We start from the raw sequence: 86,979 nt of genomic DNA on the forward strand, positions 1-86,979 counted from the left end.
GATCGGCGTGATCACGTCGCGGATGTCGACCTTGTAATAGTCGAGCGTGACATCGAGGCCATCGAGGTAGCTGGGGCTGTAGACCAGGCCAGCGGTCCGCGTGATCGACGACTCGGGCTTCAGCGCTGGATTGGCACCCGTGCGGAAGGCGACCGGATTCTGGCCGCCCGTGGCCGAGTTGACCTGCGCGCCCGACTGGTCGATCTGCCGGTAGTTCGCCGGCACTCCGGCGGCGGCGCAGCGTCCACGTACACCGGCGTCGGAGGCAGCCGCGCCATAGGCGCTGTCGCAGGGATCGAGGAAGCTTTCGAAGCTTTCGCTCGAACCCGCGTAGAGGTCGGCGACGGTGGGCGCACGGAAGCCCTCGGCGTACGTACCGCGCAACAACACGTCGTCGAACGGCTTCCAGCGGAAGCTGTACTTGTTGTTGGTACGGCCACCGAACGCGCTGTAGTGCGAATAGCGCGACGACGCATTCACCGCCAGTTCCCGGGCGAAGGGCAGGTCGGCGAGCAGGGGTACGTCGAGTTCGAGGTAAGCCTCGTTGACGATGTAGCCGCCGTTGGTCGGGTTGCTGGCAAGTTGGGTGGTCAGACCCGCGGAGTCAAGGGGATCGGGCACGTAGCGGCCGTTCTCGCTGCGATGCTCCAGACCCCCGGCGACCCGCACGGTGCCAGCAGGCAGGTCGAACACACCGCCGGTCAGGTTGGCGACGATGTCGTTGGTTCGCGTTACCTGGCGCGCGGTCGTCGTGGACTGCACGTAATTCCAGACGGCATCCGGCGTGCCGCCGGGACCGGCAAGAATGTTCCAGGGAACGCAGCCTGCCGCGCGATCCACGGCATTCGCGCAGACGATGTTGCCGTTCACCACCGCGGTGGGGCCGAGCGCCTTGGCCGCGTTGGCCAGGTTGATGTTGCCACTGTCGGTACGGCTGTCGCGCGCCTCGGAATAGCCGTAGGTCACGTCCCAGTTCCAGGTGCGGTCGTTCCAGAGGAAACTGCCTTCGGCGCCGGCATCGACGTGGAAAGCCTTGCTCTTGGCCCAGGTGATTCGCGGCACTTCCGTCGTCCGGCGGAAGAAGTCGGTTTCATAGCCGGGGAACGGGTTGTAGGCGTTACCGGGATCGATGCCGAGATCGCTGGTGCGACCGGAGCCACTTTCCAGCGGATAGCCGGCGGCCTGGCTGCGCGTATCGCGCACGCCATAGCTGGCCATGCCGCGTAGGGCGATATCGTCGGTGACGTTGTACCGCCCCGTCGCGAACAGGTTGCGCAGCTTGCTGCCGGCGCGGAAGGTCATGTCCCGCGACGTGGAATATTTGTCGGCGTTGCTGTTGACGTCGTACGGGTGGTAATTGGCTAGGTCGGCGGTGTCGCCGACCACGCCGCCGGGATGGTTCACCACGTAGCGGTTGGGCATCCACGAACCGTCGGCGCTGTAGGTACCCGCGCCCGCCGTCCCGGCCGCGCGCGGATCGACCACTCCGCCGTACGGGCCCATGCCGAAACCGACATCGGGATGGCGTGGGCCATAAGCGGTGCGGGTGAGCGAGCGCTTGCTGTCGGACAGTTCGTCGGCGTCCTCGTAACTGGCGCCGAGAATGATCGAAGCGCGCTCGCTGCTCTTGCCCCAGGTAAACGTGCCGTTCTTCTGGCTGCCGTCGCCCTTGCCGTTGACACCGTAGAGCACGTCCGCGGAGGCGCCCTCGAAGCGATCGGTGGTGACGATGTTGACCACGCCGCCAATGGCATCGGAGCCATAGATCGATGAGGCGCCGTCCTTGAGCACTTCGATTCGCTCGACAGTGGCTACCGGAATGGTGGAGAGGTCGGTCAGTCCGTTGAGGCTGGTAGCCCAGCGACGGCCATTGACCAGGATGAGGGTGCGTACGGCACCGAGGTTGCGCAGGTTGGCGTAACGGCCGCCGGCGTCGGTGCTGGACGAAAGCGTGTCCTGCGGCGTGACTTCGGGTGTCGACGCGGATGGAATGCGGCCGATGATGTCGGCCAGGCTGGTCAGCCCTGTCTGGCGGATGGCCTGGCGATCCAGGGTGAACACGGGCTGGGCGGTTTCGACATCGGTGCCGCGGATCCGCGAGCCGGTCACGCTGACGTTCACCGGTGCGAGCATTTCCGCCGACGAGCTGGTTTCCTGCGCATGGACCCCCGCGGCAGGCAAGCAGGCTCCGAGCGCTACGGCAAGCGCTACGCGTCGCCCTGCGACGAGGCGCTTGTGCCCGGAACTGACGTGCATACCCTGAAGCCTCCCAAGCCCCGCCATACCCCACCCGGGCTCGACGATCCACCGAAGATAACGCGGGCGGCGTGACCGGGGCAACCGGCGGAAGTCATGGGCCTCCGCCGGTGGGTGTCCTGGCTCAGTTCGACGCGGTGGTGGCTTCGCCGCCACCGATGTTCTTGTCGAGGAACGCCTGCAGCTTGTTATAGAACTCCTCGACGTTCTCCGGCTTGAGGAAGCCGTGCTTCTCGCCGGACTTGGTCAGGACTTCGTAAGGCTTGTGGGCCGCATCCATCGCGGCGCGCATCGCCTTGAACTGGGCGAACGGCACGCGTTCATCGTCCTCGCCGTGGACCAGCAGGACCGGCACGGTGATCTTGTCGGCCAGGTGGTCGGGGGAGTTTGCGGCCAGATCGGCCTCGTCGTGGCCGACCACCGTGGTCAGGTAGCTGCGGCCGAGCTTGGTCGTCTTGATGTCGCCCTTGCTGTACATCATGCCCAGGTCGTAAAGGCCCGCGTAGCCCACCGCGCACTTGAACATTCCCGGTTCCCGGATGGTGGTCATCATTGCGGCGTATCCGCCGAAGCTGGCCCCGTAGACGCAGATTCGCTTGGGGTCGGCGTAGTTCTGCGCGATCGCCCACTTCACGCCGTCGATCAGGTCTTCCTGAACGCGCGTGCCCCACTTGAGGTAGCCGGCCTGCTCGAAGCCGTTGCCGCGACCGCCGGAGCCGCGGTAGTTCACCTGCAGCACCAGGTAGCCACGATTGGCCAGGAACTGCGCGTCCTCGTCGTAGAACCAGTCGTCCTTGATGCCGATCGGGCCGCCATGCGGCAGCAGGACCATCGGCAGGTTGGCTTCGGACTTGCCCTTGGGAAAGGTGAGGATGGCCTCGAGTTCCATGCCGTCGCTGGCCTTGAATCGCAGTGGACGGCGCTCGGCCATCTTCGTCGCGTCGATCCAGGGCGCGACGGCGAAGAGACTGTGCACCTTGAACGTCTTGGTATCGATCAGCATGAAGCGACCCGGATCGCGGTCGCTCGACACGCCGAACATCAGCTGCCCACCGTCCTGGCTGAAGTCGATGAAGTTGACGAAGCTGCCCGGGAATTTCAGCGACAGCGCCATATGCAGCTTGGCGATCGCGTCCTGGGGATCGACATAGGTCACCTTCGGGATGCCACTCTCCGCGTACGTGCCGAAGGGCCGTAGTGGCACGGGTGTCCACAAGCCATCGGATGTGACCAGGCTGAAATCGTCCCGGCTGATCACGCGGCGGTTTCCGCCGTCCTCGTCCTGCTCGACCAGTTCGCCGCCCATGCCATGGGGGCTGTAGCGGGCGTACATGCGGTTGCTGCCAGCCACGGAAGCGACGGGAACGAAGCGCTGCAGTTCGCCGTTTTCGGGCACCTTGGCCCAGCCGCTGCCTTCGCGGTGGAACACGACGTACTTGAAGTCGGCATCGGTACCGTAGGAGAACTTCGCCGCGCCATCGGGCGAGATCATGAAGCTCATGCTGCCGATACCGATGTCGGCCATCTGCTTGCGGGCACTGCTGGTGGCATCGACGTCGTACAGCGTGCTGCGATTCTGGTCCGACCACGAAGTTGCGCGCATGTAGAAGTGGCCGTTGCTCTGCACCGGCGCCCCTTCGATCTCGCCCCAGCCCGAGTCGGTCTGGCGCGTGGCCGAGCGCTTGCCGACGGCCTCGTAGCCGTAAAGGTAGTCGGGGTTCTTGCCGTCGATGTCGATCGCCATGATCTCGCCGGTGTACGAGGTGTTGCCGATCGAGCCGTCCTGCTTGCCGCGGGCGACGACCAGGCGCGTGGCGCTCGCCCAGATGATGTTGGCGGGCAATTCGTAGGGGGGCATCCGGATCAGGCTGATTGGCTTGCTCGGGTCGTCGACGGCATAGATGGCGATGGCGTGCGTCTTGCCGTCGACGTCGTGATAAACCACCGAGAAATGCTTGCCGTCCGGCGAGAGGCGGGGCATGGTCAGCGGCTCGCGACGGGCGAAATCGGCCGTCGGGATCAGTTCGGCGGCGGCTACGCCGGAGGCGCAGGCGCCCATACACAGCACGGCCAGCAACGGCCGCGCGAAGCGGTACTTCATGTTCGACTCCCCCTGGTTGGGTACATCCATACACGCGGTCCTCCCCGGACCGCGCCCACGCCGGGATATAGCCCATTCCGGGGCCGGCCACAAGGCGACCCCTGGGCCGGAGGGGGCGCTACACTTGCCGCCTGCGATCTTCCTGGGCCCTCCATGGCAACTCCGTTCGTCGTCAATATCGATCCCGTCGCGCTGTCCCTCGGGCCTCTCCAGGTCCATTGGTACGGGCTCATGTACCTCGGCGGCTTCCTCGGCGGATGGGCGCTCGGCGAGTACCGTCGCCGGCAGGGTCGCCTGCCGGTCAGCGCCGATCGCTTCGGCGACCTCATGTTCTATTGCATGATGGGCGTGGTCCTGGGTGGCCGTATCGGCTACATGCTCTTCTACACGGCCATCTCCTGGATCTGGACCGACCCCCTGGCGATCTTCCGTATCTGGGACGGCGGCATGTCCTTCCATGGCGGCCTGCTCGGCGTGGTGGTGGCCGGCATCTGGTGGTCGCGGCGCAACAACGTGAAGTTCTTCGACACCATCGACTTCGTCGCGCCGCTGGTGCCCCTGGGCCTCGGCCTCGGCCGCCTGGGCAATTTCATCAATGGCGAGCTGTGGGGCAAGCCCACCGACCTGCCCATCGGCATGATCTTCCCGCATGCGCCCGACGCGCTGCCGCGCCATCCCAATCCGCTTTACGAGTTCGCGCTGGAAGGCGTGGTCATGTTCACGGTGCTCTGGCTGTTCACGCTGAAGCCGCGCCGGCGCTACGCCGTCTCGGGCCTGTTCGCCCTGATGTACGGCTGCTTCCGATTCATCGTCGAATTCGTCCGCGTGCCCGACGCCCAGCTGGGCTACCTGGCCTTCGGCTGGCTCACGATGGGGCAGGTACTCTCGCTGCCCCTGATCGCGCTCGGCATCCTCTGGCTGGTCATGTCGCGCCGTGCGCCCTATGCACCCGTCGCGGCGCCCCCCGCGACCGCGACCTGATATCGTCCCGAGCCATGCAGCCCTACCTGGAACTCCTGCGCCACGTGCGCGACCACGGCACCGAGAAATCGGATCGTACCGGCACCGGCACGCGCAGCGTGTTCGGCTGGCAGATGCGCTACGACCTGGCCAGGGGTTTCCCCCTGGTCACGACGAAGAAGCTGCACCTGCGCTCCATCGTCCATGAGCTGATCTGGTTCCTGCGGGGCGACACCAACGTCGCTTACCTGAAGGAAAACGGCGTCAGCATCTGGGACGAATGGGCCGACGCCAACGGCGACCTCGGCCCCGTATACGGCCGCCAGTGGCGCGCATGGCCGACGGCCGACGGCAAGGTGGTCGACCAGATCGCCTGGGTCGTCGACGAGATCAAGCGCAATCCGGATTCGCGTCGCCTCATCGTTTCCGCGTGGAACGTGGGCGAGTTGCCGAAGATGGCGCTGATGCCCTGCCACACGATGTTCCAGTTCTACGTGGCCAACGGAAAGTTGTCCTGCCAGTTGTATCAGCGCTCGGGCGATATCTTCCTCGGCATTCCGTTCAACATCGCCAGCTACGCGCTGCTCACTCACATGATCGCCCAGGTGACCGGGTTGGACGTGGGCGACTTCGTGCACACGCTGGGCGACGCGCATCTCTACGCGAACCACCTCGAGCAGGCCGACAAGCAGCTTCTTCGCGAGCCGCGGCCGTTGCCGAAGCTCGCGCTGAACCCGGAGGTGACGTCGATCTTCGACTTCCGCTTCGAGGATATCGCCATCGTGGACTACGACCCGTATCCGGCCATCAAGGCGCCTGTGGCGGTTTGAGTCGCCAGGGTTTGCGCCGCATCGGCATGCCAGCCGCCACCGATAGCCTTGATCAGTCGGATGTCCGATTCCAGCTGCCGCCGCGATAGCTCGACATCGGCGCGACGCTGAGCCAGCGCGGTACTTTGGGTGGAGACGACCTCGAGGTAGTCGGTCGCACCGGCCTGGTAGCGAGTGAGGGCCAGCTGCGCCGCGCGATCGGCGGCATCGACGGCCCTGTGCTGTGCCGTGGCTTCGTTGCCGAGTACCCGCAACGACGACAGGTTGTCTTCGACGTCCTGGAACGCCGAAAGCACGGTCTGCCGGTAGTCGGCGGCGGCAGCGTCTTCCTTTGCCTCGGCCTGACGCAGCGCCTGCTTTCGCCGCCCGCCGTCGAACAGCGTGCCGACCAGGGCAGGGCCGATCGACCAGAAGCGACTGGGAAGCGCCGCGAAGCTACCGAGCGTCGACGCCTCGAGGCCACCGGATGCCGAAAGGAGCAAATCGGGGAAGAAGGCCGACGTGGCTTCCCCCACATCCGCATTGGCCGCGGCAACGCGGCGTTCGGCGGCGGCGATGTCGGGCCGGCGCTCCAGCAACGTCGAGGGAAGACCAGCCGGTACGGCAGGCAAGGCGATGGCGGTCGTGGACGCAGGGATGGTGAGGCCGGACGGTGGCATGCCCATCAGCGTGGCGATGGCGTGCTCGAAATGGGCGCGGCTTTCGCCGACGTCCACCCATTGCGCACGGGCGACCTGCAACTGGGTTTCCGCCTGCGCGAGGTCCGCATCGGACGCGATGCCGCCCTTGAAGCGTACCGCCACCAGATCGCGGGCTTTCGTATAGTCGGCCACGGTCTGTTCGAGCAGCGTGGCCTCCGCATCGGCGTCGCGCAGCCCGACGTAGTCGACAGCGAGCTCGGCATGGGTGGCGAGGCTCACTGACGCCAGGTCGGCGGCGCTCGCCTGGTAGCGGGCGTTGGCGGCATCGACCTGATGGCCGATACGGTCGAACAAGTCGGGCTCCCAGCTCACATCCACCTGGGCGTCGTAATCGGAGACGGTCTTGCCGGCCAGCGAGCGTCCGACGACGTTCTGCGAGGTATGGTTGCGCGACGCGTCGACGCCCGCGGTGATCGTCGGGTAGTACGCGGCGCTCGCCTGTCCGGCCTCGGCCTTCGCGGCGCGCAGGTTGGCCACCTGGCGGGCGATGGACGGGTTGCCGGCATCGACGCGCGCCTCGAGCCGGTCGAGCGTCTCGTCGCCGAATGCGCTCCACCAGTCGGCACGATCCACCGCATCGGCGGGATGCGCGGCGACCCAACCGGGTCGAACGTGGCGCGCATCCGCGCCTTCCGCGGGTTGCTCCTTGAATTGCGGAGGGACGTCGATGGAGGGTCGGACGTACGCCGGCCCGGGCGTACAGCCTGCCGCAAGGATGGCTCCGATAACGAAGGCAAGCGTGCCGGCGTTGCGGGGGAAGGACGTCATGCGCATGGTGATTTCCTCGTTCGCTCAGGTCGCATCCGCGGGATGCGTGTTGATGCTCACTGCCTGGCCGTTGCCGATGGCGTCGCCCGGATCGACAACCACGCGCTCGTCACCGCGCAGCCCGGTACGGATTTCAACGCGGGTGCCGAAGTCGCGCCCGAGCGTCACGGGGACCAGTTGCACCTGACCCTTGCTGTCCACGGTGGCCACTTGCACCCCTGTAGGACGAAACAGGAGTGTGTTGGCCGGCAGCGATAGCGCCGCTCCCGGCGATGTCAGCGCAAGCTCGACCTGGGCGTAGGCACCCGGAGGAACGGCCCCGTCGGTGTTGTCCATGTCCACCTCGGTGCGCAGCGTGCGGCTGGCTGGATCGATGGCGCCGGATGTCCGTGCCACGCTTCCCGCGAACGTGCGGCCGGGGAACTGAGGCAAGGTCAGTGTGGCTCGCGAGCCAATGGTCACATCGGTGGCCTCGTCCTGCGGCACGTTGACGAAGACGCGCAGTTTGTCGGTTTCCGCGAGCCTGAAGAGGGCCGCCGGCGTTCCGCCGTTACCCGCATCGACCAGGGCACCGACATCGACGTTGCGAACCGTGACGACACCGTCGAACGGCGCATAGACCTTCTCGAACGACTGCAGCTGCCGGAGGCGCTCGACGTTGGCCTGAGCGGCACCGAGCATGGCCTGCTTCGCCTTCATCGCGCTCACGTTCTCCTCGCTGGACTGTCGGGACACGGCATTGTTCTTGAGCATGTCCTCCCAGCGCGAGGCAGTCACCCGTGCGATGTCGAAGTTTGCCGACGCCGTCGCCGCGTCGGCGCGAGCCTGGGCCAGTTCGGCATCCACCTCGGGGGACTGGATCTCCGCAAGCAACTGCCCCTGGTGGACATGCGTGCCGATGTCGGTCAGCCAGCGACCGAGGTAGCCACTGGTCCGGGCGTAGATATTCGCTTCCTGAAAGGCTTCGACATCGCCCGGAAGCACGAGGGACTGTTGGTTCGGCGCCTTGGTGGGGACCACCACCGCCACCGTCGGCACGCTCAATGCCGCTGTCTGCTTCACCACGGCGGCATGGGCGGACAGGCGGGGAAGGCCGCCCACCGCAAGGGCGATACAGACGACGGCGACAGGCGCAGCGACGAGGAGCCGTGAATGCGACTTGGCAGAAGGTTGCATGGGGGTAAGCATGAGAATGACGCTCCCGTCAGTGCGTGGAAACAGGGGAAGGAAGGACAGCCGGCGCCTTCAGGCGACGCGCGAGCCAGGTGTGCACGGCGGCGAAGATCGTGGGGACGAAAATCAGCGTGGCGACGGTGCCGAACAAAAGGCCACCGATGACCGCACGACCGAGCGGCGCGTTCTGCTCGCCGCCGTCACCGAGCCCGAGGGCCATCGGGAGCATGCCGATGAGCATGGCGAGCGCGGTCATCAGAACAGGGCGGAAGCGCGTGCTTCCCGCATCGAATGCGGCTTCGACAGGATGGGCGCCGTCGTGCAGTCGGTCACGTGCGAAGCTGACCACGAGAATGCTGTTGGCCGTCGCGATGCCGATGCACATGATGGCGCCGGTCAGGGCCGGGACGCTGACCGTCGTGCGCGTGACGAACAGGATCCACGCCATGCCGGCCAGCGCACCCGGCAAACCGCCGATGATGACCAGTGGATCGGTCCACGACTGAAAGTTCACCACCATCAGCGCGTAAACGAGGAGCACGGCGAACGCGAGCCCGAGCAACAGACCCGAGAACGACGCCTGCATCGTTTGCACCTCGCCGCGCACCGTAATGCTCGAGCCGGCGGGAAGCTGGGCGCGTGCCTGGGTGACGAGACGATCGACGTCGGCGGCGACGGCACCCAGGTCGCGGCCCTGTACACCCGCGAAGACATCGATGACCGGCTGCACGTTGTAATGCGACACCACGGCGTCCTGCGACGTGCGGGTCAGCGTGCTCAACGAGCCGAGGATTGGCGAGACCTGCTTGCCGGTGGCATTGCCGGTGAGCGGAATGTTGTTCAGGGCCTGCAGTGAATCGATGTCGTACTGCGGCGCCTCCGTCATCAGCGGATAGCTGACGCCGTTCTTCGGATTCAGCCAGAAATTGGGCGACGTCTGCGAGCTTCCGGAAAGCGCGATGAGCAGGTTCTGCGCGATGGTTCGCTGCGGAAAGCCGGCCTGGATGGCTTTTACCCGATCCACATCGACGTCGATGGAAGGCGCGTCGTCGGGCTGCTGGATGCGCGGATCGACCAGGCCGTCGACATGGCGCATTCCGGCAACCAGTTGCTCGGCGATCTTTCGGTTGCCCGTCTTGTCGGTGCCCACCACCTGCACGTCGATCGGCGAAGGCAAGCCGAAATCCAGGGTCTGGCTGATGATGTCGGCGGGAAGGAACGAGAAGGTCACACCGGGGAAATCGCGATTCAGGCGATACCTGAGAGCCGTGACGAACGCCGCCGTGGGACCGTGGCCGGCCTTCAGCGATATCAGTATATCCGCGTCCGCGGAGCCGACCGGCAGCGACGAGTCGTAGGTCATGTTGATGCCGCTCACCGGGAGGCCGATGTTATCGAGCACGCTGCCGAGCTGAGCCGACGGAATGACGCGGTGGACATCCTGCTCGACCAGATCCACGATGCGGGCGGTCTGTTCGATCCGTGTCCCGGTGCGGGCGCGCATGTGCAGGCGGATCTCGCCTGTGTCCGATGTCGGGAAGAAGTCGCGGCCGAGGAAGGGTATGAGCAGCAACGACCCGGCGCAAACGACGATGAACACGGCGCCAAGCCGACGCGGATGGGCGATGACGATTCGCAAGGCCGCCTGGTAGCGCACATGCAGGCGCTCGAAACCTGCTTCGAAACGTTGCTGGAACCGGCGCAGCACACCGGGGCGACCCTCGTCACCCTCGGGTGCGGGACGGTCGTTACGTAGCATGTACATGGCCAGCGTCGGGATCAGGGCGCGAGAGAAGAAGTACGACGCCAGCATCGCGAAGACGACGGCTTCGGCGAGGGGCACGAACAGGTAACGGGCCACGCCGGAAAGAAGGAACATCGGCAGGAAGACGATGCAGATGGAGAGGGTCGACACGAGCGTGGGCAGGGCGATCTGTGCCGAGGCATCGACGATCGCGTCGCGTAGCCCCTTGCCCATGTCGCGGTGGTGGCTGATCGCTTCGATCTCCACCGTGGCATCGTCGACGAGGATGCCCACCGCCAGCGCAAGGCCGCCCAGCGTCATGATGTTGATGGTCTGGCCGAGCACGGAGAGCACGATCAGCGAGGTGACCACCGACAACGGAATGGTGATCGCGATGATCAGCGTGGACCGCCAGCTGCCGAGGAACAGCAGGATCATGATCGCGGTGAGGCCGGCGGCGATCATGCCTTCGCGGACGACGCCGCTCACGGCCGAGCTGACGAAGACGGACTGGTCGGAGACCGGTTTGACCTCGAGCGCTTTGGGCAGGCCCGCGGTGATCTTCGGCAGCAGGCTCTTGACCGATGCGATGATGTCGAGGGTCGACGCATCGCCGGACTTCTCCACCTGGAGCAGCGCCGATCGCGTCCCGTCGACCCGCACGATATTCGTTTGCGGCGCGAAACCATCGCGCACCGTCGCGATGTCACGCAGGTAGGTCACGCCGCCCGCCGTCGCCTTCACCGGTATCAGGTTCAGCGCGTCGACCGAGGACGGGCTACCGTTGAGATTCACGTTGTACTCGAGCGCACCGATCTTCGCCGTGCCACCGGGGAGAATCAGGTTCTGCGCGTTCACCGCGTTGACGACATCCAACGGTGCGAGGCCATGGGCCTGCAAGGACTTGGGGTCGATATCGACCATGATCTGCCGGACCTTGCCACCGAAGGGCAGCGGAATGGCCGCACCCTGCACCGTGGCGAGCTGCGTGCGGATGAAATTGTTACCGAGGTCGTACAACTGCTGCTCCGGCAGCGTATGGCTGGACAGGGCCAGCTGCAGGATCGGCACGGTCGACGCGTTGTATGAGATCACCAGCGGCGGGAGGGTGCCCGGCGGGAGCACGCGGAGGATCGACTGCGCGTTGGCCGATGCTTCCGCGATCGCACGGTTGATGTCCGCGCCTTCATGGAAGTAGACCTTGATGACGGCCACGCCATTGACCGTCTGCGATTCGACGTGCTCGATGTTGTCGACGTCGGAGGTCAACGCACGTTCGTAGGGCGTCGTGATGCGGTTGGCCATGTCGTCGGCCGAGAAGCCGTTGAACGACCAGACGATGCTCAACACCGGAATGTTGATGTTCGGAAAGATGTCGGTCGGCGTGCGAAGCACCATGAGCGGACCGATGATGGCCAGGAGCAGCGCCATCACAATGAAGGTATATGGCCGCCGAAGCGCCAGTTGGACGATCCACATGGGGGTTCCGCCTTGGGCAGTTTGGGTCGTCCGGAAGACTAGGTTCCCAGGCCTTGCGCGCTACTGACGGGTTCCTGACAATTCTGTAATCACGCTCGCCGGAGGCCGGATGTATGATCGGATCCAGCACCACATGCGAGATCCGCCATGCGCCTTCTGGTCATCGAGGACGAAAAGAAAGCCGGTGAATATCTGAAGAAGGGGCTGGAAGAATCCGGCTTCACCGTCGATGTCGTGGCTAACGGCATCGACGGTCTCCATCAAGCGCTGGAGGACGACTACGACCTTCTTGTCCTCGACGTCATGCTCCCGGGAATGGACGGTTGGGAGGTCCTGCGCCGTCTTCGCTTGAAGAAAGAAACCCCCGTTTTGCTGCTTACGGCTATCGACGAACTGGAAGAACGTGTTCGCGGCCTCGAACTCGGCGGCGACGATTACATGGTGAAGCCATTCGCCTTCGTCGAACTGCTGGCGCGTATCCGTACGTTGCTTCGTCGCGGGCCGCCGCGCGACATCGAGCAGGTCGACATCGGTGATCTCTCGATCGACGCCGTCCGCCGTCGCGTGCGCCGCAACGGGCAGCGTGTCGACCTCACACCGAAGGAATTCTCGCTGCTCCAGTTGCTGGCGCGCCGCCGTGGCGAGGTGCTTAGTCGCACGCAGATCGCTTCCTACGTATGGGACATGAATTTCGACAGCGACACGAATGTCGTCGAGGTCGCGATCCGGCGCCTGAGAGCGAAGATCGACGATGGCCATGAGGCGAAGCTCATCCATACCGTCCGCGGCATGGGCTACGTCCTCGACGACCGCCACGAGGACAGGTGATGGCCCGCATGTCCCTGGCCGCCCGGCTGACCGCCACGTTTCTCGTGATCATGACGGTGTGCTTCGTGCTCGTGGGACTTCTTCTGTACAGGGCTGCCGAACAGCGCGGCCATGAGCAGGACGACACCAACCTCGTGCTCTCCGCGCGGCACCTCCGGCGGTTGGTCGCCGAACTCGATTCGCTCGGTGAGCTGAAGGCTCATCAGGACAGGATGGTGATAAGCGTTCTGGGCGATACCAGCAACGCGTTGCGCATAGTGGACGATTCAGGCCAGGCGCTCGTCGACTACAACCCGAGTGGGTTCCCGCTCGACGTCCGGGCGCCCGTTCCCGCCGACCAGCGCGTCGTCGCGGACAATTTGCGTACATGGCGTGGCGACGACGGGGTGCCGATACGTGGGGTGGCCGTCACCGGACAGGTGCGCGACGGCGCGCATGTAACCATCGTTGTCGCCCGGTCGCTCTCCGACCGCGAGGCGGTGCTCCACCGATATGGCCGGGACATGGCCTTGCGCTTGTTGGCCGGCATGGTGGCCGCCATCGTATTGAGCCATTTGCTCGTGAGACGTGCGTTGCGGCCTCTTCGCGCCATGGCGTCGGACGCCGCGATGATCACGGCGCAGAGTTTGCAGACCCGGCTTTCCGCAGGTGGCGCGCCGGCGGAATTGCATGCCCTGACCGATGCACTGAACGCCATGCTCGATCGGCTCGAAGGAGGCTTCACGCGCGTGTGGCAGTTCACCGTGGACCTCGCCCACGACCTGCGTACGCCGATCGGCAATCTGCGCGGCACCAATGAAGTGGCCCTGACGCGCACACGCACCGCCCCGGAGTACCAGGCATTGTTGGGTTCCAACATCGAGGAATGCGATCGCGTGAGCCGCACGATCGAGAACGTCCTGTTCCTGGCGCGCGCGGACAACCCGCAATTCGCCTTGCAATGCGTTTCGCTCGATGTCGCCGTCGAGCTGGAGCGCATCGCCGAGTACTTCGAAGGTATCGCGTCCGAGAGGCAGGTGGCCATCCAGACACTGGGCACCGCCCATCTCAGCGCGGATCGGGACCTCTTTCGCCGTGCGGTGAGCAACCTTCTCTCCAACGCCCTGCGGTACACGCCGCCGATGGAGACGATCACGCTGCGAACGGCCGCGGTGGATGACATGGTCGTTGTCGCGGTGGAGAATCCGGGAGACGGCATCCCGCCCGAACACCGGGAAAAACTGTTCGACCGCTTCTACCGCGTGGACCGCTCGCGTAGCGATTCGGCCAACTCGACCGGCCTGGGGCTGTCGATCGTCAAGAGCGTCATGGAGCTGCACGGTGGCAGGGTGGCGGTCGAGAGCGAGGTCCAAGGCGTCACGCGGTTCGTCCTGTGGTTTCCGAATCGCTCCTAGCTCACGCCAAGGCAGTTCAGACGCTTCGCGTCGCTTCCACCGGCGGGACTCGGGAGGCGCGCCGCGCGGGCGACAGCACCGCCAGTTGCCCGAGCAAGAGCAGGATCGCCGTTCCGCTTCCCACGTAGACCAGCGAGAGCCGCGAGGTCTCGAAAGCACGCATCATCCAGGCGTTGAGCGCGAAGGCCAGCACGACGCCGGCCAGGGCCCCCGCCATGCTGATAAGCCCGTTCTCGGTGAGGAAGTACACGAGGATATCGCGACGCGTCGCCCCCAACGCACGACGGATGCCGATCTGACGGCGTCGTTGGCCCACCCAGAAGCTGGTCAGCCCCACGATACCCGCGGCGGTGACCACGAGCAGGGTGACGCAGATGCCGCCAAGCATCCAGGCCAGGCCACGGTCGCTGCGGTAGGCCATCTCCCGCACTTGGCGAAATGCCATCACGCCATGCGGTGAAGGAACGACGCGGCGCGTGCTCTGTGCCTTCAGTGCGTCGGGCACCGCGCGCAGGAGCGCGGGCAGCCGGCCAGGTTGTGCACGTATGACGAAGAACGCACCGCTGCCCGTCAGATGCATCGGCACGAAGATCGAGTCTTCCCAGTAGATGTCATCGGAGCTGTTGGTCTGCGGCGTCTGCACGTGCTCGACGATGCCGACGATCGTGCTCGGGCGCGCATCGCTGTTTCCGATGTAGAGCGACTTGCCGAGCGCATGGCCGTCGGGGAACGCGCGTTTCGCCAGGGCCCGCGTGACGATGATCGAAGGCGCGTCGGGGCTGCCGTTCGGTACCAGGGCGCCGATCTCGTCGGGGCGGAAGTTGCGCCCTTCGGCGACCTTTACTCCGAGCGTGTTCAACGCATGGTCGTCGACGAAGTAGATCGACGCCCCTTCGCTGACGAAATGCGAACTGGCGGGGTCGAGTCGGATGCCGCTCTGCCAAGCGCCGCCGACCAGGGGATACGCGTTGGTCGCATAGGCATCGGCGACCCCGGGCATGGCACGCAACATGGCGACGTCGGCTGCCTGGCGCGCAGGGATTTCCGCAGCGGGCGAAACCCAACGGTTGTTCACCACCATGATGTCGTTTTCGGCGATGCCGGTGTCGCGCGACAGCCGTTGCAAGCGCTGCTCGATGACGAACAGCGCATTGCAGACGACGGCGAGCGTCAGCGCCACCTGTACGGCAATGAGGATGGCACCGGCCTTGTGATGGCGGAGCGCGGCGAGAATGGGACGGATGGGTGGCATGGGGTGCTCCGGGTCAGCTGGCTTTGAGTTGCCATGCCGGCTGCACCCGTGAGGCGCGCCAGGTGGGATAGAACGCCGCGACGAGAGTGCTGACCAGCGCGACAAGGACAGTGAGGCCGAGCAGGGGCAGGTTCATGTGGACGAGAGCGGCGATCGCGGGGTCGAACACGGCGCCGATGCACAGGGTGCCTAACGCGGTGAGGATCACGCCGAGCGCGCCGCCGGCCAGGCCGACCGAGGCGGCCTCGAGCAGGAATTGTGCATAGATGGCGCCACGGGACGCGCCAAGCGCCCGGCGAATGCCGATCTCCGGCGCGCGCCGCATGAACTTCGCAAGCAGTAAGCCGATGACGTTGACCAGGCAGATGACCAGGAAGGCGGCGGAGACCAGCACGCTCATGCGCGCTTCCGCCGGCACGACCTTCCGGAATTCCAGCCACTCCAGCACGTTGCGCAGCCGTACGTTCGGTGCCCACGCAAAACGGCCGCTGCGTGTCTGCTCGGCCGCGTAGTCGTGCAGGAACTGTCGGTATGAAGCCGCGCTCGCCGCGTCGGGAAGCTCGGCCCAGAAGCTGATGAAGATGCACTCGGAATGGACGAAATTGTCCCAGCCAGGCTTGGACGGCCGGTTGCATACATTGCCGCCCGCGGGTTCACGACCGTCGGCGATGGCGCGTGCGAAGGGCATGTAGATCTCGCCGAGGTCGCCGAAGCCTTTCTGTCGCGTGTCCAGGTCGAAGAAACGTGGTCGGGTATCCCAGGTATCGGTGACGCCGACGATGCGAAAGCGCGTGCCCTCGAGGTCGATCTCGCGTCCCACGCTGTTGGCGCCGCCGAACATGCGGTCGTTGAGGCTCCTGCCGATGACCACCACCCGCGCGCTACCCGCATCGTCGGCCGCCGACCAGGGCGCGCCGAAGAGGAAGGGCACGTCGAACATGGGAAACATGTCGGCCTGCACGGCATAACCGCGTGCAGGCGAGGCCATCGTGTTGGGCTCGTCCGCGACGATCGACACGCCGATAGGGTACAGCGGCGTCTGCCGCTTCGCCTTGTGTGCGTCCACCAGCGCCGTCGCATCGCGCCAGGTGAGCCATGGCAGCGGATCGCCGTCGCTGTTTTCCGGGCCGTAGTTGTCGATCTGCGCGATGAACAGCTGCGACGACTTCTCCGGGATGGGATCGCCCGAGGTCACGCGGAACACGGCGTAACTGGTCATCGACGCCGCGACGCCTATCGCGATGACCAGCACCATCAACAGCGTCAGGACCGGATTGCGTTTGAGACTGCGAAGTCCGAGCTGCATGTAGTAACCGAACATCGTTGGCGATCCCTGTGGTGTCTTCCCCAACGCAGGCTAGCAAGGTGTATGCCACGGGCCCCGCCGCACCGCGCCGCGACCTTCGCCGGCTTGGGCCTGTCCGCGGACAGACGTCCGGCGGACAGGCGGACGTGAGCCCGTCCAGAGGGCGCCACGTCGAAAGCGTCATCGGGGTGGTTCCATCGTGGGAATCAAACAGGCGTTAGTTTCTTCATCACACTTGGAGGACTACTATGCGGACCGCAAGGGCCGCCGTGTGCGCCCGTTCCACCTCCCATTCGAAGGAAGCTTCATGTCCGTTCACCTGGTTGCCGCGCTCGACGAGAACTTTGCTATCGGCAAGCAGGGAGGCCTGCCCTGGCACCTCCCCGAAGACCTGCGTCACTTCAAGCGCCTGACCACGGACAAAGCCGTGCTGATGGGCCGCAAGACCGCCGAATCGATCGGCAAGGCGCTCCCCGACCGGGTGAACTACGTGCTCTCCCGCAAGGGTGAGGCACCGTACCCGGGCCAGATCACCGTGCGTTCGGTGGCCGAGGCCCAGGCCAGCTGCAACCACGCCGGCCTCATGGTCATCGGCGGCGGCGAAGTGTTCCGCGAGGCGCTCCCGTACGCGCGCACGCTGTACCTCACCTGGGTCTACGCCGCGGTGGATGGCGCCGACGTCTTCTTCCCGGGCATCGATTTCAAGGAATGGGCCGAGGTGTCGCGCGTGCACCACAAGGCCGACAAGGAGCACGCCCACTCCTTCGACATGGTCGAATACGTCCGGAACGTCTGATGCATGTGGTCGCCGGCGTCCTCGTCGATGGCGCCGGACGGATCCTCATCGCCCAACGCCCGCCCGGCAAGCACCTGGCGGGCGTGTGGGAGTTTCCGGGGGGCAAGCTCGAGCCGGGTGAAACGCCGTTGGTCGCGCTCGAGCGCGAACTCGACGAGGAGCTGGGTATCGCCGTCGACCCATTCTCGCTCGAGGCACTCGTGCGCATCCCGTGGCGTTACGGCGAGCGCGGCTTGCTGCTGGAAGCGATCCTCGTGCGCGCCTGGTCGGGTGAACCGAAGGCACTCGACGCCGCGGAGATCCGCTGGCTGGATCCACGCGATATCGACCCGGCGATCCTGGCACCGGCGGACCGTCCGATCCTGGCCTCGACGCGATTGCCGTCGCACTATCCGATCACGCCACCTGACGTTTCCGCCCAGGAGGCGGTCGATTTGCTGACCAGCGCACTGGCGCGGGGCGAGCGCTTGCTTCAGCTGCGCCTGCCCGGGTTGCCGGTGGAGGCGGTGCGTGCCGTGGTGGAGCGGTTGCTCCCGACGTTGCGCGCGCATCGGGCGATCGTGCTGCTCAATCGGGATATCGAGGGGGCGCTCGCCTTCGGCGAGGGCGTAGGCGTGCATCTGGCCGCCTCGCAGCTGCATGCGCTGGACGCGAGGCCGCTACCGTTGTCGCAGACGGTTGCCGCGTCCTGTCACGATGCGGTCGAGCTCGCGCTCGCGTCCGCGATCGGCTGCGACTTCGCCACACTGTCGCCCGTGCATGCCACGGCCAGCCATCCGGCCGCCGAACCGCTGGGCTGGCCGCGCTTTGCGCAACTGGTCGAGGCCGCTTCGTTGCCGGTCTACGCGCTGGGCGGCCTCGGGCCCGACGACGGGATGGACGCGCGGCTGCATGCCGCGCAGGGCGTCGCGGGGATTCGCGGGTTTCTCTGAGCCGGTTATTTGGACTTCAGTCGGGCGACAAGGGCCTTCAGGACACCTTGTGTCTCATCGGCGAAGAAGTCGTCGATGAACCCCGGATCGAGCAGATCGGTCGTATCGCCCCACACCTCGACCAGGTCGGCACGCGCGATCGCGCGTGTACGCAGCATGGCGTTGGGAGGCAGTTTAAGCATGTCGGTCATCCACATCACGGCACGCTGCACGACCTGTTCCACCGTGGCGAGTTCGTCCACCAGGCCGATCGCGTGCGCTTGCTCGGCATCGACCATGGCCCCGGCGACGACCAGGCGCTCGGCGCGGTAATTGCCGACGATACGGCGCATGGCGAACTGGATCGGCTCGGGCACGGACAGGCCGACCTGCACTTCGTTGAGGCCGATCTTGTAGGGGCCGTGCGCCATGATCCGGTAGTCGCAGAACAGCGCGACGACGGCACCGCCGGCAGGGCTGTGGCCGGTGATCGCGGCCACGGTCGGAATGCTCGATGCGGCGATCGCGCCGCAGAGGGCGAAGAATTCGTTCCAGAACGCCTGCACGCCCGCACGATCGCGCTGGATCAGGGCGGGAACGTCCACCCCCGCGGAGAACATGCCCTGCGCACCGGAGAGGACGATGCCGCGAGCGCCATGGGAAGGCGCTTCGACGATGGCTTCGCGAAGCGCGCGCACGAGGTTGATGTCGAACGCGTTGACCGGGGCGCGCGCCATGCGGATTTCATGGATGCCGCCGTCGTGCGGAAGAATGTCGAGCATGGGCGCGTGTCCGTCGGGAATGGTGAGGTAAGTATGACCGGGCAGTGCGGCGAGGGCATGCCGCACTGCGGTCGTCCGCAGGCTCAAGGGTGCGGCAGGTCGGCGGCGGTCCAGGAGTAGCGCAGGGTGTAGTCGAGATTGACCGAACCATTGGCCGGCACCTCCACCTTGAACTCCAGCAGCTCCGGTGTGGACTTTGTCGGCTTGACCGACGACGACGTGACCGCCCACTCGCGCCAACGGCTCGGGTGCTCGCGCACCGTGATCGTACGGCTGGTCTGCCCCGCGTTGGTGAGGACGATGCGTGTGCCTTCATCCATGCGATGCGAGGCGGCGTCCGCGCTGAACGACGTCTGCTCGCGCGTCGCGCCGAGGTCGAAGGCGTTACCGAGGGAGACGGTCGCATCCTTGTTCTTCGGGGTATCGTCCAGGCGCCCCTCGCCGAGCAGTTCGGCATTGCCGTCGCGATCGGTGGTCAACACGCGGACATAGCCGGCGGGCAGCGCATCGAAGGCCTTGAAACGCAGGTTCGAAACGATCTGCGTGCTTGGCGGCATGCCGATGTCGCGTTCCAGGCGCGGCTGGTTGCCGTAGTAACGCATGTTGGTGTCGTAGACGGCTTCGCGTTCGCAGTCCAACGTGCGGCTCTCGTACAGCGGTGTCTGCGTCACGCTGCCATCGGGCAGATCGACTGCCGCGGGCAGGGTGTAGGTGCGCAGGTCGCCGAGCGTGGCCTGGCGTGGTTCCATCGGTGCGGCGTCCATGGCCATCGCCGCGGGTGCGGCGCGGGCCATGAACAGCTTGTCCCGCACCGGCGGCGCCTTGGCGCGCTGCGCGTCGCCGGCGACGAGCTTCAGCGAGACATCCTTCCAGTCGCGTCCGCTGCGGTTGGCGATACTGGCGGACGCATCGAAGTTCATCTTGCAGGTGGCGCCGGGGGCAACCGTCGCCACATAGGCGCCGCGCCAGCCCAGGCCGGAAGTCGGGTAGTCGAGCTGCGCGGTGCTGTTGCCGGCGCTGCCGCCGGCCACCCGGACCTGCAGCGTGGAGCCACGGGCGAAGTCGGTGGCGTCGGCCGCACGCAGCGCCGCGTAGTCCTTGATCAGGCTGGCCTGGCCGTTGGCTTCGCGAATCACCAGGGCGTCGCCGCCACGAACCAGCGTGCCGCTGGCGATGGGCTGGCCGGTGGTACCGATGGCGGTCACGTTATGACCGACCAGTCCTGCCACGGCGCCGTCGAAACCCTGGCCGAGCAGCAGCCGCTGCGACACCACGCGCGTCCCCTTGCCGGGAAAGCGTAGCGAGAGGGCTTCGCTGTCCAGCGCCGCAGGGAGACCGTCGATGGAGAGATCCTGGGTGCCGCCCTTCAGGTCGAAGCCGCGGCGCTCGTGGACCACGGCATAACCGTCGCTGGAAACGGCTTCGCCGTTGGTGGCGAAGAGCTGATCGCCCTCGGCGCGGTAGAGGGTGAGCGCGGTGCGCTCGTCGGTGGCGGCGAAGGCGGGCAGCGCGACGGCACCGGCGATCGCGAGAACGAGTAAACGACGCGACATAGGTCTCTCTCCGTGATGATCCTGCGGGATCATACCGGGGAGAAATGAACGGCGTGGGATCAGGCGATGTCGGAGCCGGCGCGTCAGGCGTTCTGCGCGTCGGCCACGGCATCGCGAATCACCTGCGGCAGGGGCACGGGCCGGCCGGTCTTCGTGTCGATCCAGACCACGGTGACGCTGCCGTCCGCGTGGATCTTCGTCGCATCCTGGGTATCGACGATGCGATGGCCGACCGTCATCGAGCTGTTGCCGAGACGGTTGACGAACAGCTCGATCTGGATATCCGCCGGCCATTCGATCGGCAGGCGATAGTTGATTTCGCTATGCGCCATCACCGGCGCGCCTTCCTCGCTGTACCACTTGCCTGGCAGCGTCTGCAGCCATTGCAGACGCGCTTCCTGGAGGTAGACCAGGTAGTTCGCGTTGTTGACGTGGCGGTAGGCGTCCATATCCTGCCAGCGAACGTCCATCGGCGTGATGAACAGCGGGACAGGTGTGTTCGAAGCGTCGGTGCTCATGCGGTTCGTTTCTTCTTCGCGGCCGGGGCCGCCTTCGCGGTGGATTTGGGAGGTGCGGCTTTCTTCGCGGGAGCCGACGCTTTGGCGGGCGCCTTCGTCGGAGCCTTAGTGGCAGCCGTCTTGGCGACGGCGGTCTTGGCATCCGGTTTGCCGGCGGCCTTCGCCGCCGCTGCGGAAGCCGGTGCCAGGTGTGACTTAAGGAAGCGGCCGGTATGCGATTCCTTCGTCGCCGCGACCGTTTCCGGCGTGCCGCTGACCAGGATGCGCCCGCCGCCCGAGCCACCCTCGGGGCCAAGATCGATCAGCCAGTCGGCTGTCTTGATCACGTCGAGGTTGTGCTCGATCACGACGACGGTATTGCCGTGCTCGACCAGCTTGTGCAGTACGTCGAGCAGTTGCTCGATGTCGTGGAAGTGCAGGCCGGTGGTCGGCTCGTCGAGGATGTAGAGCGTGCTGCCGGTGTCTCGCTTGGACAGCTCCTTCGACAGCTTCACGCGCTGCGCTTCGCCACCGGACAGCGTTGTCGCGCTCTGGCCGAGCTTGATGTAATCCAGGCCCACGGCACGCAGTGTTTCCAGCTTGCGCGCGATCACCGGCACCGGCTCGAACAGCTTGAACGCGTCTTCCACCGTCATGTCGAGGACGTCGGCGATGGTATGGCCCTTATAGAGCACCTCGAGCGTTTCGCGGTTGTAGCGCTTGCCGTGGCAGACATCGCAAGGCACGTACACGTCGGGAAGGAAGTGCATTTCCACCTTGATCATGCCGTCGCCCTCGCAGGCTTCGCAGCGACCGCCACGCACGTTGAAACTGAAGCGGCCCGGCGTGTAGCCGCGCTGGCGCGACTCCGGTACCTGCGCATAAAGCTCGCGCAGCGGCGTGAACAGGCCGGTATACGTCGCCGGGTTCGAGCGGGGCGTGCGGCCGATCGGCGACTGGTCGATATCGACCACCTTGTCGAACAGCTCGAGGCCTTCGATCGACTCATACGGCGCCGGTTGTTCGCCCGCGCCGTTGAGCTCCATCGCAGCGAGGCGATAGAAGGTGTCGTTGATCAGCGTGGACTTGCCCGAACCGGACACGCCCGTGACGCACGTGAAGGTGCCGACCGGTATGCGGACGTCGACATCCTTGAGGTTGTTGCCGGTGGCGCCCTTGAGCTCGATCCACTGGTCGTCGCGCGGTAGGCGGCGCTTCTTCGGCACGCGGATCCCGCGCTCGCCGGTCAGGTACTTCGCCGTCACCGACCGCGGCGAGGCGAGGATGTCCTCCAGCGAACCTTCGCCGACGATCTCGCCGCCATGCACGCCCGCGCCGGGCCCGATATCGAGGATATGGTCGGCGGCGCGGATCGCGTCCTCGTCGTGCTCGACCACGATCACCGTATTGCCGAGGTCGCGCAGGCGGGTGAGCGTGCCGAGCAGGCGCTCGTTGTCGCGCTGGTGCAGGCCGATCGACGGCTCGTCGAGCACGTACATCACGCCGACCAGGCCGGCACCGATCTGGCTGGCCAGGCGGATGCGCTGCGCTTCGCCACCGGACAGCGAGTCCGCCTGGCGATCCAGCGTCAGGTAGTTCAGGCCCACGTCGTTGAGGAAGGTCAGGCGCTCGCGAATCTCCTTGACGATCTTCACGGCGATCTCGCCGCGCCAGCCCGGCAGCTTCAGGCTTTCGAAGAAGCCGAGGGCGTGGTCGATGGCCAGCGAGGTGAGTTCGGGGATCGCGCGGTCGGCGACGAACACGTTACGCGCCGACGGATTGAGGCGCTGGCCGCCGCAGTCGGGACAGGGATGGTCCGCGATGTAGCGTGACAGCTCCTCGCGTACGGCGGCCGATTCGGTCTCGCGGTAGCGACGTTCCAGGTTGGGCAGGATGCCCTCGAACTTGTGCTCGCGGGTGACCTTGCCGCCACGGTCGGTGATGTAGCGGAACGGGATGACGTCCTTGCCCGAACCGTTGAGCACGGCGTTCTGCATTGTCTTGGGCAGCTCGCGCCATGGCGTTTCCGGGTCGAAGCCGTAGTACTTCGCCAGCGAGACGATCAGCTGGAAATAGTGGGCGTTGCGTCGGTCCCAGCCGCGGATCGCGCCGCCGGCGAGACTGAGCTCGGGGTGGCCGACCACGCGCGACGGGTCGAACACCTGGGTCACGCCCAGGCCGTCGCAGGTCGGGCAGGCGCCGACCGGGGAGTTGAACGAGAACAGGCGTGGCTCCAGCTCCGGCAGCGAGTAATCGCACAGCGGGCAGGAGTATCGCGAGGAGAACAGCTGCTCCGGTGCCTTGGCGTCGTCCATGTCGACCAGGACGACGATGCCGTCGCCCAGGCGCAGGGCGGTCTCGAAGGACTCGGCCAGGCGCTGCTTGATGTCTTCGCGCGGGCGGAAGCGATCGATCACCGCTTCGATCGTGTGCTTCTGGCGCAGGGTGAGCGGCGGCACGGCGTCCAGGTCGTATACCTCGCCGTCGACACGGGCACGGACGAAGCCCTGCGCCCGGAGCTGGTCGAACACCTGAACGTGCTCGCCCTTGCGCTCGCGGATCACCGGCGCCAGCAGCATCCAACGCTTGTCGGCGTCCAGCGCCATCGCGGTGTCGACCATCTGGCTGACGGTCTGGGCCTCCAGCGCAATGCCGTGGGTCGGGCAGCGAGGCGTGCCGACTCGCGCGTAAAGCAGGCGCAGGTAGTCGTACACCTCGGTGATCGTACCGACGGTGGAGCGGGGGTTGTGGGAGGTCGACTTCTGCTCGATCGAGATGGCCGGCGAGAGGCCTTCGATCGTGTCCACGTCCGGCTTTTCCATCATCGAGAGGAATTGCCGCGCGTAGGCGGACAACGACTCGACGTAGCGACGCTGGCCTTCGGCATAGATCGTGTCGAAAGCCAGCGAGGATTTGCCGGACCCGGACAGCCCCGTAATCACGATCAGGCGATCGCGGGGCAGGTCGAGGTCGATATTCTTGAGATTGTGCGTGCGGGCGCCGCGGATGCGAATGCTGTCCATGTGCCGACATGATGGGGGGAGCCCCCGACTATACCAAGGGTTCTCGGCCTTCATTCCGCCTCGACTTATGACGGTTCAGCACAGGTGATTTGCGGGATCGGTACCCGGCCGTCGAGGCGTACCCGTCTGGCGCGGACGCAGCTACCATGGCCGTCACCCCGGGGAGGGGTGTGCCATCCATCCCATAGAGGAACGTGACGCATGCGTAAGTGGACAGGGATCGCCGCCGGCCTTGTGCTGGCGGGTTGTGCGGGTCAGGCGCTCGCGGCGCAGCCCAGCGAGCAGCAGGTGCGCCAACTGATGGACGCTGTAGGCATGGGCCGCATGCTCAGCCAGATGAACAGCCAGATGGCTGGGGTGATGCAGAACGCGCTGCCCTGCGTCCCGGCCAGCTACTGGCAGGGCTTTGTGGACGCCAACGCGACCAACCAGCTGATCGGCCGGATGGTGCCGGTCTACCAGAAGCATTTCACGGCCGAGGACATCGACGGCCTGCTCAAGTTCTACCGCTCGCCGCTGGGCCAGAAGGTGATCACCCAGATGCCGGCGACGATGGCCGAGGGCATGCAGATCGGCAAGCAGTGGGGCCAGGAACGCGGCCAGCAGATGATCGCCCAGCTACAGAGTCAGGGCACGCTGAACCCGCAGGGCCAGTGCCCGGCAAGCGGCACCGCCGCGAAGCCGGCCGCTGCGACGCCGGCGCCCTCACCGGCCGCCCCTGCACCCGCCAAGAAGAAATAGCGCTCCCCGCGGGAGTCGCCCGTTGTAGGAGCCGCTTCAGCGGCGATCCCGCGACAGCGGGCCCCGCCCAGGCGGTCCCGCATCGCCGCTGAAGCGGCTCCCACACAAGGCGAGCGCCTCTAAAGCGTTGATTTAAAAGCCTATTGTGGAATTTCCGGGCTGGCCGGAGGGCCTGCCCGGCTTTCGCTTAAGCACCTGATTGACCTTGCCTTTTCCCCTTGGCTATAATTCGCAGTTCGCAACACCCGCAAGACCCTAAAAAGAACTACATAATCAGCAACAGGAAACAACCATGAGCTACGCAGTCATCAAGACCGGTGGCAAGCAGTATCGTGTGATGGCAGGCGAAATCCTGCGCGTCGAACTGCTCACCGCCGAAGTCGATTCCACCGTCCAGTTCGACCAGGTCCTCCTGGTGGGCGAAGGCGAGTCGATCACCGTTGGCGCCCCCCTGGTCGCCGGTGCCACCGTCAGCGCGAAGGTTCGCGCCCACGGTCGCGCGGATAAGATCCGCATCGTCAAGTTCCGTCGTCGTAAGCACTACAAGCGTACGCAGGGACATCGTCAGCATTACACCGAAATCGAGATCACGGGCATCAACGCCTGATCTGCGGAGGATATGAGTCATGGCACATAAAAAAGGCGTAGGTTCCAGCCGCAACGGTCGCGATTCGAACCCGAAGTATCTCGGTGTGAAGATCTATGGCGGCCAGGCTGTTGAAGCCGGCAACATCATCGTTCGTCAGCGTGGTACCAAGTTCCACGCTGGCGTGGGCGTCGGCCTCGGCCGCGACCACACCCTGTTCGCCCTGATCGACGGCACGGTTGCCTTCAAGGTCCGTGGCGAAAAGGGTCGCAAGTTTGTCGACGTCGTCCAGGCGTAAGCCTCATTCGACGCGATAACGAAGGCCCCGCCCACGGCGGGGCTTTTCGTTTGTAAAGCGCTATCACTTCTTCACCAGGTTCCCTCCCCATGAAATTCGTCGACGAAGCACAGATCAGGGTCACGGCCGGTACCGGCGGCAACGGCTGCGTCAGCTTCCGTCGAGAGAAATTCATCCCCTTCGGTGGCCCCGATGGTGGCGACGGCGGTAATGGCGGCTCCGTCTGGCTCGTGGCCGACGAGGGTCTCAATACGCTTGTCGATTTCCGTCACATGCGTGCGTTCAAGGCCGAGCGCGGGCAGGGTGGCATGGGCAGTCAGATGTATGGCAAGGGCGGCGAAGACTCCGAAGTCCGCGTGCCTGTCGGGACCGTGGTGACCAACGTCGACACCGACGAAGTGATCGGCGACCTCACGGCGCACGGCCAGCGCCTGAAGGTGGCGCAGGGCGGTCGCGGCGGTCTTGGCAACATCCATTTCAAGAGCTCGGTAAACCGTGCTCCGCGCAAGTTCACCCCGGGTACGCCTGGCGAAGTGCGCGACATCAAGCTCGAGCTGCGCCTGCTCGCGGATGTCGGCCTGCTGGGGTTCCCGAATGCTGGCAAGAGTACGTTCATCCGCGCCGTATCGGCGGCGACGCCGCGCGTGGCGGATTATCCGTTCACTACGCTGCACCCGAACCTGGGCGTGGTGCGCATCGGTTACGACCAGAGCTTCGTGATCGCCGATATTCCCGGGATCATCGAGGGCGCTGCCGAAGGTGCGGGCCTTGGCATCCAGTTCCTGCGCCATGTATCGCGCACCAGCCTGCTGCTGCATGTGGTCGATATCCAGCCGATCGACGGTTCCGATCCGGTCGAGCAGGTTCGCACCATCGAGAAGGAGCTCGCGGAATTCGACGCCGAACTGGTAGGGCGCCCGCGCTGGCTGGTCATCAACAAGTCGGACGTCTTCTCCGACGACGCCGAGCTCCACCGCGTGGCCAACGACATCGTGGCCCGTTTGGAGTGGAAGGAGCCCTGGTTCCTGGTTTCCGCCGCCGGCGAAATCGGCACTTGGGATGTCTGCCTCAAGGTGCAGCAGTTCTTCGACGCCGAGCGCGAGAAGCAGCGCGAAAACAAGGGAGTGGCCGACGACGTGCGCATGCGCGGCGAATAAGCAGGTCAGGGAGCTGCTTCAGCGGAGAGAGGCCAGCGAAGCGGTGGCGCTGCAAGGCTCATCGCCGATGAATCGGCTCCCACGCTGCAAGGCTCATCGCCGATGAATCGGCTCCCACACTGATTTGGGCCAGGTTGAGGTCGGCTTTTGGGGTCAGGTTGAAGTCGGCTTCTGTCCGGGTTCAAGGCAACAAAAAAGCCGGCTTGCGCCGGCTTTTTTGCGAACAGCGATGTCGCGCAGGCAATTACGCCAGGTCGCGGATCTTCGCGTTCAGGCGGCTCTTGTGACGGGCAGCCTTGTTCTTGTGGATGAGGCCGCGTGCAGCGTAGCGGTCCATCACCGGCACGGCGACGGCGTAAGCCGTGACTGCGCCGGCCTTATCCTTGGCGTCGATCGCCTTGACGACCTTCTTCAGTGCGGAACGCACCATGGAACGCGCGCTGACGTTGCGCAGACGGCGCTGCTCCGACTGACGCGCACGCTTCTTCGCGGACTTGATGTTGGCCAAGGTGAAGCTCCAGAGTTCTGTTGGTTTTAAGAAAGACGCCCATTTTGAGGCCAAAGACGGGTCGCGTCAATAGCTTAGAGCCCGCGCGGGCGGGCCTGGCGGGCGGGGCGGGCCGCGTGCCCGGAAATTTCCAGAGCGCAGACTGTCCTCCGCCCGTCCGCCGCTGTCAAACTAGGGGTTTGCGATCACCCGGACACGGATGAAAACCCCCAGTCTTCTTCGCGGCGTGCTGTCTTTCAGCGGCATGACCATGGTCTCCCGTGTCCTCGGCCTGGTCCGCGACATGGCGATCAACCACTCGTTCGGCGCCAATGCCGCGACGGACGCATTCTGGGTGGCCTTCCGCATTCCGAACTTCATGCGCCGGCTGTTCGCCGAGGGCTCGTTCTCCACCGCCTTCGTGCCGGTCTTCACCGAGGTCAAGGAGACGCGCGCCCACGACGACCTCAAGCAGTTGATGTCGCGGACCGCGGGCACGCTGGGCGGTGTCCTGTTGGTGGTGGTGGCGCTGGGCGTGATATTCGCGCCCCAGGTCACGGCGCTGTTTTCGCCCGGTGCCGTCGAAACCCCCGAGAAATTCGAGCTGACGGTCAACCTGCTGCGACTGACCTTCCCGTTCCTGCTGTTCGTCTCGCTGACGGCGCTGTGCGGCGGCGCGCTCAACAGTTTCCACAAGTTCGGCCTACCGGCCCTGACGCCGGTGATCCTCAACCTGTGCATGATCGGCGGCGCACTCTGGCTGGCGCCGCGCTTGCATACCCCGATCATGGCCATGGGCTGGGCCATCCTGATTGCCGGGATCCTGCAGCTGGCCTTCCAGTTGCCCACGTTGCGCCGCCTCGACCTGCTCGCGCTGCCGCGCTGGGGCTGGGGCTCGCCCGACGTGCGGCGGATCATGCGCCTGATGGTGCCGACCCTGTTCGGCTCCTCGGTGGCGCAGATCAACCTGTTGCTGGATACGGTGATCGCCTCGTTGCTGGTGGCGGGCTCGCAGAGCTGGCTGTCCCAGGCCGATCGTTTCCTCGAACTGCCGTTGGGTGTGTTCGGCGTGGCGCTGGGCACGGTGATCCTGCCCTCGCTGTCGCGCCACCACGTGGGTTCGGACAAGGAAGGCTTTTCGCGCGCGCTGGACTGGGGGCTGCGCACGACCCTGCTGATCGCGGTGCCGGCGATGTTCGCCCTGATGATCCTTTCGGTGCCCCTGGTGGCGACGATCTTTCAGAACGGCGCCTTCACCGCCTTCGATACACGAATGGCCTCGTTGTCCATCTCGGCGTTGAGCTTCGGCCTGCCGGCCTTTGCCCTGGTCAAGGTGGTGCTACCCGCGTTCTATGCCCGTAAGGACACCCGCACGCCCGTCCGCGCGGGCGTCGCCTCGCTGGTCGCCAACATGGTGTTCAACGTGGCCTTCCTGGCCTTGCTGTTCTTCCTGTGGGCGAGCCCGGCGCAGAAGGCTGGCTCGTGGTTCGCCGCGATCTCGACGATTCCCGGCCTGCACATGGCCCTGGGCATGGCCAGTGCGCTGGCGAGCTACCTCAACCTGTTCCTGCTTTGGCGCTGGCTGGGCAAGGCCGGTGTCTACGAGCGCCAGCCGGGCTGGGCCCGTCATCTGCTTCGCCTGGGCATGGCCTGCGCGGCGATGGTCGCCGTCCTGCTGGCCGGTCTAGCCTTCTGGCCGGAGTGGACGGATGTGGAGAAGTGGCATCGCGTCTGGCGTCTTGGCGTGCTGGTGATCGCCGGCGGCGGCACCTATGTGGCGGCCCTCTTCGCGATGGGCTTTCGTCCGCGCGACCTGCGCACGCGTTGAGGCGCGGGCGGCGAGCCTGGACGCCGCATTGTGCGGCGCAATGGCCCGGCTATACTGGCCCGATGGCTTTTATTCCGCATCGCACCCAGGACGCCCACGCATGACGCTGCGACTCCATCGCGACGTCGACGGCCCCTGCCTGGCAGCCGAAGGCAGCATCGTCGCGATCGGCGCTTTCGATGGCCTGCACCTGGGCCACCAGACCATCCTCGACGAGGTCCGCCGTCGCGCCGAGGCACGTGGGCTCGTCCCCGCCGTGATCACCTTCGAGCCGTTGCCGCGGGCGTTTTTCTCGAAAGAACCCGTGCCGCGGCTGTCCGGCGTGCGTGAGAAAGCCGAAGGCATGACAGCCGCGGGCATTCGCGAGCTCCTGTCCCTGCGTTTCGACGAGGCGCTCACGGCCATGTCCGCCGAGGATTTCGTCCGCCGCGTGATCGTCGGCCGGATGGCTGCCCGGGAAGTCTGGGTGGGTGAGGATTTCCGCTTCGGCCACCGTCGCGGCGGTGACTTCGCGCTGTTGCAGCGCATGGGTGAGGAGCTCGGCTTCACGGCTCATGCCGTGCCGCCGGTCGTCGTCGACGGCGAGCGGGTGTCCTCGTCCAAGGTGCGCACCCTGCTGGGCGAGAGCCGCTTCGTCGAGGCCGCCCGGTTGCTCGGCCGGCCGTTCGTGATCGATGGGCATGTCGAGCGGGGACAGCAGCTCGGTCGCACCCTTGGATATCCGACCGCGAACGTCCATCTCAGTGAACGGGTGAGCCCGGTGCATGGCATTTTCGCGGTGCGTATCGGCATCGGCGAGGGCCCGTGCAGTTGGCCGGGCGTGGCCAGCCTGGGTGTCCGGCCGACGGTGAACGAGGTGCGCGAGCCCCTGCTCGAGGCCCATCTGTTCGATTTCTCCGGCGATCTCTACGGCCAGCGCATCGGCGTGGAGTTCGTCCGCAAGCTACGTGACGAAGAAAAATTCGACGGCCTCGACGCCCTGACCGCACAGATGCGCCAGGACGAGATCGCCGCCCGGCAGGCCCTTGGGATGAACCCCCTACTTGCCCCAGAAACCCACGGTTGACAGCGATGACCCAGGATTACAAGAACACGATCAACCTGCCGCAGACGGCCTTTCCGATGCGCGGCGACTTGCCCAAGCGCGAGCCGGGCTGGCTGGCCAACTGGGAGCGCGTGAACCGCTACGCGCAGATTCAGGAAAAAGCCGCCGACCGCGACAAGGTCTTCGTGCTGCATGACGGTCCGCCGTATGCGAATGGCGCGATCCACCTCGGGCACGCCGTGAACAAGGTGCTCAAGGACGTCGTGGTCAAGTCGAAGCTGATGGCCGGCTACCGCGCGCCCTACGTGCCGGGTTGGGACTGCCACGGCCTGCCGATCGAAATCGCCATCGAGAAGAAGTTCGGCAAGGCGGGCGACAAGCTCGACGCCGCCGCCTTCCGCCAGAAATGCCGCGAATACGCGATGGCGCAGATCGACCTGCAGCGCGTGGACTTCAAGCGCCTCGGCGTCCTGGGCGACTGGGAAAAACCGTATCGCACGCTCGACTTCACCTACGAAGCCGACATGATCCGCGCGCTTGCGCGCATCGTGGAAAATGGCCACGTGGTGAGGGGCGCGAAGCCGGTCTACTGGTGCTTCGATTGCGGCTCGGCCCTGGCCGAAGCCGAGATCGAATACGCCGACAAGACGTCGCCGGCGGTGGACGTCGCTTACGACGCGGTGGATCCGGTGTCCTTCGGCGCGCTGTTCGGCATCGCCGCCGGCGACGCCAGGATCGCCGTGCCCATCTGGACGACCACGCCGTGGACGCTGCCGTCCAGCCAGGCGGTGTCACTCGGCGGCGAGATCGAATACTCGCTCGTCGAAGGCCCGTCGCGGAACGGCAAACCGCTGCTGCTCGTCATCGCCTCGGCGCTGGCCGAGAAGGCGCTTGCGCGCTACGGCGTGGATACCGTGAACGTCCTCGGTCGCGTGCAGGGCGCGGTGCTCGAGAACCAGCCGCTGCATCACCCGTTCTACGACAAGCACGTGCCGGTCATCCTTGGCGACCACGTCTCCGACGAAGACGGTACCGGTGCGGTGCACACCTCACCCGACCATGGTGCGGAAGACTTCACGGTCAGCCAGCACTACGGCATCGGTACGCTCAACTATGTGGACGGCCGTGGCGTATACCGCAGCGACCTGCCGCTCGCGGGCGAGGTCTCCTTCGCCGGCATGCATATCTGGAAGGCCAACGACGCCATCGTGGACCTGCTCCGCGATCGCGGCGTGTTGCTCGCGTTCGCCAAGCTCACGCACAGCTACCCGCACTGCTGGCGCCACAAGACGCCGGTGATCTTCCGTGCCACGCCGCAGTGGTTCATCGGCATGGAGCAGGCCGACCTGCGCCGCACCGCGCTCACGTCGATCAAGTCGGTCCGCTGGATCCCCGGCTGGGGCGAAGAGCGCATCGCCGGCATGGTCGACGGCCGTCCCGACTGGTGCATCTCGCGCCAGCGCACATGGGGTGTGCCGATCGCGCTGTTCGTCGACAAGAACACGCATGAGCCGCATCCGGACAGCGTCGAACTGCTGGAGAAGGTGGCGCAGCGCGTCGCCCGCGAAGGTATCGATGCCTGGTTCTCCCTCGACGCGCATGAGCTGCTGGGCGACGACGCGGACAAGTACGAAAAGGTCACCGACGTCCTCGACGTGTGGTTCGATTCGGGCGTGAGCCACTTCGCCGTGATCGGCGCGCGCCCGGAGCTGCAGGCCGGCGACGCCAGCGAATACAAGGTCATGTACCTGGAAGGCTCCGACCAGCATCGCGGCTGGTTCCAGTCGTCGCTGCTCACCTCGGCGGCGATCAACGGCCGCGCGCCATACGACCACGTGCTCACCCACGGTTTCACCGTGGATGCGCAGGGCCGCAAGATGTCCAAGTCCATGGGCAATGGCATCGAGCCGCAGGACATCATGAAGACCCTCGGTGCGGACATCCTGCGCCTGTGGATCTGCTCGACCGATTACCGCAACGAAATGTCGCTGTCGGACGAGATCCTCAAGCGCGTGGCCGATACGTATCGCCGCGTGCGCAACACGGCGCGCTTCCTGCTCGGCAACCTGGACGGTTTCGATCCGGACAAGCACCTGCTGCCGACGGCGGGCTGCCTCGACCTGGATCGCTGGGCCGTGCAGCAGGCGGCCGACACGCAGGCGGCGATCGTCGCCGCTTACGAGCGTTACGACTTCCCGGAAATCGTCCAGCGCGTGCAGAACTTCTGCACGAACGAGTTGGGCGCGCTGTACCTCGATATCACCAAGGACCGCCTGTACACGATGCCGACGGACAGTCGCGGCCGGCGCAGCGCGCAGAGCGCGATGTACCGCATTCTCGAGGCACTGGTGCGGTGGCTCGCGCCGATCGTCACGTTCACTGCGGAAGAAATCTGGGCGAGCATGCCGGGTTCGCGCAGCGAGTCCGTGCTGTTCGAGACCTGGTACGAAGGCCTCGACGTGCGCCAGGACGGCGACGATCGCGGCTGGTGGTCGACCTTGCTCGGTATCCGCGCCACCGCTTCGCAGGTCTTGGAGCGCATGCGCAAGGAAGGCCAGATCGGTGCCTCGCTCGACGCCACGCTGACGATCCACGCCGACACCGCGACCCAGGCGGCGCTGGCGGAATCCGCGAGCGAGCTGCGCTTCTTCTTTATCACCTCGGACGTGACGCTGTCGCCGCTGGAAGGCCGTCCGGCCTCGGCCGAGCGTGTCGAGCTCGATGGTGCCGAGGTCTATGTCTCGGCAGGCGTGAGCGACGCGGTGAAGTGCATCCGCTGCTGGCATCATCGCCCGGATGTCGGTGTGGATCCGGCGCATCCCGAGATCTGCGGGCGCTGCGTCGAAAACGTGGCGGGGCAGGGGGAAGATCGCCGCTGGTTCTGAGTAACCGGTCCCGACCCGAACCACCCGCGCCGCGTCAAGGCGGCGCGGCCGCTCCGCTTCGAATGGCCTGCCCGAATGACCGTACGCCCCAAACCCAATGCGCTTGCCTGGCTCTGGCTAGCCGTCGCCATGATCGGCCTGGACCAGCTCACCAAGTGGTGGGCGCTGACCTCGCTGCAACCGGCGGAAACGCCGCATCCGGTCATCCCGGGCATCCTCAACTGGACGCTGACCTTCAATACCGGGGCGGCGTTCAGTTTTCTCGCCGACAGCGCGGGGTGGCAGCGCTGGTTTTTCGTGCTGCTGGCCGTGGCGATCAGCGGCACGCTGAGTGTCTGGCTGTCGCGTACCCCGCGAGCCGACTGGCGCACGGCCGCGCCGCTGGCTCTTATCGTGGGCGGGGCGGTGGGCAACGTCATCGACCGCCTGCATGCGGCCAAGGTGACCGATTTCATCCAGGTATTCCTGGGCAGCTACCCCTTTCCCGTTTTCAATGTGGCGGATTCGGCGATCAGCGTGGGTGCGGTGTCCATGATCCTGTTCAGCCTGTTCAGCGGGCAGCAGAAGCCGGCGTCGCCGTAAGGCCGAGGTAACGGGCCGCGCCGCCAACGCGCCGCGCCTGCCAACGGGCCGCGCTGCCACGCGGATCGCCATGGAGCGGCTCCCGCAGGGTGCAGGCTCGTTGTGGGAGCCGCTTCAGCGGCGATGCGGCCGCCAGAGCGCCCGCCCGGCAGCCATGCGATAATTCGACCGTCCCGGCGCCCCCAGGCGCCACCGCTCATTCGAGGTCCCCTTGGACATCCTGCTCGCCAATCCCCGCGGTTTCTGCGCCGGCGTCGATCGCGCGATCGCCATCGTAGAGCGTGCGCTCGAGTCCTACGGTGCGCCCATCTACGTTCGTCATGAAGTCGTTCACAACCGCTTCGTCGTCGAACGCCTGCGCGCCGACGGTGCCGTGTTCGTCGAGGAACTGGACGACGTGCCGGATGGCTCGACGGTGATCTTCAGCGCTCATGGCGTGCCCAAGGCCGTGCGCGAGGAGGCCGACCGTCGCCGTCTCAACGTCTTCGATGCCACGTGCCCGCTCGTGACCAAGGTGCACATGGAAGTCGCCCGCCTCGGTCGCGCCGGTCACGACGTGATCCTGATCGGCCATGCCGGCCATCCGGAAGTCGAAGGCACGATGGGCCAGTGGAATCCCGCCAATAGCGGCAACATCTACCTGGTCGAGTCGGTGGAGGACGTCGCCGCGCTGGCACCGTCGCAGCCGGATAAGCTCGCCTTCGTCACCCAGACCACGCTATCGGTCGACGACACGATCGCCATCATCGGCGCGCTGCGCGCGAAGTTCGTCGCCATCGAAGGCCCACGCAAGGACGACATCTGTTACGCCACGCAGAATCGCCAGGATGCCGTACGTCGTCTCGCCGACGCCGTGGACCTGGTCCTGGTGGTGGGTTCGGTGAACAGCTCCAACTCGAACCGTCTCAAGGAGCTGGCCGAGAAGCAGGGCGTCACCTCGTTCCTTATCGACGGCGCCGAGCATATCGAGCGTAGCTGGCTCGAAGGCAAGACGCGCATCGGCGTGACCGCGGGCGCCTCGGCGCCGGAGAAGCTGGTGCAGGAAGTGATCGCGCGCCTGCAATCGTGGGGTGCGGGTAGCGTTCGTGAGCTGGACGGCGAGGCCGAGAACATCACCTTCGCCCTGCCTAAAGAGCTCCGTCTGGCCGGTTAAGGCTTGCGCCCCGCACCAAGCTTCCCTAAAATCCCCGTTCTCGCCGAAATAGCTCAGTTGGTAGAGCGCGTCATTCGTAATGATGAGGTCGTAGGTTCGATTCCTATTTTCGGCACCACTATTCTTCCCGGACTGCCGTCGAGCGGTCCCGGAGGCACAAAAAAACCCGCCGATGCGGGTTTTTTTGTGCCTGCCATGTCGCCGGGATCAGGCGGCCAGCCGCGCATCCTCTGCGAGATAGCGCAAGCCGATAGATAGCGCCATGTCGTAGCCGGCGCCGGCATTGCCCGGCACCACCACGCTGACCAGCGACGGATGACCCGGCACGAGTGCCGATGCGTCCGCTTCGTCGCTGTCGTCGTGGATCTCGATATACGGCACGCCCAGGTGGGCGAGGGCGTCGCGCAATGGCGCGATGTCCTCGTTCGGCACATCGTTGGCGTCCACATCGAGCAAGACGAGTTCGGCTTGGTCGCCGGTGGAGCGATCGAGGTAGCCGGTCAGCTCCACGAAGTCGTGGCAGGGCCGCCAGAGCAGGTCGACGCCGGCCGCCTGCGCGCGCTCCCACAGGCGCCACATCGCGTCATCGGCCATGGTGGCCTGTACCGCGTCACGACGCGGGCCGGTGATCACGACGATCGACATCGTTCGCTGCTCCAGTAAGTCGGGAGTGCAGTATCCGGCCGGGATGCGTAAAAACGCTGCGCCACTCGGGCGCTTTCCGGGTAACGCCTGCGTAAAGAAATGCTAACGTGCGGCGAAAATCGTCAAGGATAAGCATCGTGGACGGCACACAGGACATCGCCATCGTTACCGCGCGATTGCGACTGGATCGACTCGTCGCGACGGATGCACCGACGCTGTTCGCCTATCGTGGCGACGAAGCCGTCGCGCGCTACCAGGGCTGGAGGCCCGCCGACCTGGCAGCGGCGGAGGCCTTCATCGGCGATCAATCCCTGCTCGCGTTCGGCACCGCGGACAGCTGGTGCCAACTGGCGATCCGCGACAAGGCCACCGGCGAGTTACTTGGCGACTTCGGCGTGCACTTCCCGGTCAGCACGGACGATCCCATCGAGTTCGGTCTTTCCCTGCGCCCGGAGCGCCAGGGCCGGGGCTTTGCCCGTGAGGCGATGGGGGCCGTGCTGGACCTGGCCTTCGATGAGTGGGGCTACCGGCGCGCCGTGGGTTCGGTCGATCCGCGCAACGTGTCGAGTATGGCCTTGTTGAGGTCGCTGGGCTTTCGGCAGGAAGCACACCACGTGGAGAGTTACTTTTTCCGGGGCGAGTGGGTCGACGACGTGATCTTCGCCATGCTGGCGCGGGAGTGGCCCCGTCACCCCTGATATCCCCCCTGCCGGGCGAATCCGGCACACACACGGTCTTCATGGAAAGGGTGAGACACAGGCCGGAGCCAGGCGCGGAAACCACCATGAGCGAACGTTACGTGCGCATCTACGTCGTCCAGCCTCCCGAGGTCGGAGCGGATTGGGCTGTGCGCGTCGACTCGGACGTGCCTGTGCGTTTTCGGCATGAAAAAGATGCCTTGAGGTACGCACTGACACAGGCGCGGGCACGCACCGGGCAGGGGGCGTCAGTCGAGCTGAGAGTAGAGGACGATCATGGCCATTGGCGGTCCATGGCGCTTTGACCGACGGAAACGGCGATGCACACACCAGTTCAGCACTACAGGGGCTACGACATCCTCTGCAGCGCCAGCGGCTACACACTGCTGCGTAACGACGTGGAAGTCCTGACGGTGGGCACGCGCGATGCGGGGAGCCACCTGCAGGATTGCGCTCGCCTGAATCGACTGCTGGAAAAGGCCAGGCAGAGCGTCGACGAGCTCATCGACGGTGATTGACCCGTGGCTCAGGCCGCGGCGAGGCGGGCGAGCGCGACGGCGCTGGGCGGGGCAAGGTGGCCCAGGGCGGCAGCGGGCAGGAAGCGCCAGTCGGACAGGCGGCGGGGAAGGCGTGCGCCGGCATACATTTCCCGCAGGCTGGCGATGGCCTCCTCTGGCGAGTCGAAGCGCCCCACTTCGCTGTCGCCGCGCAGGGCACGCCAACGGTGGCCGTGATGGACGATGCGGAACGGGCATTCGGCCGAGGTGAATACATATTGCGCAAGCACGGAAAGACTCCTTCGTGACCTGCGCATTGTCGCTGGGGAGTCGTGACCGCTTTGTTATCCCGAGGCTACCGGCCCGTGTCGGGACGGGCGGACACCGCTCGTCGGCAGACACTTGCCGCTCGTCAGACAGTTCTAGTCTGGACACCCGAGGCGGACTACTGTTCGGCTGCCGGAACCGGCTGGCTGGGGGGAACACAGTGAATCAACGCATCTCGTCGCGCGTCGGGCGTCGTTCGTCGGGCTTTACCCTGATCGAACTGATGATCGTTGTCGCCATCATCGCCATCCTGGCGGCCATCGCGATTCCCACGTACCGGGATTACGTCACAAGGTCGAAGCTGACGGAGGCTCAGAATCTTCTGACCGATTACCGGACGAAGATGGAGCAGTACTTCCAGGACAACCGAACCTACGTAAGTAGCGGAACGACCTGCGGCGCGACCCTGCCCAGCTCCCCAAAGAACTACTTCACTTATACGTGCACAGGGACCGCGTCGACGTTCCTGGCCACCGCCACAGGGACGACGGGTCAGGGAGCCGATGGTTTTACCTTCACGATCGACCAACTGAACAATCGCGCCACCACGGCGGTGCCGACGGCCAAGGGCTGGACCGCTTCGACCACGTGCTGGATCCTGCGCAAGGATGGTTCGTGTTCATGACACGTCGTCACGCCGGGGGCTTCAGCCTGCTCGAACTCATGGTAGTCGTTACCATCGTTGCGATCCTGGTGGGCCTAGCGGTGCCGAACTACCGTACGTGGGTGCTGAACACGCGCATTCGTGGCGCTGCGGAGTCGATTCAGAACGGCTTGCGCACAGCGCGCAACGAAGCCGCGCAGCGCGGTAAGAACGTTCGCTTCGAACTCACCTCCACGGACGCAACCTGGCAGGTGTGTGAGCTGCCGGTAGGAAAGACGGCCTGTGTCGACGGTACGGTCATCGACCAGCATGGCGTCGCGGATAGCGCAGGTATTGTGATCACTGCGTCCAAGGCGACAGCGGACCTCACGACCTATGCGGCGTTGACGGGTGGGTTACCAGGAGGTATTACGTTTGGCCCGCTGGCGCGACCCCTGGTTCCGGACTACGGCACCACCGCGTTGCTGCGTATCGATGCTTCTTTCCCGAGCAATACCGACACACGTTGGCTTGCCACGACCATTTCGGCAGGGGGATCCGTGCAGATGTGCGATGTCCGTTTGCCGAAGACCACCGCACCGAACGGCTGCAAGTGAGGAATCGACCGTGAAATCACTCCCACTTCGTGCTCCCGGTAGTCGCGGCTTCGTGCTGCTCGACGCGCTCATCGCGATCCTGATTTTTTCCTTCGGCATCCTCGGTCTGATGGCTGTGCAGGCCAACGCCACGCTGCTTTCCAGTGACGCGAAATACCGTACTGATGCGGCGCTGCAGGCGGACCGCCTGATCACCCAGATGTGGATATCGGATCCGAAGACACTGGTTGCCCAGTTTGCCGGCGACGTCGGCGCGACCACCGCGCCGCAATACGCGGCGTGGCTCAAGCAGCTCGACTGCTCGACCGCCGACCAGACCTCCAATTGTCTCCCGGGCGTCACGGCCAATCCGCCAACCGTCGCGGTGACGGCGGCTGGCGTCGTCACGATCACGGTTCGCTGGAAGGCGCAGAACGCGGCTTCCGGCGACGCGGCACATCAATACGTCTCCATCACCCAGATCGATCGAACGTAAGCGAAGGAGCAGGGGGCATGTCGATGTCAAACGGCCGTGCGAAGTCCGCGGGCTTCTCGCTGGTCGAGCTCATGGTGGGCATTCTGATCAGTATCATCTGCACGCTCGGGATGATGGCCGCATTTGCGGCATTCGAGTCGCAGAAGCGCACGACGACCTCGGGTAGCGATGCGCAGCAGAATGGCAGCTTCGCCGCCGTGGCGCTCGAACGCGAAATTCGTACCGCAGGTAGCGCACTGGTTCAGGGTAAGAACTACGGCGTGTGGGGGTGCGTAATCACTGCCTGGTCGGCTTCGACCCAACGGCTGCCGCTGACCTCGAACCTGGGTGCGCCGTTCGCCAACTGGCCAAAGAAGACCTTGGCGACGCCCGTGCTCGTCGCCAGTGGCGGCGCCACCGCGCCCGACGTGATCGGCGTGATCCGTGGTAACGCGTCACAGCGCACATTCAAGTCCAACATCACGTCGACCACAACGAGCACGGTCATCGTCGACAACGCTTTTGGATTCCTGCCGAACGATTATGTGCTCGTCTCCGACAAGAGCGGCGCCTGCTCGCTGGGCAAGGCCACCGCGGTGACGGTTGGTTCGGGCACGGGCTCGCTGACGCTCGGCGTCGCGGACTCACCGACCAACGGATTCCAGGGCGCCTACTCGGGTGCCGGCTATCTGATGGACTGGGGTTCCGATCCGGCAATCAACCTCTACGGAGTGGATACGAAGACGAACTCCCTGGTCGTCTTCGATCTTCTTCAGAGGACGGCGACGAGCGCCGCAGTCGTCGCTCCGACACCGGTGGCAGACAGCGTCGTCAACATGAAGACGCTCTATGGCGTGGACGACGGCGCAAACGGTGGCGCTGCGAACGACGGCACCATCGATGAGTGGGTCCAGCCGAGCGGAGCGTGGGATATCACCAAGCTGGCTCCGGATCCGGATACCACGACGGCGGATGCCCTGCGTGCGCAGATCCTGGCGGTGCGCGTGGTCGTGGTGGTGCAGAGCCGTCAACAGGAGCGTGCGGCGCCTGCAACGGCGGCATCTGTGCAGGGCGCGGCTTACATCGGCTACACCGGCGCCACGACGATGGTGCTGTTCAAAGACCAGCCCGCGAAACTGCAGTACACGATCCCGACGCTACCGCAGTACCGGTACAAGGCCTACGACATGACCATTCCGGTGCGTAACAACTACATAAAGCAGTACTTCTGAGGCCGCCCTAATGCCGAACGCACATCGTATCGCAGGCTTTCAAGGTGGCCCCGCCCGACAGAGAGGCATGGTCGCGACACTGATCGCCCTCATCGTGCTGATCGTGACGCTGTTCGCCGTCGTCGCGCTGATGCGCTCGGTGGATACCGCGAACACCGTCGCGGGAAGTCTGGCGTTCCGCCAGGCGGTGCTGCAGGAAGCAGACCGGGCCTACACCGAAGCCAAGACGCTGAACGTCTACACGCCGCCCACCAGCAACGCGGACAACGCTGGCGTTGGTTACTACTCGTCGGTGCAGACCGTGTCCGAGGTGCGCGGCGACTTGCCGAAAATCTTGTATGACGCCGGCCCCGGCAACAACTGGGTCGGTACCAAGGAGTTGGCCTACGGCACCGTGACGTCGGGAAATTTGGTGCACTACGTCGTCGAGCGCCTGTGTCCCCTGCCCAATGTCGACGCCACGCTGTCCTCTTGCATCGTTCCGGGCAAGGCGATCACCGGCGGCACGAGTTCTAATACCACGAGCGATCCCGGTATTCCGTTCAACACCACGGGTTCCGCCGCGGCTTTCCGCCTCAGCGTACGCGTGGATGGACCGAAGAATTCCGTCGCTTTCGTACAGACGATCCTGCGTTGACCTGGTGGCCGCGTCTGGCCGCTTGACAGTAATGACGGTGCCCGGCCCCGTCGGACTTCGCGAATGACATCGGGCCACGTGCCCACTGGAATGGCCATGCAGACATCCAAACGATTCATCCCCGGCGCGCGCTGGTTGACAGCCGCGTTTACGCTGGTTGCAGCGATGTGCGGCGGCATGGCCTCGGCAGCGAACACCCCGCTCTCCGACTTGCCGCTGTACAGCGCGAGCACGGTCCCGGCAAACCTGATGCTGGCGCTGTCGGTGGAGTTCCCGACAGCGGTGGTCGCGGCCTATAAGGACGCCACAGGTATTCCATACGTCTACACCGATTCGAGCGGCAACCTGCAGTCGATCTCGAGCTGCACCGGTACGGTCAGCAACGTGGGCAGTTGCTACTACTCGAACATGAAATACCTGGGCTACTTCGATAACGCGAAGTGCTACACGTATGTGGTGGGACAGACCGCAAGCGACGGCACCGTCCTCGGCGACTTCTTCAAGCCGGTGGCGGGCGTCTCGGGTCCGGTCTGTTCCGGCTACTGGAGCGGCAACATGCTGAACTGGGCACTCATGACGTCGCTGGACGAATTTCGTCAGGCGCTCACGGGTGGCTCGCGCGATGTGGATACGGCCACGAATACGATTCTGATACGTTCCAAGCTGGGTACCCAGAGCAGCGTCGGCAATTTCCCAGACCGCAAGTTGTCGTCTTCGGCGAACGTTTCGCCGAGCACCGTGGTCGGCACCGACACCGTGCCCGTCACCGTACCGGCTACGCCGAACCCACCGCTGGCGAGTCAGGGGACGCTGTATATCCGCTCGTACAACCAGGGCACGACGTTCATCGTGTCGGACCGCTCGGACTTCGACGCAACGAAGACCACCAACCAGAGGGTGTTCAACGCGCGCGTAGCTGTCTGTGTTTCCGGGCAGACGGAAAGCAACTGTAAGGCCTACGGTTCGAACTACAAGCCTGAAGGCCTGATTCAGCAGAATTTCGATCGTATCCGCGTCGGCGCCTCGGCATACACGTACAAGTTCACCAGTACCGGTGCCGACTACCCCAACGGTGCCATCCGCGCCCTGCTTCGCGATAATGGCCCGACCACTTATAACGGCAACGGTGCTCGGCAGCCCAATCCCAACTCGGAGTGGGATGCGAGCACGGGCGTCCTGGCCAAGAATCCCGATGTGGCTGACGGGCTTGCCGCTGGCGGCGTGAAACCGACCGACAGTGGCGTGATCAACTACCTGAACAAGTTCGGCAACACGAACGACTACGAACGCTATGACACGATTGCCGACCTGTATTGGGCGACATTGGCCTATTACATGCGCGTGCCTCTTGCCGATGCATACACGGCGAACGTGACGACAACCAATTCGCTGGATACGACTTTTCCCATATTCAAGAATCAGCCTACCAAAGGGGTTTGGGATGTCCCGGACCCCATGGCGTATACGTGCCAGAGCAATGCGATCCTGATGATCGGCGACGCCCACACGCACTGCGATTCGGGTGTGCCGACGTCCTCGAATGCCATCGGTAGCAATTCGACCTGCGGTGTATCCAATCGTACGACGCTGCCTGTGGTGAACGGTGCCGACGCGGGCAAGTACACGAACATGCTCGGTAACCTGCCCCTGCTCGAATACGACCCTTCAACAGGAACGGCCGCCTCGAAGTCCATGGCGTCGCTGATGGGCGTGACAAATCTTGCGGATCTCGCCGAGCCTGGCGCGGGCACCGATTCCACATACAACATGGCGGGCCTTGCGTACTTCGCTCATGTCAATGACATCAGGCCGGATTCTACCTTTTCCCCCAACTTCCAAGGCAAGCAGACGGTCGATACGTACGTCGTCGACGTCATGGAACCAGGCGGTTACGACGGCTCGAAGGGCAACGATATCTTCAACCTGACGTCGAAAGCCGGTAGTCACGGTCCGAACATGTACTGGCTGGCGGCTAAATACGGTGGTTTCAGCGACATCACGGGGAGTGGGCAGCCGACCAGCATCCTTACCTGGCATACAAACACATCCGTCGTTTCCTACACCGGCGGGACGGATCTGCGCCCGGACAACTATTTCATCGGTAATCGTCCCGACCTGATCGTCTCGGGGCTGTCGTCGATCTTCACCAACGTGTCGTCGAGTCAGTCGTTTTATGCGGCTGGGCCAAGCGTCTCGCCTTCTCGGGTGCTTACGAATGTCGCGGCCAACGCGGCGCCTTACTATTCGCCGAGCGCCGGCTTCCCGACCTACACGACGCGGTACCTGCCCGGTGTGTGGACGGGCGAGGTACAGGGTTACGCGGCATCCGCTGTCGTTGGCGCCAACCTGGCGCAGGTGACAACGCCGTGGAGTGCCACGTCACAGTTGTCGCTGCTGACGTCCTATGTGAGTTCGGACACCACCGTGGTCGGTTGGCGCGACCTGCGCCGTATCGTCACCATGGTCGGCGGGACGCCAAAGGCCTTCACTTGGGGAACGATCTCGACGGCCCAGCAGACCGCACTTCGTAGCGACTCGGCCCTCCTCGACTACCTGCGCGGCGATCGCTCGAAAGAGGGTACGAAGTATCGAATCCGCACCGGCTTGCTCGGCGACGTGGTGAGTTCGCAGGCAGCACTCGTCCAGGGTGCGCTGAACACTTCGTATACGGAGGCCGCGAATCCGGGCTATGCAGCGTTCAAGACCAAGGTAGCCAACCGTGCTCCCGTGGTGTACGTCGGCGCCAACGACGGCATGCTCCACGCCTTCGACGCCACCCTCCAGCCTACCCCGGTGGGCTATAACTTCGGCGGCGGCGGCCAGGAACTTTTCGCCTACGTTCCGTCGTTTGTATACAACGGGCCGAACGGCACGCCTAACGTGGATGGACTCGCCGCGTTGGCCAACCTCAAGGGCGTGACGGCGGGCGGTGCCAGCTTCTCTCACCATTTCTATGTCGACCAGACGCCGCAAGTCGGCGACGTTGACTTCAAGTGGACGGTGACGACGCCGGGTGTGGCTGGAACGCGCCCGGCGACACAGGACTGGCACACGCTGCTCGTGGGCGGACTGGGCAAGGGTGGTAAGGGCATTTACGCCCTCGACATTACCGACGCGCCCACCTCCATTGGCGTGACCAAGCCGGACATTACAGAGATCACCAAGAAGGTTCTCTGGGAATTCACCGACGCGAAGATGGGTTACACATATGCCCGGCCGCTGATCGTCAAGACGCGTAAGTACGGCTGGGTGGTGCTGGTGACCTCCGGGTACAACAACGCGGACGGTATCGGCTACCTGTTCGTCCTCAACGCACAGACCGGTGCGTTGCTGGAGACGCTGCAGACACCGACCGGCAGCCTGACGACGCCGATCGGTCTGTCGCGTCCGTCTGCTTTCGTACAGGACGTCTCGGATAACACGATCGAGCAGGTATACGCAGGCGATCTCCAGGGCGATGTCTGGCGCTTCGACCTGTCGGGGACGGGAAACTATCCAACCCCGGTGCTATTCGCCACGCTGAAAGATTCCAAGGGCGCTAGCCAGCCGATCACGACCGCGCCGCGCATCGAGCTCGACTATTCCTCCTCGGGCATCGATACGCGCCGCTGGGTGTTCGTCGGTACCGGCAAGTTCCTGGACACCTCTGACCTGACCGACACGCAGACCCAGACGATGTACGCGCTGCGCGACGGTACGGGCTCGACGCCGGCAACGACAGGCCTGCCGCTGACCCGCTCGAAGCTTGCGAAGAACGATCTGACGACGAACCTCAACCTTCAGGACGCGGACAGCGGCTGGTATTACGACCTGACCGGCACAGCCGGCGACGGCACGCTGGCGACGGAGCGGATCGTGGTCGATCCCGATGCGGTGGCCGGCATCTTCGCCATCAACTGGGGAACGCTGATCCCGACGTCGGATCCCTGCTCGTTGAAGGGCGCGGTCTACTCCTCGACGTTCTCGTCGGGCCAGTCGAACTTCCTCGACTCCGCCGGTAAGCCTCAGTCGTTCATCACTACGACCAGTGCCGTGACCAACCTGCAAGCGGTGCAGCTGCCCGACGGCTCGTTCGTGCTGCTCTACGGCCAGACGTCGAATGTGCCGGCGACGGCCAAGATGGGTAGTGGCGGTCTGCCGCCGGGCCTGACTCGTGCCAACTGGCGGGAGATCCTGAACTGAGGTAATTGACGACGAGCGCGGCAGGCCTTAAAATGCCGCGCTCGATGGGCGGTTAGCTCAGCGGTAGAGCACTGCCTTCACACGGCAGGTGTCACAAGTTCGATCCTTGTACCGCCCACCATGAAAAACGAAAGCCCGGCTCAAGGCCGGGTTTTTTGTGTCCGACCGTTTTAAGGCCCGCTAAAGCTCCCGCCGGTACAATGCGCCCGCTGACTCACCGGACCCCGCCATGCACGAAGCCCTCGCAAACCTTCACCTGTTGATCCTGACTCCCTGGAAGGTCATCGGCCTGCTCGGCACGCTGCTCTTCACGGCGCGCTGGTTCGTCCAGTTCTACGCCACGAAAAAGAACAAGAAGGTCACGGTACCGATGTCCTTCTGGTACCTGTCGGTCTTCGGCAGCGTGCTCACCCTGGCGTACTTCATCTGGGGCAAGAACGACTCGGTCGGCATCATCCAGACGGCCTTCCCGATGCTGGTGTCGTTCTACAACGTGTTCGCCCACCTGAAGCACCGTAACCGGAACGAAGAGATCAAGCCGGGCGGCCCCGAAGAGACCTGATCAGTCCGGGTCGTAATCCAGATAGGGCGCCAGCCAGCGCTCGGCCTCGGTGCGGTCCCAGCCCTTGCGCCTGGCATAGTCCTCGACCTGCTCGCGGCCCAGCCGGCCGACCACGAAGTACTGGCTGTCCGGGTGCGAGAAGTACCAGCCCGAGACCGCCGCCGTCGGATACATCGCAAAGCCCTCGGTGAGCCGCACCGTGGTATGCGTCGTCGCGTCGAGCAGTTCGAACAGCGTGCCTTTCTCGGTGTGCTCCGGACAGGCCGGGTAGCCGGGGGCAGGGCGGATGCCGCGGTAGCTTTCGGCGATCAGGGTATCGTTGTCCAGGGCCTCATCCGGCTGGTAGCCCCAGAATTCCTTGCGTACGCGCTCGTGCAGGCGCTCGGCGAAGGCTTCCGCGAGGCGGTCGGCCAGGGCCTTGAGCAGGATGGACGAATAGTCGTCGTGCGCCGCCTCGAAACGGGCCACGTGTTCGTCGATACCGATGCCGGCGGTGACGGCGAAGCCGCCGATCCAGTCCTGCACGCCGCTGTCCTTGGGCGCGATGAAGTCGGCCAGGCAGAAGTCCGGTCGCTCCACCGGCTTGTCGACCTGCTGGCGCAGGTGGCGTAGCGTGGCCAGCGCCTTGCGCTTGCCCGTGCCGATGTCGGCATAGACCTCGATATCGTCGCCGGTCTGCGCGGCCGGCCAGAAGCCGATCACGCCCTTGGCGGTGAGCCATTTCTCGGCGATCAACGTGTCGAGCATGGCCTGGGCGTCGTTGTAGAGCTCGGTGGCCTGCGTGCCGACGACCTCGTCGGTGAGGATCGCCGGGAACTTGCCCGCCAACTCCCACGCGTTGAAGAAGGGCGACCAGTCGATATAGCTGCGCAGTTCGGCGAGGTCGTAGTCCTCAAAGGCGGTGATGCCGAGAGCCTTGGGCGTCGGCGGCACATAGGTCTGCCACTCGCCGACAAAGCGTTGCGCGCGGGCCTTGGCCAGCGGGACGAGCTGCTTGCCGGTGCCGCGACCCTTGTGCCGTTCGCGCACTTCGGCGTAGTCGGCGCGAACCTTGATCATGAAGTCGTCGATGAGGTCCTTGCTGACCAGCGACTGGGCTACGCCCACGGCGCGCGACGCGTCCTTCACCCACACGGTCGGCGATTTGTAATGGGGCTCGATGCGCAGCGCGGTGTGCGCGCGCGACGTGGTCGCTCCGCCGATCATCAGCGGCACGTGGAAGTCCTGGCGCTGCATCTCGCGCGCCACCTGGCTCATCTCTTCCAGGGAGGGCGTGATCAGGCCGGAGAGACCGATGATGTCGGCGCCGACCTCACGTGCGGTATCGAGGATCTTCTGCGTCGGTACCATGACGCCGAGGTCGAAGACCTCGAAGTTGTTGCACTGGAGCACCACGCCGACGATGTTCTTGCCGATGTCGTGGACGTCGCCCTTCACGGTGGCCAGCACGATCTTGCCGTTGTTCTTCGCGCTGTCGCCGGAAATCTTCTTCTCTTCCTCGATGAAGGGAATCAGGTGGGCGACGGCCTTCTTCATCACGCGCGCCGACTTCACCACCTGGGGCAGGAACATCTTGCCGGCGCCGAAGAGGTCGCCGACGATGTTCATGCCGGACATCAGCGGTCCTTCGATCACGTCGAGCGGACGCTTGGAGATCAGGCGCAGTTCCTCGGTGTCTTCGACCACGAACTGGTCGATACCGTGGACCAGCGCATGGCTCAGGCGATCGATCACCGGCTTCTCGCGCCAGGCGGCGGTCTCGACAGCGACTTCGGCCTTGCCACCCTTGTACTTGTCGGCGATCTCGAGCAGGCGCTCCGTGCCGTCGGCGCGGCGGTTGAGCACCACGTCCTCGACGCGCTCGCGCAGTTCGTCGGGCAGGTCGTCGTAGATCGACAGGCCGCCGGCGTTGACGATGCCCATGTCCATGCCCGCGGCGATCGCGTGGTAGAGGAACACCGAGTGAATCGCTTCGCGCACGGGGTTGTTGCCACGGAACGAGAAGGACACGTTGGAGACGCCGCCGGAAATGTGCGACGAGGGAAAGCGTTTCTTCAGCTCGCGGGTGGCTTCGATGAAGTCCACCGCGTAGTTGTTGTGTTCTTCGATACCGGTCGCGATCGCGAAGATGTTCGGGTCGAAGATGATGTCCTCGGGTGGAAAATCCACCTCGTTGACCAGCAGCTCGTAGGCGCGCGAGCAGATCTCGATCTTGCGCTCCTTGGTATCCGCCTGACCCACTTCGTCGAAGGCCATCACGACCACGGCGGCACCGTACTGGCGTACCTTGCGCGCATGTTCGAGGAACAGCGCCTCGCCTTCCTTCATGGAAATGGAGTTGACGATGCCCTTGCCCTGCATGCAGCGCAGGCCGGCCTCGATCACGCTCCATTTGGAGGAGTCGACCATGATCGGCACGCGCGCGATGTCGGGCTCGGAGGAGATCAGGTTGACGAAGCGCGTCATCGCCGCTTCGGAATCGATCAGGCCTTCGTCCATGTTGATGTCGATGATCTGCGCGCCGTTCTCCACCTGCTGGCGCGCGACGTCGACCGCTTCTTCGTAGCGGCCTTCCTTGATCAGCTTGCGAAACTGCGCCGATCCGGTGACGTTGGTGCGCTCGCCGACATTGACGAAGTTCAGGTCGGGCGTGAGGATCAGCGGCTCGAGGCCGGAGAGTCGGGTATGGCGGAGAGTGGTCATGCGGCTTGCGCGGCGTCCTGGCGTACACGCGGCGGGTAGGGCGCCACGGCGGCGGCGATCGCCGCGATATGGGCGGGCGTCGTGCCACAACAGCCGCCGACGATATTGAGCAGGCCCTCGGCGGCGAAGCTGGCGATGGTGGAGGCCATGGCCTCGGGTGTCTCGTCGTACTCGCCGAAGGCGTTGGGCAGGCCTGCGTTCGGATGCGTGCTGACGGCGCTGCCGGCGATGCGTGAGAGCATCTGCACATGCGGGCGAAGGTCCTCCGCGCCGAGGGCGCAGTTGAGGCCCACCGACAGCGGTCGGATGTGCTCCACCGAGTAGAAGAACGCTTCGGCGGTCTGTCCCGACAGCGTGCGTCCCGAGCGGTCGGTGATGGTGCCGGAGATCATCACGGGAACGCGGGCGCCGAGTTCGTCGAACAGCTCGGTGAGCGCGAACAGTGCCGCCTTGGCATTGAGCGTGTCGAAGATGGTCTCGACCATGATGGTGTCCGCGCCACCTTCGATCAGCGCCCGCGCCGATTCGATGTAGTTGTTGGTGAGCGCCTCGAAGCTGATGTTGCGAAAACCCGGATCGTTCACATCCGGCGAGATCGACGCCGTGCGGCTGGTCGGGCCGAGGACGCCGATGACGAAGCGCGGCTTGTCCGGCGTCAGCGCGGTCATGGCGTCGCAGGCTTCCCGCGCGATGCGTGCGCCCTCGCGGTTGAGCTCGGGCACCAGGTGCTCGAGGTGATAGTCGGCCTGGCTCACGCGCGTCGCGTTGAAGGTATTGGTCTCGACGAAATCCGCGCCCGCTTCCAGGTAGGCCATGTGGACGCCGCGGATGATCTCCGGCTGGGTCAGCAGGAGCAGGTCGTTATTACCCTTCAGGTCGCACTCGCCGGGATGGTCGTGGTCGTGTGTGTGGTGGCTGTCGAGGCCGCCGGAAAAGCGCTCGCCGCGGTAGCCGGATTCGTCCAGCCGATGGCCTTGGAGCATGGTGCCCATGCCGCCGTCGAGAATCATGATCCGCTCGGACAAGGCCTTCTCGATGAGGGCGACGCGGTCGGGATGGAGCCAGGGTAGGGTGCTCATCGGCGGTCTCCGGTCAGGGCTTACGTGCGAGCAGGCTGATGACTTCGAAATGCGGCGCGCGGCGCTCGCGGCTGAGGCGGTCGCAGCTGACGACATCCAGCCCGGCCGCCTTCGCCATCGCGACCAGGCCGTCGCAGGTGAAGCCCAGGTTGCGGTGGTCGAAGGGCTCGATCACGGCGCGATGCTCGTGCTCTCCCAGGGTGGAAACGAGCAGCCTTCCGCCCGGCTTGAGCACCCGCGCCACCTCGGCGAACACGGCTTGCGGTCGCTCCGCATACGTGAGGGCGTGGAGCAGCAGGACAAGGTCGAAGCGGTTGTCGTCGAGGTCCAGCGCGTGCATGTCGCCGGTACGGACGTCCACATTGGTGAAGCTGGCCAGGCGCTGGCGCGCGGCGTCGACCACCCGCTCCGAACTGTCGACGCAGACGATGGAATGGGCGTGCGGCGCGAGCAACTCCGCGGTGACGCCGTCGCCCGATGCGATGTCGAGGACATCGCCGGTCGCCAGCAACTGGAGCAGGGAGCGCGCGAGGGTTTCCCAGGTGCGCCCCGGCGAATAATGGCGCTCCATGTCCCCGGCGACGGTGTCCGCCCAGCCTTCCGTGCGCGCCCGCTGGGCGAGGACCGCCGGCAGACGCTCAGCGTCTTCACGGAGCAGGGCGTCGCTCAGGGTGTCGCGCAGCGAAGCCACCAGCGCAGCCAGCGTGGGGTCGGCCTCTGCGTTGGCGCGATAATAGGCGGACACGCCGGCCCGGCGGTCGCGGACCAGCTCGGCTTCCTTGAGTTTGGCCAGGTGGGTCGATACGCGTGGCTGGGCGAGGTGGAGCACGGCGGCCAGCTCGGCCACGGTCAACTCCTCGCGATCCAGCAGGGCGAGCAGGCGGACGCGCGTGGGGTCGGCCAGCAGGCGAAGCACGGTGGAGGCCGTCGACAAGTCCATGCCGAATCCTTTTATCGCGATAGAGAGATACATAAGGATGCGGCCACGCCGCCCCAGCGTCAAGGCCGATGTTGCAGTGCATGGAGGCAACGGCTCGAACGGCCGTTAGAATGGGCGGCTTGTCTCTACCCCAAGACTTGCCGACCTCCCGGCCGGCCCGAGGAATGCTCATGGATTTCCGCTTCACCGACGACCAACTGTCGATTCAGTCCATCGCCCGCGACTTCGCCCAGAAGCGCATCGTCCCCGTCGCGGCCGAACACGATGCCAAGGGTGAATTCCCCCTGGAGAACATCCAGGAAATGGGCCAGCTGGGCCTGATGGGCATCGAGGTGCCTGAAGAGTACGGTGGCGCGGGCATGGACCCGGTGGCCTACGTGCTCGCCATGGTCGAGATCGCCGCGGCCGATGCCGCCACCTCGACGATCATGTCGGTGAACAACTCGCTGTTCTGCAACGGCATCCTGAAGAACGGCACCGAAGAACAGAAGCAGAAGTACGTGCGAGCCATCGCCTCGGGCGAAGCCATCGGCGCGTACGCGCTCACCGAGCCGCAGTCGGGATCGGATGCGTCGAACATGCACACCCGCGCCGTGAAGAACGCCGAGGGTGACTGGGTGATCAACGGCAAGAAGAGCTGGATCACCTCCGGTCCGGTCGCCCGCTACATCGTGCTGTTCGCGGTGACCACGCCGGGAATGGGTGCTCGTGGTGTGTCGGCCTTCATCATCGATACCAAGCGCCCGGGCTTCGCCGCCGGCAAGACCGAACCGAAGCTCGGCATCCGCGCCTCGGCCACCTGCGAGATCGAGTTCCACGACTACGTATGCCCGGCCGGCGACATGCTCGGCGCCGAAGGCAAGGGTTTTGGCATCGCCATGGGCGTGCTGGACGCCGGTCGCATCGGTATTGCTTCGCAGGCGATCGGTATCGCTCGCGCCGCGTACGAAGCCACGCTGACCTGGTCGCGCGATCGCAAGGCTTTCGGCCACCCGATCGGCACGTTCCAGATGACCCAGTCGAAGATCGCGGACATGAAGTGCAAGCTGGATTCGGCCCTGCTGCTGACCTTGCGTGCCGCGTGGACCAAGGGTCAGGTTGAGAAGACTGGCGGTCGTTTCGGTACCGAGGCGTCGATGGCCAAGCTGGTCGCTTCCGAAGCGGCGATGTGGATCACCCATCAGGCCGTGCAGATCCACGGTGGCATGGGCTACTCGAAGGAAATGCCGCTGGAACGCTATTTCCGCGATGCGAAGATCACCGAGATCTACGAAGGCACGAGCGAGATCCAGCGTCTGGTGATCGCGCGTGCGGAGACGGGATTGCGCTGAGGCGCTGTCGTTGCCGCTCTCCGCAAGAGGCCCCGGCATAGCTGGGGCTTTTTTTGTTCGTCGCTCAGGCGTGGACGTTACGAGGACGATGTGTGGGAGCCGATTCATCGGCGATCCCGCGATAGCGGGCCAGCGTGCGGCAAGCACCCATCGCCGCTGAAGCGGCTCCCACAAATGACCATCTACCTACATGTGGGAGCCGATTTATCGGCGATCCCGCGATAGCGGGCCAGGGTGCGGTTGCGGCAAGCACCCATCGCCGATCAATCGGCTCCCACAAAAAGCGCCCCCAGTCTCGCCGGCGGTGCTCTCCCCCCAATCCACCTCGCCGGCTCTTGCGACGCACAGCGAGCCAAACGAACGCGAGGCCGCAGGCGAGCCCTCGCCCCCCCCCCAGCATGCCGAAACGAACAAAAAAGCCCGGCTATGAGCCGGGCTTCTCCGTTACCGATGTCGCGTCTTACGTTCGTTTCGTTCCGCGATGGGTATCCGAATCGAAAGCCCTCACATCGCCGACGTTCGGTGCATGCGGCTCGAGGTTCGTCGGGCCACCGTCGTGCGGACCGTTGCCACCACCACCGCCGTGCGGATCGTGGTCGTCGCCGTCGTGGCCGTGATGCGGCATCTTGGTCGAGACCTCATCCAGCTTGTCACCCAGCATGCGGCGAACGCTGACGTAGAACACCGGGATCAGCAGCAGGCCGAGGAAGGTGGCGAAGAGCATGCCGCCGATGACGCCCGTACCGATCGCATGGCGCGAATTCGCACCGGCGCCGGTGGAGATCGCCAGCGGGAACACGCCGAGGATGAAGGCCAGCGAGGTCATCAGGATGGGGCGCAGTCGCAGGCGGGATGCCTCGACCACACCTTCGCGCAGGGTCTTGCCTTCCTGCTGCTTCTCCACTGCGAACTCGACGATCAGGATGGCGTTCTTCGCCGCCAGGCCGATCACCGTGATCATGCCGATCTTGAAGTAGATGTCGTTCGGCAGGCCGCGGAGCATCGAGAAGACGACGGTACCGAGGATGCCGAGCGGAACCACCAGGAGCACGGCGACCGGGATCGACCAGCTTTCGTACAAGGCGGCAAGGCAGAGGAAGACAATGACGATGGACAGGGCCAGCAGCATCGTCGAAGAGTTGCCCGAGAGGATTTCCTGATACGACTGGCCGGTCCAGTCGTAACCGAAGCCCTTGGGCAGCTTGTCGTTCACGATACCTTCGACGACACCCATCGCCTGACCGGTCGAGTAACCCGGTGCTTCGTTACCGACGATTTCGACCGCGGAGTAACCGTTGTAGCGGTTGAGCGTCGGTGCCGCCATCGTCCACTTCGAATGCACCACGGTCGATAGCGGGATCATCGAGCTGTCGGTGGCCGTGGAGGCGCTGGCCACCGAAGCACCCGTCGCACTCGACGCGCTGGTGCTCGATGCCGAGGTCAGCGTGCTTGGCGTGAAGATGTGCTGGAACGCATCCGTACCCATGCGGTACGGGGCGTCGGCCTGCAACATCACGCGCTTCACGCGGCCGCCGTACTGGAAGTCGTTGATGTACACCGGGGCCAGCGTCAGCTGGATCGCGGTATAGATATCGCTGACATTCAGCCCCATGGTCTGGGCCTGGGTGCGATCGACGTTCAACTGCAGCAGCGGAGCGTCTTCGAGCGTGTTCGGACGAATACCCACCAGGGCCTTGTTCTGCGCCGAGGCGCCGAGCAGGGCATTGCGAGCCTGGGTCAGTTCGTCACGCGACTGGCCGGCACGCGCCTGAAGGTACATGTCGATACCGCCGAACTGCGACAAGCCACGGATCGTGGGCAGGTTGACCACGAAGATCGTGGCGTCGCGCACCGCCTGCATCTTGCCGTTCATCTGCTGGATGATCTGGGTCGCCGTGAGGTCACGGGTGTCCCAGTCCTTCAGCTTGATGAAGTTCATGCCGACGTTTTCACCCTGGCCGACGAAGCTGAAGCCGGAGATCTGGAACACGCCGTCGACCGTCGGATCCTTCAGGATGATCGCGCGCATGTCCGTCATCACCTTTTCGGTGCGGGCGATGCTGGAACCGGGCGGCAACTGCACGATGGCCAGCGCATAACCCTGGTCTTCGTCGGGGACGAAGCTGGTCGGCAACCTGGCGAACAGGAAGCCGCACAGCACGGCGATCAGCACGAACACGATCATCCAGCGCGGCGCATGGCGGACGGCGCTGCCGATGTGGCCGGAGTAGGTGTGCTGGACCTTGTCGAACACCTGGTTGAACTTGCGGTAGACGATGTTCTTGCGCTCGTCGTGCGCCGGCTTCAGGAGCGTGGCGCACAGCGCCGGCGTGAACGACAGGGCGAGGAACGCCGAGAAGCCCATCGACACGGCGATCGTCAGGGCGAACTGCTTGTAGATGATGCCCGAGGCGCCCGGCTGCAGGGCCGAGGGAACGAACACCGCCGCCAGCACCACGGTGATCGCGACGATGGCGCCGGTGATCTGGCCCATGGCCTTGCGGGTGGCTTCCGGGGGCGAGAGCCCTTCCTCGGACATGATGCGTTCGACGTTCTCGATCACCACGATCGCGTCGTCGACGACGATACCGATGGCCAGCACCATGCCGAACAGCGTGAGCTGGTTGATGGTGAAGCCAAGCGGTGACAGGCCGAGGAAGGTGCCCAGGAGGGCGACCGGAATGACCAGGGTCGGGATGATCGTGGCGCGGAAGTTCTGCAGGAACAGCAGCATCACGAGGAAGACGAGGATGATGGCCTCGACCAGCGTATGAACCACTTCCTCGATCGAGATCGTCACGAACTTGGTCGTGTCGTACGGCGCGAACCAGGTCACGCCATCCGGGAAGCTCTTCGACAGGTCCGTCATCTTGGCGCGGACGGCGTTGGCCACGTCAAGCGCGTTCGCGCCGGGCAGCAGCTGCACGCCGAAGGAGCCGGTGGCGGTGCCGTTCCACTGGGCGTTGAAGCCGTAGGTCTGCGGGCCGAGTTCGACACGCGCTACGTCCTTCAGGCGCACCACGGTGCCGTCGTTATTGGCCCGCAGGATGATGTTGGAGAACTCTTCGGGCGACGTGAAGCGGCCTTCCGCGGACACCGTGGCGCTGAAGCCCTGTCCGTTGACGGCGGGGTCCGTGCCGATGGAGCCGGCGGCGAACTGCACGTTCTGCGTGCTCAGTGCCTTGCTCAGGTCGGTAGCCGACAGGCCGTAACCGCGCAGCTTGTCCGGATTAAGCCAGACGCGCATGCCGTACTCGGAGCCCAACTGGCGCGTGCTGCCCACGCCCGGGATACGGGCGATCTGGTCGAGCACCTGCGAGGAGACGATGTCGGTCAGACGGTTGCCGTCGATGGCCGGATTGGAGGAGGTCAGCGCGACGAACATCAGGAAGTCGGGGTTGGACTTGGCCACCACGACGCCCTGCTGGGTCACTTCCGAGGGCAGGCGAGGCGTCGCGAGCGACACCTTGTTCTGCACCTGCACCTGGGCGATGTCCGGATCGGTGCCCGTCTCGAAGGTCAGCGTGACGGTGGCCGTGCCGCTGGAACTGGAGGCGGAGCTGAAATAGAGCAGGTGATCGATACCGGTCAGCTGCTGCTCGATCACCTGGGTCACGGTCTTTTCGGTCGTGTCCGCGCTCGCACCCGGGTAGGTCGCCGTGACGACGACCTGCGGCGGGGCGATGTTCGGATACGACTCGATACCCATGTTCAGCAGGGAGATCGTGCCGCAAAGGCTGATCAGGATCGCCACGACCCACGCGAAGATGGGGCGGTCGATGAAGAAACTCGGCATGACGAAACTCCCTTACTGCTTACCGGCGGGGGCGGCCGACGAGGCCGCCTTTGCCGGAGCGGTGGCGCCGGGGGCACCGGCGTCCTGCGTGGCCTTCGCCGGGGACGGATTCACCGGCGCGTTTTCCTTCGCCTTGGCGAGACCGTCGACGATGATCTTGTCGCCTGGCTTGAGGCCGCCGGTGACGACCCAGTTCGAACCGCTGATGCGGTCGGTCACGATCGGGCGACGGACGGCAGCGGTCGGCACGGTCTTCTCCTCGCCGGTCTGCGGGTCCTTGGCCTTGGCTTCGCCGACGACCAGCACATAGGCACTGCCCGGATCGCGGAGCACCGCCGCCTGGGGCACCAGGTACACGTTGTGCAGGTCGCCCATGTTGGCCTTGACCGTCACGAACTGGCCGGGGAGCAGGCGAATGTCGGGATTGGCGAGCTGGGCGCGGAGGTTCACCGTGCCGGTCTGCGGGTTCACCGTGGCCGAGGAGAAGTCGAGCATGCCCTTCTCCTTGTACTCGGAGCCGTCGGGCAGCTGGATCGTGACGGTGGACTTGTCGGTGGCCGAGAGGGTCGCATTGCCCGATGCGGCCGCGCGGCGCATGGTGTCCAGGTCGGAAACCGACATGCTGAAGTTCACGTAGAGCTGGTCGATCTGGTCGACCTGGGTCAGCAGGGTCGTGTCGCCCTGGCCCACCAGGGCGCCCTCGGTGACCTGCTGCTGGCCGGCACGGCCGTCGATCGGCGAGACCACGTCGGTAAAGCCGAGGTTGATCCGGGCCGACTGGACGTTGGCTTCGGCCTGCTTCACCGCCGCATCGGCCGTGCGCTGGGCGGCCTCGGCGGTGTCCAGGTCCTGCCGGGATACGTAGTTCTTGCCGATCAGACCGCGGTTGCGGTCGGCGGTGGCCTTGTTGTTGGCCGCCGTCGCGCGCGCCGAGGCGAGCAGGGCGAGCTGCGAGTTCAGCTCGGCCGTGAGCGGCTGCGGGTCGATCTGGAACAGCTTCTGGCCGGCCTTCACGTCCGTGCCTTCGACATAGAGCCGCTTCAGCAGGATGCCGGGTACGCGGGCGCGTACATCGGCGGTCCGGAAGGCCGAGATGCGTCCGACCTGATCCTGGATCAGGGGAACGGTCTGCGGCTGGGCGCTGATGAAGCCGACCGGAGCCGGGGGCGGCGCCGGCGGTGCTTCCTGCTTGTGGCAGGCGGCGAGCGCGGCAGCGAGGCTGAGGGCCAGCAGGGGTGTGCGCAGGGGCAGGGGATTCATGAGAACTCCGTTCCGTTTCCAGGTTTCTTGTTCGTAAGCGCCGTGGCATCCGGGAGGATGTCGTACGCATGCATAAATACAGTTACCGCGTGTCGCGCCCAGTCGTCCTGTGCCTTTTGTCCCCTTGCGTGCATTCCGAAGAGGCGACGATCTCCTTCGAGCCCGTGGAGCATGGACAGGAACAGTTCCGCAGCCACGTCAGGATCCTCGCGGCGCATCCTGCCCAGGTCCATCGCCTCGGCCATGCAACGGGCCAGCCGGGCCGCGACGGTGTCGATCGCGGTCCGGAAGAACGTGCGCGCCGCGGCCGGGAACCGCGGGGCTTCCGCGATCAGCATCCGGCCCAGCGCCACGTTCGCGTGGTCCATCACGTAGGTCTGATGGGCCTTGGCCAGCGCGACGAGCGTGCTGCTGAGGCCGCGACTTTCCGGGGTGAGGGTAGCGTGCAGGGGTAAGACAAGTTGTTCGACGGCGGCGTGGAACAGGGTGTCCTTGTTTTCGAAGTGCGCATACACAGTTTGCTTCGACACGCCCGCCTCGCGTGCCACGGCACCCATGCTGACGCGATAACCGTCACGCAGGAATAACGCGCAAGCCGCCTGGAGCACCCGCTGCTGACGATCGGAGGTCGGCCGGGGATCCAGGTTCGACATTCGTATACCTGCTGGACTATACCGTCCAGTTTAGAATCTCCCTCGGACCAGCGTCAACGGGCATGAACAACATTCGCCTGCGAATTGTTGCATCGCACTCGGCCGCAGGTGGGGAGCATGCCCGCGTGGCCTCGCGCGAGGTCGTGCAATATGTCGCGGCGCACTGAAAAACCGGCAACGGCGAACGCGTGACGGTGTGGCTACATGCCATGCGTGAGAGCTATGCTTTGCCGGTTTTCCTCTCTCTCCCCACATCGATATCCGCCCATGAATGCGATTCGCGCCGCAGCAGACGGCCAGTTTCACGCCGTTGTTTTCGATGAACTGAAGAAGATCGGCTATCCCGCGGAACGCCTCGACGAGGCGCGCTATTTTATCGAAGCCTTTTTCGAGCGCATCGCGCCGGCCGATTACGCGCTGCACGCGCCTGATCGCTGGGCGGCGCTGATCGCCGATCTGCTCACCTTCGCGCGCGAGCGCCAGGCGGGCAAGGCCAAGGTCCGTGTCTACAATCCTGGCGTGTCCGGCAGCCGCGCCGTGATCGAGGTCGTCACCGACGACATGCCCTTCCTGGTGGACACGGTTTCCATGGTGGCCGCCGCGCACGCCGACATCCAGGTGATCATCCACCCGGTGGTGCCGGTGCAGCGCTCCGCCGCGGGCGTGTTGGAATCGGTCGGTTCCGGCGACACCAACGAATCGATCATGCGGTTCGAGATCGACCGCCTGGACGATACCGAGCTGGACACGGTCAAGACCAACCTCGAGACCGCCCTGGCGGACGTGCGTGAGGCCGTGGACGACTGGCGCGCCATGCGCGCCAAGATGAACGAAGTCGCGGACGACCTCGGCAAGCGCTCCCTTCCATATACCGCCGAAGAGGTGCGTGAAGCCACGGAGTTCCTGCGCTGGGTCGCCGATAACCACTTCACCTTCATGGGCTACCGCGAATACGAAGTGGCCCATGGCGAAGGCGATGACGTCCTGCGCACCGTCGAAGGCTCGGGCCTGGGCATCCTGCGCGCCGCGGAGCGTTCCCTCGCGCCACGTTCGCTGCGCACCCTGGTGGCCAGCGAGCTGCCTCGCTCGGGTTCGACCGATGCCATCATCCTGACCAAGACGAACGCCCGCTCGCCCATCCACCGCGCGGGCTACATGGATTACATCGGCGTCCTCAAGTTCGACGAGAAGGGTCGTCCGGTCGCCGAGCAGCGCTTCCTCGGCCTGTTCTCCTCCAACGCCTATATGGCCCACCCGCAGCATGTGCCGCTGGTTCGTGACAAGTGCGAAGCGGTGATGACGCGCTCCGGCCTGAAGAGCGACTCGCACTCGGGCAAGGCGCTGCGTCACATCCTCGACACCCTGCCGCGCGACGAACTGTTCCAGTGCAGCACCGACGAACTCTACGCCCTGGCCATGGGCCTGCTCGAGCTGGCGCAGCGCACCCGCACGCGCCTGTTCATTCGCCGCGACAGCTACGGTCGCTTCTTTTCCTGCCTGGTGTTCATTCCTCGCGATCGCTTCAACACGTCCGTGCGCGAGCGCGTGGAAGCCGTGTTGCGCGAGGCCTTCCACGGCGAGCACGTCGACTCCGCCGTGCTAATGGGTGAAGCCGCACTGGTTCGCCTGCACGTGGTCGTGCGTCCGCGTATCGGCGACCATCCGGTCTATGACGCCGCCACGATGGAAGCCCAGATCGCCTCGATCGCGCGCAACTGGAACGACGAACTGCGCGACCGCCTGATCGAAACCGCCGGCGAACAGCAGGGCATCATCCTGGCCAATCGCTACGGCAAGGCGCTGCCCGCTGGCTATGTGGATGAAGTGGCGCCCCACGTGGCCGCCGCCGACGTCCGCGCCCTGGCTGGCCTCGACGGTCCCGATGCCATCAGCATGTCGTTCTACCATCCGCAGAACCGTCCCGAAGAGCTGCGTTTCAAGGTCTATCGTTCCGGCTCGGATATCGCCCTGTCCGAGGTGCTGCCGCAGCTGGAGAATCTCGGCCTGCGCGTGCTCACCGAGCACATGTACGAGCTGAAGCTCGCCGATAGCGCGCTGTACATCCAGGACTTCGAAGTCCAGCCGGTCGACCGCCTCGCTTTCGACGTGGAGCAGGTCGGTTCGATCTTCGAGGACGCCTTCGAGCAGATCTGGCGCGGCAACGCCGAGAACGACGGTTTCAACCGCCTCGTGCTCGGCGCCAAGCTCGGCTGGCGCCAGGTGGCTATCCTGCGCAGCTACACCAAGTACCTGCTGCAGACCGGCGTCGCCTTCTCCCAGGCGTACATGGAAGACGCGCTGAATCATTACCCGGCGATCGCCGGCCTGATCGTCGAGCTGTTCAACGCCCGCTTCGACCCACGTCGCGAGAGCCTCACCGACGCCGAACGCGAACGTGCCGAAAGCCTGCTCTCGCACGAGATGCACGCGCTGATCGGTCCGGACATGCTCGCCGCACAGCCAGGCCTCATCGGCAATCTCGTCTCGTCGCTCGGCCGTCCGCGCGCCGAGCAGGCCACGGCGGTGGAAGAAGCGCTCAACGCGCTGCTCGACAACGTGTCCAGCCTCGACGAAGACCGCATCCTGCGCAGCTTCATCGCGCTGATCCACGCCACGCTGCGGACCAACTTCTTCCAGGCATGGGATGGTGCGTACCGTCCGTACCTGAGCTTCAAGTTCGATTCGCACAAGGTGCCCGAACTGGCCAAGCCGGTCCCGTTCCGCGAGATCTTCGTCTACGCCCCGCGCGTGGAAGGCATCCACTTGCGCTTCGGCTCCGTCGCGCGCGGTGGCCTGCGCTGGTCGGATCGTCGCGAAGACTTCCGTACGGAGGTGCTCGGCCTGGTCAAGGCGCAGATGGTGAAGAACACGGTCATCGTGCCGGTCGGCTCGAAGGGCGGCTTCTTCGTGAAGCGTCCGCCGGTCGGGGGCGATCGTGACGCGCAGCTGGCCGAGGGCATCGCCTGCTACCGCATGTTCATCAACGGCCTGCTCGATATCACCGACAACCTCGTCGAGGGCAAGGTGGTGCCGCCGCACGACGTGGTTCGCCACGACAACGACGACCCGTACCTGGTGGTCGCCGCGGACAAGGGCACGGCCACGTTCTCCGATATCGCCAACGCGATCTCGACCGAACATGGTTTCTGGCTCGACGACGCGTTCGCCTCCGGCGGCTCGAACGGTTACGACCACAAGGGCATGGGCATTACGGCCAAGGGTGCCTGGGAGTCGGTCAAACGCCACTTCCGTGCGCTGGGTCGCGATTGCCAGACCGAGGACTTCACCGTGGTCGGCGTCGGCGACATGTCCGGCGACGTATTCGGCAACGGCATGCTGCTGTCGGAGAAGATCCGCCTGCTCGCTGCGTTCGATCACCGTCATATCTTCCTCGATCCGAACCCGGACTCGGCGACATCCTTCGTCGAACGCCAGCGCATGTTCGCGCTGCCGCGTTCTTCGTGGGACGACTACGACAAGTCGCTGATTTCGGCCGGTGGCGGCGTGTACCCGCGCAGCGCCAAGTCGATCCCGGTCTCGCCGGAAGTCAAGGCGGTCCTCGGCATCCGCAGCGATGCGACGCACATGGCGCCGACCGATCTGTTGTCCGCCATCCTCAAGGCGCCGGTCGACCTTCTCTGGAACGGCGGTATCGGCACCTACGTCAAGGCCACTACCGAAACGCACGCGGACGCCGGCGATCGCGCCAACAACGCATTGCGCGTCAACGGTAACGAGCTGCGCTGCAAGGTGGTGGGCGAGGGCGGCAACCTGGGCATGACCCAGAAGGGCCGCATCGAGGCCGGTCAGGCCGGCGTGCTGCTCAATACCGACTTCATCGACAACTCCGCCGGCGTGGACACCTCCGATCACGAGGTGAACATCAAGATCCTGCTCAACGACGCCGTACAGCGCGGCGAGCTCACGTTCGAAGGTCGCAACAAGCAGCTCGCCGAGATGACCGACGAAGTCGGCCGCCTCGTGCTGTGGGACAACTACCGGCAGAACCAGGCCATCACCGTGATGGAGCACCAGTCGGTGCGTCGCCTCGGCTCCATGGCCCACTTCATCAGCACGCTGGAAGCCGAAGGCATGCTCGACCGTGCGGTCGAATCCCTGCCGACCGCCGCCGAGCTGACCGAGCGCAAGCTCCGCGGCCAGGGCCTGACGCGTCCGGAACTGTCTGTGCTGCTCTCTTACGACAAGATCCGCCTGTTCCAGCAGCTGCTGGATTCGGACGTGCCCGAAGATCCGTACCTCTCGCGTGAGCTGGTTCGCTACTTCCCCGTGCCGCTGCACGAAAAGTACGCCGAGCATATGCAGCGCCATCGCCTGAAGCGCGAGATCATCGCCACCGCGGTGACCAACTCGACGATCAACCGCATGGGCGCCACCTTCATGATGCGCATGCAGGAAGACACGGGCCACGGCCCGGCGTCGATCGCCAAGGCGTATACCGCCGCGCGCGAGATTCTCGACGCCCGCGAGCTCTGGGCCGAGATCGAGGCGCTCGACGGCAAGGTGGCCGAAAACACCCAGATCGACGCGATCCTGCAGATCTGGTCGTTGCTCCGTCACCTGACCCGCTGGTTGCTCAATCGTCCGGGTGGCACGCTGGATATCGCCGCCAATGTCGACCGTTATGCCAGCGAAGTGACCGTGCTGCGCAAGGCCCTGCCCGATGCCCTCACCGATACCGGGCGTGGCGACTTCGCCGCGAGCCAGGAGAAGTGGGAAGGCCTGGGCGTGCCCAACACGCTGGCCGTTCGCCTTGCGCGCGTATCGGTCCTGCGTGCGGCGCTGGATATGGTCGAGGTGTCGAAGCAGAGCGGCAAGGACATCGCCACCGTCGCCAAGGTGTTCTATGAGCTGGCCGAGGCCCTCGACCTCGAGTGGCTGCGTGGGCAGATCGAAGCGCTCAACGTGGAAGGCGCATGGCACGCGCAGGCGCGCGGTTCGCTGCTGGACGAGCTCAATGCCCAGCACCGCGCCCTGGCCCTGCAGGTGATCTCGGTCGCCGGCGATCGCACCGACGTCAGCCCGGTCCAGGCCTGGCTGCAACGCGACGACGCCACGCTCAAGTACACCCGCGCGATGCTGGCGGAAATCCTCACCCAGAACGCGGACTACCCGATCGCCTCGGTCGCCGTCCGTCGTCTGGCCCAGCTGGCCCAGATCCCGGTCTGACGGATCCGACGCCAGGTCGCCAAGCGGCTCCCGCTCCTTGAGGGAGCCGCTTCAGCGGCGAAGAGGGCAATGTGGGAGCCGCTTCAGCGGCGAATGAAACACTTGCGAAGCACCGAACACCTAGCCGTTCCTCCGCCCGAAGGACTAAGCTCCCCGCTGGTCCTTCAAGCCGACATCCATGCGCCTAGCCTTTGTCGCCAGCGAAACCGACGTCGCCCAACGTGCGCGCACCGCCCTGGTGAAGCGTTACGGCAGTGTGGAACCCGGCGACGCCGAGATCATCGTGTCACTCGGCGGCGACGGTTTCATGCTGCGCACGCTGCATACCTACCGCACGCTCGGCGTGCCGTTTTACGGCATGAAGCTCGGCCGCCTCGGGTTTCTCATGAACCAGCACGACCTTGATGCCCTCGCGGAGCGTATCGAGCGTGCACATCCGGCCGTGCTGCACCCGCTCGAAATGCACAGCACCTGTTGCGATGGTGCCGAACACCGTGCGCTGGCCTTCAACGAAGTGGCCATGCTCCGCCAAAGCAACCAGGCGGCGCATATGCGCGTGAGCCTCAACGGCGAGGTCAAGCTCGACGAACTGGTCTGCGATGGCATCCTGGTGTGCACCCCGGCAGGTTCCACCGCCTATAACCTCTCCGCCCACGGCCCGATCCTGCCGCTCGATGCGAACGTGCTGGCGTTGACGCCGATCAGCCCCTTCCGTCCGCGCCGCTGGCGCGGTGCCATCCTCCCGCACGCCACCAGGGTGGGCTTCGAGACCAAGGACCCGAACAAGCGCCCGATCAGCGCCACCGCGGACTTTCACGAGGTGCGCGACGTGCGCAAGGTGGAAGTGAAACAATCCCGGCGGAACGCCGTCCGCCTGCTGTTCGACCCGGAGCACAATCTCCAGCAGCGCATCCTCGACGAGCAGTTCGCCCTGTAAGCGGTCGGCACTCTTCATGTGGGAGCCGCTTCAGCGGCGATGAGGGCGCGTTATCCTGGCCCACTGGCGCGGGAGCATCGGCGAACCGGCTCCCACAATGTTGCATCAGGTGCATTAGGATGGGGCCAGCTAAGCACCGCGGACACCGCTTCGATGAACGCTCCCGACAGTCACGCTCAGACCGCTCACTCCGATGCCTCCGTGCACGACAATCGCCTTGTCGTAGCCATCTCGTCGCGCGCGTTGTTCAACATGGAGGACGGGCATGAGCTGTTCGAGCGCGACGGGTTGGACGCTTATCGCTCCTACCAGATCGAGCGCGAGAACGAACTCCTGACGCCCGGCGTGGCCTTTCCGCTGGTGCAGAAGCTGCTCGGCCTGAATGCCCTGTCCGGCGACGTACCGCCGGTCGAAGTGATCCTGCTCTCGCGCAATTCGGGCGACACGGGTCTGCGCATCTTTAACGCGATCCAGCATTACAAGCTGAACATCTCGCGTGCGGCTTTCACCAGTGGTGCTCCGACCTCCGATTACATCGCGCCGTTTCGGGCGGATCTGTTTCTCTCCGCCAATGCCGAGGACGTGGGTCGCGCCTTGCGCGCAGGCGTCGCCGCGGCGACGATCCTGCCCTCGACGGCCCCCCAGCGCTCGAGCGAGCAGCTCCGCATCGCTTTCGACGGCGATGCCGTGATTTTTGGCGACGAGGGCGAGCGGGTGTCGAAAGAGCAGGGGCTCGACGCGTTCCATCGCAGCGAGTCGGAGTTGTGGGCCGAGCCGCTTTCCGGCGGTCCGTTCCGCGGGTTCCTGTCGGCATTGCATCGTTTGCAGGCGGCGTTTCCCGCAGAGACCTCGCCGATTCGCACGGCCCTGGTCACGGCCCGTTCGGCGCCTGCGCACAAGCGCGTCATTCTCACGCTGCGCCGCTGGGGCGTTCGTATCGACGAGGCGCTGTTCCTGGGCGGCCGCGACAAGGGTCCGTTTCTCGATGCCTTCGGTGCGGACATCTTCTTCGACGATTCCCCGGCCAACGTCGAATCGGCGAGGCGGCACGTGGCCACCGGACACGTGCCGCACGGGGTTTCGAACAACTAGGCCGGCTGCGCCACTCAGACGATATTCGTCCACCGCCACCAGTCGGTCTTCTTCTCTTCCCGAACGAAGGTGAACAAGCCCGCGCCCAGAATCAGCACGATGCCGACCAGCATCGGCCAGTCCAGGTGGTCGTGGAAGATGAGGTAGCCGAAGAGAATCGCCCAGAGCATCTGGCTGTACTGCGTGGGCGCGACGCGCGCCGCCGGCGCGTTCTGCGTGGCCAGCATGAGCAGCACGGCACCGGCGGCGGCGAGCAGGCCATAGCCGAGCACCAGGAACCACTGGTGGGCATCCGGCCAGACGAAGTGCGGCAGCATCATGATGAACCCGGCGAGCATGGGCCCGACGACGCCCGCGCCATACAACGTGATGCGCTTCTCCGTCGCCCCGGCCATGCGTAGCGCGATGATCGACAGCGCACCGGTAATGCCGCAGATGATCGCCGCCACATGGCCGGTGCCGAGGTGACGAAAGCCGGGACGCAACACCACCAGTACGCCGAGAAAACCGACCACGACGGCCGACCAGCGTCGCCAGCCCACGTGTTCGCGCAGGAAGACCACCGAGAGGATGGTCACGAAGATCGGCAGCAGGAAGATCAGCGAGAACGCCTCGGCCATGGGCAGGGCGGTGAACGCCATCACCGCCGTGATGTTGCCGATGGCGCCGGCCATGGCGCGGAGCAGCCAGAGGCCCGGCATCTTCGACATGACGATCTCGCTCCAGCGATCGCCGGGCTTCTTCAGGAATGGAAAGGCGGCCATGGCCAGCACGGCACCGAAGAAGACGGCCTCGTACGGCGGCAGGGAGCCCTCCAGGGACTTCACGAAGGCGTCGCTCCACGCGTAGGCCGCGTAGCAGGCAAAGCCGAGGAGGACGCCTTTGAACATGGGAATGATCCGGTGGCGGGGGCAGGGCCATTATGTAATCGATTACGGTGCGCGAGCACCCTTCGCCGCTGAATCGGCTCCCACAGGTAGCCCGAGTGGCCGTTTACGGGCTGTGATCCTGAGCCACCGCCGGGTTGCAACGATTGCTGCGCCCCGCCATGACCGCGGCTCGCAGCGGGGCTACAATCGAGGGCTTTCCAGCAGCCGACTTACGAGTACCCGCATGGCTCAGCGCCTCGATCCCCTCGATCTCTACGACGTCCGTTCGCTGCTCACCGACGAGGAGCGGATGGTCCAGGATACCGTCGGCCGTTTCGTCGACGAGAAGGTGCTGCCGATGATTGGCGATGCCTTCGACCAGGCCCGCTTCCCGGCCGAGCTGGTGCCCGAGATCGCTGCGCTGGGCCTCCTCGGTGCCACGCTGCCCGAGGAATACGGCTGCGCCGGCATGAACGCCGTCAGCTACGGCCTGATCTGCCAGGAACTGGAGCGTGGCGATTCGGGCCTGCGCAGTTTCGCTTCCGTGCAGAGCTCGCTGTGCATGTACCCGATCTACGCCTACGGTGCGGAAGAACAGAAGCGTGAATACCTGCCGCGCATGGCCGCCGGTGAGGTGATCGGTTGCTTCGGCCTGACCGAACCGCACGGCGGTTCGGATCCCGCCAACATGAAGACCGTGGCGCGCAAGGACGGCGGCGACTGGGTCATCAACGGCGCCAAGATGTGGATCACCAACGGGAACCTGGCGCATATCGCCATCGTCTGGGCGCAGACCGACGACGGTATCCAGGGGTTCGTCGTGCCGACCGATACCAAGGGTTTCGCGGCGCAGGTAGTGCACAAGAAGATGAGCCTGCGGGCCTCGGTCACGTCCGCGCTGTTCTTCGACGAGGTTCGCGTGCCCGACAGCGCCCGCCTGCCGAACGTGAAGGGCCTGAAGGGCCCGCTGGGCTGCCTCAACCAGGCTCGCTATGGCATCACCTGGGGCCCGATCGGCGCCGCGCAGGCCTGCCTGAAGGAAGTCCTCGATTATTCCGAGCAGCGCATCCTGTTCGGTCGCCCGCTGGCCGCCAACCAGGCCGTGCAGATCCGCCTGGCCGACATGGCTCGCCGCATCACCACGGCTCAGCTGCTGTCGCTCCAGCTCGGCCGGCTGAAGGATGCCGGTCGCCTGCAGCCGACCCAGGTCTCGCTGGCCAAGTGGAACAACGTGCGCATGGCGCTGGATATCGCGCGCGACTGCCGTGACATTCTCGGTGGCGCCGGCATCACCACCGAGCACTCGGCCATCCGTCACGCGCTGAACCTGGAATCGGTCATCACCTACGAGGGCACCGAGACCGTGCACCAACTGGTGGTCGGCCGCGAACTGACTGGCATCAACGCGTTCTGAATTCGCTCCATTCTCGAGTCTGCCCATGTCCGTTCCGCATCCCATTCCCGCCCGTCACAAGGGCTTCAATCGCGCCGAGATCGTCGACCAGAATTTCGCCGAGTTCGTACAGTTCTGGGAGGGCGATGTCGGCCGTGCGCCGCGCGACGACGAGCCCGTTCTGCCGGGCAGCGCACTGGATGCGAGAGGCTTCCGCGAACTGCTCGAATCGCAGCTGATCAGCCGCCACCTCGATCTCATGGCGCGCGTGCTGCGCGTGCAGAACAAGGTGTTCTACACGATCGGTTCCTCGGGGCATGAGGGCAATGCGATGGTGGCGCGGCTTACGCGCCATACCGATCCGGCGTTCCTGCATTACCGCAGCGGCGGCTTCATGGCCGAGCGCTTCCGCAAGCTGCCGGGCATGGATCCGGTGATGGATTCCGCGCTCTCCTTTGCCGCGAGCAAGGACGATCCGGCATCCGGTGGGCGGCACAAGGTCTGGGGCAGCAAACCGTTGTGGGTGCTTCCGCAGACCTCGACCATCGCGTCGCACTTGCCCAAGGCGCTCGGTACGGCCGTCGCCATCGAGCAGGCGCGCCGGATCAACCATACGTTGCCGATCCCAGACGATTCGATCGCCATTTGTTCCTTCGGCGACGCTTCGTCCAACCACGCGACCGCGCAGACCGCCTTCAACGCGGCGGCGTGGACGGCCTACCAGAAGTTGCCCGCCCCGGTGCTCTTCGTCTGCGAAGACAACGGCATCGGCATCTCGGTGAAAACCCCGGGTGGCTGGGTCGCGAACAATTTCCGCCACCGTCCGGACCTCGACTACTTCTACGCGGACGGTCTGGACCTCGCCGGCGGCTACGCCGACGTGCAGAAAGCCGTGGAACATTGCCGCCGCACGCGCCGGCCCACCTTCCTGCATCTGGGCACGACGCGGGTCATGGGGCATGCCGGAACCGATTTCGAGATCGAATGGCGTTCGATCGACGAGCTGGTCGCGCTCGAGGCCACCGATCCCCTGCTGCGTAGTGCCGCCATCGCGCTGTCCTCGGGTCTTTACGATCGCGATAGCCTGCTCAATCTCTACAACGACACGCGCAACCGCTGTTTCGAAGCGGCCGAAGAAGCCGATCGCCGCCCGCGCATCGCCACTCTGGCCGAGGTGATGGCGCCGCTGGCGCCGTATACGCCGGCTGCCGTGCGCGCGGAAGCCGAACGGCCCGCGAACGCGGACGAGCGCGTGCGCGCCTTCGGTGGCGTCGACAAGCTGCCCGAGAAGCAGCCGCCGCGCCACCTGGCCATCCAGATCGGGCAGGCGCTGCACGACTTGATGGCGAAGTATCCCGAGAGCCTGCTGTTCGGCGAAGACGTCGCACAGAAGGGTGGCGTGTACACGGTGACGAAGGGCCTGCACAAGGCGTTCCGCAACGCGCGCGTGTTCAACACGCTGCTCGACGAAACGATGATTCTCGGCCTCGCCCAGGGCTACGCGAACATGGGCATGCTGCCGCTGCCCGAGATCCAGTACCTCGCCTATTTCCACAATGCCTGCGACCAGATTCGCGGCGAAGCGGCGTCGTTGCAGTTCTTCTCCAACGACCAGTACCGCAACCCGATGCTCATGCGCGTCGCTTCGCTGGGCTATCAACGCGGTTTCGGCGGTCACTTCCACAACGACAATTCGATCGCCGCGCTACGCGATATCCCCGGCCTGGTTGTCGGTTGCCCGAGCCGCGGCGACGATGCCGCGACGATGCTGCGCACGCTTTCCGCGCTGGCCAAGGTGGACGGACGCGTCACGGCGTTCTTCGAGCCGATCGCGCTGTACATGACCAAGGACCTCTACGAGCCTGGCGACGGGCAGTGGCAATTCGCCTACCCGGCGCAAGGCGAGGCCATGCCGCTGGGCGAGGGCCGCGTCTACAACGACGATGCGGACGACCTGGTCGTCTTCACCTTCGGCAACGGCGTGCCGATGAGCCTGCGCGCGGCCAGGCGCATCGAGGCGGCGCATGGCTGGAAGGTGCGGGTCGTCGATCTGCGCTGGCTGGTCCCGCTCAACGACGGTTTCATCGCCGCGCAGGCGACCAAGGCGAAGCGCATCCTCGTCGTCGACGAGGGCCGCAAGAGCGCGGGCGTAGGCGAGGGCGTCATCACCGCGATCGTCGAGGGTGGCCTGGGCCATCTGCCGCTGCGACGTGTCGTCGGCGCGGATACCTTCACCCCGTTGGCCGGCGCCGCCTTCCTGGTGCTGCCGGGCGACGACGACATCGTGGCCGCCGCCGCCGAACTGGCCTGACGCGACCGGTCATCGCCGCTGAAGCGGCTCCCACATACAGCCGCTCCCGCACGAGCCGCTCCCACATAAAGCTGCTGCCACACAGAGCCGCTGCCACACAGAGCCGCTGCCACACAGAGCCGCTTCCACACGTCATCGCCGCTGAAGCGGCTCCCACATACAGCCGCTCCCGCACAGAGCGGCTCCTATGGGAGCCGCTGCCACGATAGCCGCTCTGTGTGGGAGCCGATTCATCGGCGATCCCGCGGCAGCGGGCCGGCCTAGCGCAGCTTGACCTCGGTGCGCCGGACCAGGGCCGGGCCGGCGGGGCCGGCGCAGACCACCTGGTTGCGGCCGCTCAGTTTGGCGGCATACATCGCCGCGTCGGCCCGCTCGGTCAACGACTGCACCGTATCCGCCGCCGAGCGCATGGCGACGCCGATCGACACCGTCAACAGGTCGTCGGTCTGTGCCTGTCCCGTATGGACGTCCAGGCGATGGACGCGCCGACACAGGCGCGTCGCGATCTGCACGGCGTTCTCTTTCTCCACACCCTGCAGCAGGGCCACGAACTCCTCGCCGCCGAAGCGGCCGAGCAGGTCGGTCGGGCGGAGTTCGTCGCGCAGGGCCGCAGCGACCGCAACCAGGGCGCGGTCGCCCGTGGCATGGCCGTAGCAATCGTTCAGCGACTTGAAGTGGTCGAGGTCGAGGAAGAGCAGGGCGATCGGGCGCGACATCCCCTGTTCGAGCACCTCCAGGGCGGCATCGGTCCAGGCGCGGCGGTTCAGTACGCCGGTGAGCGGGTCGCTATCGGCCAACTGGCGGGCCTTGTCGCGGTCGTGGCGAATGGTGAGGGCGCGGTCGGACAAACCGATCGAGAGGACGACCGCCTCGAACGCGCCCACCGCAATCGCGGCGTCCGGCAGCCATGGTGCGCCGGCAAGCATGCCTTGTTGCTGTGCCCCGCACAGCGCCGTGAGCACCAGCAGGGGCGTCCAGCCGACGAGAAAGAACCACGCGTGGCGTGAGCCGCGTAGCGCGGCGGTTGCGCCCGTGACCAGAAGTAACAAGGCACCGAGCAGCAGAAGCGGTTGCAGCAGCAGTTGCGAGGTGTCGACCAGCACGCCGATGCCCGTCGCACGCGCGACGGTCAACACGGGCATGCCGATGGCGAAGGCCAGTACGGGTATCCGCAGCAACGGGACGTAGTCGTCGACCTTGGCGAAGCGCAGCATGAACAAGGCCGCGAACGAGACCGAGAGTGTCGTGGCGGCCGCGCCGAGGGTGTCCGCCAGTCCGGCAAGCGACTGGATCTCCAGCGGATGGAAAACGTAGCCGGACTTCAGGCCCTGGATCAGCGCGTAGCAGAGCAGGTAGGCCACGTACCAGCCGAAGGTCATGTCGCGGAGGATCAGCGCGAAACACAGCGCCATCAGCGCCATCGTCATCATCACGGCAAAGCAGGCCGTGGCGAACACCACCCAGCCGCCATCCTCGCGCAGGTAGTCCCGCCAGGGCTCCACGGTCATCGTGACGGCACCGGGCGGCAGGGTGGTCGCGGCGAACCGGAGCAACAGCGGATGCGACGCCGGAATCGACGCCGGTATCTCGAAGATCAACCTTCCGTGACCATGCAACGCCGGACCGAAATCCTCCAGCGAGGTGGTGGCGATCGGGCCGTGGTCGTCATACAACGCCGCCGCGCCAAGGCCGGGCGTGCGGATACTCAGCACGCGGTTGCCGGTGGTCCACGGGGGAAGGGTGCGCAGGATGACCCAGGTGCCGGAGGGCGAGTTGGGGAAGACCTGCATGCGGGAAGGGTCGAACGACGCTAGCGGGCGGCTGTCCGCCTCGCGCAATACCTCGGCGGGGTTGTCGCCGGGCTGGGCCTCCCGCCAGTTACCGGCCAGCGCTTCGGCCGAAGCCGTCCCGGCCAGGAGCAGGCAACAAAGGCAGCAGAACACCGTCGCCTGCAGCAGGCGAAGCGCGATCCGATACTGTCCCTTGTCCGCAAAACCCATGCCGAGTCCCAAGACAAAACCTGCTGCGCGTCGTGGTGGACGCGCCGCATGGATCCGGATGTGTTTCCACGGAAACCAACCCCGTCTCCCCCGTCCCGCTACACGTTCATTGTGCCGCGAGTACGCGGAGTGTGTCGCCTGGGTCGTTCGGGTTAGGTGAAGGTGCCGGTGCCCGGGCGGCTCAGGTCGGCGCGGGCGCGACCACGCCGCCGAAGCGCTCGAGCAACTGCATCTGGGCGTCCCTGACCGGCTGGCCGGCGGGCGGCTGGGTCAGCACATAGCTGCCGTCGGCATGCTGCAGCCATGCCGAGTGGTTGTCGGTCAGGTAGGCGTCCAGTTCGCGACGGACACGCTGCTTCAGCTTCTTGCCTTCGATCGGGAAGCAGGTCTCCACGCGACGGTCGAGATTGCGCTCCATCAGGTCGGCGCTGGCGAGGAACAGGTCGGGTTCGCCATCGTTGTGGAACCAGTACACACGGCTGTGCTCGAGGAAGCGACCGACCACCGAGCGAACGCGGATGTTCTGCGACACGCCGGGAATGCCCGCGCGCAGGCAACACATGCCGCGCACGATCAGCTCGATCTTCACCCCGGCCTGGCTGGCCCGGTACAACGCACGGATGACCTTCGCATCGGTGATCGCGTTGAGCTTGCAGACGATCTCGGCTTTCTTGCCGGCGGCGGCGTGCGCCGCTTCGCGCGCGATCAGGTCGAGCAAACCCTTCTTCAGGGTGAACGGCGCATACAGCATGCGCTTCATCTTCAGGGCCTTGCCCATGCCGGTCAGCAGCCGGAACAGGCGATGGACGTCGTCACACAGGGCTTCGTCGGAGGTGAGCAGGCTGTAGTCGGTGTAGAGGCGTGCGTTGCCCGAGTGGTAGTTGCCGGTACCCAGGTGCGCGTAGCTGACCAGCTTGCCGTTCTCGCGGCGCTGCACGAGCATGAGTTTGGCGTGCGTCTTCACGCCCACCACGCCATAGGTGATCACCGCGCCCGCCTGCTGCAGGCGCGAGGCGAGGCTGAGGTTGGACTCCTCGTCGAACCGCGCGCGCAGTTCGACCACGGCGGTGACTTCCTTGCCCGACCGCGCGGCCTCGACCAGGGCGTCGACGATTTCCGAATTCGCGCCGCTGCGATAAAGCGTCTGCTTGATCGTCAGCACCTGGGGATCCTTCGCTGCCTGGCGCAGGAAGTCGACCACCGGCGAGAATGATTCGAACGGATGGTAAAGAAGGACGTCCTGCTTACCGATGACGGTGAACATGTCCTCGGCATTGACCAGCGCCTTGGGCAGGGCGGGTATGAAGGTGGGGAATTGCAGGCGCGCGTACTGGGGCTGCAAGGTCATCTCGAACAGGCGCGCCAGGTTCACCGGGCCGTTCACTTCATAGAGCGCGGCCGGCTCCAGCGCATACTGCTTCATCAGGTAGTCGACCAACGGCTTCGGGCAGTTGTCGGCCACTTCCAGGCGCACGGCATCGCCATAGCGGCGCGAGAAGAGCTCGCCGCGGAGCGTGCGGGCCAGATCCTCGACGTCTTCGGGGTCGATCGTGAGATCGGCGTTTCGGGTCAGGCGGAACTGGTACGAACCGAGCACGCGCATGCCGGGGAACAGGTCGTCCGCATGCGCATGGATGATCGACGACAGCAGGACGTAGTTGTCGCCGCCTTCGCAGATATCGTCAGGCATGCGGATGAGGCGCGGCAGGATACGCGGCGCCGGGACGATCGCCAGGCCGGAATCGCGACCGAAGGCATCGGTGCCTTCCAGCTGCACGATGAAGTTCAGGCTCTTGTTGACCAGGCGCGGAAACGGATGCGTCGGGTCCAGGCCGATCGGGGTGATCAGCGGCGCCACTTCATGACGGAAGTAGCGGCGTACCCACAGCTTCTGTTTGTGCGACCACTGGTTGCGCCGGACGATACGGATACCTTCGTCGGCCAGCGCGGGGAGGATCTTCTCGTTGAGGATGGCGTACTGCCGCTCGATCTGGCGATGCGCGATCTCGGCGATCTCGGCCAGCGCGCGGCGCGGCGGAATACCGTCGGCGCCGATCATCTCGTGGTCGAAGGCGATCTGTTGCTTGAGTCCGGCCACACGGATCTCGAAGAATTCGTCCATGTTGGACGAGAAGATCAGCAGGAACTTGAGCCGCTCGATCAACGGCTTCGACTCGTCCAGGGCCTGGTCGAGCACGCGGATGTTGAATTGCAGCTGCGACAGCTCGCGGTGGATATAGAGGCTGCTGTCGTTGAGGTCGATCGTCGGCAACTCCGCTGGCGGCGCCTGGGGCGGCTTCGCGGCGGGCGCTTTCGTCGGCGCGGTCGACTCGGTGGGTGGCGTCATCGTATCCAGGGCGTCGTCCTCATCGCGGGTTGCGACGCCTCATGGTACGCCGCCCGGTGAGCTTATGACCGCGGTTTGACACCACCGTGACATCCCTCGGGTCGGCGAACCCTGTGGGAGCCGCTGAAGCGGCGATCCGCGGCAGCGGGTTAGCTCGAGGCCTGCAGCGATCGCCGCTGAAGCGGCTCCTACAGAAGGCGGCGAGCGCGATCAGACCACGAGCGGTTCGGGTTCGAGCGTGACACCGAACCTGGCTTCGACGCCGGCGATCACCTTCTGCGCGAAGGCCCACAGCTGCGGACCGGTGGCCTTGCCGTGATTGACCAGTACCAGCGCGTGACGGTTCGAAATGCCCGCGTCGCCATCGCGCTCGCCCTTGAAGCCCGCGGCCTCGATCAGCCAGCCGGCGGAGATCTTCGAGGTGCCGCCGGTATGCGGCCAGACCGGTAGCCCCGGGTGGGCGAGCGCCAACGCATCGGCCTTGGCCGCGCCGACGATCGGATTCTTGAAGAAACTGCCTGCATTGCCGATGACGGCAGGGTCGGGCAGCTTGCGTGAACGCAGGCGAACCACCGCCTCGGCCACGTGGTACGGCGTAGCGCGTTCCACGCCCATCTTCGCCACTTCGTCGCGGATGCCTGCGTAGTCGAGCGACAGCGGCCGCTCGCGCGGCAGCGCGAAGGTCACCGCGACGACGATCCAGCGGCCCGCCTGTTGCTTGAAGGTGGAATCGCGGTACGAAAAGGCGCAGGCAGCCTTGTCGAGTACGACGAACTCGCCCTTGTGCGTGTCCCACGCTTCGACCGTATCGATGAACTCCGCGACCTCGACGCCATAGGCACCGATGTTCTGGATCGGCGAGGCGCCCACCGTGCCCGGGATGAGGATCAGGTTCTCGAGTCCCGCATAGCCCTGGCCCAGCGACCAGCGCACGAAGTCGTCCCAGCGCTCGCCGGCGGCGACACGAATCAGCACGCGATCGTCGCGCTGGAAGGTCTCGACACCGCTCGTCGCCATGGCCAGAACCGTGCCGTCGAAGTCGCCGCCGATGAGCATGTTGCTGCCTTCGCCCAGCACCAGCACCTTGCCGCCGCGGATGGCGGGGTAGGCGAGGATCTCCGGCAGCTTCGTCGGATCGCGTACTTCGGCGAGCAGCTTCGCGCGGGCATCGACGCGCAACGTGTTGCGGCCGCCCAGTGGCGCGTCGCTGGTCAGCGTGAAGCCGCCCATGTCGATCGGTGCGTTGTCGATCATGCGACGGTCCCGCGCCGACGAATCTCGGTCACCGCTTCGGCGATCAGCGTCGGTCCGCGATAGACCAGGCCCGAGTAGACCTGCACCAGCGACGCGCCGGCCTCCATCTTTTCCGCTGCGGTGTCGCCGTCGAGAATGCCGCCGACGCCGACGATCGGCAGTCTGTCGCCGAGACGCGCGACCATGCCACGTAGCACGGCCGTGGATTTTTCGAACAGCGGCCGGCCCGAAAGGCCACCCAGTTCATGGGCATGCGGATCGCCGGCCACCACGTCGCGGTCGATCGTCGTATTGGTGCAGATCACCCCATCGATGCCGGAGGAAAGCAGCACCTCGGCGATGGCGTCGAGTTCGGCATCGGTGAGGTCCGGTGCGATCTTCAGCAGCATCGGCTTGCGCTTGCCGTGCTGGCTCGCCAGACGCTCCTGCGCCTCGCGCAGCGTACCGACGAATCGGCGCAGGGTTTCTTCTTCCTGCAGGTCGCGCAGGCCCTGCGTGTTCGGCGAGGAGATGTTCACCGTGATGTACGTGGCCAACGGATACGCGCGCTCGAGGCACAGCAGGTAATCGTCGATGGCCCGTTCGTTGGGTGTGTCCTTGTTCTTGCCGATGTTGATGCCGAGCACGCCGCGGAACGAGGCTTTCTCCACGTTACGCACGAGCACATCGATGCCGTTGTTGTTGAAGCCGAGGCGATTGATCACGGCCTCGTGGTTCGGCAGGCGGAACATGCGCGGTTTGTCGTTGCCCAGCTGCGGTCGCGGGGTCACCGTACCGATCTCGACGAAGCCGAAGCCGAGTGCCGCGAGACCGTCGAGGTGGTCGCCGTTCTTGTCGAGCCCGGCGGCAAGGCCGACCGGATTCGGGAAATCGATACCGAACACGCGCACCGGCAGTGGCGCCGGCGGGGTCGCAATGAACCGCGACAAGCCGCTCCGCTCGGCCACGTCGGACGCGTACAGCGTAAGGCCATGCGCGGTCTCGGCGTCGAGGGCGAACAGGAGGGGGCGGATCAACTCGTACATGGCGTGGTCGTCAGGGCGTGGGATGGCCCGCGAACACGCGGGTGTCGTAATCGAAGTCTACGGTGCCGTTGTCCTGTGTCGCGTGGAACAGCGAGCGCAGGGCGAACAGCAAGGGTTCGTGATTGGGGTGGCCCGGCTTGGGCATGTAGGAGGACGACATGGTCCGGCCGAGCAGCGCATCGTAGTCGAGCTTCTGCCCGTGCGGGAACGACGCCATGCCGCGATAGCCATGGCCGTACCAGCGCGCCATCGTCTCGTCGTCCGCGTAGCGCTCGGCCACGCTGACATAATCGATGCCGTATTCGTGGAGCAGGCGCTCGTAGCCTTCGAGGAAAGGCGTGCCCTTCAGGCGGCGCGTGTTCCAGAACACCACCGCCAGGCCGCGCGGGCTCAGCACCCGCGCGAACTCCTGCTTCACCTTGTCCTTGTCGAACCAATGGAACGCCTGGGCGACCGTGACCAGATCCACGCTGCCACCGTCGAGCCCGGTAGCCTCCGCCGTGCCATCGACGGCGTGGAAACGAGCTTCGCTGCCCAGCCATTGCACGGCCGCCGTGCGCATCGCCGCGTTCGGTTCGACAGCGGTCACGCGGTGACCGCTGTCGAGGAAGAGCTTGCTCGAGATGCCGGTGCCGGCGCCGACGTCGGCAACGGTCCAGCCGGGAGTGACGCCCAGGGTGTGCAGCCAGCCGACCAGTGCCTGCGGGTAATCCGGCCGGTAGCGGACATAGTCCTCGACGCGGTCGGAAAAGCGATCCGTGGAGCGCAAATCGGTCATGGCCTCACCCGTTCGTCAGAAATCGAACTTGATGCCCTGGGCCAGCGGCAACGCGTCCGAATAGTTGATGGTGTTGGTCTGGCGGCGCATGTAAACCTTCCAGGCATCCGAGCCGGACTCGCGGCCGCCGCCGGTTTCCTTCTCGCCACCGAACGCGCCACCGATTTCCGCGCCCGAGGTGCCGATGTTCACGTTGGCGATACCGCAATCCGAACCGGCCGCCGACAGATACTGCTCGGCCGCCTTGAGATCCTGCGTGAAGATGGCCGAAGACAGGCCTTGCGGCACGGCGTTCTGCTGGGCGATGGCTTCGTCCAGCGTGTCGAACGGCATCACGTAGAGGATCGGGGCGAAAGTCTCGGTCTGCACCACGGTATCGGTGTTCTTCAGGCCGGTGACGATGGTCGGCAGCACGAAGTTGCCCTTGCGGTCGTCCAGCGCCTTGCCGCCCGTGCGCACGGTGCCGCCGGCGGCCTTGGCCTGTTCGATCGCGGCGAGGAAGGCGGTTACGGCTTCGGGGCTGTTGAGCGGGCCCATCAAGGTGGTCGACAGGGTCGGATCGCCGATCTTCTGTTCCACCTGGCCATAGGCCTTGACCAGCGTGTCGACGACGGCGTCATGGATGGACGAGTGCACGAGGACGCGGCGCGTGCTGGTGCAGCGCTGGCCGGCCGTGCCGACGGCACCGAAGACGATCGCCGGGATGGCCAGCTTCAGGTCGGCCGACTTGTCCAGGATGATCGCGTTGTTGCCGCCCAGTTCGAGCAGGCTGCGCCCCATGCGCCGCGACACGCGCTCGCCGACCATGCGGCCCACCTTGGTCGAGCCGGTGAAGCTGATCAGCGGGATGCGCTTGTCGTCGACGAAGGTCTGGGCCAGCTCGGTGCCGGCGTCGTTGAAGAGGAAGAACAGGTCCGGGAAACCGGCGTCCTTCAGGGCTTCGTTGCAGATCTTCATGGTGGCGATGGCCGAGAGCGGGGTCTTCGGCGACGGCTTCCACAGGCAGATATCCCCGCAGATGGCGGCAAGGAAGGCGTTCCACGCCCACACGGCCACCGGGAAGTTGAAGGCGCTGACAATGCCGACCAGGCCAACCGGGTGCCACTGCTCGTACATGCGGTGGCCCGGGCGCTCCGAGTGCATGGTGTAGCCGTAGAGCATGCGGCTCTGGCCGACGGCGAAATCGGCGATATCGATCATTTCCTGCACTTCGCCGTCGCCCTCGGGCTTGATCTTGCCCATTTCCAGCGCGACCAGCGAGCCAAGGGCATCCTTGTGCTTGCGCAGGGCCTCACCGCACAGGCGCACGGCTTCGCCGCGGCGCGGGGCGGGGGTCGTGCGCCACACCGCGAAGGCTTCCTGTGCGCGCTGCACGATCGTCTCGTAGTCGGCCGCGCTGGTGGCCTGTACGGTCGCGATCACCTCGCCCGTGGCCGGGTTGGTCGGCGACAGGGTGCCGGCGCCCGAGGTGCCGGCCCATTCGCCGCGGCCGAGGTAGGTACCGGATTCGTTGGCGGTGAGGCCGAGCGCTGCGAGAATCTTGCCGGACATGAAAGCTCTCCCTTGGAGACGGGTAAAACCGGGATTCTAGCAAACGCACCCTTCACACCCCGTTGTGCGGCGCGGGACGGATGTCTTCGGCGCGTGGTGATCGGGCGCTCCCGTAACGACCGCGCGGTCACCGCGCCGAGTCCATGCTGGATCTGTGTTCCTTTGCCAAGGCTGGTAGCGCCCATGTCCCGGATCTATGAGATTCCCTATCACCCCGACGAGAGCCATAGCTGGCCCCTGCGTGTGGACGGTGTGGTGCTGTCCCGCTTCGACAGTCGGTTCGAGGCCTTGCGCTCGGCCGTGAACCGGGCCTCTGCCGAGGGTGGCGACGTCAGCATCGGGGTCGAGGGGGCGGACGGGATCTGGCGGCCGTTCGGCAGCGACGCCAAGCGGCCGGCCCGGGTGCCGCCGATGCCCGGGCGAAAACTGCACATCGTTCGCTAGGCGCCTCGCGGCTTTATCCCGCCTTATCATGGCGCGGTCCTCCCAGCCGGATTTGCCCATGCTTCCCGAGATCACGCAGGCCCAGGGCGCCTGTCACTGCGGCGCCGTCCGCTTCACCGTCAAGCTTTCCGATGGCCTGCGCACCGCGCGCCGCTGCAACTGCTCGTACTGCCGCATGCGCGGCGCCGTCGTCGTGTCCGCCGAACTCGATGGCATCACGATCGAGCAGGGTGAGGACGTTCTCACCCTCTACCAGTTCAATACCGGCAGCGCAAAGCACTACTTTTGCTCGACCTGCGGCATCTATACGTTTCACCGGCGACGTTCGAACAACGCGCAGTACGGGGTGAACGTGGCCTGCCTCGAAGGCATCAGTCCCTTCGACTTCACCGACGTGCCCGTGCTCGATGGCGCGAATCACCCCGCGGACGGCGGGCCCCGGGCGGGCGAGCAGGTGGGCGTGTTGCGCTTCGTGGCATCGACGGCCCGATAGCCCGGCGCCTCGCTTCCGTTCGGTGTCGCCCCTCGGGTATCCTGACGAATGTTGGCCCCGTAGCTCAGCTGGATAGAGCGTCCCCCTCCTAAGGGGAAGGTCGCCCGTTCGAATCGGGCCGGGGTCACCACGGTTGCGTGCTTCTTCCAAGGCGGCGTTCCGCCCGGCGAGTTACGATCGTGGGGTCTTTCAGCCCGCGGAGCCCGCCATGACCCGTTCCTTCGACGCCATCATCGTGGGGGCCGGGCAGGCCGGGCCAGCGCTCGCCGGACGCTTGACCGGCCTGGGCAAGACCGTTGCCATCATCGAGCGGCATCTGGTCGGCGGCACGTGCGTCAACACCGGCTGCAAGCCGACCAAGACCCTGGTCGCCAGCGCCTCCGCCGCACGTTTCGCGCAACGCGGCGCCGAATACGGTATCGGCATTGGCGGCCCCATCAGCATCGACATGCCGGTCGTGGCGGCACGCGCGCAGAAGGTGATCCTGGATTCGCGCAAGGGCAACGAAGACTGGCTGGCGTCGATGCCAGGGCTCACGCTGATCCGCGGCCATGCCCGGTTCACCGGGCCGCGGCAGATCGAGGTGAACGGCGAGACGCTACAGGCGCCGCAGGTGTTCCTCAACGTGGGCGGCCGCGCCAACGTGCCCGACTTTCCGGGCGTCGACAAGGTCGACTACCTGACCAACAGCACGATCATTCCCCTCCAGGCCGTACCCGACCATCTCGTGGTGGTCGGCGGCAGCTACATCGGTCTCGAATTCGCGCAGATGTTCCGGCGCTTCGGTGCCCAGGTGACCATCGTGGAGAAGAACGCCAGGCTGGTCGGCCATGAAGACGAAGACGTTTCCGCAGAGATCCGTGCGTTTCTGGAGGCGGAAGGTATCGCCGTGCGAACGGATGCCTGTTGCATCACCCTGGCCAGGCACGAGCGGGGGGTGAAAGTCGGTGTCGATTGCACCGAAGGCGCGCCCGAGGTCGTCGGTACGCATGTGTTGCTCGCGGTCGGTCGTCGGCCGAACACGGACGACCTGGGTCTGGACAAGGCTGGCGTCGAGATGGACGACAGGGGCTATATCAAGGTCGACGATTTCCTCGAAACCAGCGCCAAAGGGGTCTGGGCGATGGGCGACTGCAACGGGAAAGGCGCGTTCACGCACACGGCCTGGAACGACTACGAGATTGTCGCGGCAAACCTGCTTGACGGTGCCAACCGCAAGGTCAGCGATCGCATCCTCGGCTACGCGCTTTACGTGGACCCGCCGTTGGGCCGTGTCGGCATGACCGAGACGCAGGCGCGCCAGTCCGGTCGGCCATTGCTGGTTTCGAAACGGCCGATGACACGGGTCGGCCGCGCCGTGGAGAAGGCGGAGACCTGGGGCTTCATGAAGGTGGTTGCCGATGCCGAAACGAAAAAGATCCTCGGCGCGGCGATTCTCGGCACGGGCGGCGACGAAGCCATCCACGGCATCCTGGACATGATGAATGCGGATGCTTCGATCGGAACGTTGCAGTGGGCCGTGCCCATTCATCCGACGGTGTCGGAACTGATTCCGACCCTGGTGGGCGATTTGAAGCCGGCCGACTGACATCCCTGGCCGAATCGGCGCCTGCGTCAAGCGATATCGGCGCCGGCCAGGGGGTTGTGGAAATCCTCGGCGACCAGGTTCTGCGTCAACCGGAACACGCCTTCGGCGACGCGGCGAGAGAGAACCACGTCGACGATCGTCGTTTCATGCGGACCGAGCGCATCGAGCAAGTCGTCGGTGCGCGCGGTGCTCGCCACGAGGTGGCGGATGAGGCCGGTGACGTCGACCGGTGCGACGTGTGCGCCATACGGAGGATGCGGCAGCAGCCGGTCGCGCAGTGTCTTGGTCGGATCGCGCGGATCCGCTATCGCCGCTTCACCGGCCAGTACCGAATGGTTGAGGAACATCGCCACGGTGGCCGGGCTGCGCGAATTGGCCTGCCGGTCGAGCATGAACCCTTGCGGCAAGTGATCGGCCGAGGCTTCGGGCCCGGCGGTCAGCTGGAACTGTGCGTTCACGAGCGGCTCGCCGCGGTCGTCCAGCAGGCGAAAGATCATCAGGCTGCGTGGGTCGTGAATATGTACGCGCGGAGAGAACAGCGATGGCTCCAGTTCCACGCGATCGGCGTCGCGCTGGCCGTTCTCGACGGCGAACGCCGCACACAGCGCCACGTATGCCGCCGCGGAATCCACCGCCAGGCAGCGCACGATCGCGTCGACGGTGAGCGGCGACGGCGGTTCGGCGCCCATGATTCCCTGCTTGCTGCCCGAATGAGCCAGTCCGGGAAGTATCTTGAACGCCGTACGCGGTGCACGCGTCAGCGTCATCGATAGCGTGGACGAGGCTACCGGCTGTGCAAGCACGCAATGCGTGGCGTTGAGGTTGGCGGCGGCCAGACGCACGACGCCGTCCGATCCATCCTCGCCGGTATACGAATTGACCACGTCGTAGAGGCTGCGGTCGGGCCGGTCGCCAATCAGTGAGAACAGATACGTGCCGCCGGGTGCGAGGTCCGTGCCGTGGACGACATCGAGGTTCTGCGCCACGGACTCCGGGCTGCCGAGTTCAAGCCAGTCGAGGATGCGTTGGCCAGGCTCGACGCCGTCGAACCAGGCCTTCAGACGACCGACGACGCTCTTGCCGAGTTTGGCCAGCGCGGACCCGAAGTGCGCGGGCGCGAGCATGACCAGGTGGCCAAGATGGATCGGCGCATACAGCCTCGGGTGTTCACGCTGGGCGCGAAGCCAGGCCATGACCAGGGGCCCGCCCGTGGAATGGGTGACGCAGTCGAAATGCCCGTCGGGCAGCGAGAGGCCCCGCAGGGCGTGGTCGAAAGCACGGACGATATCGTCCATGCCAATGCGATCGTCGAAGGTCACGTACTCGGACAGGTGAATGTCCAGCACCCTGAGCGACGAGCCCGCCTGTGCCGCGCGATCGCGCAGCACCGTGGGAAGGCTGCCGTAGGTCGAGGTAGTGGTGACGCTCCAGCCGTGCACGAATACGAGGGTGGACATGCGTCGCTACCTTGGGCTTGGGTTGGGCGGAGCTTATCCGGCACCGACGGGGCGGGGCGTGTCACACGTCGCGAATCACCATCAGTCGTATGTCGCTCATGTCATCGATGGCATAGCGTACGCCTTCACGACCGATGCCGGAGGACTTCGCCCCGCCATAGGGCATGTTATCGACACGGAAGCTCGGTACGTCGTTGACGATGACGCCGCCTTGTTCCAGCTCGTCCCATGCCCGCATGGCGCGGCGCAGGTCGTTGGTGAATACGCCGGCCTGCAGACCGAAGTCCGAATCGTTGACGGTGGCGATCGCCTCGTCGAAGCTCGCGACGCGCTGGAGCAGGGCGACGGGTCCGAAGGCCTCCATCCGCTGGAGCTTCGCATCGCGCGGCACGTTCTCCAGCAGCGTCGCCTCCAGCATCGCCCCCTTGCGGCCGCCGCCGCAGAGGATCCTGGCGCCGCCGTGCCTGGCTTCGCGTATCCACGATTCGAGGCGTTCGGCGGCGGCTTCGTCGATCATCGGGCCGAGGAAGGTGGCTTTTTTCTTCGGATCGCCGGCCTTCAGTGCTTTGACCTTCGTGACCAGCTTGCGGCGTAGGGCATCGTAGATGTCGTCGTGCGCGAGGATGCGTTGCACGCTGATGCAGCTCTGCCCGGACTGGTAAAAGGCACCGAAGACCAGACGCTCGACCACGGCATCGAGCCGCTCACCCTGGTCGCCGTCGACGATGCAGGCGGCGTTTCCGCCCAGTTCGAGCGTGACTTTCTTGCGTCCGGCTTTCGCCTTGAGGTCCCATCCGATCAGGCCGCCGGTGAACGACAGCAGCTTGAAGCGCGGGTCGGTGACGAGGGGGCCGGCATGCGTGCCATCGAGCGGCAGGATGGAGAAGGCCCCCTTGGGCAGATCCGTTTCCGCCAGGATATCGCCCATCATGAGTGCACCCAGGGGCGTCTTCTCCGACGGCTTGAGTACGAACGGGCAGCCTGCGGCGATGGCTGGGGCGACCTTGTGCGCGACCAGGTTCAGAGGAAAGTTGAACGGCGTGATGAAGGAGACCGGTCCCAATGGAACGCGTCGCGTATAGCCGTGGTAGCCCGCGCTGCGTGCCGAGATTTCCAGGTTGAGGGTCTCGCCGTTGATCCGCACCGATTCCTCGGCGGCGATCTTGAAGGTCTCGATGAGTCGCGTGACTTCGCCGACCGAGTCGTTGATCGGCTTGCCGGCTTCGACGCAGAGTGCGTAAGCGAGTTCATCCTTGCGTTCGCGAAAGCGTGTGACGCAATGCTCGAGGACGGCCTGGCGTTCGTACGGGCGAAAGTGCTTCATCGGCAGCGTCGCGTCGTGCGCGGCGGCGATGGCCTCTTCGAGTGCCGCGTCATCGGGCAGGGCGGCGCGCGTGGCGACCTTGCCGGTGTACTTGTCGATGACGTCGAAGGTCTTGCGCGATTTCCGCGCCTTGTTGGCAACGTAGTACGGATAGCTCGGCTCGAGCATGATCGGTTCTCGTGGCAGCGATGGCGGCATGATCGCGGGTGGCGCGTTCAGCCGTCGTGTAGGACCCGGCCGGCGAAGCCACACGGGAGGCGCATCATTCTTCGCGACGGACTTTCAGCTCGCCGTCGCCGAGCATCACGCGAAGGCGCTCGCCGACAGCGACGCCGCCGGCATGCTTGACCACCGCATCGCGCCGATCGAAGACGATCGCGTAACCGCGCTCGAGCGTGGCCAACGGGCTCACCGCGTGCAGCGTGCGGGCCTGTTCGGCGAGGCGCAGGCGGTCGCGCTCCAGCCGGCGTGACATCGCGGTGGCCATGCGCTGGCGCAGTTGGGCGATACGCAGAAGGGAAGGGGCGAGACGCCCTTTCGGATGCTGCGCCGACAGGCGCGCTTGCAGCCGATCGAGGCGGGCATGGCGCAAGGCATTGGCCTGGGCCACCGAAACCAGCATGCGACGACGAAGGCCTTCAAGGCGCTGTGCATCGCGCGCCAGGCGCGCTTGCGGGCGCTGCGCCGTGAGGCGGGCTTGCCAGTGGTCGGCACGCTGCGCGGCCGCCTGCAGACGGCGCGTCACCAGCGTCGTCATACGCTGGCGCAGACGATCGAGCTGGCGCGTGAGGTCGGCGCCGTCGGGCACGAGCAGTTCCGCGGCGGCCGAGGGGGTTGCCGCGCGCAGGTCGGCGACGAAGTCGGCAATGGTGAAGTCCACCTCGTGACCCACGGCGGAGACGACCGGTACGGCACTGGCGTGGATCGCCCGGGCGACGGCTTCGTCATTGAATGCCCAGAGGTCTTCGAGCGAGCCGCCGCCGCGCGTGACCAGGAGTACGTCGTAGCGACCGCTGGCCGACGCGCGGCGAAGCATGGCGGCGATCGCCGGTGGCGCTTCGCGCCCTTGGACCGGCACCGGCAACACGTCCACCTCGGCAAGTCCGAGACGGCGGCCGAGCACGCTCAGCACATCGCGGATGGCCGCGCCGGAAGGCGAGGTGATAACGCCGATACGGCGAGGGAAGAGCGGCAGCGCGCGCTTGCGTTCCTGGGCGAACAGTCCTTCCGCGCCGAGCCGCGCCTTGAGCTGTTCGAACTCCCGTTGCAGGGCGCCTTCGCCGGCCGGCTCCATGTGGTCGGCGACCAGCTGGAACTCGCCGCGTGCTTCATACAGGCCCACCTTGGCGCGCATCAGCACATGCAGGCCGTCGGTGGGACGGAAGCGCAGGCGCGACGCGGCCATGCGGAACATCGCGCATCGAACCTGGGCGCTGGCGTCTTTCAGCGTGAAATAAACATGGCCCGAGGCGGGCCGTGACACGTTCGACAGTTCGCCCTCGATCCAGACGCCCATGGGCAGGGCGTCTTCCAGCAGGTCGCGGACCAGCCGGTTCAGGCCGGACGGTGTGAAGATCTCTGGAGCGGGGCGGTTGTCGAAGTCGGACATGGACCGGAGAGGTTATCACGCTGCCCTGTAGTGTCGACAGGGCAGGGACTTACACGTCCTTCCTCGACTGACGCTCACATACGGAACACACCGAAGCGGCCCTGTTCGATGGGCGCATTCATCGAGGCCGAAATGGCCAGTCCGAGCACGCGGCGCGTATCGGCCGGATCGATGATGCCGTCGTCCCACAGGCGCGCGCTGGCGTAGTAGGGATGGCCCTGGCGTTCGTATTGGTCGCGCACGGGCGCCTTGAAGGCTTCTTCGTCTTCGGCACCCCAGCTGCCGCCACCGGCTTCGATGCCGTCGCGGCGCACCGTCGCCAGCACGGAGGCGGCCTGCTCGCCGCCCATCACGCTGATCCGCGCGTTCGGCCACATCCAGAGGAATCGCGCGCCGTAGGCGCGGCCACACATGGCGTAGTTGCCGGCGCCGAAGCTGCCGCCGATCACCACGGTGAACTTCGGCACATGGGAGCAGGCGACCGCGGTGACCATCTTCGCGCCATCCTTTGCGATGCCCGCGTTCTCGTACTTGCGGCCGACCATGAAGCCGGTGATGTTCTGCAGAAACACCAGCGGCACGTTGCGCTGGTTGCACAGCTCGATGAAGTGCGCACCCTTCTGCGCGGACTCGCCGAACAGGATGCCGTTGTTCGCGACGATGCCCACGGGGTAGCCGTGGATATGAGCGAAGCCGGTGACCAGCGTCTTGCCGTAGCGTGCCTTGAACTCGTGGAACTCGGAGTCGTCGACGACGCGCGCGATGACTTCGCGGATGTCGAACGGACGACGCGTGTCCTCGGGAATCACGCCATACAGTTCCTCCGCGGAAAAGCGCGGTTCCAGCGGCGCGCGTACGGCGAGCGGCATCTTCTTGGTGCGGTTGAGCGAGCCGACGATGTCGCGGGCAATGGCCAGGGCGTGCGTGTCGTTCTCGGCGAAATGATCGGCCACGCCCGAGATGGATGTGTGGACATCGGCGCCGCCGAGCGCCTCGGCGTCGACCACTTCGCCCGTGGCCGCCTTCACCAGCGGCGGCCCGCCGAGGAAGATCGTGCCCTGCTCGCGGACGATGATGGTTTCGTCGCTCATGGCAGGCACATACGCGCCGCCGGCGGTGCACGAGCCCATCACCACGGCGATCTGCGCGATACCCTGCGCGCTCATGCGCGCCTGGTTGTAGAAGATGCGGCCGAAGTGTTCGCGGTCCGGAAACACTTCGTCCTGCAGCGGCAGGAATGCGCCGCCGGAATCCACCAGGTAAATGCAGGGCAGGCGATTTTCCATCGCGACTTCCTGCGCGCGCAGGTGCTTCTTCACGGTCATCGGGAAATACGTGCCGCCCTTGACCGTGGCGTCGTTAGCCAGCACGACCACTTCCTGACCCATGACGCGACCGATACCCGCGATCACACCGGCGGCCGGTGCGGCATCGTCGTACATGCCATGCGCGGCAAGCGGGGCGATTTCGAGGAAGGGCGAGCCGGGATCGAGCAGTGCGCGGATGCGTTCGCGTGGCAGCAGCTTGCCGCGCGCGACATGCTTCTCGCGTGCCTTGGCGCCGCCGCCTTCGGCCGTGCGCCTGAGCGTTTCCCGCAGGTCGTCGGTCAGTGCGCGCAAACGCAGGCTGGCGGCCTGGAAGTCGGCGGAGCGAGGGTCGATCTGCGATTCGAGAATGGGCATGGGGGCGTTCGCGCGGCGACGAAACGACCATGATAGCGGGGCGCGGCACCGCGCAAACGCTGCGCCGCGCCAAATCGCGCTGGGCGCCCGCGGACGGCACAAGAAGGCTACTCTTCACCGTGGTCCGGGGATGCTGAGGTCATCGGTTCACTCGCTGCGCGAGTGCGTGTTATCAGCGGCTGATGCCGCGGCGGGCTCGGACGTGGCGGCGCAGAGCCTTCGGTGCCCACCCTCGCTGCTCAGACAGGTCCTCCGCGTTCGGTGCGGAAGGCCGCTTCGCGGCGTGTCTTATATGGCCTACGGCCGCTCACTTGTGCGGAACTCGC

General features: G+C 65.5%; 65 protein-coding genes and 3 tRNA genes (1 of these 68 cut by a window edge). 37 read left to right on the forward strand and 31 right to left on the reverse strand.

Annotation, left to right across the window (positions count from 1 at the left end; all coding sequences use genetic code 11):
- Positions 1 to 2,181, reverse strand: the 5' portion of a protein-coding gene (locus VM621_RS09375; RefSeq protein ID WP_325468704.1) for a TonB-dependent receptor domain-containing protein. The gene continues 666 nt to the left of window position 1, outside the view; 2,181 of the gene's 2,847 nt are visible here — the first part of the coding sequence; the start codon lies at positions 2,179 to 2,181; the stop codon falls past the left edge of the window.
- Between the two features lie 199 nt (positions 2,182 to 2,380).
- Positions 2,381 to 4,357, reverse strand: coding sequence for an alpha/beta hydrolase family protein (locus VM621_RS09380; protein ID WP_325468705.1), 1,977 nt, complete (start codon positions 4,355 to 4,357; stop codon positions 2,381 to 2,383).
- Positions 4,358 to 4,510: 153 nt separating this feature from the next.
- Here VM621_RS09380 and lgt point away from each other — a divergent pair, with 153 nt between their 5' ends.
- A complete protein-coding gene (gene lgt, locus VM621_RS09385) occupies positions 4,511 to 5,338 on the forward strand; it encodes a prolipoprotein diacylglyceryl transferase (protein ID WP_325468706.1) in 828 nt (275 codons plus the stop codon).
- A 14-nt stretch (positions 5,339 to 5,352) separates the two neighbouring features.
- Positions 5,353 to 6,147, forward strand: a complete 795-nt coding sequence (locus VM621_RS09390) for a thymidylate synthase (protein ID WP_325468707.1) — start codon at positions 5,353 to 5,355, stop codon at positions 6,145 to 6,147.
- Here VM621_RS09390 and VM621_RS09395 read toward each other — a convergent pair.
- From VM621_RS09395 to VM621_RS09405, 3 genes are read right to left on the reverse strand one after another with little or no spacing between them, the layout of a single operon-like run.
- Positions 6,105 to 7,622 (reverse strand): efflux transporter outer membrane subunit, encoded by a 1,518-nt coding sequence (locus VM621_RS09395; RefSeq protein ID WP_325468708.1) that lies wholly within the window; start codon positions 7,620 to 7,622, stop codon positions 6,105 to 6,107. The two genes, VM621_RS09390 and VM621_RS09395, sit on opposite strands and share 43 nt — an antisense overlap.
- A gap of 18 nt (positions 7,623 to 7,640) precedes the next feature.
- On the reverse strand, positions 7,641 to 8,792 hold the full coding sequence (locus tag VM621_RS09400; RefSeq protein WP_325468709.1) for an efflux RND transporter periplasmic adaptor subunit: 1,152 nt from the start codon (positions 8,790 to 8,792) through the stop codon (positions 7,641 to 7,643).
- A gap of 28 nt (positions 8,793 to 8,820) precedes the next feature.
- A complete protein-coding gene (locus tag VM621_RS09405; RefSeq protein WP_325468710.1) occupies positions 8,821 to 12,012 on the reverse strand; it encodes an efflux RND transporter permease subunit in 3,192 nt (1,063 codons plus the stop codon).
- A 147-nt stretch (positions 12,013 to 12,159) separates the two neighbouring features.
- Between VM621_RS09405 and VM621_RS09410 the strand changes: the two genes are divergently transcribed.
- Positions 12,160 to 12,840, forward strand: coding sequence for a heavy metal response regulator transcription factor (locus VM621_RS09410; RefSeq protein WP_325468711.1), 681 nt, complete (start codon positions 12,160 to 12,162; stop codon positions 12,838 to 12,840).
- Positions 12,840 to 14,234 carry a heavy metal sensor histidine kinase gene (locus VM621_RS09415; RefSeq protein ID WP_325468712.1) on the forward strand — a complete coding sequence of 465 codons (1,395 nt, stop codon included), beginning with the start codon at positions 12,840 to 12,842 and terminating at the stop codon, positions 14,232 to 14,234. The genes VM621_RS09410 and VM621_RS09415 overlap by 1 nt, the downstream gene beginning before the upstream one ends.
- A gap of 16 nt (positions 14,235 to 14,250) precedes the next feature.
- Here VM621_RS09415 and VM621_RS09420 read toward each other — a convergent pair whose 3' ends face one another.
- A complete protein-coding gene (locus VM621_RS09420; RefSeq protein WP_325468713.1) occupies positions 14,251 to 15,486 on the reverse strand; it encodes an ABC transporter permease in 1,236 nt (411 codons plus the stop codon).
- 13 nt (positions 15,487 to 15,499) lie between these two features.
- A complete protein-coding gene (locus tag VM621_RS09425) occupies positions 15,500 to 16,807 on the reverse strand; it encodes an ABC transporter permease (protein ID WP_325468714.1) in 1,308 nt (435 codons plus the stop codon).
- Positions 16,808 to 17,099: 292 nt separating this feature from the next.
- Between VM621_RS09425 and VM621_RS09430 the strand changes: the two genes are divergently transcribed.
- Together VM621_RS09430 and VM621_RS09435 are read left to right on the forward strand one after the other, a co-directional pair.
- On the forward strand, positions 17,100 to 17,588 hold the full coding sequence (locus tag VM621_RS09430) for a dihydrofolate reductase (protein WP_325468715.1): 489 nt from the start codon (positions 17,100 to 17,102) through the stop codon (positions 17,586 to 17,588).
- Positions 17,588 to 18,520, forward strand: a complete 933-nt coding sequence (locus VM621_RS09435; RefSeq protein ID WP_325468716.1) for a Nudix family hydrolase — start codon at positions 17,588 to 17,590, stop codon at positions 18,518 to 18,520. The genes VM621_RS09430 and VM621_RS09435 overlap by 1 nt, the downstream gene beginning before the upstream one ends.
- A 5-nt stretch (positions 18,521 to 18,525) precedes the next feature.
- Here VM621_RS09435 and VM621_RS09440 read toward each other — a convergent pair whose 3' ends face one another.
- The 4 genes from VM621_RS09440 to uvrA form a co-directional block, all read right to left on the reverse strand.
- Positions 18,526 to 19,281 carry an enoyl-CoA hydratase/isomerase family protein gene (locus VM621_RS09440; RefSeq protein WP_325468717.1) on the reverse strand — a complete coding sequence of 252 codons (756 nt, stop codon included), beginning with the start codon at positions 19,279 to 19,281 and terminating at the stop codon, positions 18,526 to 18,528.
- A gap of 83 nt (positions 19,282 to 19,364) precedes the next feature.
- The gene (locus tag VM621_RS09445; RefSeq protein WP_325468718.1) at positions 19,365 to 20,834 is read right to left on the reverse strand and encodes a DUF4139 domain-containing protein; all 1,470 of its coding nucleotides are present in this window, start codon (positions 20,832 to 20,834) and stop codon (positions 19,365 to 19,367) included.
- An 83-nt stretch (positions 20,835 to 20,917) separates the two neighbouring features.
- Positions 20,918 to 21,352 carry a thioesterase family protein gene (locus VM621_RS09450; RefSeq protein WP_325468719.1) on the reverse strand — a complete coding sequence of 145 codons (435 nt, stop codon included), beginning with the start codon at positions 21,350 to 21,352 and terminating at the stop codon, positions 20,918 to 20,920.
- Positions 21,349 to 24,354 (reverse strand): excinuclease ABC subunit UvrA, encoded by a 3,006-nt coding sequence (uvrA, locus tag VM621_RS09455; protein WP_325468720.1) that lies wholly within the window; start codon positions 24,352 to 24,354, stop codon positions 21,349 to 21,351. Before uvrA ends, VM621_RS09450 begins: the two co-directional genes overlap by 4 nt.
- Positions 24,355 to 24,555: 201 nt before the next feature.
- Between uvrA and VM621_RS09460 the strand changes: the two genes are divergently transcribed.
- The 4 genes from VM621_RS09460 to cgtA all read left to right on the forward strand — a co-directional run bounded on the left by VM621_RS09460 (position 24,556) and on the right by cgtA (position 27,136).
- On the forward strand, positions 24,556 to 25,095 hold the full coding sequence (locus tag VM621_RS09460) for a DUF2059 domain-containing protein (RefSeq protein WP_325468721.1): 540 nt from the start codon (positions 24,556 to 24,558) through the stop codon (positions 25,093 to 25,095).
- A gap of 292 nt (positions 25,096 to 25,387) precedes the next feature.
- Positions 25,388 to 25,702 (forward strand): 50S ribosomal protein L21, encoded by a 315-nt coding sequence (rplU, locus tag VM621_RS09465; RefSeq protein WP_325468722.1) that lies wholly within the window; start codon positions 25,388 to 25,390, stop codon positions 25,700 to 25,702.
- A 19-nt stretch (positions 25,703 to 25,721) separates the two neighbouring features.
- Positions 25,722 to 25,979: a 50S ribosomal protein L27 gene (rpmA, locus tag VM621_RS09470; RefSeq protein ID WP_325468723.1), complete on the forward strand. Its 258-nt coding sequence runs from the start codon at positions 25,722 to 25,724 to the stop codon at positions 25,977 to 25,979.
- 89 nt (positions 25,980 to 26,068) lie between these two features.
- A complete protein-coding gene (cgtA, locus tag VM621_RS09475) occupies positions 26,069 to 27,136 on the forward strand; it encodes an Obg family GTPase CgtA (protein WP_325468724.1) in 1,068 nt (355 codons plus the stop codon).
- 244 nt (positions 27,137 to 27,380) lie between these two features.
- Here the strand turns inward: cgtA and rpsT are convergent, their stop codons facing one another.
- Entirely contained in the window at positions 27,381 to 27,644 is a 264-nt protein-coding gene (gene rpsT, locus VM621_RS09480) for a 30S ribosomal protein S20 (protein ID WP_046969368.1), read from the reverse strand.
- 199 nt (positions 27,645 to 27,843) lie between these two features.
- On the opposite strand from rpsT, the gene murJ reads away from it, so the two are divergent.
- The 6 genes from murJ to VM621_RS09510 all read left to right on the forward strand — a co-directional run bounded on the left by murJ (position 27,844) and on the right by VM621_RS09510 (position 35,234).
- Entirely contained in the window at positions 27,844 to 29,451 is a 1,608-nt protein-coding gene (gene murJ / locus VM621_RS09485; RefSeq protein WP_325468725.1) for a murein biosynthesis integral membrane protein MurJ, read from the forward strand.
- A gap of 100 nt (positions 29,452 to 29,551) precedes the next feature.
- The gene (locus VM621_RS09490) at positions 29,552 to 30,517 is read left to right on the forward strand and encodes a bifunctional riboflavin kinase/FAD synthetase (RefSeq protein WP_325468726.1); all 966 of its coding nucleotides are present in this window, start codon (positions 29,552 to 29,554) and stop codon (positions 30,515 to 30,517) included.
- Positions 30,518 to 30,522: 5 nt separating this feature from the next.
- Positions 30,523 to 33,381 carry an isoleucine--tRNA ligase gene (gene ileS, locus VM621_RS09495; RefSeq protein WP_325468727.1) on the forward strand — a complete coding sequence of 953 codons (2,859 nt, stop codon included), beginning with the start codon at positions 30,523 to 30,525 and terminating at the stop codon, positions 33,379 to 33,381.
- A 75-nt stretch (positions 33,382 to 33,456) separates the two neighbouring features.
- A complete protein-coding gene (gene lspA / locus VM621_RS09500; RefSeq protein ID WP_325468728.1) occupies positions 33,457 to 33,963 on the forward strand; it encodes a signal peptidase II in 507 nt (168 codons plus the stop codon).
- Positions 33,964 to 34,174: 211 nt separating this feature from the next.
- Complete coding sequence (gene ispH, locus VM621_RS09505) at positions 34,175 to 35,116, forward strand: 4-hydroxy-3-methylbut-2-enyl diphosphate reductase (protein WP_325468729.1); 942 nt, start codon at positions 34,175 to 34,177, stop codon at positions 35,114 to 35,116.
- Positions 35,117 to 35,158: 42 nt separating this feature from the next.
- Positions 35,159 to 35,234 (forward strand) — tRNA-Thr (locus VM621_RS09510).
- 89 nt (positions 35,235 to 35,323) lie between these two features.
- Here the strand turns inward: VM621_RS09510 and VM621_RS09515 are convergent.
- Positions 35,324 to 35,761: a hypothetical protein gene (locus tag VM621_RS09515; protein WP_325468730.1), complete on the reverse strand. Its 438-nt coding sequence runs from the start codon at positions 35,759 to 35,761 to the stop codon at positions 35,324 to 35,326.
- A gap of 137 nt (positions 35,762 to 35,898) precedes the next feature.
- Between VM621_RS09515 and VM621_RS09520 the strand changes: the two genes are divergently transcribed.
- The 3 genes from VM621_RS09520 (at position 35,899) to VM621_RS09530 (ending at position 36,977) form a co-directional block, all read left to right on the forward strand.
- On the forward strand, positions 35,899 to 36,459 hold the full coding sequence (locus VM621_RS09520) for a GNAT family protein (protein ID WP_325468731.1): 561 nt from the start codon (positions 35,899 to 35,901) through the stop codon (positions 36,457 to 36,459).
- An 86-nt stretch (positions 36,460 to 36,545) separates the two neighbouring features.
- A complete protein-coding gene (locus VM621_RS09525) occupies positions 36,546 to 36,764 on the forward strand; it encodes a hypothetical protein (protein WP_325468732.1) in 219 nt (72 codons plus the stop codon).
- 15 nt (positions 36,765 to 36,779) lie between these two features.
- Positions 36,780 to 36,977, forward strand: coding sequence for a hypothetical protein (locus tag VM621_RS09530; RefSeq protein WP_325468733.1), 198 nt, complete (start codon positions 36,780 to 36,782; stop codon positions 36,975 to 36,977).
- An 8-nt stretch (positions 36,978 to 36,985) separates the two neighbouring features.
- On the opposite strand, the gene VM621_RS09535 is transcribed toward VM621_RS09530, so the two are convergent.
- Complete coding sequence (locus tag VM621_RS09535; RefSeq protein WP_325468734.1) at positions 36,986 to 37,246, reverse strand: hypothetical protein; 261 nt, start codon at positions 37,244 to 37,246, stop codon at positions 36,986 to 36,988.
- A gap of 197 nt (positions 37,247 to 37,443) precedes the next feature.
- Between VM621_RS09535 and VM621_RS09540 the strand changes: the two genes are divergently transcribed.
- The 8 genes from VM621_RS09540 to VM621_RS09575 all read left to right on the forward strand — a co-directional run bounded on the left by VM621_RS09540 (position 37,444) and on the right by VM621_RS09575 (position 45,550).
- On the forward strand, positions 37,444 to 37,908 hold the full coding sequence (locus VM621_RS09540) for a type IV pilin protein (RefSeq protein ID WP_325468735.1): 465 nt from the start codon (positions 37,444 to 37,446) through the stop codon (positions 37,906 to 37,908).
- Positions 37,905 to 38,483 (forward strand): GspH/FimT family pseudopilin, encoded by a 579-nt coding sequence (locus tag VM621_RS09545; protein ID WP_325468736.1) that lies wholly within the window; start codon positions 37,905 to 37,907, stop codon positions 38,481 to 38,483. Before VM621_RS09540 ends, VM621_RS09545 begins: the two co-directional genes overlap by 4 nt.
- Before the next feature lie 10 nt (positions 38,484 to 38,493).
- A complete protein-coding gene (locus VM621_RS09550; protein WP_325468737.1) occupies positions 38,494 to 38,958 on the forward strand; it encodes a hypothetical protein in 465 nt (154 codons plus the stop codon).
- A 17-nt stretch (positions 38,959 to 38,975) separates the two neighbouring features.
- On the forward strand, positions 38,976 to 40,169 hold the full coding sequence (locus VM621_RS09555) for a PilW family protein (RefSeq protein ID WP_325468738.1): 1,194 nt from the start codon (positions 38,976 to 38,978) through the stop codon (positions 40,167 to 40,169).
- Positions 40,170 to 40,236: 67 nt separating this feature from the next.
- Positions 40,237 to 40,806, forward strand: coding sequence for a hypothetical protein (locus VM621_RS09560; RefSeq protein ID WP_325468739.1), 570 nt, complete (start codon positions 40,237 to 40,239; stop codon positions 40,804 to 40,806).
- 96 nt (positions 40,807 to 40,902) lie between these two features.
- Positions 40,903 to 44,988, forward strand: a complete 4,086-nt coding sequence (locus VM621_RS09565) for a pilus assembly protein (protein ID WP_325468740.1) — start codon at positions 40,903 to 40,905, stop codon at positions 44,986 to 44,988.
- A gap of 46 nt (positions 44,989 to 45,034) precedes the next feature.
- Positions 45,035 to 45,109: transfer RNA gene (locus VM621_RS09570), tRNA-Val, on the forward strand.
- Between the two features lie 108 nt (positions 45,110 to 45,217).
- Positions 45,218 to 45,550, forward strand: a complete 333-nt coding sequence (locus tag VM621_RS09575) for a lipid-A-disaccharide synthase N-terminal domain-containing protein (RefSeq protein WP_325468741.1) — start codon at positions 45,218 to 45,220, stop codon at positions 45,548 to 45,550.
- On the opposite strand, the gene metH is transcribed toward VM621_RS09575, so the two are convergent.
- The 3 genes from metH to VM621_RS09590 are packed head-to-tail and all read right to left on the reverse strand — an operon-like array spanning position 45,551 to position 50,272.
- The gene (gene metH, locus VM621_RS09580; RefSeq protein WP_325468742.1) at positions 45,551 to 48,253 is read right to left on the reverse strand and encodes a methionine synthase; all 2,703 of its coding nucleotides are present in this window, start codon (positions 48,251 to 48,253) and stop codon (positions 45,551 to 45,553) included.
- Positions 48,250 to 49,332 (reverse strand): homocysteine S-methyltransferase family protein, encoded by a 1,083-nt coding sequence (locus tag VM621_RS09585; protein WP_325468743.1) that lies wholly within the window; start codon positions 49,330 to 49,332, stop codon positions 48,250 to 48,252. Before VM621_RS09585 ends, metH begins: the two co-directional genes overlap by 4 nt.
- 13 nt (positions 49,333 to 49,345) lie before the next feature.
- Complete coding sequence (locus tag VM621_RS09590; RefSeq protein ID WP_325468744.1) at positions 49,346 to 50,272, reverse strand: metalloregulator ArsR/SmtB family transcription factor; 927 nt, start codon at positions 50,270 to 50,272, stop codon at positions 49,346 to 49,348.
- Positions 50,273 to 50,382: 110 nt separating this feature from the next.
- Between VM621_RS09590 and VM621_RS09595 the strand changes: the two genes are divergently transcribed.
- Entirely contained in the window at positions 50,383 to 51,603 is a 1,221-nt protein-coding gene (locus tag VM621_RS09595) for an acyl-CoA dehydrogenase family protein (protein WP_325468745.1), read from the forward strand.
- Positions 51,604 to 52,063: 460 nt separating this feature from the next.
- Here the strand turns inward: VM621_RS09595 and VM621_RS09600 are convergent, their stop codons facing one another.
- Genes VM621_RS09600 through VM621_RS09610 form a run of 3 tightly spaced genes read right to left on the reverse strand, consistent with a single transcriptional unit; the run spans position 52,064 to position 57,312 of the window.
- Complete coding sequence (locus VM621_RS09600) at positions 52,064 to 55,399, reverse strand: multidrug efflux RND transporter permease subunit (RefSeq protein WP_414674516.1); 3,336 nt, start codon at positions 55,397 to 55,399, stop codon at positions 52,064 to 52,066.
- Between the two features lie 12 nt (positions 55,400 to 55,411).
- A complete protein-coding gene (locus VM621_RS09605) occupies positions 55,412 to 56,659 on the reverse strand; it encodes an efflux RND transporter periplasmic adaptor subunit (protein ID WP_325468746.1) in 1,248 nt (415 codons plus the stop codon).
- Positions 56,656 to 57,312, reverse strand: a complete 657-nt coding sequence (locus VM621_RS09610; protein WP_325468747.1) for a TetR/AcrR family transcriptional regulator — start codon at positions 57,310 to 57,312, stop codon at positions 56,656 to 56,658. Before VM621_RS09610 ends, VM621_RS09605 begins: the two co-directional genes overlap by 4 nt.
- 267 nt (positions 57,313 to 57,579) lie before the next feature.
- Between VM621_RS09610 and VM621_RS09615 the strand changes: the two genes are divergently transcribed.
- The 3 genes from VM621_RS09615 (at position 57,580) to VM621_RS09625 (ending at position 64,528) form a co-directional block, all read left to right on the forward strand.
- On the forward strand, positions 57,580 to 62,499 hold the full coding sequence (locus tag VM621_RS09615) for an NAD-glutamate dehydrogenase (RefSeq protein ID WP_325468748.1): 4,920 nt from the start codon (positions 57,580 to 57,582) through the stop codon (positions 62,497 to 62,499).
- 178 nt (positions 62,500 to 62,677) lie between these two features.
- Positions 62,678 to 63,436, forward strand: a complete 759-nt coding sequence (locus VM621_RS09620; protein ID WP_325468749.1) for an NAD kinase — start codon at positions 62,678 to 62,680, stop codon at positions 63,434 to 63,436.
- A 153-nt stretch (positions 63,437 to 63,589) separates the two neighbouring features.
- Positions 63,590 to 64,528 (forward strand): 5'-nucleotidase, encoded by a 939-nt coding sequence (locus tag VM621_RS09625; RefSeq protein ID WP_325468750.1) that lies wholly within the window; start codon positions 63,590 to 63,592, stop codon positions 64,526 to 64,528.
- A gap of 14 nt (positions 64,529 to 64,542) precedes the next feature.
- On the opposite strand, the gene VM621_RS09630 is transcribed toward VM621_RS09625, so the two are convergent.
- A complete protein-coding gene (locus VM621_RS09630) occupies positions 64,543 to 65,418 on the reverse strand; it encodes a DMT family transporter (protein ID WP_325468751.1) in 876 nt (291 codons plus the stop codon).
- A gap of 223 nt (positions 65,419 to 65,641) precedes the next feature.
- On the opposite strand from VM621_RS09630, the gene VM621_RS09635 reads away from it, so the two are divergent.
- The gene (locus VM621_RS09635; protein WP_325468752.1) at positions 65,642 to 66,811 is read left to right on the forward strand and encodes an acyl-CoA dehydrogenase family protein; all 1,170 of its coding nucleotides are present in this window, start codon (positions 65,642 to 65,644) and stop codon (positions 66,809 to 66,811) included.
- Between the two features lie 25 nt (positions 66,812 to 66,836).
- Positions 66,837 to 69,101, forward strand: a complete 2,265-nt coding sequence (locus VM621_RS09640) for a thiamine pyrophosphate-dependent enzyme (RefSeq protein ID WP_325468753.1) — start codon at positions 66,837 to 66,839, stop codon at positions 69,099 to 69,101.
- Between the two features lie 260 nt (positions 69,102 to 69,361).
- On the opposite strand, the gene VM621_RS09645 is transcribed toward VM621_RS09640, so the two are convergent.
- From VM621_RS09645 to VM621_RS09670, 6 genes are all read right to left on the reverse strand, one after another.
- Positions 69,362 to 71,101: a diguanylate cyclase gene (locus VM621_RS09645; protein WP_325468754.1), complete on the reverse strand. Its 1,740-nt coding sequence runs from the start codon at positions 71,099 to 71,101 to the stop codon at positions 69,362 to 69,364.
- A gap of 181 nt (positions 71,102 to 71,282) precedes the next feature.
- A complete protein-coding gene (ppk1, locus tag VM621_RS09650; protein WP_325468755.1) occupies positions 71,283 to 73,448 on the reverse strand; it encodes a polyphosphate kinase 1 in 2,166 nt (721 codons plus the stop codon).
- Between the two features lie 210 nt (positions 73,449 to 73,658).
- On the reverse strand, positions 73,659 to 74,678 hold the full coding sequence (gene murB, locus VM621_RS09655) for a UDP-N-acetylmuramate dehydrogenase (protein WP_325468767.1): 1,020 nt from the start codon (positions 74,676 to 74,678) through the stop codon (positions 73,659 to 73,661).
- 20 nt (positions 74,679 to 74,698) lie between these two features.
- The gene (locus tag VM621_RS09660; RefSeq protein ID WP_325468756.1) at positions 74,699 to 75,727 is read right to left on the reverse strand and encodes a quinone-dependent dihydroorotate dehydrogenase; all 1,029 of its coding nucleotides are present in this window, start codon (positions 75,725 to 75,727) and stop codon (positions 74,699 to 74,701) included.
- A gap of 10 nt (positions 75,728 to 75,737) precedes the next feature.
- On the reverse strand, positions 75,738 to 76,505 hold the full coding sequence (locus VM621_RS09665) for a class I SAM-dependent methyltransferase (RefSeq protein ID WP_325468757.1): 768 nt from the start codon (positions 76,503 to 76,505) through the stop codon (positions 75,738 to 75,740).
- A gap of 15 nt (positions 76,506 to 76,520) precedes the next feature.
- Entirely contained in the window at positions 76,521 to 78,056 is a 1,536-nt protein-coding gene (locus tag VM621_RS09670; RefSeq protein WP_325468758.1) for an aldehyde dehydrogenase family protein, read from the reverse strand.
- A gap of 183 nt (positions 78,057 to 78,239) precedes the next feature.
- Here VM621_RS09670 and VM621_RS09675 point away from each other — a divergent pair, with 183 nt between their 5' ends.
- The 4 genes from VM621_RS09675 (at position 78,240) to VM621_RS09690 (ending at position 80,581) form a co-directional block, all read left to right on the forward strand.
- Entirely contained in the window at positions 78,240 to 78,500 is a 261-nt protein-coding gene (locus VM621_RS09675; RefSeq protein ID WP_325468759.1) for a hypothetical protein, read from the forward strand.
- Between the two features lie 28 nt (positions 78,501 to 78,528).
- Complete coding sequence (locus VM621_RS09680; RefSeq protein WP_414674518.1) at positions 78,529 to 78,993, forward strand: GFA family protein; 465 nt, start codon at positions 78,529 to 78,531, stop codon at positions 78,991 to 78,993.
- Positions 78,994 to 79,046: 53 nt separating this feature from the next.
- Positions 79,047 to 79,123 (forward strand) — tRNA-Arg (locus VM621_RS09685).
- 78 nt (positions 79,124 to 79,201) lie between these two features.
- Positions 79,202 to 80,581 carry an FAD-containing oxidoreductase gene (locus VM621_RS09690; RefSeq protein WP_325468761.1) on the forward strand — a complete coding sequence of 460 codons (1,380 nt, stop codon included), beginning with the start codon at positions 79,202 to 79,204 and terminating at the stop codon, positions 80,579 to 80,581.
- A gap of 26 nt (positions 80,582 to 80,607) precedes the next feature.
- Here the strand turns inward: VM621_RS09690 and VM621_RS09695 are convergent, their stop codons facing one another.
- The 4 genes from VM621_RS09695 to VM621_RS09710 form a co-directional block, all read right to left on the reverse strand.
- Positions 80,608 to 82,038, reverse strand: coding sequence for a phospholipase (locus tag VM621_RS09695; protein ID WP_325468762.1), 1,431 nt, complete (start codon positions 82,036 to 82,038; stop codon positions 80,608 to 80,610).
- 61 nt (positions 82,039 to 82,099) lie between these two features.
- Positions 82,100 to 83,530 (reverse strand): aldehyde dehydrogenase family protein, encoded by a 1,431-nt coding sequence (locus tag VM621_RS09700; protein WP_325468763.1) that lies wholly within the window; start codon positions 83,528 to 83,530, stop codon positions 82,100 to 82,102.
- Positions 83,531 to 83,624: 94 nt separating this feature from the next.
- Complete coding sequence (gene xseA, locus VM621_RS09705) at positions 83,625 to 84,971, reverse strand: exodeoxyribonuclease VII large subunit (RefSeq protein ID WP_325468764.1); 1,347 nt, start codon at positions 84,969 to 84,971, stop codon at positions 83,625 to 83,627.
- 74 nt (positions 84,972 to 85,045) lie between these two features.
- Positions 85,046 to 86,653, reverse strand: coding sequence for a carboxyl transferase domain-containing protein (locus tag VM621_RS09710; RefSeq protein ID WP_325468765.1), 1,608 nt, complete (start codon positions 86,651 to 86,653; stop codon positions 85,046 to 85,048).
- Positions 86,654 to 86,979: the final 326 nt, after the last annotated feature.

It is taken from the genome of Luteibacter sp. (assembly GCF_035539195.1).
In the GTDB taxonomy this organism is placed as follows: Bacteria; Pseudomonadota; Gammaproteobacteria; order Xanthomonadales; family Rhodanobacteraceae; genus Luteibacter.

What these genes read in the sequence shown, in the direction of transcription:
- VM621_RS09380 (WP_325468705.1), bottom strand. Translation starts at nt 4,357, where the DNA reads ATGAAGTACCGCTTCGCGCGGCCGTTGCTGGCCGTGCTGTGTATGGGC.
- lgt (WP_325468706.1), top strand. Translation starts at nt 4,511, where the DNA reads ATGGCAACTCCGTTCGTCGTCAATATCGATCCCGTCGCGCTGTCCCTC.
- VM621_RS09390 (WP_325468707.1), top strand. Translation starts at nt 5,353, where the DNA reads ATGCAGCCCTACCTGGAACTCCTGCGCCACGTGCGCGACCACGGCACC.
- VM621_RS09395 (WP_325468708.1), bottom strand. Translation starts at nt 7,622, where the DNA reads ATGCGCATGACGTCCTTCCCCCGCAACGCCGGCACGCTTGCCTTCGTT.
- VM621_RS09400 (WP_325468709.1), bottom strand. Translation starts at nt 8,792, where the DNA reads ATGCAACCTTCTGCCAAGTCGCATTCACGGCTCCTCGTCGCTGCGCCT.
- VM621_RS09405 (WP_325468710.1), bottom strand. Translation starts at nt 12,012, where the DNA reads ATGTGGATCGTCCAACTGGCGCTTCGGCGGCCATATACCTTCATTGTG.
- VM621_RS09410 (WP_325468711.1), top strand. Translation starts at nt 12,160, where the DNA reads ATGCGCCTTCTGGTCATCGAGGACGAAAAGAAAGCCGGTGAATATCTG.
- VM621_RS09415 (WP_325468712.1), top strand. Translation starts at nt 12,840, where the DNA reads ATGGCCCGCATGTCCCTGGCCGCCCGGCTGACCGCCACGTTTCTCGTG.
- VM621_RS09420 (WP_325468713.1), bottom strand. Translation starts at nt 15,486, where the DNA reads ATGCCACCCATCCGTCCCATTCTCGCCGCGCTCCGCCATCACAAGGCC.
- VM621_RS09425 (WP_325468714.1), bottom strand. Translation starts at nt 16,807, where the DNA reads ATGTTCGGTTACTACATGCAGCTCGGACTTCGCAGTCTCAAACGCAAT.
- VM621_RS09430 (WP_325468715.1), top strand. Translation starts at nt 17,100, where the DNA reads ATGTCCGTTCACCTGGTTGCCGCGCTCGACGAGAACTTTGCTATCGGC.
- VM621_RS09435 (WP_325468716.1), top strand. Translation starts at nt 17,588, where the DNA reads ATGCATGTGGTCGCCGGCGTCCTCGTCGATGGCGCCGGACGGATCCTC.
- VM621_RS09440 (WP_325468717.1), bottom strand. Translation starts at nt 19,281, where the DNA reads ATGCTCGACATTCTTCCGCACGACGGCGGCATCCATGAAATCCGCATG.
- VM621_RS09445 (WP_325468718.1), bottom strand. Translation starts at nt 20,834, where the DNA reads ATGTCGCGTCGTTTACTCGTTCTCGCGATCGCCGGTGCCGTCGCGCTG.
- VM621_RS09450 (WP_325468719.1), bottom strand. Translation starts at nt 21,352, where the DNA reads ATGAGCACCGACGCTTCGAACACACCTGTCCCGCTGTTCATCACGCCG.
- uvrA (WP_325468720.1), bottom strand. Translation starts at nt 24,354, where the DNA reads ATGGACAGCATTCGCATCCGCGGCGCCCGCACGCACAATCTCAAGAAT.
- VM621_RS09460 (WP_325468721.1), top strand. Translation starts at nt 24,556, where the DNA reads ATGCGTAAGTGGACAGGGATCGCCGCCGGCCTTGTGCTGGCGGGTTGT.
- rplU (WP_325468722.1), top strand. Translation starts at nt 25,388, where the DNA reads ATGAGCTACGCAGTCATCAAGACCGGTGGCAAGCAGTATCGTGTGATG.
- rpmA (WP_325468723.1), top strand. Translation starts at nt 25,722, where the DNA reads ATGGCACATAAAAAAGGCGTAGGTTCCAGCCGCAACGGTCGCGATTCG.
- cgtA (WP_325468724.1), top strand. Translation starts at nt 26,069, where the DNA reads ATGAAATTCGTCGACGAAGCACAGATCAGGGTCACGGCCGGTACCGGC.
- murJ (WP_325468725.1), top strand. Translation starts at nt 27,844, where the DNA reads ATGAAAACCCCCAGTCTTCTTCGCGGCGTGCTGTCTTTCAGCGGCATG.
- VM621_RS09490 (WP_325468726.1), top strand. Translation starts at nt 29,552, where the DNA reads ATGACGCTGCGACTCCATCGCGACGTCGACGGCCCCTGCCTGGCAGCC.
- ileS (WP_325468727.1), top strand. Translation starts at nt 30,523, where the DNA reads ATGACCCAGGATTACAAGAACACGATCAACCTGCCGCAGACGGCCTTT.
- lspA (WP_325468728.1), top strand. Translation starts at nt 33,457, where the DNA reads ATGACCGTACGCCCCAAACCCAATGCGCTTGCCTGGCTCTGGCTAGCC.
- VM621_RS09515 (WP_325468730.1), bottom strand. Translation starts at nt 35,761, where the DNA reads ATGTCGATCGTCGTGATCACCGGCCCGCGTCGTGACGCGGTACAGGCC.
- VM621_RS09525 (WP_325468732.1), top strand. Translation starts at nt 36,546, where the DNA reads ATGAGCGAACGTTACGTGCGCATCTACGTCGTCCAGCCTCCCGAGGTC.
- VM621_RS09530 (WP_325468733.1), top strand. Translation starts at nt 36,780, where the DNA reads ATGCACACACCAGTTCAGCACTACAGGGGCTACGACATCCTCTGCAGC.
- VM621_RS09545 (WP_325468736.1), top strand. Translation starts at nt 37,905, where the DNA reads ATGACACGTCGTCACGCCGGGGGCTTCAGCCTGCTCGAACTCATGGTA.
- VM621_RS09555 (WP_325468738.1), top strand. Translation starts at nt 38,976, where the DNA reads ATGTCGATGTCAAACGGCCGTGCGAAGTCCGCGGGCTTCTCGCTGGTC.
- VM621_RS09560 (WP_325468739.1), top strand. Translation starts at nt 40,237, where the DNA reads ATGGTCGCGACACTGATCGCCCTCATCGTGCTGATCGTGACGCTGTTC.
- VM621_RS09565 (WP_325468740.1), top strand. Translation starts at nt 40,903, where the DNA reads ATGCAGACATCCAAACGATTCATCCCCGGCGCGCGCTGGTTGACAGCC.
- VM621_RS09575 (WP_325468741.1), top strand. Translation starts at nt 45,218, where the DNA reads ATGCACGAAGCCCTCGCAAACCTTCACCTGTTGATCCTGACTCCCTGG.
- metH (WP_325468742.1), bottom strand. Translation starts at nt 48,253, where the DNA reads ATGACCACTCTCCGCCATACCCGACTCTCCGGCCTCGAGCCGCTGATC.
- VM621_RS09585 (WP_325468743.1), bottom strand. Translation starts at nt 49,332, where the DNA reads ATGAGCACCCTACCCTGGCTCCATCCCGACCGCGTCGCCCTCATCGAG.
- VM621_RS09590 (WP_325468744.1), bottom strand. Translation starts at nt 50,272, where the DNA reads ATGGACTTGTCGACGGCCTCCACCGTGCTTCGCCTGCTGGCCGACCCC.
- VM621_RS09595 (WP_325468745.1), top strand. Translation starts at nt 50,383, where the DNA reads ATGGGCGGCTTGTCTCTACCCCAAGACTTGCCGACCTCCCGGCCGGCC.
- VM621_RS09600 (WP_414674516.1), bottom strand. Translation starts at nt 55,399, where the DNA reads ATGCCGAGTTTCTTCATCGACCGCCCCATCTTCGCGTGGGTCGTGGCG.
- VM621_RS09605 (WP_325468746.1), bottom strand. Translation starts at nt 56,659, where the DNA reads ATGAATCCCCTGCCCCTGCGCACACCCCTGCTGGCCCTCAGCCTCGCT.
- VM621_RS09610 (WP_325468747.1), bottom strand. Translation starts at nt 57,312, where the DNA reads ATGTCGAACCTGGATCCCCGGCCGACCTCCGATCGTCAGCAGCGGGTG.
- VM621_RS09615 (WP_325468748.1), top strand. Translation starts at nt 57,580, where the DNA reads ATGAATGCGATTCGCGCCGCAGCAGACGGCCAGTTTCACGCCGTTGTT.
- VM621_RS09620 (WP_325468749.1), top strand. Translation starts at nt 62,678, where the DNA reads ATGCGCCTAGCCTTTGTCGCCAGCGAAACCGACGTCGCCCAACGTGCG.
- VM621_RS09625 (WP_325468750.1), top strand. Translation starts at nt 63,590, where the DNA reads ATGAACGCTCCCGACAGTCACGCTCAGACCGCTCACTCCGATGCCTCC.
- VM621_RS09630 (WP_325468751.1), bottom strand. Translation starts at nt 65,418, where the DNA reads ATGTTCAAAGGCGTCCTCCTCGGCTTTGCCTGCTACGCGGCCTACGCG.
- VM621_RS09635 (WP_325468752.1), top strand. Translation starts at nt 65,642, where the DNA reads ATGGCTCAGCGCCTCGATCCCCTCGATCTCTACGACGTCCGTTCGCTG.
- VM621_RS09640 (WP_325468753.1), top strand. Translation starts at nt 66,837, where the DNA reads ATGTCCGTTCCGCATCCCATTCCCGCCCGTCACAAGGGCTTCAATCGC.
- VM621_RS09645 (WP_325468754.1), bottom strand. Translation starts at nt 71,101, where the DNA reads ATGGGTTTTGCGGACAAGGGACAGTATCGGATCGCGCTTCGCCTGCTG.
- ppk1 (WP_325468755.1), bottom strand. Translation starts at nt 73,448, where the DNA reads ATGACGCCACCCACCGAGTCGACCGCGCCGACGAAAGCGCCCGCCGCG.
- murB (WP_325468767.1), bottom strand. Translation starts at nt 74,678, where the DNA reads ATGGGCGGCTTCACGCTGACCAGCGACGCGCCACTGGGCGGCCGCAAC.
- VM621_RS09660 (WP_325468756.1), bottom strand. Translation starts at nt 75,727, where the DNA reads ATGTACGAGTTGATCCGCCCCCTCCTGTTCGCCCTCGACGCCGAGACC.
- VM621_RS09665 (WP_325468757.1), bottom strand. Translation starts at nt 76,505, where the DNA reads ATGACCGATTTGCGCTCCACGGATCGCTTTTCCGACCGCGTCGAGGAC.
- VM621_RS09670 (WP_325468758.1), bottom strand. Translation starts at nt 78,056, where the DNA reads ATGTCCGGCAAGATTCTCGCAGCGCTCGGCCTCACCGCCAACGAATCC.
- VM621_RS09675 (WP_325468759.1), top strand. Translation starts at nt 78,240, where the DNA reads ATGTCCCGGATCTATGAGATTCCCTATCACCCCGACGAGAGCCATAGC.
- VM621_RS09680 (WP_414674518.1), top strand. Translation starts at nt 78,529, where the DNA reads ATGGCGCGGTCCTCCCAGCCGGATTTGCCCATGCTTCCCGAGATCACG.
- VM621_RS09690 (WP_325468761.1), top strand. Translation starts at nt 79,202, where the DNA reads ATGACCCGTTCCTTCGACGCCATCATCGTGGGGGCCGGGCAGGCCGGG.
- VM621_RS09695 (WP_325468762.1), bottom strand. Translation starts at nt 82,038, where the DNA reads ATGTCCACCCTCGTATTCGTGCACGGCTGGAGCGTCACCACTACCTCG.
- VM621_RS09700 (WP_325468763.1), bottom strand. Translation starts at nt 83,530, where the DNA reads ATGCTCGAGCCGAGCTATCCGTACTACGTTGCCAACAAGGCGCGGAAA.
- xseA (WP_325468764.1), bottom strand. Translation starts at nt 84,971, where the DNA reads ATGTCCGACTTCGACAACCGCCCCGCTCCAGAGATCTTCACACCGTCC.
- VM621_RS09710 (WP_325468765.1), bottom strand. Translation starts at nt 86,653, where the DNA reads ATGCCCATTCTCGAATCGCAGATCGACCCTCGCTCCGCCGACTTCCAG.